Annotated in this window: 91 protein-coding genes and 7 pseudogenes (2 of these 98 cut by a window edge); 79 read left to right on the forward strand and 19 right to left on the reverse strand. The window is 46.5% G+C overall.

The window, feature by feature from the left end; genetic code table 11:
• The 5 genes from C0Q44_RS22180 to C0Q44_RS22200 form a co-directional block, all read left to right on the forward strand.
• Positions 1–2,485, forward strand: the end of a protein-coding gene (locus C0Q44_RS22180; RefSeq protein WP_258166504.1) for a DUF7507 domain-containing protein. It extends 3,299 nt beyond the left edge of the window; 2,485 of the gene's 5,784 nt are visible here — the last part of the coding sequence; its start codon lies off the left edge, out of view; it ends in the stop codon at positions 2,483–2,485.
• Positions 2,482–4,173 carry a COG1361 family protein gene (locus C0Q44_RS22185; protein WP_105409413.1) on the forward strand — a complete coding sequence of 564 codons (1,692 nt, stop codon included), beginning with the start codon at positions 2,482–2,484 and terminating at the stop codon, positions 4,171–4,173. The genes C0Q44_RS22180 and C0Q44_RS22185 overlap by 4 nt, the downstream gene beginning before the upstream one ends.
• Before the next feature lie 105 nt (positions 4,174–4,278).
• A complete protein-coding gene (locus tag C0Q44_RS22190; RefSeq protein ID WP_105409414.1) occupies positions 4,279–4,536 on the forward strand; it encodes a YolD-like family protein in 258 nt (85 codons plus the stop codon).
• Positions 4,537–4,636: 100 nt separating this feature from the next.
• Positions 4,637–4,756 carry a dihydroorotate dehydrogenase gene (locus C0Q44_RS22195; RefSeq protein WP_105409415.1) on the forward strand — a complete coding sequence of 40 codons (120 nt, stop codon included), beginning with the start codon at positions 4,637–4,639 and terminating at the stop codon, positions 4,754–4,756.
• Between the two features lie 149 nt (positions 4,757–4,905).
• Positions 4,906–6,465, forward strand: coding sequence for an IS1182 family transposase (locus C0Q44_RS22200; protein WP_105407801.1), 1,560 nt, complete (start codon positions 4,906–4,908; stop codon positions 6,463–6,465).
• 89 nt (positions 6,466–6,554) lie between these two features.
• On the opposite strand, the pseudogene C0Q44_RS22205 reads toward C0Q44_RS22200, so the two are convergent.
• A pseudogene (locus C0Q44_RS22205) lies at positions 6,555–7,484 on the reverse strand (APC family permease); the annotation flags it as partial.
• A 109-nt stretch (positions 7,485–7,593) separates the two neighbouring features.
• Here C0Q44_RS22205 and C0Q44_RS22210 point away from each other — a divergent pair.
• The 4 genes from C0Q44_RS22210 (at position 7,594) to C0Q44_RS22225 (ending at position 10,221) form a co-directional block, all read left to right on the forward strand.
• The gene (locus C0Q44_RS22210) at positions 7,594–8,097 is read left to right on the forward strand and encodes a ferritin (protein ID WP_105409416.1); all 504 of its coding nucleotides are present in this window, start codon (positions 7,594–7,596) and stop codon (positions 8,095–8,097) included.
• Between the two features lie 471 nt (positions 8,098–8,568).
• A complete protein-coding gene (locus tag C0Q44_RS22215) occupies positions 8,569–9,309 on the forward strand; it encodes a polysaccharide deacetylase family protein (RefSeq protein WP_105409417.1) in 741 nt (246 codons plus the stop codon).
• Positions 9,310–9,388: 79 nt separating this feature from the next.
• Positions 9,389–9,625 carry a hypothetical protein gene (locus C0Q44_RS22220; protein WP_146113502.1) on the forward strand — a complete coding sequence of 79 codons (237 nt, stop codon included), beginning with the start codon at positions 9,389–9,391 and terminating at the stop codon, positions 9,623–9,625.
• Positions 9,625–10,221 (forward strand): hypothetical protein, encoded by a 597-nt coding sequence (locus C0Q44_RS22225; RefSeq protein WP_105409419.1) that lies wholly within the window; start codon positions 9,625–9,627, stop codon positions 10,219–10,221. Before C0Q44_RS22220 ends, C0Q44_RS22225 begins: the two co-directional genes overlap by 1 nt.
• 162 nt (positions 10,222–10,383) lie before the next feature.
• Here the strand turns inward: C0Q44_RS22225 and C0Q44_RS22230 are convergent, their stop codons facing one another.
• The 3 genes from C0Q44_RS22230 to desA form a co-directional block, all read right to left on the reverse strand.
• Positions 10,384–10,983, reverse strand: coding sequence for a response regulator transcription factor (locus C0Q44_RS22230; protein WP_105409420.1), 600 nt, complete (start codon positions 10,981–10,983; stop codon positions 10,384–10,386).
• Positions 10,980–12,128: a sensor histidine kinase gene (locus C0Q44_RS22235; protein WP_105409421.1), complete on the reverse strand. Its 1,149-nt coding sequence runs from the start codon at positions 12,126–12,128 to the stop codon at positions 10,980–10,982. Before C0Q44_RS22235 ends, C0Q44_RS22230 begins: the two co-directional genes overlap by 4 nt.
• A gap of 81 nt (positions 12,129–12,209) precedes the next feature.
• A complete protein-coding gene (desA, locus tag C0Q44_RS22240) occupies positions 12,210–13,268 on the reverse strand; it encodes a Delta(5) desaturase DesA (protein ID WP_105409422.1) in 1,059 nt (352 codons plus the stop codon).
• A gap of 374 nt (positions 13,269–13,642) precedes the next feature.
• On the opposite strand from desA, the gene C0Q44_RS22245 reads away from it, so the two are divergent.
• From C0Q44_RS22245 to C0Q44_RS22295, 11 genes and pseudogenes are all read left to right on the forward strand, one after another.
• The gene (locus C0Q44_RS22245) at positions 13,643–14,482 is read left to right on the forward strand and encodes a YitT family protein (protein WP_105409735.1); all 840 of its coding nucleotides are present in this window, start codon (positions 13,643–13,645) and stop codon (positions 14,480–14,482) included.
• Between the two features lie 228 nt (positions 14,483–14,710).
• Positions 14,711–15,949 (forward strand): ROK family transcriptional regulator, encoded by a 1,239-nt coding sequence (locus C0Q44_RS22250; protein ID WP_105409423.1) that lies wholly within the window; start codon positions 14,711–14,713, stop codon positions 15,947–15,949.
• Between the two features lie 35 nt (positions 15,950–15,984).
• The gene (locus tag C0Q44_RS22255) at positions 15,985–17,022 is read left to right on the forward strand and encodes an ROK family protein (RefSeq protein WP_105409424.1); all 1,038 of its coding nucleotides are present in this window, start codon (positions 15,985–15,987) and stop codon (positions 17,020–17,022) included.
• Positions 17,023–17,082: 60 nt separating this feature from the next.
• On the forward strand, positions 17,083–18,306 hold the full coding sequence (locus tag C0Q44_RS22260; protein WP_308737456.1) for an MFS transporter: 1,224 nt from the start codon (positions 17,083–17,085) through the stop codon (positions 18,304–18,306).
• 21 nt (positions 18,307–18,327) lie between these two features.
• Positions 18,328–20,568, forward strand: coding sequence for a helix-turn-helix domain-containing protein (locus C0Q44_RS22265; RefSeq protein WP_105409425.1), 2,241 nt, complete (start codon positions 18,328–18,330; stop codon positions 20,566–20,568).
• Between the two features lie 252 nt (positions 20,569–20,820).
• The gene (locus C0Q44_RS22270; protein WP_105409426.1) at positions 20,821–21,192 is read left to right on the forward strand and encodes a hypothetical protein; all 372 of its coding nucleotides are present in this window, start codon (positions 20,821–20,823) and stop codon (positions 21,190–21,192) included.
• A 394-nt stretch (positions 21,193–21,586) separates the two neighbouring features.
• On the forward strand, positions 21,587–23,188 hold the full coding sequence (locus tag C0Q44_RS22275; protein ID WP_105409427.1) for an extracellular solute-binding protein: 1,602 nt from the start codon (positions 21,587–21,589) through the stop codon (positions 23,186–23,188).
• Positions 23,189–23,301: 113 nt separating this feature from the next.
• Positions 23,302–24,203 (forward strand): annotated as a pseudogene (locus C0Q44_RS22280) (ABC transporter permease).
• Positions 24,204–24,241: 38 nt separating this feature from the next.
• Positions 24,242–25,113: pseudogene (locus C0Q44_RS22285) on the forward strand (carbohydrate ABC transporter permease).
• Between the two features lie 22 nt (positions 25,114–25,135).
• Positions 25,136–26,839: a hypothetical protein gene (locus C0Q44_RS22290; RefSeq protein WP_105409428.1), complete on the forward strand. Its 1,704-nt coding sequence runs from the start codon at positions 25,136–25,138 to the stop codon at positions 26,837–26,839.
• Between the two features lie 80 nt (positions 26,840–26,919).
• On the forward strand, positions 26,920–27,885 hold the full coding sequence (locus tag C0Q44_RS22295; RefSeq protein ID WP_105409429.1) for a sugar phosphate isomerase/epimerase family protein: 966 nt from the start codon (positions 26,920–26,922) through the stop codon (positions 27,883–27,885).
• Between the two features lie 361 nt (positions 27,886–28,246).
• On the opposite strand, the gene C0Q44_RS22300 is transcribed toward C0Q44_RS22295, so the two are convergent.
• Together C0Q44_RS22300 and C0Q44_RS22305 are read right to left on the reverse strand one after the other, a co-directional pair.
• Positions 28,247–28,831 (reverse strand): P-loop nucleotide/nucleoside kinase family protein, encoded by a 585-nt coding sequence (locus C0Q44_RS22300; protein ID WP_105409430.1) that lies wholly within the window; start codon positions 28,829–28,831, stop codon positions 28,247–28,249.
• A 90-nt stretch (positions 28,832–28,921) separates the two neighbouring features.
• Positions 28,922–30,727, reverse strand: a complete 1,806-nt coding sequence (locus C0Q44_RS22305; RefSeq protein WP_105409431.1) for an ABC transporter substrate-binding protein — start codon at positions 30,725–30,727, stop codon at positions 28,922–28,924.
• A 134-nt stretch (positions 30,728–30,861) separates the two neighbouring features.
• On the opposite strand from C0Q44_RS22305, the gene C0Q44_RS22310 reads away from it, so the two are divergent.
• From C0Q44_RS22310 to C0Q44_RS22340, 6 genes are all read left to right on the forward strand, one after another.
• Complete coding sequence (locus C0Q44_RS22310) at positions 30,862–32,481, forward strand: DUF4153 domain-containing protein (RefSeq protein WP_105409432.1); 1,620 nt, start codon at positions 30,862–30,864, stop codon at positions 32,479–32,481.
• A 381-nt stretch (positions 32,482–32,862) separates the two neighbouring features.
• A complete protein-coding gene (yidC, locus tag C0Q44_RS22320; RefSeq protein ID WP_105409433.1) occupies positions 32,863–33,750 on the forward strand; it encodes a membrane protein insertase YidC in 888 nt (295 codons plus the stop codon).
• A gap of 290 nt (positions 33,751–34,040) precedes the next feature.
• The gene (locus tag C0Q44_RS22325; RefSeq protein WP_105409434.1) at positions 34,041–34,235 is read left to right on the forward strand and encodes a hypothetical protein; all 195 of its coding nucleotides are present in this window, start codon (positions 34,041–34,043) and stop codon (positions 34,233–34,235) included.
• A gap of 17 nt (positions 34,236–34,252) precedes the next feature.
• Positions 34,253–36,007, forward strand: a complete 1,755-nt coding sequence (locus C0Q44_RS22330) for an AraC family transcriptional regulator (RefSeq protein ID WP_105409435.1) — start codon at positions 34,253–34,255, stop codon at positions 36,005–36,007.
• A gap of 120 nt (positions 36,008–36,127) precedes the next feature.
• A complete protein-coding gene (locus tag C0Q44_RS22335) occupies positions 36,128–37,153 on the forward strand; it encodes a FecCD family ABC transporter permease (protein WP_219845196.1) in 1,026 nt (341 codons plus the stop codon).
• A complete protein-coding gene (locus C0Q44_RS22340) occupies positions 37,150–38,163 on the forward strand; it encodes a FecCD family ABC transporter permease (protein WP_105409437.1) in 1,014 nt (337 codons plus the stop codon). Before C0Q44_RS22335 ends, C0Q44_RS22340 begins: the two co-directional genes overlap by 4 nt.
• A gap of 332 nt (positions 38,164–38,495) precedes the next feature.
• Here the strand turns inward: C0Q44_RS22340 and C0Q44_RS22345 are convergent, their stop codons facing one another.
• The gene (locus tag C0Q44_RS22345) at positions 38,496–39,605 is read right to left on the reverse strand and encodes a helix-turn-helix transcriptional regulator (RefSeq protein ID WP_258166505.1); all 1,110 of its coding nucleotides are present in this window, start codon (positions 39,603–39,605) and stop codon (positions 38,496–38,498) included.
• Positions 39,606–39,734: 129 nt separating this feature from the next.
• Between C0Q44_RS22345 and C0Q44_RS22350 the strand changes: the two genes are divergently transcribed.
• The 13 genes and pseudogenes from C0Q44_RS22350 (at position 39,735) to C0Q44_RS30365 (ending at position 54,954) form a co-directional block, all read left to right on the forward strand.
• Positions 39,735–40,442, forward strand: a complete 708-nt coding sequence (locus C0Q44_RS22350; protein ID WP_105409439.1) for a class I SAM-dependent methyltransferase — start codon at positions 39,735–39,737, stop codon at positions 40,440–40,442.
• Positions 40,426–41,523 carry a saccharopine dehydrogenase family protein gene (locus tag C0Q44_RS22355; RefSeq protein WP_105409440.1) on the forward strand — a complete coding sequence of 366 codons (1,098 nt, stop codon included), beginning with the start codon at positions 40,426–40,428 and terminating at the stop codon, positions 41,521–41,523. Before C0Q44_RS22350 ends, C0Q44_RS22355 begins: the two co-directional genes overlap by 17 nt.
• Positions 41,524–41,597: 74 nt before the next feature.
• The gene (locus C0Q44_RS22360) at positions 41,598–41,891 is read left to right on the forward strand and encodes a hypothetical protein (protein WP_076214685.1); all 294 of its coding nucleotides are present in this window, start codon (positions 41,598–41,600) and stop codon (positions 41,889–41,891) included.
• Positions 41,892–41,969: 78 nt separating this feature from the next.
• Positions 41,970–43,262, forward strand: a complete 1,293-nt coding sequence (locus C0Q44_RS22365; protein ID WP_181151134.1) for an amidohydrolase — start codon at positions 41,970–41,972, stop codon at positions 43,260–43,262.
• 192 nt (positions 43,263–43,454) lie between these two features.
• Positions 43,455–44,504, forward strand: a complete 1,050-nt coding sequence (locus C0Q44_RS22370; RefSeq protein ID WP_105409441.1) for a hypothetical protein — start codon at positions 43,455–43,457, stop codon at positions 44,502–44,504.
• Between the two features lie 91 nt (positions 44,505–44,595).
• On the forward strand, positions 44,596–46,524 hold the full coding sequence (locus C0Q44_RS22375; protein WP_105409442.1) for an S-layer homology domain-containing protein: 1,929 nt from the start codon (positions 44,596–44,598) through the stop codon (positions 46,522–46,524).
• Positions 46,525–46,753: 229 nt separating this feature from the next.
• Positions 46,754–48,718 carry an ABC transporter ATP-binding protein/permease gene (locus C0Q44_RS22380; protein ID WP_105409443.1) on the forward strand — a complete coding sequence of 655 codons (1,965 nt, stop codon included), beginning with the start codon at positions 46,754–46,756 and terminating at the stop codon, positions 48,716–48,718.
• 29 nt (positions 48,719–48,747) lie between these two features.
• The gene (locus tag C0Q44_RS22385; RefSeq protein ID WP_105409444.1) at positions 48,748–49,416 is read left to right on the forward strand and encodes a response regulator transcription factor; all 669 of its coding nucleotides are present in this window, start codon (positions 48,748–48,750) and stop codon (positions 49,414–49,416) included.
• Positions 49,417–49,418: 2 nt separating this feature from the next.
• A complete protein-coding gene (locus tag C0Q44_RS22390; RefSeq protein ID WP_181151135.1) occupies positions 49,419–50,750 on the forward strand; it encodes a sensor histidine kinase in 1,332 nt (443 codons plus the stop codon).
• A gap of 213 nt (positions 50,751–50,963) precedes the next feature.
• Positions 50,964–52,798, forward strand: a pseudogene (locus tag C0Q44_RS22395) (UbiD family decarboxylase).
• Between the two features lie 255 nt (positions 52,799–53,053).
• Positions 53,054–54,139: an HD-GYP domain-containing protein gene (locus tag C0Q44_RS22400; RefSeq protein WP_105409446.1), complete on the forward strand. Its 1,086-nt coding sequence runs from the start codon at positions 53,054–53,056 to the stop codon at positions 54,137–54,139.
• 161 nt (positions 54,140–54,300) lie between these two features.
• Complete coding sequence (locus C0Q44_RS22405) at positions 54,301–54,756, forward strand: SRPBCC family protein (protein WP_105409447.1); 456 nt, start codon at positions 54,301–54,303, stop codon at positions 54,754–54,756.
• Positions 54,757–54,792: 36 nt separating this feature from the next.
• Complete coding sequence (locus tag C0Q44_RS30365; protein ID WP_181151156.1) at positions 54,793–54,954, forward strand: hypothetical protein; 162 nt, start codon at positions 54,793–54,795, stop codon at positions 54,952–54,954.
• Between the two features lies 1 nt (position 54,955).
• Here the strand turns inward: C0Q44_RS30365 and C0Q44_RS22410 are convergent, their stop codons facing one another.
• On the reverse strand, positions 54,956–56,182 hold the full coding sequence (locus tag C0Q44_RS22410) for an MFS transporter (protein WP_258166506.1): 1,227 nt from the start codon (positions 56,180–56,182) through the stop codon (positions 54,956–54,958).
• Between the two features lie 229 nt (positions 56,183–56,411).
• Here C0Q44_RS22410 and C0Q44_RS22415 point away from each other — a divergent pair, with 229 nt between their 5' ends.
• A complete protein-coding gene (locus C0Q44_RS22415; protein ID WP_105409448.1) occupies positions 56,412–56,993 on the forward strand; it encodes a TetR/AcrR family transcriptional regulator in 582 nt (193 codons plus the stop codon).
• A 339-nt stretch (positions 56,994–57,332) separates the two neighbouring features.
• Positions 57,333–58,316, forward strand: a complete 984-nt coding sequence (locus tag C0Q44_RS22420; RefSeq protein ID WP_105409449.1) for a D-2-hydroxyacid dehydrogenase family protein — start codon at positions 57,333–57,335, stop codon at positions 58,314–58,316.
• A gap of 176 nt (positions 58,317–58,492) precedes the next feature.
• Here the strand turns inward: C0Q44_RS22420 and C0Q44_RS22425 are convergent, their stop codons facing one another.
• Positions 58,493–59,530: a LacI family DNA-binding transcriptional regulator gene (locus tag C0Q44_RS22425; RefSeq protein WP_105409450.1), complete on the reverse strand. Its 1,038-nt coding sequence runs from the start codon at positions 59,528–59,530 to the stop codon at positions 58,493–58,495.
• A gap of 324 nt (positions 59,531–59,854) precedes the next feature.
• Here C0Q44_RS22425 and C0Q44_RS22430 point away from each other — a divergent pair.
• From C0Q44_RS22430 to C0Q44_RS22490, 13 genes and pseudogenes are all read left to right on the forward strand, one after another.
• Positions 59,855–60,903 (forward strand): annotated as a pseudogene (locus tag C0Q44_RS22430) (2,3-butanediol dehydrogenase).
• 249 nt (positions 60,904–61,152) lie between these two features.
• Entirely contained in the window at positions 61,153–62,466 is a 1,314-nt protein-coding gene (locus C0Q44_RS22435) for a hypothetical protein (protein WP_105409451.1), read from the forward strand.
• 332 nt (positions 62,467–62,798) lie between these two features.
• Positions 62,799–63,902: an NADH:flavin oxidoreductase gene (locus C0Q44_RS22440; protein WP_105409452.1), complete on the forward strand. Its 1,104-nt coding sequence runs from the start codon at positions 62,799–62,801 to the stop codon at positions 63,900–63,902.
• Positions 63,903–64,248: 346 nt separating this feature from the next.
• Positions 64,249–65,586: a beta-N-acetylhexosaminidase gene (nagZ, locus tag C0Q44_RS22445; protein WP_258166507.1), complete on the forward strand. Its 1,338-nt coding sequence runs from the start codon at positions 64,249–64,251 to the stop codon at positions 65,584–65,586.
• Positions 65,587–65,627: 41 nt separating this feature from the next.
• The gene (locus C0Q44_RS22450) at positions 65,628–66,332 is read left to right on the forward strand and encodes a response regulator transcription factor (RefSeq protein ID WP_105409453.1); all 705 of its coding nucleotides are present in this window, start codon (positions 65,628–65,630) and stop codon (positions 66,330–66,332) included.
• Positions 66,329–67,312, forward strand: a complete 984-nt coding sequence (locus tag C0Q44_RS22455; protein WP_105409454.1) for a sensor histidine kinase — start codon at positions 66,329–66,331, stop codon at positions 67,310–67,312. The genes C0Q44_RS22450 and C0Q44_RS22455 overlap by 4 nt, the downstream gene beginning before the upstream one ends.
• 298 nt (positions 67,313–67,610) lie before the next feature.
• Positions 67,611–68,381, forward strand: a complete 771-nt coding sequence (locus C0Q44_RS22460) for an ABC transporter ATP-binding protein (RefSeq protein ID WP_105409455.1) — start codon at positions 67,611–67,613, stop codon at positions 68,379–68,381.
• Positions 68,356–70,314: an ABC transporter permease gene (locus C0Q44_RS22465; RefSeq protein WP_105409456.1), complete on the forward strand. Its 1,959-nt coding sequence runs from the start codon at positions 68,356–68,358 to the stop codon at positions 70,312–70,314. Before C0Q44_RS22460 ends, C0Q44_RS22465 begins: the two co-directional genes overlap by 26 nt.
• A gap of 125 nt (positions 70,315–70,439) precedes the next feature.
• Positions 70,440–71,885 (forward strand): 4-hydroxyphenylacetate 3-hydroxylase family protein, encoded by a 1,446-nt coding sequence (locus C0Q44_RS22470; RefSeq protein WP_105409457.1) that lies wholly within the window; start codon positions 70,440–70,442, stop codon positions 71,883–71,885.
• Between the two features lie 204 nt (positions 71,886–72,089).
• On the forward strand, positions 72,090–72,797 hold the full coding sequence (locus tag C0Q44_RS22475; RefSeq protein WP_105409458.1) for a response regulator transcription factor: 708 nt from the start codon (positions 72,090–72,092) through the stop codon (positions 72,795–72,797).
• Entirely contained in the window at positions 72,775–74,262 is a 1,488-nt protein-coding gene (locus C0Q44_RS22480) for a sensor histidine kinase (RefSeq protein ID WP_105409459.1), read from the forward strand. The genes C0Q44_RS22475 and C0Q44_RS22480 overlap by 23 nt, the downstream gene beginning before the upstream one ends.
• A gap of 27 nt (positions 74,263–74,289) precedes the next feature.
• Positions 74,290–75,369 carry an AI-2E family transporter gene (locus C0Q44_RS22485; protein ID WP_105409460.1) on the forward strand — a complete coding sequence of 360 codons (1,080 nt, stop codon included), beginning with the start codon at positions 74,290–74,292 and terminating at the stop codon, positions 75,367–75,369.
• A 75-nt stretch (positions 75,370–75,444) separates the two neighbouring features.
• Positions 75,445–75,843, forward strand: a complete 399-nt coding sequence (locus C0Q44_RS22490; RefSeq protein ID WP_105409461.1) for an Asp23/Gls24 family envelope stress response protein — start codon at positions 75,445–75,447, stop codon at positions 75,841–75,843.
• A gap of 79 nt (positions 75,844–75,922) precedes the next feature.
• On the opposite strand, the gene C0Q44_RS22495 is transcribed toward C0Q44_RS22490, so the two are convergent.
• Entirely contained in the window at positions 75,923–76,768 is an 846-nt protein-coding gene (locus C0Q44_RS22495; RefSeq protein ID WP_105409462.1) for an AraC family transcriptional regulator, read from the reverse strand.
• A 200-nt stretch (positions 76,769–76,968) separates the two neighbouring features.
• Between C0Q44_RS22495 and C0Q44_RS22500 the strand changes: the two genes are divergently transcribed.
• From C0Q44_RS22500 to C0Q44_RS22510, 3 genes and pseudogenes are all read left to right on the forward strand, one after another.
• Entirely contained in the window at positions 76,969–77,973 is a 1,005-nt protein-coding gene (locus C0Q44_RS22500; RefSeq protein WP_105409463.1) for an aldo/keto reductase, read from the forward strand.
• Positions 77,974–78,519: 546 nt separating this feature from the next.
• A pseudogene (locus C0Q44_RS22505) lies at positions 78,520–80,060 on the forward strand (acetate--CoA ligase).
• A 59-nt stretch (positions 80,061–80,119) separates the two neighbouring features.
• Positions 80,120–81,364 (forward strand): aminopeptidase, encoded by a 1,245-nt coding sequence (locus C0Q44_RS22510; RefSeq protein ID WP_105409464.1) that lies wholly within the window; start codon positions 80,120–80,122, stop codon positions 81,362–81,364.
• A gap of 332 nt (positions 81,365–81,696) precedes the next feature.
• On the opposite strand, the gene C0Q44_RS22515 is transcribed toward C0Q44_RS22510, so the two are convergent.
• Entirely contained in the window at positions 81,697–82,329 is a 633-nt protein-coding gene (locus C0Q44_RS22515) for a nitroreductase family protein (RefSeq protein ID WP_105409465.1), read from the reverse strand.
• A gap of 129 nt (positions 82,330–82,458) precedes the next feature.
• On the opposite strand from C0Q44_RS22515, the gene C0Q44_RS22520 reads away from it, so the two are divergent.
• Positions 82,459–82,698, forward strand: a complete 240-nt coding sequence (locus C0Q44_RS22520) for a hypothetical protein (protein ID WP_105409466.1) — start codon at positions 82,459–82,461, stop codon at positions 82,696–82,698.
• A gap of 140 nt (positions 82,699–82,838) precedes the next feature.
• On the opposite strand, the gene C0Q44_RS22525 is transcribed toward C0Q44_RS22520, so the two are convergent.
• Together C0Q44_RS22525 and C0Q44_RS22530 are read right to left on the reverse strand one after the other, a co-directional pair.
• Positions 82,839–83,612: a M15 family metallopeptidase gene (locus C0Q44_RS22525; RefSeq protein WP_105409467.1), complete on the reverse strand. Its 774-nt coding sequence runs from the start codon at positions 83,610–83,612 to the stop codon at positions 82,839–82,841.
• Positions 83,613–83,826: 214 nt separating this feature from the next.
• A complete protein-coding gene (locus tag C0Q44_RS22530; RefSeq protein ID WP_105409468.1) occupies positions 83,827–84,189 on the reverse strand; it encodes an iron-sulfur cluster biosynthesis family protein in 363 nt (120 codons plus the stop codon).
• A 182-nt stretch (positions 84,190–84,371) separates the two neighbouring features.
• Here C0Q44_RS22530 and C0Q44_RS22535 point away from each other — a divergent pair, with 182 nt between their 5' ends.
• From C0Q44_RS22535 to C0Q44_RS22540, 3 genes are all read left to right on the forward strand, one after another.
• A complete protein-coding gene (locus tag C0Q44_RS22535; RefSeq protein WP_105409469.1) occupies positions 84,372–84,956 on the forward strand; it encodes a TetR/AcrR family transcriptional regulator in 585 nt (194 codons plus the stop codon).
• 144 nt (positions 84,957–85,100) lie between these two features.
• On the forward strand, positions 85,101–85,259 hold the full coding sequence (locus C0Q44_RS30370) for a hypothetical protein (RefSeq protein WP_181151136.1): 159 nt from the start codon (positions 85,101–85,103) through the stop codon (positions 85,257–85,259).
• A complete protein-coding gene (locus C0Q44_RS22540; RefSeq protein ID WP_374955137.1) occupies positions 85,246–86,091 on the forward strand; it encodes an NmrA family NAD(P)-binding protein in 846 nt (281 codons plus the stop codon). The genes C0Q44_RS30370 and C0Q44_RS22540 overlap by 14 nt, the downstream gene beginning before the upstream one ends.
• Positions 86,092–86,284: 193 nt before the next feature.
• Here C0Q44_RS22540 and C0Q44_RS22545 read toward each other — a convergent pair whose 3' ends face one another.
• Positions 86,285–86,728, reverse strand: a complete 444-nt coding sequence (locus tag C0Q44_RS22545; RefSeq protein WP_105409470.1) for a MarR family winged helix-turn-helix transcriptional regulator — start codon at positions 86,726–86,728, stop codon at positions 86,285–86,287.
• Positions 86,729–86,845: 117 nt separating this feature from the next.
• Here C0Q44_RS22545 and C0Q44_RS22550 point away from each other — a divergent pair, with 117 nt between their 5' ends.
• The 6 genes from C0Q44_RS22550 to C0Q44_RS22575 all read left to right on the forward strand — a co-directional run bounded on the left by C0Q44_RS22550 (position 86,846) and on the right by C0Q44_RS22575 (position 93,451).
• The gene (locus tag C0Q44_RS22550) at positions 86,846–87,598 is read left to right on the forward strand and encodes an SDR family oxidoreductase (RefSeq protein ID WP_105409471.1); all 753 of its coding nucleotides are present in this window, start codon (positions 86,846–86,848) and stop codon (positions 87,596–87,598) included.
• 47 nt (positions 87,599–87,645) lie between these two features.
• Entirely contained in the window at positions 87,646–88,476 is an 831-nt protein-coding gene (locus C0Q44_RS22555) for an SDR family oxidoreductase (RefSeq protein WP_105409472.1), read from the forward strand.
• A gap of 374 nt (positions 88,477–88,850) precedes the next feature.
• Positions 88,851–89,891 carry an ABC transporter ATP-binding protein gene (locus C0Q44_RS22560; RefSeq protein ID WP_105409473.1) on the forward strand — a complete coding sequence of 347 codons (1,041 nt, stop codon included), beginning with the start codon at positions 88,851–88,853 and terminating at the stop codon, positions 89,889–89,891.
• Entirely contained in the window at positions 89,884–91,398 is a 1,515-nt protein-coding gene (gene opuFB, locus C0Q44_RS22565; RefSeq protein WP_105409474.1) for an osmoprotectant update ABC transporter permease/substrate-binding subunit OpuFB, read from the forward strand. The genes C0Q44_RS22560 and opuFB overlap by 8 nt, the downstream gene beginning before the upstream one ends.
• 50 nt (positions 91,399–91,448) lie before the next feature.
• Positions 91,449–92,795 (forward strand): dihydrolipoyl dehydrogenase family protein, encoded by a 1,347-nt coding sequence (locus tag C0Q44_RS22570; RefSeq protein WP_105409475.1) that lies wholly within the window; start codon positions 91,449–91,451, stop codon positions 92,793–92,795.
• A 47-nt stretch (positions 92,796–92,842) separates the two neighbouring features.
• Positions 92,843–93,451 carry a DUF1349 domain-containing protein gene (locus C0Q44_RS22575; protein WP_105409476.1) on the forward strand — a complete coding sequence of 203 codons (609 nt, stop codon included), beginning with the start codon at positions 92,843–92,845 and terminating at the stop codon, positions 93,449–93,451.
• Between the two features lie 220 nt (positions 93,452–93,671).
• On the opposite strand, the gene C0Q44_RS22580 is transcribed toward C0Q44_RS22575, so the two are convergent.
• The gene (locus C0Q44_RS22580) at positions 93,672–94,151 is read right to left on the reverse strand and encodes an SET domain-containing protein (RefSeq protein ID WP_105409477.1); all 480 of its coding nucleotides are present in this window, start codon (positions 94,149–94,151) and stop codon (positions 93,672–93,674) included.
• Positions 94,152–94,348: 197 nt separating this feature from the next.
• Here C0Q44_RS22580 and C0Q44_RS22585 point away from each other — a divergent pair, with 197 nt between their 5' ends.
• The 6 genes and pseudogenes from C0Q44_RS22585 to C0Q44_RS22605 all read left to right on the forward strand — a co-directional run bounded on the left by C0Q44_RS22585 (position 94,349) and on the right by C0Q44_RS22605 (position 106,407).
• The gene (locus C0Q44_RS22585; RefSeq protein WP_105409478.1) at positions 94,349–95,905 is read left to right on the forward strand and encodes an ABC-F family ATP-binding cassette domain-containing protein; all 1,557 of its coding nucleotides are present in this window, start codon (positions 94,349–94,351) and stop codon (positions 95,903–95,905) included.
• A 463-nt stretch (positions 95,906–96,368) separates the two neighbouring features.
• Positions 96,369–98,915 carry a fibronectin type III domain-containing protein gene (locus C0Q44_RS31215; RefSeq protein ID WP_258166508.1) on the forward strand — a complete coding sequence of 849 codons (2,547 nt, stop codon included), beginning with the start codon at positions 96,369–96,371 and terminating at the stop codon, positions 98,913–98,915.
• Positions 98,894–101,590 (forward strand): S-layer homology domain-containing protein, encoded by a 2,697-nt coding sequence (locus tag C0Q44_RS31220; RefSeq protein ID WP_258166509.1) that lies wholly within the window; start codon positions 98,894–98,896, stop codon positions 101,588–101,590. Before C0Q44_RS31215 ends, C0Q44_RS31220 begins: the two co-directional genes overlap by 22 nt.
• Positions 101,591–101,858: 268 nt before the next feature.
• Positions 101,859–103,693, forward strand: a pseudogene (locus C0Q44_RS22595) (assimilatory sulfite reductase (NADPH) flavoprotein subunit).
• A 53-nt stretch (positions 103,694–103,746) separates the two neighbouring features.
• A complete protein-coding gene (gene cysI, locus C0Q44_RS22600) occupies positions 103,747–105,468 on the forward strand; it encodes an assimilatory sulfite reductase (NADPH) hemoprotein subunit (protein ID WP_105409479.1) in 1,722 nt (573 codons plus the stop codon).
• 222 nt (positions 105,469–105,690) lie between these two features.
• The gene (locus C0Q44_RS22605) at positions 105,691–106,407 is read left to right on the forward strand and encodes a YebC/PmpR family DNA-binding transcriptional regulator (protein WP_105409741.1); all 717 of its coding nucleotides are present in this window, start codon (positions 105,691–105,693) and stop codon (positions 106,405–106,407) included.
• 97 nt (positions 106,408–106,504) lie between these two features.
• Here C0Q44_RS22605 and C0Q44_RS22610 read toward each other — a convergent pair whose 3' ends face one another.
• The 4 genes from C0Q44_RS22610 to C0Q44_RS22625 form a co-directional block, all read right to left on the reverse strand.
• Positions 106,505–106,993 carry a DMT family transporter gene (locus C0Q44_RS22610; RefSeq protein ID WP_105409480.1) on the reverse strand — a complete coding sequence of 163 codons (489 nt, stop codon included), beginning with the start codon at positions 106,991–106,993 and terminating at the stop codon, positions 106,505–106,507.
• Between the two features lie 13 nt (positions 106,994–107,006).
• The gene (locus C0Q44_RS22615; RefSeq protein WP_105409481.1) at positions 107,007–107,705 is read right to left on the reverse strand and encodes a Crp/Fnr family transcriptional regulator; all 699 of its coding nucleotides are present in this window, start codon (positions 107,703–107,705) and stop codon (positions 107,007–107,009) included.
• A gap of 45 nt (positions 107,706–107,750) precedes the next feature.
• The gene (locus tag C0Q44_RS22620) at positions 107,751–108,176 is read right to left on the reverse strand and encodes a DMT family transporter (RefSeq protein WP_105409482.1); all 426 of its coding nucleotides are present in this window, start codon (positions 108,174–108,176) and stop codon (positions 107,751–107,753) included.
• A gap of 320 nt (positions 108,177–108,496) precedes the next feature.
• A complete protein-coding gene (locus C0Q44_RS22625) occupies positions 108,497–109,294 on the reverse strand; it encodes a Nif3-like dinuclear metal center hexameric protein (RefSeq protein WP_105409483.1) in 798 nt (265 codons plus the stop codon).
• A gap of 396 nt (positions 109,295–109,690) precedes the next feature.
• Here C0Q44_RS22625 and C0Q44_RS22630 point away from each other — a divergent pair, with 396 nt between their 5' ends.
• From C0Q44_RS22630 to C0Q44_RS22655, 6 genes are all read left to right on the forward strand, one after another.
• Entirely contained in the window at positions 109,691–110,287 is a 597-nt protein-coding gene (locus C0Q44_RS22630) for a biliverdin-producing heme oxygenase (protein WP_105409484.1), read from the forward strand.
• Positions 110,217–110,498, forward strand: coding sequence for a hypothetical protein (locus C0Q44_RS22635; protein WP_105409485.1), 282 nt, complete (start codon positions 110,217–110,219; stop codon positions 110,496–110,498). Before C0Q44_RS22630 ends, C0Q44_RS22635 begins: the two co-directional genes overlap by 71 nt.
• A gap of 2 nt (positions 110,499–110,500) precedes the next feature.
• Positions 110,501–110,737, forward strand: a complete 237-nt coding sequence (locus tag C0Q44_RS22640) for a diguanylate cyclase domain-containing protein (RefSeq protein ID WP_105409486.1) — start codon at positions 110,501–110,503, stop codon at positions 110,735–110,737.
• 133 nt (positions 110,738–110,870) lie between these two features.
• Positions 110,871–112,433: a TerB N-terminal domain-containing protein gene (locus C0Q44_RS22645; RefSeq protein ID WP_105409487.1), complete on the forward strand. Its 1,563-nt coding sequence runs from the start codon at positions 110,871–110,873 to the stop codon at positions 112,431–112,433.
• A gap of 6 nt (positions 112,434–112,439) precedes the next feature.
• Positions 112,440–113,783, forward strand: coding sequence for an ATP-binding protein (locus C0Q44_RS22650; RefSeq protein ID WP_105409488.1), 1,344 nt, complete (start codon positions 112,440–112,442; stop codon positions 113,781–113,783).
• A protein-coding gene (locus tag C0Q44_RS22655; RefSeq protein WP_105409489.1) for a DEAD/DEAH box helicase crosses the window boundary here: on the forward strand, positions 113,780–115,343 show its 5' portion. Its footprint extends 665 nt past the window's final position; the window shows 1,564 of its 2,229 coding nt (coding positions 1–1,564); its start codon is at positions 113,780–113,782; its stop codon lies beyond the right edge, outside the window. Before C0Q44_RS22650 ends, C0Q44_RS22655 begins: the two co-directional genes overlap by 4 nt.

Genomic DNA, 115,343 nt, shown 5'->3' on the forward strand with positions numbered 1-115,343 from the left:
AGTGAACAATATTCAGTTTTCGGACCCGATTCCAGCCGGAGCCTCCTTTGTCACAGGGAGTGTTACAGTAAATGGGGTTGCGCAACCCGCAGCCAATCCCGCAGGTGGGATATCCCTAGGTACACTAGGGCCTGGAACATCCGCGGTGGTCACGTTCAGTATCCGTGTGGATGTGATCCCGCCTAGTGATCAGTTGAGCAACCGTTCGACGGTCAGTTTTACCTCAGGTACATTCTCGAGCACAACCTTTTCAAATACTGTGGTCACTCCGGTGTACCAACCTATTCTTTCAGCGCAAAAAGCAGCAAGTACACAAAATGCTACCGTTGGGGATACCGTCAGCTACACGATAACCGTAAGCAATCAGGGAAACTATGGAGCCCAGATTAACCTGACGGATAACCTTCCAGCCGGAACGATCCTTGTTCCGAATAGCGTTATTGTGAACGGTCAACCGCTGCCAGCAGCAAGTCCAGCAACGGGCATTCCTGCAGGCAATGTGGCTCCCGGAGCTACGACCACCATTACCTTTTCGGTGGTTGTTGATACGCTGCCAAGTCCGCAACAACTGGTGAATCAAGCTTCGATAGCTCTATCGTATACATTGCCGGACGGGCGGAACATCACGGAGTCCGTTCTGTCCAATGTGCTGACGATTACCGTATCGGCGCCGGATGTCGATGTGGTCAAATCCACAACTTCGACGGCAGTATCTGTTGGTGATGTCGTAACGTATAGCATCGCTGTATCCAATAACGGAATTGCAACGGTCAACAATGTGGTTTTCACGGATGCAGTGCCGACAAGTACCGTTCTTGCGCCAACTGGCGTGTTTGTCGATGGTGTTCTGCGCCCTGGCGCCAATCCTTCTACGGGAATAACGCTTGGTTCCATCGCACCTGGCGTTACGGTAACCGTTGTATTTAGTGTGCAGGTTAGGGCACTCCCGGCAAGTGCAGTGTTGAATAATCAGTCCACCGTGAGTTTTACATCAGGAACATTCTCCGCTACCACATTTTCCAATACGGTTACAACTCCGGTCTATCAACCTATTCTCTCAGCAGTCAAAACGGGAGATCAGACGATAGCCACGGTAGGGGATACCGTTGTTTACAGCATCGCCATTTCCAATGCCGGGAACTATGGGGCATCCGTCACGTTGACCGATACCATTCCGGCAGGAACAGAGTTTGTTCCAAATAGCGTTATTATTAACGGGGCTTCTGCGCCAGGTGCAGATCCGGCTTCGGGTATTCCGCTTGGCGTTGTTTCAACCATAACCCATGTTACCTTCTCCGTCGTGATTGTGACGTTACCTTTGAGCCAGTCGATAATTAATCAGGCATCTGCAACCTATTCTTATACATTGCCTGATGGAAGAACACTGGGAGGCAGTATAACGTCCAACGTACTCAACATTCAGGTATCTGCTCCGAATGTCAGCGTCGTGAAGACCACTCCGGTCATGGATGCTGTGGTAGGAGATACGATTGTATACGAGATGGTCGTGACCAATAACGGAATTGACCCAGTCAATAACATTGTGTTAACCGACCCAATCAGCCCCGCTACCACATTTGTTACTGGCAGTGTTCTGGTGGACGGAGTTCCACGTGTCTTGGCTAACCCGGCGTTAGGTATTGCTCTAGGTACTCTGGCACCCGGAGCGTCTGTAGCGGTATCGTACGCGGTTCGAGTCAATGCACTTCCGACGCCACCACAGGTGAGCAGTCAATCTTCCGTAAGTTTCACATCGGGTGTTTTCTCGGGAGCAGCGTACTCCAACACGGTTGTAACACCAATCTATCAGCCGATTATTGCCGTAACCAAAACAGGGAGCACCTCCAATGCAACGATTGGTGACACCATCACCTATTCTTTTGGAATTATCAATAGTGGGAATCTTGCTGTAAATTTGACATTAACGGACAATATACCGAACGGAGCGGTACTGCTTCCCAACAGTGTTCTGATTAATGGTGTTCCACAGCCAGGCGCCAATCCGGAGACCGGTATCGTTGTGGGTACCATACCGTCCGGAGGTTCGGTTACTGTAACGGTTACCCTCGAAGTGACTGTGGATTCGTTGCCGCAGGATCAACAACTAGTTAACCAGGCGGTGGCCAGTTATACATTTAGTCCACCCGATGGTCGTGTGTTGACGGGGACCGTATCTTCCAATGTTCTGGTTATTCCAGTATCTGCACCAAATGTGACTGTTGTCAAAAGCACAAGTGCCATTGATGCCGTTGTTGGCGATGTAATCACCTATACGGTGGTCGTAACCAATAGCGGTATTGAAGTCGTGAATAATGTTGTCATGGTTGACCCTGTACCAGCTGGAACGGTCTTTGTATCTGGAAGTGTAACTGTAGATGGTGTGGCAAGACCTACAGGAAATCCTAATACAGGAATTACGCTTGGTTCAATTGCTGCCGGTGCTTCCGTGACCGTGACATTCCGAGTAGAGGTCGTTGTGTTATGAGCCAAACTTCCGGTCCGTTGACCCACTGGCTTCAGAATCAGTCGTTGGTTCGATTCAGCTCGGGTACGACTGAACTGGAACAGGTGGCGTATTCAAATACAGTCATTACCCCTTGGGTTGGTCCCAGGCTGGAAGTGAAGAAGCAATGTAATCTAGCTGTGGCTACACTGGGCCAGTCCTTGACTTACCTGATCGAAATTATAAACACAGGTAATATTACAGCGACAGTTCGAGTCGTGGATTCCTTATCTGCCGAAACAGCACTTCTCCCCAATAGTGTACTTCGTGATGGGAGTCCATTGCCGGGAATATCACCGGAGCGCGGTCTGCCTCCTGCTGAGATAGCTCCTGGTGCAACATTGCGTTATCACTTTCAGGTGGTGGTCTTGCGAATACCCACAGGCTTAAAGCTGCTCAATCAAGCTCAGGTTAACTATGAATTTAAGACATCTGAAGGCAGGACAGTTAGCGGTGTAGAGAGATCGAACACGGTGGAGGTAAGCATGGTCTCGTCCCGGCTTGAAGTTAGCCTGCAAGCAGATCGGGGCCAGACGTTCGCCGGGGATATTATCTTGTACACAGTCGTTGTGAGCAATCCGGGGTTTATGGCAGCCACGAGAGCTCAGGTAACGATTGCTTTGCCACAAGGCGTTGTTTTTATCCCTGCCAGTGTCGTTGTGAATGAGATGTTCGCTCCTCAAGTAACGCCTGATTCCGGTATAGAGCTTGGTGACATTGAGCCTGGCAGTTCCATTCGGATACAATACCGGGTTCAGGTCGTAGGGGGGAGCGATACGCATGGAATATCTAGCATAGCTGTACTGAAGTATATCTCGGCAGGCAAGCAGGAGACCGTCTACTCCAATGAGGTTACCTTGGACGTTGTTCAACCCCGGATCGCAGTGGTCAAAAGTGTTATCCCGGCAACGGCAACATGGGGTGATATCGTCCGATATCATATTACCGTCTCTAATGAAAGCAGCTACGCGGTGGATGCAACCCTGTCGGATGTTATGCCAACCGGCATGACATTTGTGGAAGGTAGCTTAGGCTGGAATGGGGTCAAACGTCCAGGTAGCAATCTGATCAGAGGGGTCAATCTGGGGACGTTGACTGCCCGAGCTGTTCTGAATATTCAGTTCGAGGCAAAGCTTGCAGAACGAGATGAAACGGTCCCTGATCACTTCAGGTATGTGAATCATGCCAGGCTGATGTACACGTTTCGGTTGCCGGATTCACGGACAGTGCAGCGGATGATTACGTCCAATGAAGCGGTGGTCGAATTGAAAACTCCGGTAATCCAGGCTTATGTTCAAGTGTTACCTACCTTGGTCGAGCAGGGTGGCACGGTCACATTCCAGGTGCGTGTTATGAACACGGGTAATCTACCGGCACGTGTACAACTGGGGGAGATTCTGCCTAAGGGTGCCAAATGGCTTGGGCAGGCTACCGGTCAGATTCAATGGAGTATTCCAGAGTATTCCACGCCGAGATATCTTCATGTAGGTGAACTTGAGCCTGGGACAGAAAGAAATATCTCCTATGTTGCGCAATTATCTTCCGAACAGACGGGTACGCTGCAAGGCGCGCTGACCGCCATGTACACATATGAATGGAATGGACATAAACGGGCAGGAGAATCACGATCGAATGAATACAGCATTATTGTGGAGTATGGTGAAGAATAGGATGTCATGACATTACACGAACGTAAATGAATGGTATACTAATTGAATATGAACTCGGCAAACAACCTGTGGAATCGGGACGTCGGAGTAGAGGAGGCAGTCACATTGGCAAAAGCAAAAGTAGCAAAAAGACCTACACGGGATGAGTTTGAGCTTGAAGAGTTGGGAAATCAGCTGGTCGAAGCTTTTCGTGAACGTTCGGAAGTACTGTTGACGGTATGGGGCAAAGAAGATCAGGTGCTAGGAGTCATTATCAAAATGGACTCACGTACACGCCTCGTGCATGTAGAGTATTCAGATGAAGAGTTCACGGCGAAGGTGCCTTTTCTGGATATCATGCGGGTGCAATCTCCCCGGTACTAATCGAAGAAAAAACAGCATTTGAATAATTAGGGCATCCGCCCTGTCAAAGTCGTTCTTCCTGCATAAGATAACCCATACCTGTTGCAGAGGAGGTACGTCAATGAGCGAAGTATTAGGTGGAGAAGGAAGAGGCTACGGATACGGAGGTTTCACTTCTGTAGGTGCCATTCTGGTTCTGTTCATCCTGTTGGTTATCATCTCCAAAGCATTCTTGGTATAATTGCATATCTCTAATGAATGAAAGAGGGGCTGTCCCATAAGTCAGAAAAATGGCTAGGGACAGCCCTGTTTTCTAAATTGTAAAACAAAAAGAAACCGCTCCTTGGTAAAATGGAAGTACGACCCACCATTTGAAAGGAGACGGTTTCTTTGTACATTCAATATACCATGGATCAACTTTTCTTGCCAATGGATTTGGAGACAGATATCCCCGAAAATCACATCGTTCGTGTCGTGAATGACGCAGTCAACCGCCTGAGCGATTCCATTTTTAATGCGGCGTATCCTGGCGGGGGCCGCCATAGTTACCACCCCAAAATGCTCACTAAAATCATCATCTACGCCTACACCCAGCGAATCTATTCTTCCCGACAAATCGCCAAGGCGGCTCGGGAAAACATCATGTTTATGTGGCTCGCCGGGCGACAACAGCCGGATTTTCGGACCATTAATCGCTTCCGTTCCGAGCGGATGAAAGAAGTGCTGGAAACCGTGTTTACCCATATACTGGAGTTGCTTGTTCAGGAGCAATACGTATCCTTGGAACACTACTTTCTGGACGGAACCAAGCTTGAAGCGAATGCGAATCGGTACACCTTCGTCTGGAAAAAGGCTGTCGTCAAGTACCAGGCCAAGCTGCAAGAAAAAGTACATACCCTGTTCCAAGCCATCGAAGCGGCCGAAAGTGAAGAAGATGCGCTCCACGCGGGTACAGACCTCCCTGAGCTCGGGGAAGCTTCCGCACTCACGGCAGAAAAGGTGGAAAAAGCGGTTCAGCAACTGGAGGAATCTTTACAAGAAAAACCGAAAAACAAAATCGTAAAGAAAGCCGTGCGCCAGTTACGCAAAGACTTGCTACCGCGGCTGCAAAAGTATGAGCACCAGATCCAAACCGCAGGGGAGCGGAATAGCTATAGCAAAACCGATCCGGACGCAACGTTCATGCGAATGAAAGAAGATCATATGCGAAATGGTCAATTGAAGCCCGGGTACAATGTGCAGATTGGAACGGAAAACCAATTTATTTTGGGTTACACGGTGCACCAGCGACCGACAGACACGAAATGTCTGAAGCCCCATCTCGATCATTTAGAAGAAACGCTCGGCAAAAAACCGAAGACTGTCATTGCCGATGCAGGATATGGAAGCGAAGAAAATTACAGCTATTTCGAAGAGAACAACATCCAAGCGATCGTCAAATACGGGACGTACCATAAGGAGAAAACGAGGGCCTTTCAGCAAGCGATTGGCAAAGTGGATCACTGGAGCTACAACGAAACGGAAGATTCATGGAGCTGTGCGGCCGGGAAGACGTTACGTTTTCGGTACGAAAGCGAGACGGTCACGGAAAGTGGTTACACGATTCGTACCCGCCATTATCGAAGTGAAGATTGTAGTGCATGTCCTCTGAAAGCAACATGCACCAAAGCCAAAGGAAATCGGGAGATCGCGATCAGTCTGACCTATATGCGGCAAAAAAACGAGATGCGGGAACGACTGCGCAGCGAGGAAGGATACACCCTTTCCGTTCGGCGCATGACGGAGCCGGAGAGTGTGTTTGGACAAATCAAAAACAACCGGGGATTCCGAAGATTCCTGCTTCGCGGCTTGCAAAAAGTAAGCCTGGAGGTCGGGTGGCTTTGCCTTGCCCACAATCTGCTTAAAAAAGCCGCAATGACGGAAAAACACAAAAAGGACAAAGCAGGATAAACCTCTGCTTTGTCCTTTTTTGAACGTATGAGTGTTATTTCTTTTTGACATTACGCTTTTTAAGGGCTTTTGAGACAGCCCCTTTTTGTTCATTTCCTTGAGAATTGTTTACGACTGAACACGCCATAGAGAACAACGATCAGTACGGGATACAGTACAGCCCATCCGGCAAAAGGGAATACGATCGCTGTCGCTACAAAGGAAATCCAGCTAATGGTGACGCCGGTGCGACTGCCTTACAACAATCGGATGCCAGCCGCACAGCCTCCAAGGTACGTGAGGATGAAAGTCGCATTGGGAAGTTGAATAAGTGTCGTCAGCGACACAAGCCCGCTTGCATAGACACCCAGCACAAGGATGAAGCAGATTGCGAGAAATCCAAGGGATGCAATGGGGGTATGGAAGCGATTGGACAGAAGAGCCATCCATCGTGGTGCAGCTCCTTGTCTTGCAAGTGCATAACCAACTCGTGAAGCGGCGCCTGCATAGGCAATTACAGTTGCGGTACAGATAAATATGCCGGTCAATCCAGCAATCCATGCACCCCAGGAGCCGAGGGGTTGGCTAATGATCCACACGAGGGATACATCCGCCCCGCCATGAAGGTAACTTTGAGTGCCCACGGTGGCCAGAGCAGTCAGGAAGTAGAGTATACCCACAATGATGGCAGCGATGGTCACGCCTTTGATGGCCGCTTTGCGAGGGTCCGTGAACTCTTCAGATAGATGAGATACAGCCTCCCAGCCGATAAAACACCAGAACAGAATCGCCCCGGCTTGACCAATACTGACCCAGCCATTAGGTATGAACGGGGTGTAATGGATCGAGTCCATATTGGGGAGAGCGAGGACAAATGCCATGACCAGCACAGCCACAATGGCGATGACGACACCGATTTGAACCTTGCCAGCGACCTGCATGCCAACGATATTAATCATCAGACCAATAGCCAGCATGGCAGCAGCTATAGCAATTCTGGCACCTTCACCCAGCTCCAGAGCAGCTGTCATATATCCTGCACGGAGCTGTATTCAGTCATTGGCGAATTTTGTAGAAAATCGGTGTAAGTCCGGATGACGTTATGTTAGAATATAACCATCCCTAGAGGAAGAAAGAGGTGTTTATATAATGAGCCAAGAGTTAACAGAATCTTTAAATGAACAGATGAACTTTGAGTTTTATTCAGCTCATGTATATCAGGCAATGGCAGCGTATTGTTCCAGCAAGAGTCTGGATGGATTTGCGAACTTCTTCATTGTACAAGCGGAAGAGGAACGATTCCACGCAATGAAAATATACAAATTCCTGAATGATCGTGGACAACGTGCCACACTCGCAGCTTTGCCAGAACCTAAGAATGAATATGCTTCGATGCTGGATGTATTTGAGCACGGATACGCTCATGAGCAGCAAAACACAAGAAAATTCTACAATCTGGCTGACATCGCCCTGAATGAACGTGAACATGCGACAATGTATTTCCTGAAATGGTTCATTGATGAGCAAGTGGAAGAAGAAGCGTTGTTTGACAACATCATTCAGAAGTTGCGTCGTATTGAAAAAGACAGCAATGCCTTCTACATGCTGGATGCAGAGTTTGCCAAACGTTCGTTCGTTGCTCCGGCAGAATAACTTTGTCTCTGGAGTAGATGAAGATTCCAGTGATGGAAGACCATGTACATACAGCATGAGACAGATATCCTGACAGCCATGAGGAATTGAACTATCTTCAAGGACTGGATGGCATGATGCCATATGCTGATTGAAGAAGCTTGCACTTGTGCAGGCTTTTTTGCATGCTGTCATATCCGATTTTGTATAATCATTAGGTCTGAATGGGAGAAGAAGACTATCAAAATCCTGAAAGTGGGTAATAGAGGATATGTCACAATTGATCTATCCTGACGGGATCTTTTTTTGCTCAAATCTATCAAAATCGTTTTAATTTTTAAGTTTATCTGACAAAAGTGTAACTCTACCGTAGCCTTTGAAGCGAGAACAGAGTCCGCGTTGTTTGATAGTATAAGGATTAATCGCCAAGGGATGAAGGTAAAGAAACATGGACACCCGGGGAAATACAACACAAAAGGGAGACTTTACATTATGTTACATATTCGCAAATCAATCATGACCACACTTGCTATTCTACTAATTATTTCACTATTATTGCCACAATCCGTATCCGCCAAATCAACGACATCCAAGGATGCCGGAACCAAAGTGAGTTCCAAAATCATATACCTGACTTTTGATGATGGGCCAACAGCTCATACGGGTCAGTTGCTGGATATTCTGGATCAGTATAATGCAAAGGCAACGTTCTTCATGTTGGGACCCCATATGGAGCAATTCCAGAAAGCTACCAAACGAATTGTAGCTGATGGGCACGGATTGGGCCTGCATGGGGTGACGCATGTTCCGGGCAAATTCTATAAAACGGCATATAGCGGACTGAAAGAAATGCAACAGGCCAATGTAAGTTTGAACAAAGTTGCAGGAGTCAAAACAAGTCTTATTCGGACGCCATATGGCAGTAAGCCATACCTCAAGCCAGCCTTTCGCAACGTATTGCTCGGTCAAGGTGGATTCCATCTGTGGGATTGGAATGTGGATTCGGAAGACTGGAAATACAAGAAAGATCACCAGAAAGTCTACAATAGTGTAATGAAGCAGATCCATAATGTGCAAAAAGGCGGAACAACACCTGTTGTGCTTATGCACGATCAGGAAGCAACGCTGAAAGTATTGCCACAAGTGTTGAAAGCTCTAAAGGCAGAGGGGTATCAATTTGAAGTGTTGACCAAGAAAGTACAGCCTGTTAACTTCTGGAACGACAAGCGTTAATCTCTTGAATCTTTCGGTCTGACGATGGATAGAACCCGGCTAAAACGAAGGAGGAACACAACATGAAGAAACAGCAACTTTGGATGACCATTCCAGTAACGACAGCCGTTATACTCGCTCTGGCAGGGTGTGGGGGCCTGATTCGAAGGCTACATCATCAGAGAATAATTCTTCTCCAACGACAACGGTTAGTGAACAGACTCAGACCGGAAGTGGTAGTAAGGAGACATCGGGATCGAAGGTGTACGACAACCAGACCGCTTCAGGTCAATCCGGTGTGAATGAGGTAATCAAGCAGGTTGTAGCCAGTTGTTAATGAAAAACGTATCTTTGCCTACATCATTTACGCTGAAAGACGGCACATATTTAGGTGTGGCAATATCGTCGAACACGTCCGATGCGTTTAAAGTGAATTTCTACGCTACGACTCAGTCGATTGGCATTAATGATGATTCGTTAACTGCCTCTGACAGCAAAGTGCCTGCACTGGCTTCCTATGAAGTAAAAACCGATAAGGGTGGCAATCTATCTGACACTTTCCCTGAGACCAATCTGAGCAATATTCCGAAAGATATGGCTGTAGATTTGGGACATGGTATCCAAGGCATGGGTGAAGGTGCGGCTGGCAGTCAATATTTGACTTGGAAAGAAGGCAGATGGACGCTGCAGATTCGTTCGGTTTCCGAAGATAAGATGAACAATCCGGGCATTGCCAAGAAGATGGTGGAGTACCTGGAGTCACATACACTGCCTGTGCCGAAAGATAAAGGGTATATCCTCGTGGAATATCCAAGTGGTGGGAAGTCTGTTCATGTAACGATTTCTTGGCAGGACAGGAATCTAGTTCACCAGCTTCAGACCGATCAAGTGCCACTGGACGCTCTTGGTATGGCTGTATCGGTGAAATCATGACCGTCTAACGAAGATCTAGTGATGAAGATGGAAATAACAGCAGAATAAAAAGCTTGGTTCAGGAAGTGTTTAGCCTGAGCCAAGCTTTTTATTCTGAGCATGTTTTGAACTCTACTGGAAGCAACATGCTCATTTATGTTTCAGTGGGTTAAAGCGGTACTTTCATTTGAACCACCCTTTTTCCTTGGAACGAGTGATGGCTTCAATGCGGTTACTGGCATTTAACTTGTTGAGAATAATCGAGATGTAATTACGTACCGTCCCTGTTGTGATGAACAGATGTCCGGCAATTTCTTTCGTGTTCTTCCCGTCTGCCATGAGGCCAAGTACGGCGTTCTCCCGTTCAGTGAGGGGATTCTCTTCTACATATGCTTCATCTACCAAGTCGGGAGCAAAGATTCGTCTTCCATTCATGACTTGGCGGATGGTTTCGGCCAGTTCTTCAATCGGACTATCCTTGAGCAGGTATCCGCGAACACCGCCTTTGAGCGCACGTTCGAAATAGCCGGTTCGGGCAAAAGTGGTCAGAATAATGACTTTACAGTTCAAACCTCTCATCTCTTCTGCCGCTTCCAGCCCATTTTTGACGGGCATTTCGATATCCATCAGACAGATATCCGGGGTCAGTTTTCTGACAAGTGCCAGAGCTTCCTCTCCATTGCTTGCTTGCCCTACCACCTGCATGTCTTCTTCCAGATTGAGCAGGGAAGACAAGGCGCCCAGCATCATACGTTGGTCTTCGGCGATTACAATGCTGATCATGTTGCATCCTCCTTCAATGGTTTGCTCGTCAGCTTGGGCACCTGAATGACGATTTGAGTACCTGTTTTGTCTGCTCCGGAGCGAAGATCCAGACAACCGTTCACAAATTCGAGCCGTTCCTTCATACCCAAAATGCCGGTACCGAGCCGATCCTTGTTGCGCGTTCGTTCTAAGCCTACACCGTTATCCTGAACCGTTAAAATGTTATCAGACTGTGTCTCTTTAATGGTGATGGTGCATACCGTGGCCTGACTGTGCTTGACCACATTGGTAACCGCTTCTTTCAAACACATACCCAGCACATTTTCATTTAACTGGGACGTATCCTGCAATTTGGGATTGCCATTCACGACAGATTCCATGGAAGCGGCTTTTAAAATCTGTTCCGCGCGAAACAGCTCATCCACCAGTTGTGTACCACGCATGGTCGTTACCATTTCCCGTACTTCCTTCAGAGCTGTGCTTGCCGTTTGTCTTAGGTCGTTCAATTCCATCTCGGCCTGCTCGGGATTAGTGCGGAGCAGACGCTTCGCCAGATCGGTTTTTAGACCGATTAGAGAGAGCTTCTGTCCAAGTGTATCGTGCAGGTCACGAGCGATGCGCTGACGTTCTTCCATTTTCACGAGATCATCCAGTCGTTTGTTGGCATTCTCAAGTTGACCTTCCAATTGATCAGTCTTGTTTTTGTTATACGTACTGATGGGAAGCAGAATGGAGGCCATCAAGCTGATGAATACAAACGGGAGTTGGCTCACCAACAGAGAACTCTGATTAATGAAACCATAATTAATGGTTACGAAACTGGCTCCCAGATTTACCGAATAGAGGGTGAAGAAACCGGCTTTATTTTTAATATTCCCAATAAAGAAAGCAAGAAACAATGAGAAATACGCATAATCATAGGCGATAGTCATTGTAATGGATATAGCAATAAGCAGTCCAATCCACATGTACACCTGCCAGCCCTTGGTGATGAAGGCGAGCAGATAACAGACGAAGAAGACGAGGATGATGATGATGCCGGTTACCATCGTCCATAATTTGGAATATTGTGAAATGAAATAGAAGGGCAGGATGAAAAAGGCGAGCCATACATAAAGATTCAACCCTGTCTTTTTATAAAAATTTTGCATCCATTTTTGAATGGAATTCTCCTCCTCAAACTTGCAATGTACTCAAACTTAGCATGACTGTAGTTTGAATACAAGAAAACGAATCCGACAGAGTTAAGGCTTCTCTGTCAGACCCGCTGGATTCGTTACACGGATAGTTGGTTGAGCATTAGGCTTGCGGGATAAGCTTTTGAGCTGTTTAAAGCTAATAAACTGTTTCGATTCTTCATCCCACAGACGGAAGCGCAAGGCAACCAGACTGGAACGTAGTGTGATGGTCGTTGCTTTTTGCAGAGGTGGTGTTGCATTATGTGCTTCTTCCAGGAAATAGTTAGGTACACGTGGGCTCAGATGATGCACATGGTGGAACCCGATATTACCAGTGATCCACTGCAACAATTTAGGTAATTTGTAATATGAACTACCTTCAACAGCTGCTTTTACATAACTCCATTCATCTTCATGTTCAAAATACGTCTCTTCGAACTGATGCTGAACATAGAACAGCCAGATACCGAAGAACCCGGAAAAGAAGAAGATAGGTGCCTGCACCATGACAAAAGCCTGCCATCCGACTAGCCAGCACATGAAAGCATAAAGCCCAACGATCAATACCGTAGTCAGGTGAGTATTAATACGTTCTTTACGTCTTGCACCTTTGCGGTTAAAGCGATAGGCGAGCAAAAAGACGTAAATAGGTCCGACACAGAACAATACGAACGGGTTCCGATAAATCCGGTAGAAGAGGCGTCCCCAAGGAGAGGCTTCTTTGTATTCATCAACCGTCATGACCCAGATATCACCTACACCACGTTTATCGAGATTACTGCTGGTTGCGTGATGGATGGAATGCTCGTTTTTCCACTGCTGATAGGGTGTTACTGTTAATACGCCTGTAATGGTGCCCAAAATATCATTGGCACGTTTGCTCTTGAAGAATGAACCATGACAGCAGTCATGGAAGATAATAAAGGTACGCAGTACGAATCCGGATGCCACCAAGGCAATCGGGAAGGTTAACCAGTAGGAAACCGATAAGCTAAAGTATGCCGCAGCCCAGAGTAAAACGAGGGGGAGCAATGTATTGATTAATTGTCGGATACTTAATCGAAGATCATTGTTTTCGTAGGGTGTGATTTCTTTTTTTAGCGCCATTTCTTTCGTTCTGCTCATTGACGTGTGTCCTCCTTCATTCGTTATAACTGTAATCAGCTACAACCTGACGTTTCCCGGTAGAACTTTCCTCTTAGGAAGCGTTTTTATCATTGTAAAACAATACGATCATGACAGTAAGTCATAAACGTCAGCCTTTTATTATGATGAATATCAAGGATGACCCATGACATTTGTCATGGGTGTATGAAGGTATTTACTTATTGTCAGTCAATAAAAGAACATTCTTTCAGATTCCTTTGCACTATTTACGCAACAATTTGTATTATGTATACAATTTTTGTTGTGAGCATGGTAAAATCTATCTTTGAGTGCATGACAACTTATGAGACTGGTCGATAGGTTGATTTTTGATGGATTGGATGGAACATATGATGAAAAAACGATTAACGGATATTTTATTTATTATGGCAGGTGCGTTTTTATTTGCACTGGCGGTGAATCTCTTCGTGATCCCGAACGATCTGGCAGAAGGCGGTGTCACGGGCATCACCATTATTTTGTATTACTTGTTTGAGTGGTCACCGGGATTGATGAATTTGATCCTAAACGGTATATTGTTACTCGTTGGTTACCGGTTTCTCGATAAAACGACGACGGTATATACGATTATTGCAGTCGTATTCAACTCCTTGTTCCTGCACCTTACGGAGAGCTGGACCATTGCGTCGGATGAGCTCTGGATCAATACCATCTTTGGCGGATTATTCGCCGGCCTTGGCATTGGCTTGATTGTTAGAGTGGGAGGCACAACGGCGGGTACAGTTATCCTGGCCCGACTTGCCAACAAATATCTGGATTGGAATATCAGTTATGGACTTCTGTTCTTCGATCTGATCGTAGCTTTCTCGTCATTCTTCATTATTGGACCACAAGGATTGATGTGTACGATTGTCTTGCTGTTTGTCGGAACCAAAACGATGGAGTTCATTATTGAAGGACTCAATCCGAAAAAGGCGGTTATGATTATCTCAGCCAAACAGGATGAGATCGCGAAGCAAGTGATTGAGAAGATGGACCGCGGAGTAACCGTTCTGTCTGGTCATGGATATTACACGAAAAATCCGAAAGAAATTCTATACATTGTGATTAGCAAGCAAGAAGTTTCTATGCTGAAGAAGATTGTACGAGCGGAAGACGAGATTGCTTTTATCACCATTCATGATGTGCGTGATGTATTCGGGGAAGGATTCATTGAACTTTCCAAGACGTAACACTTATATGGAAGAAAAAAAGTTGCGGTGAAAGCTCACTGCAGCTTTTTTTGTTGTAGGCGGGCGAACACGTGGCGTCATCTGAGGTTCAGCTCGACAAGAGCAGGAGGATGGGAATTTCATGTCATTTATTCAAGCAACAAAAGCTGTACACCTCCAAAATCCGGTGATATATTGAATTTAATTAATTTGTTAATAAACTTAACTAACTAAAGAGGAGGCGATAAATTGGCTGGCACACCGCAATATATCCGTAACCTGAATGAGAATCTGATTATGGATGCTCTCATTGCTCAAGGAACGATGTCGAGAGCGGATATCAGCCGTCAGACCGGACTTAGCAAACCTACGGTGTCGTCTGCGATCGAACATCTGATGGAGAGAAATCTGGTGAGAGAAACGGGGAGAGCTGACAATGCACAAGGACGTAAAGCAACCCTCATCCGTTTCAATGAAACAGCTTATTATGTCTTCGGTATAGATATCGGGGCAACACGTATTCGGATTGCGTTATCCGACCTGAATGGAGAGATCATCGCTTATCGAACGTATCCAATGGTCATCCACGAAGCCAATGACCAAGCAGAAGCGAGTATATTGATGCTTCTTCGGAGCCATATCAACGAACTGTTGCACGAGAATCAGCTGAACTGGAATCAAATTCAGTGCATCGGTTTCGGTATACCAGGTGTGGTACGACCTGAATCGGGGCGAATCAGTCGTATTGTGGACCCGTTAGCGGGATTGGAACAAGCTTTTTCGCTGGAGTCGTTGTCTGGTGCATTCCCCTGTGAAGTTATCCTGGAGAATGATGTGAATCTTGCGGCGCTGGGTGAATACAGGAGTGGCGCAGCAGCAGAGTCACCACTATTCGTCTTTTTCTCCATTGGTACAGGAACGGGAGCTGGCATCATGGTACATGGACAACTGCTTCGAGGTCTCGGTGGGTTAACCGGGGAGATCGCGGAGATGCTGGTGGAAGACGATCGGCGCCTGGAGGACGTTCTGTCAGCTGAGGGTCTGATGCAATTGGCGAAACGCCACCTCCATCTGAAGGGTGCTTCGTTCGAGACGGTTATACGTAGTGTTGATGCAATCGCAGATGAAGATGAAGATCAAGTGGAGGGAAATCTGCACAGATACCTAACTCCAGAGAAGTTATTTGCAGCTGTTCGCAGTGGAGAAGCAGTTGCGCTAGAGATTATGACACAGTACAGCCAGAGGATTGCTTCAGCTCTGCGTCATATCAGCGTTGTGCTTGCTCCTGAACTCATTGTGCTTGGCGGAGGTGTAGGTGGAAACGGTGATGTGTTATTGCCATTGCTTAAAGAGATCGTATCTAAGCAATTCCCGGTGCAGCCACAGTTAATTGGTTCCAAGCTTGGGGAGCAGGCTGTCGTCACTGGGGCAGTGCAGGTGGCAGTACAACAAACGCTGCTGAATCTTCAGCAGGAAGCCATGGAATAAGATATTGGATATATACATGTGAGGAGGCGAACGAGATGACCGAATTCGTAAACAGTGCGAGTAATGATCTTCAGTTCAATCAGGTTAAAACGGTTAGTGATACATCCAATTGGATTGCAGGTATTGATATTGGTGGAACCAAAACATTAATCATGTTGTCATCACAGCGGGCGGATAGTGAAGTCCATGAGTGTCGCTTGCCTACCCTTGCCAGCGATCAGCCGGATGAGTTCTTCCGATGGTTATTCGCTGAATTGGATACGTTCTGCCGTGAGGTTGGGTGCAGTCTGGATCAACTTTCAGGCGCAGGTCTGGGATTCCCTGGCGTGATACTGCAAGAGGAGGGCATACTGCGTAATGCCCCGGCATTTCAGTGGCCTGAGCAAGATATTCGCCCGATCATTGCGAAGTATTACAACGGAAATATTATTTTGGATAACGATGTGAATCTGGCTGCGATGGGCGAATATGACCAAGGTGCAGCGCACGGACATCGCCATTGTGTCATGGTCACGGTTGGAACAGGCATTGGAGCTGCACTTGTCCTGAATGGACAGCTGTACAGCGGTCAGAATGGAGCAGCAGGCGAGATCGGGCATTTCATTACAGGAGACGAAGGACTTCAACCAGGGTACATAGCGGATGCTGATGCATTTGGTGTATTCGAGCAAGTGACTTCAGGCACCGGGATTACCGAACAGGCGAGGCGTTATTTTGCAGATGGCAAGGGAAGCTCCTTATCTCTGATTATGAGTCTTGCGGGAGGGGAAGCGGAACAGATTGAAGCCAGGCATGTGTTCAAAGCAGCCGAATCAGGTGATGTTGCTGCACTGGAGATCCTTGAACTGCCCATGCGTTATATGGCGAGGGGGCTGGCGAATATCACAGCTTTACTTAACCCTTCCATCATTGTTATTGGTGGTGGCGTGGCTGCATCCAACCCAACCTATTATCTAAATGAAGTGCGTACACGTCTTGAGCGTTACACCGTTCTGCCTACGCGTTTAGCTGTAGCTGAACTTGGGAATAAAGCAGGAGCAATCGGAGCATTAGCCGCAATCCGGTCCATCTGACACGGAGAGATCCATAGAGAACAGGCGATGCGATTATAGAACTAAAGGATGGAGATCCGGATGAGAAGCAGACATATGAAGGCTTACACAGAGAAAACAAAAGCCGATTCCAATGATGCAAGACGTGTATTACTCAAATTGCAGGGCCTATATCTATTTATGGGGCTTGCCGGAGGAATGTTTAACCCGTACATTAATCCCATATTGGTTGCACAAGGTTTTTCCAGCAAAGAAACCGGATTTATCATGGCATTTGGCACACTTGTATCCATTATCCTTCAACCTATATGGGGAATTCTGGTAGATAAGTTTAAAAAGACACGGTTCGTACTGATTATAAGCTTGCTTATTCCAGCATCCTTAGCCTATTTCTACAATATTCAAGTGTACTTTATATTAATATTGATTTATACTTTATGCACTATATTCCAAGTGACTCAAATACCTGTGGCTGACTCTTATGCGGTTACAGCCGCAAGAGCAGCCCATACGTCTTATGGCATGATCCGACTCTTCGGGAGCATCGGAACTGGAGTTGGCGGATTTGCAGCAGGCATGTATCTCTCCCAGTTTTCCATTCACATGTTATGGCTTCCATTTCTTATGTTTAATATTCTAAGCGCAATACTGGCAAGTACACTTCCCCGGCAGACGAGCATATCCTCGTCCTCGGTAACCTTCTCCGTAGGTTTGGCAAGATTGCTCCGAAACCGGACATTCCTTCTTTTTCTGACTGGCTGTTTCCTGGTTAACCAAACGCTTACTGCGTTTAACTCCTTTTTTGTTATTTCTTTTCAGATGGCCGGCGGTTCAGTGACCATGACGGGTACAGCGTTGCTGCTCGCATCGATCACCAATGTCCCATCCATGTTGGCGGCCGCATACATTCTCCGGAAATGGGGGCATGAGCGAACCATGCTGTTTGCAGCCGGGGCGTATATGTTACGTTGGGGCATACAATGGCTATGGCCGTCTCCTGAGGTCATGATTGGAATTCAGGTGCTGCATGGATTATCCTTTGGATTCTTCTATATCGCAGCAGTGGAATACGTGGCTTCCGTTACCGGACGGGAAATGCAGGCGACAGGACAAAGTTTATTTAACATGGTGTTTGCCGGACTGGGTGGAATTGTTGGTAATATGCTCAATGGATACCTGCTCGATTCTGGCGGTCCATCACTGATGTATCTTGCTTGCACGATTAGTGCGGCACTTGGGGCTATTATTCTGTACATCGTCAGCAGACAGGCCAAAGAACAGAGAAGATCCTACTCACTAGATTAAAGAAGGAAGGAGCTGGAGCCTATGAAGGTTAATCTGAAGCGGAATTGGCACACCAAGTTGATCTATTCCTACTTTCCTATTTTTCTGCTTACGATATCCATTCTGATTTTTCTCTCCTTCCTGATTGTCAATGAACTCTCACGAAACGAAACCCAAAAAGCTGATATGATCTCCACCCGTTACATTGTAGATACGCTGGAACGCTCGCTGAGCGACATTGAAATTCGGTTGCTTGAAGATATCGGTTCAAACAAAATATACAGTCGTTTTCTGGAAGCGGGTCAGGGACAGTTGTCGAGCCAGTTCATCTATGATGCGGCAAACGGGCTGGGACGTATGCTGGATCAGCAGGATATGATTCAATCCATTTATCTGTATCGTATATCCGATTCCCAGATCCTTACACCAAGAGGTATGATGCGCATGGAAGATTTTGAAGATCGTGCCTATATTGAGCAAGCCTTGACGAATCGGGAGAACCTCGGGTGGAACCTGCCCCGGGAGTACAAAGAGCGTTCCTTTGACGTACCCTCACAGGTAATCAGTATGAATAAGTGGCTTCCATTACCGTGGGGAGGGGAAGGTCTGCTCGTGATTACGATCCGCATGTATGCCGTAGAGAGGCAGATCGATCACATGACCAATGAAAAGCTGTCTGTTCTTCAGGTTCGCGACAACAACGACAATCTGGTCTATACAGCACATCAGATGGACGCTTCAGCAGGCGAAATTCTTAATCGTGTACCTGCTGATAAGCTAGGTCTGGTCTTCGAGAGTGGTATTCAATCTGGACAATTGTATTCATGGGTATCACTCGTCTCCTATGTGTGGATTGCTATTGGATTATTAACCATAGGTGGTGCGGTGGCGGGACTGATATACATCACCCGTAGAAATGCTCGACCCATCCAGCTCATCATGAATCGAATTCAGGCATTACAGCCACGTGCCGAGGAAGAAGAAGCAGCTCCGGCCGTCAAAGATGAATTGGCACTCATCGATCGTGCTCTGGAACATCTGATCGCCCAAACGGTTGACTATGAGAAACAGCATCATGAGAACTTGCTTATTCACCGTAGACAATTACTCGTTGACCTGATGGAAGGAGAGCGAATGGATTCGTTCCGTCAGCGACTACGCCATCTGCAACCGCTTGAGGAACGATTCATGGAACCGCAAAGTGTTGCTGTCCTCATTGCGGAGATGAATGGTGAAGATCTTTCGGCCAATCAGAATATTCTGAAGATTGCGCTCATGAACGTCATGGAAGAACTGGTCCAGAACGAGACGAAATTCGGCGCTTGGGCTGAATGGTTTGGTAACCGCAGGCTAATTGTTGTCATTGCATCGGATGAAGAGGAAGGACTCGATCGGGAATTGCTTATGGATCTGGCGAAGCAGATGCATATGTGGATTGCGGAACATTTTCGGCTTCGGTTAACCTTTGGAATTGGGCGAACCGTTTCGGGCTGGGAGGAAATCACCAGGTCCTACGCCAGTGCAGAGGCAGGTTTGCAGCATAGACTTACCCTGGGTAAGGATGCCATTGTGCTCAGTGAACAACTGCCGGATCGGTTTGAGCTTCAATCGTACAAGTACTTGCAGATGCTTGCAGACTTTGTGCGTGAATTCAGGCTTACGGGTGATGGTTGGCGGACACAGCTGGATCAGATGTTCGTTGCATTCAGCGAAGATCAGATCAAGGATAATGATATCCGCATGTTGTTGCAGGCATTAATCCAGATGTTGTCCCGAGAATTCGGGGAATTGTCTGAACGGCTGCAAAGCCAATTTGCTGAGGATATTCTAACTCGTCTTCGTAGTGATATCCAGCAGGTGGAGACGCTGGAGGGAATTCAGGAGATTTTGCAGGAATGGCTGAAAGAGGTCTATCGTAATTATGTGTCTGTGAATGAAACGAAAAGTCATCGTGCGATGATCAACGAGCTGCGGATCTATATTGAAGAACATTTTGATGATCCAGATCTGTCGCTGAAACATCTGAGTGATCGGTTCCAAATCTCGGGTAAATATGCGAGTTATCTATTCAAGGAAGAGTTTGAGATGAAGTTTGTTGATTTTCTGGTGAAATTAAGGGTGGAAAAGGCTTGTCGTCTGTTGTCTGCGTCGGATATGGCTGTTCAGGATATTGCGCTGCAAGTCGGCTATGCTAATGCCATCTCATTCGGTCGAGTATTTAAACGGATTATGGTCGTGACACCGGGAGACTATCGTAAGCAGAGTGGGAAACAAGGGGATTGAATACCGAGGTTCTGAGCGGTAGAACATGCAATTTGAAATAAAATTCAATATATGTTTAGCGTGATTACATGAAATCTTCTGTATGAGGACATAAGGTTCGTACCTTAGGGTCCTTTTACAGAAGATTTTTTGATGTTTAATACAACATCTTCAACATCTTAGGTCTATTAAGCAGGTGCGTTAAGGATTTTTACGAATGTCCTATACTAGATTATGACAATCCATTCATTCATAGGGCAGGAGTTGAAGATGATGTACAAATACGGTCAGCAAGTGTGGGGATCGGTAGATATCAGTAAACAGGTTACCATTACAGCAAGCAACAACATATTTACATTTAACGTAGATGGCTCGTCATATGCGATAACGATACCTGTTGGTACATACACGACAAGTCGACAGAGGCATGAATCCGAACTAATTCAAGCTATTTCGAAGGCAACCTCAGCCCAGAACATTCCGGTACAGTTTATTTTGGGTGGGATGCATTATGATGAGAAGTATAATGTATTGATCCTGGAACATACGGATACGAGCAACGAACATGTCATCGATCAATTGGCGGGAAATGCCATGGATACGTTATTTGGTCAAGTGAAGTTTAATCTTCCGCCGAGGGATTAGTGCATGAAATGCTTTTATATGTGCTGCACATGGAGATCACTACAGATGTGGTCTCTTTTTGTTATGTTTTGAAGGAGTATCAAGCGAAAAAGGATTATTGCGATTTGGGCGATGCCAAATTGTATGTGAGAAATCAAGATAAATAGAACATTATATGTTATTATAGTTAACGTTAAAGGGGCGAAAATTGTATATTGTCAGGAAATATGTTTATATATCGCGGTATTCAAGTAAAAAAACGTCATTTTTACATTTTGAAAATAGTTTATTGTCTAATTATAAGATCATATGTAATGATTAGTGACATTCACAGGTGCAACGAAATCGAAAGAACAAAGTGGAGTGGCAATCATGTGAATCCATATCAGAGTGTGTGCGAAAGGGGAAAGGTCAAATGAGATTATTTCAAAGACGTAAGGCAGGCAAGGCAAGTTCAATCCTCGCAGTGGTAACAGCATTCACTCTATTATTATCTGCATGTTCATCAGGAAGCGAATCTACATCTTCATCAGGAGAGTCGGGTTCGGGGGAAAAAACGACTTTGAAAGTAGAAATCTTCGACCGGGGAAATACTCCGGCAGGCTACACCATTTCGGACAGTTATCTGACTCGCTTCATTCAAGAGAAGTTTGGTGATCCAAACAACATCGATGTTCAGTTTGTTCCGGTACCACGCTCCGAGGAAGTACAGAAACTTAACGTTCTGATGGCGAGTGGCTCTGAAGTACCTGATATCGTATTTACCTACGATTCGGGAACATTCAACCGCTATGCAGAGCAAGGAGGTCTGACTGAACTTACGGATCTGATCAATCAAAGCGGTCCCAACCTGAAGAAGTTCCTGGGAGATGAAACGCTGGCTTATGGTCAATACGATGGGCAACAGTTCGCGGTTCCAGGTAAACGTCTTGTACTTGGCAAGTACGCGTCCTATGTTCGTCAGGACTGGCTGGACACGCTCGGACTGCCTTCACCTGAGACAGCTGAGGAGCTGCATATGACACTGAAAGCATTCAAAGAAAAAGATCCAGGTAAGGTAGGTACAGGACTTATTCCTATGGGGATGTCCATTGCCTCGGCTCAATATGAACCGCTGATCTGGTCTTTCATTGAACCACTGACGGAAGAACAAAAATATACATTAACGCAACAACTGGGTTCCAATGACTATCCAACCTTATTGCCTGGTTTCAAGGACGCCCTGAAATATATGAACACACTTTATAATGAAGGGTTAATGAGTAAGGACTTCGGACTCGACAAAGACAAGAAAAAGCTGTGGGAAGATGTATCTAACGGCAAAGTTGGATTCTACACCGAGGATGCGGGGGAGATCTACATCTCTGGTACGTACAAAAACCTGCAAACCAATCAACCTGGTGCAGTGATCACACCGATTGATGCATTCAAAAACTCGGAAGGCAAATTCGCCAAACCGGCATATGCACCTAATGCGATGTATGTCATGATTCCAAAATCAAGCAAAAATGCTGAAGCAGCCATGAAGTATCTGGATTGGATGGCTTCGGGCAACAATCTGTTCGACTTGCAATTTGGTGTTGAGAACGAGAACTACGAGCTTGTGGATGGTGTTCCACTAATCAAGGATGACGCATCCCCAGAGATTGCAGGTCGCATTTATAATTCCGGTGACATTGCCATTATCGTCAATGGTAAATACGCTGGGGATGATAAGAAGAATGAAGAGGCATATGTTGTACAGGTAGAGTCGCAGTATCGGGATGATATGCGTAAGTCGGTAGCGATATCCAACACAGACACGATCCAACCCGTACGCTTCTCGAAACCGATTGAGGCAGAGTCTCGTTATGGTAACGGGTTGAAAGACAAGTTTATGGAGTTCTTCGTGAAGACAACGATCTCCAAACCAGCTGACTTCGAAGCCACATATGACAGTATGATGAAGGATTACATGGCAAGCGGCGGTCAAGCGATCTTGGATGAACGCATGGAAGCTTATAATGCAATGAAATAAGTGGAGTAGAGATCACATCTAATACGTAAGGCAACAAAGAACAGGGACTTCATAAAGGCGAATGACAACATCGTCTTTATGAAAGAATCCTGTATGACATGGGGGGAAGGTTTATGAAAACAAGCGTCTATTTCCGCAGAAACTGGCAACTATATGCGTTGCTCCTACTGCCCATGATCTACTTCATCATTTTCAAATATGGGCCAATGTATGGCGTACAGATTGCGTTCAAGGACTTTAACTTCTTTCAAGGGATTGCCGGTAGTGAGTGGATTGGCCTGGATGCGTTCAGAGAAGTGTTCCAAAATCAGGGGTTCTATACTGCATTACGCAACACGTTAGTTCTTAACATGCTGGATTTGCTGGTTTCTTTCCCGGCTCCGCTAATTTTGGCCATTCTATTGTTCGAACTGAAGAAGGCCTGGTTCAAAAAATTGGCACAGACATTACTATACATTCCACACTTTATTTCCTGGGTTATTATTGGGGGATCGTACTTCAGGTATTCGGTACGCAATCGGGCTTCATTAACAATATGTTAATGAGTATGGGATTTGATCCATTACCTTTCCTGTCAGACAAAAACTATTGGCTCTTCACGTACCTTGCGGTAGGCGTGTGGCAGAGTGCAGGCTGGGGTACGATTCTGTATCTGGCATCCCTGACAGGCATTAACCGGGAACTGTATGAAGCTGCGGAAGTGGATGGAGCAAGCCGGCTGCGCAGAATCTGGCACATCTCCTTGCCGGGCATCAAAACGACCATTGTTACCTTATTGATTATCAATGTCGGCAACATGATCTCCATCGGCTTCGACCGACCATTTATTATCGGAAACGTGGCTGTGCGTGAATACTCGGATGTACTCAGCACGTTTGTCTATCGTGTCGGTTTACAATCTGGTCAGGTTACGCTCGCAACAGCTGTAGGTTTGTTCCAGGCATTAGTTGGACTTGTCTTCATACTCGGAGCGAACTATACGTCCAAGAAATTAACCGATGAGAGCATTATGTAGTGGATTGTTTCACATATGATCTGTAAGGAGTGAGTGAGATGTCTGAAAACACGGCGAATCGAATATTCAACACGGTAAACGTCATTCTTATTATCATTACGATGGTGCTGTGTCTTGCACCATTCATTCATATTATTGCGATCTCGCTCAGTTCGAACCGGGCGATCGGTTCAGGAGAAGTTTCCTTTTTCCCCAAAGAGTTATCCTTTGAGGCGTATTCCAAAGTATTTGCAGATGGATCGATGATTCGTTCCCTCATCTATACCATTTGGCTGACCGTTCTGAGTACGGTGTTAAGCATGGCGATGACCATTGCAGCTGCATATCCACTGGCGAAGAGTAATCTAAAGGGGCGCAAGTGGTTCATGCTTGTCATTGTGGTGACGATGTTCTTCAGCGGGGCATTATTCCCGAGTACATTCTGATTAAAAATCTACATTTACTCGATAGCACATGGGGACTTATTCTGCCTGGACTGATCAGTCCGTTCTACATGATCATTCTCATTACCTTCTTCCGAGGTATTCCTGAAAGTCTGGAAGAAGCGGCGGGCATTGACGGAAGTAGCCATTTCGGAACACTGATGCGCATTATTTTGCCTCTATCCCTTCCGGTTATGGCGACACTGAGTCTGTTCTACGCAGTAGGACGCTGGAATGGTTTCCAGGATGCACTCATGTATATTACCAAGCCTGAGCTATACCCTTTGCAATTGAAATTGTATCAGATGATTCAGCAGAACCAGGTTACGGAGCTAATGCAGAACGAAGGAATTGGCGCAGTTCAGGTGCTACCTGAGAGTCTGAAAGCGGCCAGCGTTATATTCTCAACGTTACCGATCCTACTTGTGTATCCGTGGTTGCAACGGTACTTCATAAGCGGCGTAATGGTAGGTGCTGTAAAAGGTTAACAGTCTCGGGAGGTCATATGACATGACACAACGAATGGTAGAGAAAATGTCCAAAGAGCAGCAGTATCTAGTGAATGAGTCCATGTTGATGATGGATAGCTTTTATGACAAGGAACGGGATCTGATTCGGAGTTTTGAAGAGGATTCGTCGCAGCACAGTACACGAGCAAGTGCACATTATGCGCTCGGGTTGCTGATTCGAAATGAGCCTGGTGATGTGGAACGCGCGATACGAGTGTTCCACAAGGTGCTTGATTATCAATATGACGCTCCGGATGAAATCTATCACGGAACCTTTGCGACCCGACCGAATGATGTGCATCCACCAGCGGGTCACTATGCTTGGAAATCTTTTGCGCCAGGCACGGCCTATTTCCTGGAACGCACCTTTGAGAAGGTGTCTGCGCAGTTTATCCATAAACTACAGGAAGATGGTTCTCTGCTCACAGAGGCCGCAGATCCGAAACGGATGAAGCAGTTTTTCAATGCTGCGGTGAACGCGTTTTTGCCACCCGTCTGGATTAGCTATGACCCCAACTGGCGTGAATTCATTGCGTGTGTCTGTGCAGTTGTGACTGCTGAATTCGCTGAACTTATGCCTGAGACACTCATGAAACGGATGGATTATGCGATGGAGCTGGCGGTTCAAGGCTCGATAGATCGCAGGTTGTCGGACGTGATTCCCATGAATACGAATATTGAGTTAATGCATATTTTCATCACCCACTATTATGGTCATCGCTTTAACCGGATGGAATGGATTCGTCATTCGGATGAACAGGCTGAAGGGTTGATGAAGGAGTTTGAACAATACGGCGGTACATTCGCGGAGTTCAACACGACAACGTATTACGGGGTTGATCTATCCGTGCTTGGTATGTTCAGGAAATATGCACGGACGGATCGGATGCTTGAAATTGCTCACCGGATTGAACACGGGTTATGGAATAACATTGCGTTATATTACAATGCCAACCTGGAGAACCTGTCCGGACCGTTCTCTCGGGCGTATGACATGGAGATGCGAGAACATAGTTCAATGGGTGTGTTTATTTATCTCATGTTGGGTGAAGGGTACGAATATCTGGCAGGAATCAACTGTGAGTCTGGCCATGATCCGCTGATTGCACTCCTGGGTGTGGATGTACCGGCTGAAGCTGTTCGGTATTTCAAGGCTCATCAAGGGGATCGTCTTGTACAGAAACAGTTCATGGAACTGTGTGAACGGAATGATCCAAAAGCGAATCGGAATCTGTGTACAGCGAAAGCCTGGATCGGTGAGGATCGGATGATGGGAGCCATGTCGGGAAGCCGAAATACGAACGGGCAGATGCATCCAGCCACCATTCACTGGCAGACGGAGACGGGGGAACGTTATGATTTGCGTTTGATCCGCCGTGAGGTTGGCGGGGATTGGAGTAGTCATCTGAGGGGAATCACGTTTGAAGCAGATGTCACGTCGAATTCATTGAATATTAACGTGCAGTTGGAGACTGCGGACGAGATTGAGGTGGTTTTTGAAATCAGAGGACCATCCCTTCGTCAACAGGACATTACACCAACATTGTGGCAGTTCCCTGGGCTTACGTGTACCGTGAAGGTCGAGGCGCCTGAGCCCTCGGTGGTAATGTATGCAGAGCATGCCGAGATCATCTATCGTTATGTGCCGGGTGAGATGGAGAAGCGGATGAGATTCGAATTGAACATTTGTGAAAATGAGATGTAAATAGTGAGATCGTTAACTTATATAGATAGAGAGCAATGGAATATGAATAGGCGTTGGAATGGAAGACAGGAGGACCAGTGATGTATACGGACAAGAAGGAATATTCATTCTCAACATGTTGGAATATCAAACGTCATACGACTGGACAAAGCATGATCGAAGAGATCAAGTCTCTCGGATTCCGAAAGGTGGAACTGAACTATAACGTTACGGAAGAATTGCTGCAAACGATAGAACCGATGATTGAACGGGGAGAGATCGGTGTATCCAGCGTGCATAATACGTTCCCTCATGTGGCTGATCCCGATTACGGGACGGATTCCGTTCTGCTCGGGTTTGATGATGAGCCACGCCGTAAACGGGCGATAGAATTACTGCTTCGCTCTGCCGAGTATGCGCATCGGTATGGTGCCAAAGCTGTCGTAGTGCATCCGGGCGAGGTGCCGTTTGAATATAACATCGATGAAGCGTTGAAAAAGATCTATCACGATCAAGGACCGGATTCACCGGCGTATCAATCACTTTGGCAAGAGATGCTGGTGAAGCGGGAAGATGAGAGCGGGCATTACCTGAAACGGATTCAGGATAGTCTGGAAGAGGTATGTGAGTTAGCGGAGCAGCGGGGATACGGAGTGGATTTTGGGATTGAGACCCGTTCACGCTGTTATCAGATGCCGACATTGCACGAAGCGGGAACGATTATTGGACGAATGAAGGGCGCGCCGCTTGGCCTCTGGTACGATATTGGTCACGGCATGATGATGGATCGAATGGGACTGTACGATAATGTACGTGAGGCTAACGCGTTGATTGATCATGTGGTTGGCGTGCATATTCATGAAACCGTAGGGTTAGCAGATCATTGGTGTCCATACATCCATAGTAAAGACATGACCTTTTTTGATTCATTTTTGGATATTATCGACCGTTCTCCAGTGAAAGTGTATGAGCTTAAAGCGGCTTGTACACCGGAGGAGATCGATGAAAGTCATGGATTGATTACAGGTCGTATTGCTGAACGTCAGGCGGCACGTCAGCGCGGATAAGGGATATAAGTATGTGTTATGCTATGCGCGTAGATGTGTAGATAACATGGCAATGGACGATGTGGAGATAAATAATCGAAAAGGGATCGGTTTCATCAGCCTGGGGGCTTGGTGAGACGGATTCCTTTTTCGAAGCTAACGAACCTGACACATTCTATTTAAAGAATATGATCCATATTTCAATTGAAACGAATTTGAGACTTCTGAGACACGTTATCTCTTCGTTTATAGCATCTTTCTGCCAATTTCCACTCGTCTGCTCCCATTTTTGTTAGAGTGCAAGAAAGGGAGTCACAATATGGTGAGAGTAACGATTACACTACCTAATATCAAAGTAAGGTGGCAGTGAGGTATTTTCTTTTTACTCGTACATCCGTCGTTCAAGTTCGGCATAGGCAATCGCAGGATCACCACTGGAGTTGTCAATATAGGCGACGGATGCAGCAGGGAGCGGCCAGGCCACTTCTTTTCGGACGAGAGAAGCTGTGAACGTATCCCAGTTGGCTAACTTCCATTCATCCAGTGGGGATTGTCTCGCTGTGATCCGCTCGTGATACATGGCTTCATTTTTCAGATAAATATAGGCCACTCGAACATCGGTATCATTCAGGGTGCGCCCAATCTGTGAAAGTTCCTGAGTAATCCAATCGGGAGTTTCAATTTCTTTGGTAAATGGTCCCACAACGATTGTATCAATACCCAACTGCACGTTATCCAGAGCGGCGTCCATCGTAATGCGGTACCCAAGATCACGGCACAGCCGTTTGTATTCAGGCGAATCCCGGTCGGATGGGTCGAGTCCCTGAAGAGTCATAATCGCCTCAGCCGCTGGCCGAAGCAGGATATCCATATCGAAGAAAGCAGCTTTATGTTTACGGGAGAGAGTTTTGGCAAGTGTAGTCTTACCGCTCCCAGCCCCGCCGAGAAAGAAAATTAGTTTGCTCATGAATGTAATGCCTCCTCAGTATGTTAGAAGATCGTGTGGAATGTAAGCTAATATTATTTTGTTTATTTTAGCATAGTCCACATGGTAGTCTCACTTGATTACCTGCGAAGGAAACCAGATATGACGCAGGTTCACCCAGCCCTGACTGTTAAAAGATAGACCACGCACGGAAGGCAGATAAGCGGTTTCTACCGGTTTCTCGGATAAATGGAACAGTAAATTCTGATCAATCAAGAATCGCTCAATTCGGTCTAATTCAGAAGTTCGATCTGCTGCGATTGGAGAGGCAACGATGGTTTGCAATATCTCATGGATCGTTCTTCGAGTAGAATCTTCAAGATGCTCAGACAACGTGGAGTAAAGATCATATCTGCGTAGTTCCTCGTCCCTGTCCCGAATCAGCGAGAAGAGAATCAGATCAGACTCCAGCCGCAGATTTCCTTTGAATTGCTCCATTGTAGCGGTACGGACGGTACAGGAGAAACCGCGTTGCTCCAGCACGGACGCCAGATGTTGGGCATCCCTGCGATATTGTGGAATGGTTGCGATGTGCAGGGAGACGGGATGAGTGGCAGTGAGTTGTTGAGATAGATCGCTAGATTCCGCCGAGTGAACCTGAACCATCTGGGTACTCACTTTACTAGAATCAGGAACCACGACCTCAGAGTCATCTGTATGTCCGTCATCTCTATACATTCCAGCAAGGCATGACTTGATGTGTGCTCTTACTTCCGGATCGTTTAACGGTCCGATTTTTTGCGTATTACACGTAAGTAATTTATGAACCATCACACCTGCACTAATCTGTGTCCAATCGGCACCCTCGGACGAAGGCGGATTATGAACAAGATGGAAGAATGGAGTTTCGATATCTTGACTATCATCCATTTTTGCCGAGGCACTCCACGGAATTTGCAGGATATCTACCCGGTCCATATGTGCTCTACCCTGAAAATACGATGAGAAGGCTTCAAGTCTGCACAAATGATCATTCCAGGCAGTGACCTTGAACGGCCCTGTTCCAACAGGTTTTTGCATCCCATGCACATCACCCGCATGTTTCATGTTCTGTTCGTTTTTTCCTAATAAAGGTACAATCGCCGCACGACTTGTTGTAAGAAAGGACAGAAACAATTCGTGAGGGTCTTTAAGCTGGAAACACACGGTTAAGGAATCGACCGCTTCAATAGAAAGAATCTGTTTACTTACATCACGGTAAAGTGTTCTGCGATCTGTGGATTGTATTCGTTCGAACGTATACACAATATCATGAGCCGTCAGCATCTGACCATTGTGAAAAGTAATGCCTTTTCGTAAATAAAAGATCCAGGTCTGCCGATCTTCACTGACATCCCAGGTATGAGCCAAACAGGGAAGAATCTCACCCTGTTCGCCCCGCTGAACCACTCCATCGAAGACATGACTGGTGACAAAGGATTCCGCCAGTAGATTAATGTACAGCGGATCAAGCGCATGAAGTTGTTGGCGAAGGGGCAACCGAAGCGTATCGATCCGCTCATTATTCGTACCCGCTTCTGTATGATGGCCTGAATATCCAAGCAACCATTGGTTTAGATGATCCTGCATGGTGGTTGAACTGGAGAAAGCTCTTACCTGTTCAGCGGCTTTCTGCAACTCCTGTCGGTTCATGGCTTGCATCATGTATTCTGCAGCGATCTGATCTGCCGGAACAAGCAGGGTCAGTGAAGAGCGTCGACCGCGCCCTCGCTGGGAAACCCAGTTAATCCAGTCATGAGTAACCATCTTTTTGACAATGGTTAGTGTGTTACGGTGCGTACAGTCGAGCAGTTGGGCGAGATCTGCAAGTGTAATTTCATGTTCTGTCTGATGACCATATTCGTTATGAAGTAGCAGGTATTGCTGATGTAATTTCAAGTGTGGATTCCCTCCTGGAGGCGATCTCTGACGTAATATATTAAAATAAGAAGTTTTATCGACTTTAATTTCTATTTATATTCCTATTTTATCATCTAGAATAAAGCATAGAAAGGTTAATGGAGGTTTTTCCCATGATTGATAAAATAATGGCTTCACCACACCGCGCTTTAATCACGTTACTATCGGCATGGATACTGGCTGTTATTCACCAGTATTTGTTTTATGGCCATGAGGTTGGCGTCTCGTATCCCATTTTTATAGTTCTATTCTATGGTTTCATGTATCTCTTTGCCAGAGATCGTATGAGAGTGCTAACTGCAATTGATGCTTTTGTAGCTGGCATAGTGCTTTTGTTGTCGCTAACATTCCTGTTACACGATAATGAACTGCTACGTGTGCTTAACTTCCTGGCTGTGCCGGGCCTTATTATCTTACATATGACCTATCTGCTTGGCAGAAAACAGAGACAGTGGTGGGAGATTGGTTTGATTGGTACGGCTATTGACCATTTGTTGCCACAAGCCATACGTCACTGGGGGACAGTTGCAGCGATTGCTGTAAAAGCAGGAGGACGTGGAATGGGCAAATCACAGAAAACGGTTGTTTTCAAAGTGCTCATTGGCCTAGTGGCATCCTTGCCAATCCTTTTCGTAGTGGTAACATTACTGTCTTCAGCTGACGGAATTTTCAATGAGTATCTATCGGGTTTCCCGGAGTGGTTAAATCAGCTGACTCTTATGCCAGGACTGCCGAGAATCATCTGGATTTTCATTGTAGGTGTATTGTTCTTCGGTTATGTATGGGGATATGTACAGCCGATGCAATATGAGGCAGAGAAGAGAGCGAACGCACATTGGAAAAATGGAGCAGCATCCACGGTTATTACCCGTGATCATATGCAGGAAGTCTCTCCTGAGAAGCCGGTCACTGAAGGTCAGTTTACGAATAAGATGACACCCGAGCCTCCAAGCACTCCGGTTCATCGAGAACCATTCCGATTGGACCCGATTATTGTGGGCACCATGCTAATGGTTATCAACTGTGTGTACGTTCTGTTTGTACTCGTACAATTTTCATACCTGTTTGGTGCGGGTGAGGGTTATCTGCCGGCAGATCTGTCCTATGCAGAGTACGCAAGAAGTGGATTCGCAGAATTGGTTCTCGTCACGGGTATTAACTTCTTCATCCTAATTATTGCATTGCAGTATACACGTTCAAGTGGAAGAGCAGGGTCAATCGTGCATCAGGTACTGCTCTTGGTTCTGGTCAGCTGTTCAGCAATCATGCTGTACTCCGCGTTCATGCGCCTTAATCTCTATGAGCAGGCGTATGGATATACGTATATCCGCTTCTTGGTACACGCATTCATGATCTTTATGGTACTCTTGTTGCTGATCGCTGGTCTGCGCATCCGATATACGTCGATCCCGCTGATTCGCTGGTATATTGTCCTGGCGATCACCGCCTATGTTGCGGTCAATTATGTAGGCATGGATAATCGGATTGCTGAGCTGAATATTGAACGATATCATCAGACGGGGCAGATCGATGCATCTTACTTGGCGAGTTTATCAGCAGATGCGACTCCGTTACTTCGAGAGTTTGCTCTGAAGGAGTACCCGGATCTCAAGAGAGAAATGCTGGAACGTCAAGCCGATCTGGACATGTATACAGCAGACCGTTCATGGCCTTCTTATAATGTTGCAAGACACAGGGCCGAGCAGGAATTGTCCAAATTGAGAACGGAATAGATCCGTAACGGCTTTTTCCAGCAGTTAATTTATGCAAAACAATATGTAAGTGTTATAATATAAAAATGAACTTATAAAGGGGGTGAATTCCTTGTTTGAACTTCATGAATTATTGCCGTATATATTCTCGATTGGACTCATCTTCACCGTCAGTTACGCCTATATTGCCCATCTTCACTGTGGCATGACAGAGTATTGGATGGAAGGTGGCGCCGGTGGTGGACTTGAACCAGCTCTTCCCGCCTTGTGTTTGGACAGACAGCACAGGACGGAAGACCGGGGCAGAATGATTAGACGAAGAGAAGCGCCCGATGAAGATGAACCAGATTGTCATGCCTCGTTGAACGATTGGTCAACACCAAATCAACGAGGAGGATATATATGGAACATAAGACTAACAAGGGGTTCACTTTTACATTTGGCAAAGGACGGATCTATGGCCTGATTGCAATTTTATTTGCAGTTATGCTACTTGCCGGATGCAGCAACAACGTAACGGAGATTACTTCATCAACACCAGGATTTTTTAATCACTACGTCGTATTTCCGCTGTCGTATCTCATTCAGCACATTGCAACCCTATTTAATGGTAGCTTCGGGGTTGCAATTATCGTAATTACGCTGGTCATACGACTTGCACTGCTGCCGTTGATGATGCGCCAGGCGAAGTCTCAGCAGGGAACACGAGTGATCATGAACGCCATGAAACCCGAAATGGATGCACTCAAGAAAAAATATGATGGCAAAAATGACCCTGCTGATAAGCAAAAGCTGTCTCAGGAAACAATGGAACTCTACAAGAAACATAAGTTCAATCCGCTGAATATCGGTTGCTTGCCGATGCTCATTCAGTTGCCTATACTTTCAGGTATTTACACAGCCATTCGACTTACACCAGAACTGTCCTCCCATTCGTTCTTATGGTTCAAACTGGGAGCGCCGGACTATGTACTCGCTGTGGTGGTTGCAGTCATTTATCTGATTCAAGCCAAGGTATCACAAGCCAACATGGCGCCTGAGCAGCGCAAACAGTTCGCCATTATGGGATATCTTTCTCCGCTGATGATGGCATTCTTTTCTCTTTCAGCCCCGGCAGCGATGCCGCTCTACTGGACGGTCGGGGGTTCGTTTCTGGTGTTGCAGACGTTATTATTCCGCAAAATGTACCCGGTCGAACACCCGCAGGAGCCTGTGGTTGTGGAAGTGAGCAAGAAAAAGAACAAAAAATCTACCTCATCCAAACCTTCTCGGAAACCTGCAAAGTCTTAATAAACTTGGTCGCAGCAGTTGGCTGCGGACACGGTGATTACGGAAACTTGATGAACACGAAAAACATAATGAAGAAGCCTGATCCATATGGATCAGGCTTTTTTTGTACTATAGGGTATTCCTTTTTTTGATCTTTTTGCGAAAGCTGATGAACAGCATAACGTCCGCTTCCTGTTCCCCAATATCACTTAATGATGATATACTTACCTGATGAAACATGATATTGATAATCAATATCAATTAATAAGTGATATATACATGGGAAAAAGTGAAATGAGGAGTGCGGATAGATGCAAGAGGAAGAAACGAGACAGGGATTTACACCGGAGATGATTGATACGATGGCCCGTATCTGGACACGTTCTATCGTTACATTAATAGATGTACGCTTTCAGAATGTAGCGTCACAATACCCGTTGGAGCAATATAAAATGCCTAGTAGCATGTTTATCTATGCATATGGGGAGAAGCGCAAATCCAACTGAATGAAACCACATTTGCAATGGAACGCTTCGGTTTAGTTCACGGCGGGAAGGGGAGCCTGCTCAGTATTACGCCTAAAGGGGAGATTGTGAAGACCTTTATGGTGTTTTATAGAGCAGAATCACCTCTCTTTTTCAAGAAACATCTGCAGCAATTACTGGATCAAGTCAATCCATTTGTTCAACAGTTTGGTTATACGCCAAGTAATCCCATCTTGCTACGCGATTGGTTCCAACGGATGATGAATGGCTGGCAACATGGCAAGGCGATGGACCAGCTACAGGCCAAAAGTTTTTTATATCAATTGATTCATGAGGTGTACAGGGATTTGGAAGGTGGTGAGATTCGGTATCTCCAGCCAGATCCAGCCTGTTCTGCCAAGATATATCTCGATAAACATTACAGGGAGCCGATTATGTTTCAACAAATTGCCGATATGTTTGGGATCAGTGGTGGACAATTGACGCGGTTGTTCAAAAAAAGGGAAGGGATGAACTTACAGGAGTATCTCATTCAGAGAAGGATTGAAGTTGCCTGTCATGGCTTGAAACATACAGATGCGACGGTTAAAGAAATCGCAACTGGAGCTGGTTTTGCAGATGAGAAGAATCTGTTTCGAATGTTTAAGAAACATTACAAGATGACACCAAGTGATTATCGGAAAATAAACGCACTATCCATGCAGGTTGATGGTATTGATAATGATTCTCATCTCCCTTACGATGAGAGGGAACTAGCGAGTCTAGTCAAGTCTTATAGAGATGGGGAATCAACTATGTTTGGATCATTAAGAAGTAAAGAAATGATTTTGGCGGCGGCGATAAGCATGATGCTCTTATTGACGGCATGTACGTCAGGGACGCCAGCGAATAATGGGGGAACGGCGAATACAACACCTGCGCAGACACAGCAGACGACACAACAGGAAGGGTCGGAGACAAAAGCTTCAGAAGCCGTCTCGCAGACCAGAACGATATCCACAGTAAAGGGAGAGGTGGAGGTGCCTAACAACCCTCAGCGAGTTGTAGTCGATTATTTGGTTGGTGATGTAGTAGCTCTGGGTGTAACTCCTTTAGGTGTGGCAAGAGCGGCAAGGGGCGAGACAGAGCCTGTATATGCTAACCAGATTACAGACTCCATAAAAGTAGCCATGGAGCCGGAAGATATCATGACGCTTGAGCCTGATCTCATCATTTTGGCATGGAGCGATGAGTCATATGATGATTTATCCAAAATTGCTCCCACAATTTATGTTCCCTATGGTGATATGACTACAGAAGAGCGGATACATTTTATTAGCGATGTTTTGAACAAGCAGGAAGAGGCTAAGAGTGTTTTGAATGCTTATACCGGAAAAATCGAAGAATCAAAGCTAGCCATTCAGAATGCGGACCTATCTGATGTGACGATTACGGTTGGAGAATTCAGTGATAAAAGTAACTACATAGCTGGAGCCAAGCATGCGGTTGGCGAGCTTGTTTACAATGAACTTCAATTGCAGGCACCTCCAAAAGTCCAAACGGATATTATCGACGCAGATAAATATTGGGGCGATGTCTCCATGGAAGTATTACCCGCTTACTCTGGGGATTATATGATCTTTTTAGGAGATGGTAACGTCGCTGCTGATAATGCAGTGTGGAACTCCATACCTGCTGTGCAACATGATCGGATCGTCAAGGTGGATTCTTCGCTATCTTGGTCCACGGACGTAATGACTTCCAGTGCATTGATTGATTATATTGTTAGTCAATTGCTGGCATTAGCTAAATAAGAGTTAGAACGAAATTTTAATTGAGAACTCCACATTTTCAAACATGACCAGTCGAATTTATGGACGCTAATATCCATATTCGTTTGGATTGTCAATAGGTGATGATGAAAGGGAAACATGATGAAAAGCAAGCCTGAACAAAAACGCCGTGGGGCGATGAACTTCACCATGTACATGCTAGTAGGGCTTGGATTAACGGTTCTCATGTCGGCGGCATCGATTATGTTTGGCGCCGCCGACATGAGGTTAGCAACGGTATGGGAGGCTATTTTCCGATTTGATCCAATGCTCACTGAACATCAAATTATTCAAACGATGCGTCTTCCGCGTACCATAGCTGATCTGATCGTTGGGTGCAGCCTTGCAGTATGTGGCGCGATCATGCAGGGGACGACGCGCAATCCGCTGGCCGACTCCGGGCTGATGGGGATTAGCTCTGGGGCAGCATTCGCGATTGCGCTTTGCCTGGCCTTTCTGCCGGGTTATTCGTATTGGCAAATGATGTTGTTTGCTTGTCTGGGAGCAGCGCTTGCCACCGGGATAACTTACTTTACCGCGTCACTGGGCAAGCACGGAATGACACCTCAGCGGCTGGTACTGGCAGGACTGTCCATCTCAATGTTGTTTGGCGCACTCAGTCAGTATTTGGCGATCAATTACGACCTGGGCCGAGCATTAGCATTCTGGACGGCAGGTAGTACAGCGGGGGTCAAGTGGGGAGAGTTGCTGATTATCTCACCACTATTCGTTGGTGGTGTACTGCTGGCGCTGGCGCTTTCTCCTTCTGTTACACTGCTCAGTTTGGGGGATGATGTGGCAAGTGGACTCGGTATTCGCAGCGGACTGGTTAAGGGTTTATCGACAATTATCGTACTTGTGCTAACTGGATTGGCTGTTGTTGTGGTTGGCCCGGTCGGTTTTGTTGGTCTGATTACCCCGCATATTGTGCGATACATGGTCGGTGTCGACTATCGGTACATTATTCCAGCAGCTGCGCTATATGGTGCGTTGCTGACCGTATCAGCCGACCTGGTTGGTCGCTTGATCAATAAGCCGTTCGAAACACCGATTGGCATTATATTCTCTATCATTGGTGTTCCGTACTTTCTCTTCTTGGCTCGTAGGCAAAGGAGGGGATTTGAATGATCAAGCAGCGTTATACGGTGCAACGAGGCATCATTGTCAATGTAGTACTTACGGTGCTCATTCTTATGTTTGCTGTCATTAGCATGAATTCTGGCAAGATGAATCTTTCACCGCTAGAAGTACTGAACGTTCTTATGGGAAGCGGTACCGACAAGCAAAATCTGATCGTGTTCGATTTTCGCCTGCCACGAATCGTACTGTCGATCTTGGTAGGTCTGGGAATGGGAGCGGCTGGGGTCGTGATGCAGAGTTTGCTGCGCAATGATATGGCTAGTCCGGGGACACTGGGGATTAGTTCGGGATCGGGTTTGTTTGTGCTGTTCTTTGTGGTATTCATTGCTTCGACAGGAAAGGGCTCCTTTATTGTCCTGCCACTGCTGGCCTTTGTTGGCGGACTGTTGGCGGCGGGATTGATCTTCTTATTATCGTATCGCCGTGGGCGAGACATCTCGCCAATCGGTTTGATCTTGACCGGGGTCGCGCTAGGTAGCGGGTATGGGGCGCTAACGACCTTCCTGACACTCAAGCTAGATGATTCGCAGATGAACTTCATGCTGCACTGGCTGGCGGGGAGCTTATGGGGCGATGATTGGGGCTATATTTCCATACTGACACCATGGGTCTTGATTTTACTCGGCTATATTTTCTACAAGGCTCGCATGCTGAACGCCCTCCAACTGGGCAATCAGACGGCAAAAGGACTGGGTCTTTCCGTGAAACGGCAGTTTTTGGGGTTGTCAATTGCTGCTGTTGCTTTATCCTCTGGCAGTGTGGCCGTGGGAGGAAGCTTCTTCTTCGTTGGCTTGATCGCTCCGCATATGGCCAGAAAACTGGTCGGGCCCGATCATAAATTGCTCATTCCGGCTGCCAGCTTGGCCGGGGGACTAGTCGTGGTGTCGGCTGACACGATTACGCGCACGGTTAGCCTGGTAGGAGATGTGCCGACAGGAATCGTTATTACAGTCATTAGTGTTCCATATTTTCTTTATTTACTGGCGAAAGCCAAATAGGAGCACGTCGACCAGATCGTTGTACTGGAGGGAACGGAGATTGCCGAGATGGGTACGCATGAGGACTGCTGGGTTAGCGACGGTATTTATGCGCGATTGATGTGACGCCAGCCTCCTGAACGTAATCAATACAAACAAGATGAAACAGGATATGGCCAGGATGAAGATGACTGAATGATATGGTCAGATTGAAGCTAACCTGCATTACCGCTATGCTTATCCATATCAAGCATATAAAAAAGGATGCCTTTACGAGGATATCGTATTGGCATCCTTTTGGTTTTTCTCATTATTTGATAGTCAATTTGATTATTGGGAAATTACATCAGGATTTATATGTCCGGCTCATCCGAAAGCTGGAAACGGGAAACGAAATACCAGATGAGCTCGCGACGTGAGGATACCTTGGTTTTGGCGAAAATGGATTTCAAATGATCCTGAACCGTGTATACAGAGATATGCATCGCTGCAGCAATTTCTTTGGAAGAGTAGCTACGCAATACATAACCGAGCAGTTCCCGTTCTCGACTGGATAATCCATGGCTCTCGGCAAGCAAGGGCAGCAAATCCTGCGGCATCGCCTGCTCCAGACGGATAGCAATCTGATCGGGTCCCACGAGCTGTTTCATGAGACTGGCATGAAGTATGAGGTAACGCCCATCCGGAAGTTGAATGCAGACTTTGGATGGTGAGTCGGGAGTGATCTGAGTATCATCAGCCCGTTCTGCTTGATTCTTGCGTTGCAAGTGGGAACTCACTGCACGTACCGGACGGGGCAGAACGTCTGGCCCTACATGTTCCAGCATACGTAACTGGGACAGCCAATACTCTGCCGCGGCATTCAGGGATAAGAGCTGGAACGTGTCTGAGGTGATCAAAATTCCGGGTTCCTCGGGACTTCCACTCGTGATCTCATCCATTAAAGTCAGACTCGTGGAACGAAGCATGGCTGCAATAGAAGCAGTCCAAGTCTGAATCAGCAACCGTTCCTCCTCTGTAAAAGAAGAATTCTCAGTCTTGCGATACAGAGTTAGATATCCCCAACAAGCGTCTCCACTGACCAATACAGCGCGCAGTTCATCACCGAACCCCGCTGGCTGAAGAATGTTGATGTACCTTGGGCTTTGTTCAGGGTGTGCGTTCATGGATGCACGAAGTATAGCTGTATGTTCACCGCTTCGTATTAATTCAGCGTATTTATGTATATCTTCTTCCATGTATTCATTAATGAATAACCGATCGTGAATGGCTTCAATGCCATCTTCTGTCACAGCTCCTGTGGAGAGAAGAGTCAGGGGATCAACGGTGGTGAAACAGTATGCGTCGTAAGGTACAACCGTAAGGATCTGCTTGAGAACAGCTTCCCGGTAGGTACGTGAGGTCCAGGTTCCTTTTTCAACAGAAGTGATAAGTCTGTGGTTCCGATCAATACGTGATGTCAACAAGATTTCTCCTCTCTCTGTGCGCATATCCCAATGTTCTGGGATTGTAGGTTCGCCGTATCCTTCTATAATGAAATTAGACGAACAACGAGTCAAGTCTAACTTCAATTCAAGAGGAGTGCGGTGTCCATGAATCACAATCCATCACCGATGAGCTGGGAAACAACAGATGTTCATCGTTACGAACAATCGATAGCCCTGAAAATTCCGGGTTATTCTCATATGCATGATCTAATGGAACGGCTGCTTGCAGCATCATTTGCGGATAACAATGATATTCATATACTTATCGCCGGAGCAGGAGGGGGAAAAGAATTAGCTCTGCTTGGATCACGTCATGCCGAATGGACATTGACCGGAGTAGATCCTTCACAGCCCATGTTACAACTCGCTGAGAGACGCGTCGCAGAAGCAGGCATCGGTTCCAGAGTGAAATTGCACCCGACTACAGTTGAAGAATTACCGGAGGATATTCAATATGATGGGGCAACAAGCATGCTCATGTTGCATTTCCTTCAGGGCATGGAGGCCAAGAGAACGTTTCTCACCAGCCTGGCAGCGAGACTGAAACCGGGTGCACCACTGATCATTGCGGCTGTTAATGCCGATCTTCGTTCACCTGCACATCCAGTCATGATGCAAGCTTGGAAGGATCACATGTTAAGTGCAGGTGTCCTTCCTGAAGAGTGGGAGCGCTTTGCTGCTTCCTTGGGCCGTGAATCCGATCCTGTATCATCTGAAGAGATGACTCAGCTACTGACCGAATGCGGTTTCTCACATATTACACGTTACTTCGGGGCGTTCTGGGTGGAGGGGTATTATGCAAGTCGAAACTAACGCTAATTCTGTGAAAGATCAGATCTGGGTAGTTGGTGGATATGGTCAAGTGGGGCAGATGATATGTACTCAGCTGGGAAGAATTTTCCCGGGTAAAGTATGGGCAGCGGGTACGCGCATGAACCGTGCAGAAGAATTCAGCCGATCCACAGGTGGTGCTGTACTGCCGCTTCAACTGGATGTGACCAAACCTGTGGAGCCGTCCATGTTACGGCCTGTGAAGCTGGTGATCATGTGTGTTGATCAGAGCGATACCCGGTTCGTTGAAGCCTGCGCACAAGCCGGAACCGATTATATTGATATTTCTGCAAAGTATGATTTTCTTGCCCAGGTTGAACAGCTGCACACCCAAATGCAACGTTCCAAATCGACCGCGATACTCAGCGTTGGATTATCACCTGGAGTAACTAACCTGCTTGTACGCGAAGCGACCATGCATATGGATCAGGTGGAGGAAGCAGACATCACCGTGATGCTGGGACTTGGAGAGAAGCACGGGAAGGCTGCCGTGGAGTGGACCGTTGATCAGATGAATGCCACCTACCAAGTGATGCAGAAGGGCAAGCCTGCTGAGGTACAAAGTTTCGGAGATGGCAAATGGATTGATTTTGGAGCGGAACTGGGTAACCGGAAGGCGTATCGATTTAACTTTTCGGATCAGCATGTGGTTGCTCGAACGTTACGTATTCCAACCGTATCTACCAGACTCTGTCTGGACTCCCGCTGGATCACAAGATCCATGGCAATCTCCAAACGTGCAGGGTTGTTTTCGTTGCTACGTATCCCGTCTATTCGCAATGGAACGGTTAAGGCATTTGGCCTTATTCCTGGAGGAGAGCCGATGTATGCGGTCAAGGTCGATGCCCTAGGATGGGAAAATGGTGAGCAAGTCCGTGTCGAACAACTGCTGGATGGCGTAAAGGAAGCAGATGCGACAGCAGCGGTGGCTGCAGCCGTGGCAGAACACGTATATAAAACAGAGTTGCCGCATGGTGTGTTTCATATTGAACAGTGTCTCTCTTTGCAGGACATTCAGGATGCACTTCATACGCCACTAAGGGTGACGACCAAGATCACCTAGTTTCATGTTCTTTTGCGGGTCCCCTCCGATCTGCTATGATGTAACAATAATCATGGCATGAATGGAGGGAGATCATGAACTGCGTTGCTGTATTACCTTATTACAAAGTACAGAGAGAAGTGACGGGTCTCGCTCAAGAGATTGAGATGAATGCCCGCTCCATGATTCTGTATTCAGATAAAATCGTGACCAAATACCGCGAGTTCAACATCACGGAAGTGTTTGACATGTCATTTCGACGAATGGGCGATGAAGGTGGGTTTTTCTATCTGCACACAAGCACAGGAGTGTATCCATATATGGTCGAAATTGATCCCAAGCCTTTTATACAAAGTTTCAGAAAGATGACGATCCAAAAATTAAAATAACTTGACCTTGCCGTTACGTGAAGGCTTAACCTCGGATATGGAAGGAACGATAACCAATCCAGAGGAGCCGTGAATATAATGAGTATATTGATTCAGCAAGCGACCATTCTAACGATGAAAGATGCCGATGCCCCCTTCACGGGGGATATTCGTGTTAAAGGAGATCGCATTATACAGATTGCGAACCACATTCCTCCTCAACCTAAAGATGAGATTATCGATGGCTGCAATAAGGTTGCCATGCCGGGACTGATAAATGCCCACCAACATACACCGATGAGTCTGCTCCGGGGATTCTCGGATGATCTGAAGTTGATGGACTGGCTTGAGCGCAAAATGCTGCCTGCGGAAGCACGGATGAACCCGGAAGATATCTATTGGGGTGCCAAGTTATCCATCGCCGAGATGATTCGTTCGGGTACCACTGCCTTTGCGGATATGTACATTCACATGAATGAGATAGCGGAAGCGGTTAAGCAAACGGGTATTCGGGCATCGTTGACACGAGGAATGGTATTCATGGAGGGTGATGGAGGGCGCAGGTTGCAAGAGGCGATCGATCTTGTGCAACGCTGGTCTGGAGCCGCCAATGGGCGAATTACAACCATGTATGGACCCCACTCACCTTACACATGTCCCGTAGAGCCACTCCGTGAAGTCATTGCTATGGCTGTCAAGGAGGATATCCCGCTGCATATCCATCTGGCTGAGACGAAGGAAGAAGTCGTGAAGATTCGTGAGCGCTATGGCATGACACCGACAGAGTATTTGGAGGAAGCGGGTATGTTCGAACAGGCACATGTGCTGCTTGCACATGGTGTTCACCTCAATCGAAGGGACATCGGCAGATTAAAGGGTATGCGTGGCGGCGTAGCACACAACCCGGTCAGCAATCTGAAGCTGGGGTGTGGAATTGCTCCGATTACCGAGATGTTGGCCCAAGGAATTAACGTGGGAATGGGAACGGATGGAGCGGGAAGTGCCACAACCGTGGATATGTTCGAGGAGATCAAAGCCGCGACCTGGTTGCAAAAGCTGGACTATGGTGATCCTACACGCTTGCCAGCCAAGGACGTTCTACGCATGGCTACACGCGGAAGTGCTAATCTGCTTGGATTACAGCATGAAGTGGGTGTGTTGGAGGTGGGGCGCAAAGCTGATCTGATCCTGATTGATCTGGCGAAACCTCATCTTCAACCGGTACATGAGGTAGAGTCGCTACTGGCATACAGTGTAAACGGTGCGGATGTGGACACCACGATCGTGAATGGTCAGATCCTCATGCGAGGCAGGAAGCTGCTCACGATCGATGAGGATGAACTTTACCGTGAGGTGAAGGTTAGAGCCAAACGAATTATTGAGGGAATTTAATTTTAGGTGAATTTGATCCAAACTGGAAACTGATTTGTGCTCAAAACGCCATGGAGACTTACTCCATGGCGTTTTTTGTCGAATTATAACTGGGAATAGTTCCATGGACCTGTTCAGAATCGGTTCAGAATGGCTCGCTATACTGAGCATGTAGTTGTTCAAATTTGAAATGTACACGAGGAGGAACATGAATTGAAGGGGAAACCAAACAAAAAACGGATTAAGCCGATATTGAAAAAAAGCATGTTAACTGCGCTCGGATTGGGCATTGCATTGCCTATGGGTGGAACGCTTCCGCAGGTCAATGCAGGAGTCATTGGTCCGGTAATAAACATTTCACAACCTGTTCTTAACGATGGCATCAACTGGTTAAGTTATTCATCGGAACAAAACGATCCTTCTTTTGTACCCGATGTGCCCATCGAGGTAACTAAAGATAATATAGTTAGAATCAATTTAAGTACACATTTTCGCTCTGATGAGTATAGTACGCTCACAGCCAGCTCAAGTGATATCAGCATAGCTGAGGTGCGTGTAAATACGATAGAAGATGAGAATATGACAACGCCTGTCAGTACATTGGTGGTTATTCCTCGCCAAAGCGGCAAAATCAACATCGAATTGAAAGCGAATTATATGATCTCTGGTGCACCAGAGACTGTTACGGATAACATTGAACTTTATATTAGTAAAAAAGGGGATGTAAATGCAGACGGTAAAGTGAATTCTCTGGATGCAGCAGACCTATTCGATTATCTTCGCAATATGGTAAGTCGCCGCGGCTTTACCTATGTAGAGATGAACCGTATGGACGTAGATCGTAATGCGGAACCTACTCTGGGGGACATGGATGCTTTGTTAAACGGATATAAAGGCAAAACACTTGGCGGGAAAAACAATGACTATGTATTGACCTTTAAACAAGTGGATGATGCGCCGTATGTACTGAATGGTGAATTGAAGGATTACATGGAGAATGCAATTGCTGTTGATTACTATTTAATGGATGTTGATTCGGATGATATTGCTACTCCTTCTTATCAGTGGTATCGCGCAACGGAAGCTTCGGGAGAAGATAGAGTGCTGATAGGAGGAGAAACAGGAGAACAGTATATCGTTAAAGACGAGGACGAAGGTTATTATCTTGTGCTCGAAGTTATTACTCAGTCAACTTCAAACGCAAATACGGAGACTAGACGAGCATACATTGTTGGAAAAGAAAAAATACAACGACCTATTTAACTCATGTTTTCTAATGTAGGTAACGGATAACAATACTTTTTCTATCTTTACCATAAGATCTATCATTTGATACAGACATGGAGGCTATTACATGTTTCAACCGCAAAAGAAACGTCCTAGAATCAGAAAAACAATGTCGGGTCTGATCGCACTGACATTACTCTCTTCACTCATATTGCCTAATGTAGCTGGGGCAGAACCGGTAGAACCATCACTAGTACAATTTGCAAATGTAAGCGTACAGGCAGGGCAGACCGTTCATGTGCCTGTTGCATTGAAGAAGACCTATTTCGGGGTGAAAGCTTATAATATGCAGATTGATTATGATACGTCTGCACTGGAAATTGTTCGGATCACGCCTAAATCTGTCAACGTCATCAGCACATCCCCAAATGAAGATGGTGTAGCAGACTTCCAGTACGAAATTAATGATGCGGAAGGCTGGGTACGGATCATATGGGTTGATTTTACTGGGGGTAACAGTCCAATTGTAGACGAACAGCAAATGTTCGATATCGAGATCAAAGCCAAAAGCAATGCGACGCTTGGAACAAAACAGCTCTCTGTAGATCAAACGGATTCTGAACATTGGCATTTTACGAATGTAGAACATCAGAGCTACACTGAATTGTCAGGTGGAGCAATCACAATTACAGCAGCCAACTCAGGTGGTGGAAATTCGAGTTCGCCAGGTTCCTCTTCGGGAGGAAGTGTATCGCCAACTTCACCAGTCGTTACACCTGTTCCATCCACTCCTGCGGCAACCAAAGGCGTAGACATCTATGTGAACGGACAGAAACAGGAACAATCTGCAACGGCTACCACATCAACGGTAAACAATCAGGTTACCACCACGGTTCACGTGGATAATGACAAAGTCATTAATCAGATTGGAAGTGGATTGCGAACGCTTCTGCTGCCGATTACAGGTACAGGCAAAGGCGCGGTAGTTGGTGAACTGAATGGTAAGCTTGTTAAAACGATGGAAGGAAGCAATGCCGAAGTGGTCATTCAGACTGACAATGGCACGTACACGCTTCCAGCCAGCCAAATTCAGTTGGATCAGGTACTGAAACAACTTGGAAGCTCCGCTCCGCTGGAGGACATCACGATTCAGATTACGATTGCCCCTAGTGCGGAAGCGAAGAAAACAGCCATTCAGGCCGCAGCAGACAAGCTGGAGAACACAACGGTCATCGCAGCTCCGGTTGATTTTGAAGTAAAAGCGATCTGGAATGGACAGCAAGTGAACGTGGATCATTTCAACTCTTATGTGGAGCGCTCCATTACATTACCAGAAGGTGTCGATGGTTCGAAGATCACGACGGGAGTCGTGCTTCAGTCAGATGGCAGTATTCTGCATGTGCCGACCAAGGTTATCAAGGGTGACGGGAACGACTCTGCTGTAATTAACAGCCTGACGAACAGTACGTATGCCCTGATCTATCATCCGGCAACATTCAGCGATGTAACGAGTCACTGGAGTCGTGATGATGTACAAGATCTGGCATCTCGTCTGATCGTACAAGGTACCGGTGAGAACGTGTTTGCGCCGGACCGGAGTATTACGCGGGCAGAGTTCACGGCTGTTCTGTTAAGGGGTTTGGGTCTGCACTCCCCGAACAGCACAGAAGCGGCATCATTCACGGATGTGAAGACAGGTAGCTGGTATGAGGATGAGGTTCAGACGGCTGTGTCCTACGGCCTGATCTCAGGTTATACGGATGAGAGCTTCCGTCCGAATAGCGAAATTTCTCGTGCTGAAGCGCTGACCATTGTGTCGCGGGCGATGAAACTGGTCGGTCTGGCACAGGCCGACGCGTCAGAGACAACAAGCCTTCTGAGCACATACAGTGATAGCGCTAAAGTACAAGCATGGGCGACAGAACCAATTGCATCGGCCGTCAAGCAAGGACTGGTACAAGGTGTTGAAGGCAAGCTGATGTCAGATGCAGACATTAGCCGTGCCCAAACGGCAGCGATTGTGAAAAGATTGCTGGCAAAAGCCGGTTTAATCTAATCCGATTCAATCACGAAATGAGACAACCCAAGTCCTGAGTTATATAGGACTTGGGTTGTTTGGTTCCTACACTTACTTGAAATGATCCTTGTTCAAGCAAGTAGTAGGTTTTTTGCGTATAAGCGATGCTCAGGGTGCCGTTCAGTTCATTATCAGTTCACACAAATTTGGTACGATATGAAAATAAATAGATAGATATAGCGCATGATCAGGAGAGGAAGAGATCCAGATGAAAATATTGGAAGTTATAAATGTGAAGAAATCATATACGTTGTATGGGAAAGAAAAGGTCCCGGTCCTCCACGGATTGAACCTGAGCTTTGAAACCGGGGAATTCGTCTCGATTCTTGGTGAGTCTGGTTGTGGGAAATCGACGTTGATGAATATCATTGGTGGGATGGACTCGGATTACGAAGGGGACGTTCTGGTTCGCGGCAAGAATTTGAGTGCCATGACAGAGAAGGAAATGGACGATTATCGGAAGAATAATATCGGCTTTGTATTTCAGAATTTCAATCTGATTCCACATCTGTCTGTCCTCGAAAATGTTACGATTGCAATGCAAATGACGGATACGAATGAGCAGGAGCGGAACCAACGTGCCGTTGATATACTGACAGAGGTTGGGCTGAAAGATCATCTGAATAAACGTCCAAACCAGTTATCCGGGGGTCAGAAGCAACGGGTTTCCATCGCACGGGCTTTATCGAACAATCCTGATATTATTCTCGCAGATGAACCAACAGGTGCTCTGGATCGGGAGAACGGAGATCAAATCCTGGCTTTGCTGGACAGCATAGCAAAAAAAGGAATGCTGGTTATTGCCGTAACTCATTCGCAGAAAGTGGCTGACTCCGGCACACGTATTGTGAAGGTCGAAGAGGGGCGCATTAGTGATGATATTCACCTGAAAGATCCTTCTACAGCTGTTTACGAGAGTGGTCAGGATTCTTCCCGGAGCCTGAGCCTGCTTGCTTCATTCAAGATGGCACTTAAAAATATGAAACTCAACGCCAAGCGTAATGTATTGGTAGCATTGGGTGGATCTATAGGTATATTAAGTGTACTCCTGATGCTCTCCTTGGGTAATGGAATAACGACGTATATGAACGACGAGATCAATTCAAGTATGGACCCTTTGCTCGTAGATATAACCAAGCCGAGTGAAGAAGCCAAGAACATGCAAGGCCCCGAAGCCTTGATGGCATCAGGTGAACCATTCACAGAAGCTGATATTGAGACGATTCGCAATTTTCCTAATGTGGATCATGTAGAGACGATCACGACCATTACAGGCCAATCGACGATGGTGAATGAAGAACAAAGTGTGGGACTCACGCAGTTAACGACGTTAACGGATGCGTTTGATCCAGCATTGATGACAACGGGTGTACTGCCAGTAGAAAATCAGATGTTGTTACCCCTCGATACGGCGAAACAATTAAGTGGAAATGACCAAGCTGAATCCATGATCGGCAAGTCTGTGTTTCTATATATTAATGAGATGGATGGCAATAATAAACCAGTAACTTTGGAGAAAGAAGTAACCATCTCAGGAATCTATGAAGCAGCAGATCCAAGATCTCCAATGCAGCAATCCCCCGGATACATTTCATCAGAGACGTTGGAGCAAATGTATACGGACAAAGGAATAACGATTGGACCGATTCAGGTTAACGCCTACGCAACCGATATGAAATATGTTAATGAAATCAATGAAGCTGCTGTTGATGCTGGCTTTGCAGGCTCCCAAATGGCCAAGGTCATGGAGAATATTACGACATATGTAAGTATGGCTTCGATTGTACTCGCTGGTATTGCGGGCATTTCGTTAATCGTATCCGGTATCATGATATTGGTTGTCCTGTATATTAGTGTCGTGGAACGGACGAAGGAGATCGGAATTCTTAGGGCAATTGGAGCAAGAAAGAAAGATATCAAGCGAATATTCTTCTCTGAGTCTGCCTTATTAGGCGTATTTAGTGGTATTATTGCGGTAATCTTTGCAGTGATCATTAGTTATGTGCTGAATATTCTTCTGGACAATGCGTTTGGAGCAAAACTAATCAATCTCTCGGGATATTATATCTTATTCGGTATCGTGGTTAGCACAGCGATTAGTATCGTGGCCGGTTTGATGCCATCATCGAAAGCTGCGAAGCTGGACCCGATGGAATCTTTACGATACGAATAAATATCAATTTTGGAAAGGATAATGGTTACATGAACACGATTCTGGTGGTGGACGATGATTCCCATATCCGCAAATTAATCCGAATCTATCTTGAAAAGAATCAATTTTCCGTGCTGGAAGCATCAGACGGTCAAGAGGCGTTAGATATTCTCTCTCATACAAAAGTTGATCTGGCGATTGTGGATGTGATGATGCCACGAATAGACGGCATTGAACTGACGGAAGATATCCGGTCTTATCTGGACATCCCGATCCTGATGGTGACGGCCAAGGGAGAATCCAAGGACAAAGTCAGAGGATTTAATGCAGGATCAGACGATTACCTGGTTAAACCATTTGATCCGGTAGAGTTAATCTTGCGAGTGAAATCGTTATTGAAACGATATAACAAAAGTGCATTGAACATGATTCAGATCAGTGGCGTAACGATTGATTTGGGTAATCTGATGGTCGTTGCGGACGGACGAACCATCGAATTGAAAAAGAAGGAATGTGAATTGTTATTTTCTCTGGCGAGTTCGCCAGGGAAAATATTCACACGTACACAGCTTATAGATGATATATGGGGTATCGATTACGAAGGCGATGAGCGTACGGTTGACGTACATATCAAACGGTTAAGGGAGCGGCTTGAACCTGTTCCTGAGCTAGTGATCTCAACGATCAGAGGACTTGGATATCGCCTGGAACGGACATGAGAATGTTGAGGAAAAGTCTGCGACTTCGAATCGTAGCTACTTTTATTGGGATTGTTCTGGTGAGCTTGATTCTCTCCTTTATGCTGAATAGCGGGTCCCAGGAAAAGACGCCGAATCGTTTTATGGTTACCTTTGCTGAAGATCTAGCTACACTGATTAACCTGATCGATGATCCGGGAAAAGTGAAATCTAGCTTGGATATCTTTGCACGGTACGGCTTGAACATCACACCCGTCAGTGAACAAAGTGAAGTGTTATCTTCCTTGCCAGAGGACAAAGTTCATTCGTTATTTGAGGCGGGGACAACCAATGCAATATTTATGTCCAGTAAAGATGGAATTGCGACCATAGGTGTTCCCGGAACGGATGAGGGGATCGGCACATTTCTGATACAAAGCGATTTCTCCTCTCTTTTTCATACGCTGAGAAACACGCTCTTAACCTCACTGTTAACGGTTCTGGTCATTGGAAGTTTATTAATCCTGTTCATGTCCGGGTACATTGTGAAACCGATTAAGAGGTTGACGGTTGCAGCGAAGGAGATGTCGTCAGGGGACCTGTCGGTGCGGTTAAAACATAACAACCAGGATGAGTTTGGCGAACTGATGGAGAGCTTCAATCATATGGCCAGTGAGTTGCAGAAAATCGATTCTGTTCGTGATGACTTTGTCAGCAATGTCTCTCATGAAATGCAGTCTCCGCTCACATCGATTAGAGGATTCACCAGAGCGTTACAAGATGGTGTTATTCCATTAGAAGAGCAGAAAGAGCATCTGGATATCATATATGAGGAAACGCTGCGCTTATCTAGGCTTAGTGATAATTTGCTTCGACTAGCCTCACTAGATTCGGAGCATCATCCGGTTGATTTCACCACATTCCAGTTAGATGAACAATTAAGAAGGACGATCTTATTGGCGGAGCCGCAGTGGGCGCAGAAGGATATACAGATCGAATTGGACTTGTTGCCCTGCGAGATCACGGTGGACAAAGATTTGTTTGATCAGGTCTGGCAGAATTTAATAAACAATGCGATCAAATACACTAGTTCTAATGGTACCATTCATGTCGAAATTGAGACGTCATCTTCATTCGTGAAGGTATTGATAAGAGATTCTGGACAAGGAATACCTGAGGAAGCCCTCCCGTATATCTTCGATCGTTTTTATATGGTGGACAAAGCGCGAAGTAGCTCGCTTCGAGGTAATGGATTGGGATTATCCATTGTAATTAAAATTTTGAAACTGCATCAATGTACGATTGATGTGCACAGCCAAGTGGGAGAAGGCACGCAGTTTATTGTCACAATTCCCAGATTGGTTATTACATCTTAAAGTAAGCTTGAATAGCGATCAGCAATATGGAAACAATCGGTCCCTGGTGAGTTCAGGATTCAGACTGTTACCATATTGCTTTTTGCTATGTGTCTATCGGACAGATTTTCATATATAGTTTTGTTAAGCATGGAATCATTTGATAAAATAGAAGAGACATTATGTGAATAGTTGAACTTAATCAATTTATCATACAGAGAATGGAGCCATCCAATGAAATATCGCAATATGGAAGATTGTATTAACGATCTGGAGCAGCACGGTCATTTGATTCGGGTCAAAGAAGAGGTTGATCCTCATCTGGAGATGGCAGCGATTCATATGAAAGTACATGAGGCTAAAGGGCCTGCTTTGCTATTCGAAAATGTAAAAGGCTCGAAGTTCCAGGCTGTGTCGAATCTGTTCGGTACGGTGGAACGAAGCAAGTTCATGTTCCGCGGTACACTTGAAGGCGTACAACGGGTGATGGCTGTTCGTGATGATCCCATGAAGGCGCTCAAGACGCCATTTCAGCATGTCCGCACAGGTCTTGCTGCATGGCAGGCGCTGCCAAAACAGAAGTCTATTAGCCTACCCGTGTCCGCGCAAGAGATTCAAATCTCGGACCTGCCGCTGATCAAGCACTGGCCCATGGATGGCGGAGCATTCGTGACACTACCACAGGTCTATTCAGAAGACCCTGACAAACCAGGCATTATGAATTCCAATCTGGGAATGTACCGGGTGCAACTGGATGGCAATGATTTTGACTTAAACAAGGAAATTGGCTTGCACTATCAGATTCATCGCGGAATCGGGATACATCAGGCTAAGGCGGTCAAAAAGGGAGAACCACTGAAAGTCAGTATTTTCATTGGGGGTCCACCGGCACATACACTCTCGGCGGTTATGCCTCTTCCTGAAGGACTCAGTGAGTTGACCTTTGCTGGCCTGCTGGCCGGACGTCGCTTCCGGTACAGTTACAAGGATGGATATTGTATTAGCAATGACGCCGATTTTGTGATCACGGGTGATATCTACCCAGGCGAGACGAAGCCTGAAGGTCCGTTCGGTGATCACCTGGGATACTACAGTCTGACGCATGAATTTCCGCTTATGCGAGTTCACAAAGTATATGCCAAACCGAATGCCATCTGGCCGTTTACGGTTGTTGGTCGTCCACCGCAGGAGGATACGGCTTTTGGTGATTTGATTCATGAGATCACTGGAGATGCGATCAAACAGGAGATTCCAGGCGTCAAAGAAGTTCATGCGGTAGATGCCGCAGGGGTTCATCCATTGCTGTTCGCGATTGGCAGCGAACGTTACACACCTTATCAGGCTGTGAAGCAGCCAACCGAGTTGTTGACCATAGCCAATCGTATTTTGGGTACAGGTCAACTCAGTTTGGCGAAGTATCTGTTTATTACTGCTGAGGATCAGCAGACTTTGGATACACATCGTGAAGTCGAATTCCTGACCTATATTCTGGAGCGTATAGATCTTCAGCGGGATATTCATTTCTACACACATACGACGATTGATACGCTGGATTATTCAGGCACAGGGCTGAACAGCGGTAGCAAGGTGGTTTTTGCAGCATACGGTGACAAGGTTCGAGAACTGTGCAAGGAAGTGCCAGAGTCCTTGAAGAACATTCGAGGTTATGAGACCCCGCAGATGATCATGCCGGGAATCGTTTCGATTCAGACAACGGCCTTCACGAGTTACGCAGATACAGCACTAGAGATGCAAGCCTTCACGTCCTTGTTGAAGGAGCAGGGGGGGCTGGAATCGTGTCCGATGATCATCCTTTGTGATGATAGTTCGTTCCTAAGTGCGAACCTGAGCAACTTCTTATGGGCAACCTTTACCCGTAGCAACCCTTCGCATGATATGTATGGTGTAAATAGCGGAACCAACCACAAACATTGGGGCTGTGATCAAGTTATTATTGATGCGCGTGTGAAACCGCACCAGGCCCCCCGCTGATTCCCGATGCTTCGGTGGAGAAGAGTATTGAACGGTTTTTTGTGAATGGAGCCAGCCTGGGATCAATCAAATTGTAATCCGGGATGCGTTAAAGGAGTTCAAACGCGAGAGTTTGGGCTCCTTGTTGCTTCATTCATGATTAAAAACCGGGACTAATATCTGCATTAGACTGAGGATAAAGTCTTAGGTGTTCGTATTTCCCTTTATGATTAAGGTCATTTGAACTATGCATAAAAAGAAGAATTATAACGATATAAAGAAGTATAGGTATTTTGTGGACCCGATCCGTTGGGTGCTGTTACTATAATGACTTGTTCAGGGGGAATACCGATTTGAGAATCCATATAATGAACCTGCAAGACGGAGATCGTCTGACAGCGGATACATTCAGCGATGCAGGATTACACGTTCTCGGGAAGGGGACTGTAATCAAAAGTGAGGATATCTCCTTGCTCATGCAGCACCGTGTAGATTATGTAGATATTGAATTGCGCGAAGAGGAAATTACTGAAGCAGAGTTTTTTGCTGCAGCGGCAAAGCATGCTTCCGGCTCTAGTACGAAGGAAGAGATGCCTGAAGAAGAAATGAAGTCCCAATTCATGCAGACTGTACATAATTATCAAAATGCTTTCCTCGAAGCTCTCACCGTTGGTAAGTTCAACGCGACCATGGTGGATGATGCACTTCAACCGATGGTTGAGGGACTGGATGAGCAGAAAGATGTCGTTCATCTCCTGATGATGCTGGAGCGGGATGACGTCAATAACTATACACACTCCATCCAGGTAGGATTGTTGTCCTTCTACCTCGCGAACTGGCTCGGATATTCTCAGAAAGAAAGTTATCAGATCAGTCGCGGTGGCTATTTGCATGACATTGGAAAGTGTAAAGTATCTCACCGGATTCGTAATAAAACAGAACCGTTGACGGCGGATGAGCAGCTTGAAATGCAGCGCCACACCATCTATGGTCATGAAATCATCAAAAATTCCATGACGGATGAAGCGACAGCCTTGGTTGCTTTGCAGCATCACGAGCGGGAAGATGGTTCGGGATATCCGATGCAACTTGGGAAAAACGAAATTCATCCGTATACCCAGATTGTGTCTGTTGCCGATATCTACATTGGGATGAGATCCGGTAATCACGGAGGAAGCAATCCGAATCTGATTAATAACCTTAGAGATATCTATGGAATGGGATTTGGCAAACTGAACGAAAAGCCGGTTCAGGCATTAATGCAGCATTTGCTTCCTAACTTCATCGGCAAACAGGTGTTGCTCAGTAACGGAGAAAAAGGTGTTATTGTTATGAACAATACGTCTGATATTTTTAAACCGTTGATCAAAGTGGAGTCTGAGGAATATCGCGACCTCTCCAAAGAGCGTACACTTGCGATTGATGAATTGCTTATTTGATTTCGATATTCATCGGTGTTCTATATTTATATTGTAGACGGGTCTCCTGTACTAAGACAGGGGAACCGTTTTTTTATATCCTCGCATGATGTGTTGTTCGACCAGAGTGGCAGGAGTATACTTTGCAAAGATTATATTCTCCCTCAGAAGGAGCGATTGCCATGATTGAAGTAACAACTGAGATTACCATACATGCTTCGATTGAACGGTGCTTTGATTATGCCCGTGATATTGAGGTACATACACAGACCGTCTGGAAGCATACAAAAGAACAGGCGATCGCAGGTATAACCACAGGAAGAATTGGAGCAGGGGATACGGTCACATTTCAGGCAACCCATTTTGGCATACGACAGAAGTTGAAGTCCCGAATTGTACAATTTGAAGCACCGTTTCTCTTTGTGGATCAGATGGAGAGAGGAGCTTTCAAGAGTATGCGACATGAACATCATTTCCGTGTATGCGGAGAACAGATGACTTGCATGAGAGATACGCTACGTTTCCAAGCTCCTCTTGGTTTGCTGGGGTGGGCAACAGAACGGCTCATCCTGAAGAGATACATGCAGGCATTTCTGGAGAGTCGCAATCGTAAACTCAAAGTGATGCTGGAGCAGTAATAGTATGAATTGGATAAGGGAGAGGAGAGAAGACATATGATGGACAATGAATATTATGTAGGGTGGGGCACACTTGCCTTGATAAATGCCGGACTGGCTCAGGGAAAAAACAGAAGTGGTCGTAACTGGTTTCTGATTTCCCTGTTATGTGGTCCATTAGCAACCCTCTTTATTGTGGTGTGGAATAAACTGGACTAATTCAACGATTGAGATTTCGATGCATGTGACGATCGATCATCCAGAACAGAAGTGCGGCTGCACTCACACTCGCACCTAACCAGCAAACACCTGTCCAGCCGGCCCATGCATATACCTGGGTAGAAGCAATAGAGCCGATTGCACTGCCAATGGAATAAAAGATCATGTACGCTGCCGTCAGGCGGCTCTGTGCTTCAGGGCGAACTTCGTAGATCAGGCTCTGGTTGGTAACATGTACTGCTTGAACGGCGAGATCGAGAAGGATGACACCAAGGATCAGGAACCACAGGGATTGGTGGACATACCCGATGGGCAGCCAGGATAAAAGCAGAATAACAAGAGAGATGCCGGTTGTTTTTTGACCAAGTCCTCGATCAGCTAATTTGCCTGCACGTGCAGCAGCCAGTGCCCCGGCAGCTCCCGCCAGACCGAATGCACCTATGACCGTATGTGAAAGGGACAGTGGAGGGGCGCTGAGCGGCAGAACCATGGAAGTCCACAAGATGCTAAAGGCTGTAAAAATAAGCATGGCCAGCACACCGCGAACTCGCAACACGGGCAATTCACGGTACAGTTGCAGGACGGAGCCGAGTAATTGAACATAGCTTTGTTTCAGTTGTTGAGGTTGCTGTCGTGGTAGAACAACAAATAAGGCAAGAATCCCGAGTAATGTAAGACTGGCTGAGAAGAGGTATACCGATCTCCAACCGAGCCAATCGTTTAGTGTACCTGCAATCGTTCGTGCGAGCAAAATGCCAATGACGATTCCGCTGGTTACCTGACCAACGATGCGACCGCGTTCGGATGGATCTGCCAAATGGGCAGCAAAGGCAACTAACGTTTGTGTAATTACTGCGAGTAGACCGACGATAGCCATCCCGGTGAACAACAGGGAACTGGACCGTGAGGTTCCTACCAGAACAAGTGCAACCACAGAGAAAAGCATTTGAATGATGATCAATTTACGGGGATTTAAGAGGTCACCGAGCGGAACAAGAAGAAACAGTCCCAGCGCGTAGCATATCTGAGTTACTGTGACGACGATACCTATGGATGACGGAGCGAGGCCGAATTCTTGTGCAATGGAGTCGAGCAAAGGCTGAGCATAATAGATATTGGCTACCGCAAGTCCGCTGCACACGGCAAACAAAAGAGCGGTCAGACGAGACATGGTTGGCCTATTTTCATTTTTATCGGCCGTTTGTACATATGGAGAAGAAGTTTGCATGAATGGATTTCACCTTTCTATTATGTACTGATCGGTATGTTATGTTCCTGCATAACCATACTTTAATTGTGTGAAACCTGTCAACAGAGAAATGGATGAGATAGGATGCTTCGTAAAATGACCTATTGATCTAAGGTTTTTTTATTCTTGTATGGATATGATTTGACTTTATAGTTAGGTTGCTATTAGAGTTTAATTATACTGATCGATATATAAAGAGGTGAATTGTATGGTTAGACAACGGGAATTTGATACGGATAAAGCACTTGAAGCAGCGATGCATACATTTTGGGACAAAGGATTCGAAGCGGCATCTTTGAGTGACTTGACGGCTGCGATGGGCATTCAACGTCCCAGTTTGTACGCAGCTTTTGGCGGCAAAAAGGAACTATTTGAAACGGCATTTCGCAGGTACACGACTCAACATGCTGCTCAAGTAAGAGCGAAACTTCAACAGGTATCTTCAGTACGTGAATCATTTCGTGGCTTATTTGAACATATTGGAGCAGAAGGAAGTGTAACCGAGCCCAGTCACGGTTGTTTTTGCATCAATACGATGGTTGAACTGGCTCCGCATGATCCCAAATTCGCTGTTCTTACAAGGGAGCATCAGATGTATCTGGGTGTACTTTTCAAGGAAACGTTAGAACGAGGGCAACAGAGCGGTGAGTTGTCCGTTGACCTGAACGCAAGTGCGGTCGCGCAGTCACTGGTCGTATCCATGATTGGTTTAACTGTATTGATGAAATCAGGACCAGACCGCTTGTTTGTAGAGCAGAGCATTCAGGTTACGTTGTCTTTGTTGCAGTAATAGGGTGGAATTTGCTTACCAGCGATATCTATGTCTGATGGCATTGGGCAGATCAATGCAGAGTTGCTACAATATACATCAATTGAACTATACATTTACACAAAACGGAGAGGACAGAAATAAGCTGAGGAAGCGGAGCTAAAAGATTTCTGAAAGAAAGCTACATCGGAAGCATATGCCTCGCCTTTATCCCCGGATTTTTCCTTTATAAAAAGGAATCGAAGAAAATCTGGGGATAACAGCGATCAGAAGGTTGTTCTGTCATTGTAGTGACCAGTGTTAATATTCTTTAGTACAATTTATAGATAAGAATTGAGCAGATATAGGAGGAGATCAGGAATGGATACGAAGTTGCGCTGTGCCGTGTTGGATGATTATCAGAACGTTGCGCTTTCATCGGCGGACTGGAATTCCCTGCTGGATCGGGTGGAGGTTCAGACATTCAATAACTATATGGGCTCGGAGGAAAAAGTGATTCAGGAATTACAGGATTTTGATATTGTGGTCCTGATGCGTGAACGTACCCCGTTTCCGGAAACGGTTATTTCACAGTTACCCAAGCTGAAACTTCTGATTACAAGTGGCATGCGTAATGCATCCATAGATCTCAAGGCTGCGGAAAGCAGCGGGGTCATCGTGTGCGGAACCGAGGGAAGCTTCAATCCGCCAACGGAGCTCACATGGGCACTGATTCTGGGTCTGTCGAGGCATTTGGTAACGGAAAATAATGCACTTCGTTCCAATCGAAACTGGCAGAGCACCTTAGGCATAGATCTACATGGAAGAACCCTTGGTTTGCTCGGTTTGGGTAGAATAGGTACTCGCATGGCTGAAATCGCACATGCATTCGGCATGAATGTGATGGCTTGGAGTGAGAATCTGTCACCAGAGAAGGCCGATCAGCAGGGCGTCATTTGGTCCGAGACCAAAGAACAACTGCTGGCACAGAGCGACATTGTATCCATTCATCTGGTATTAAGTGAACGTACGCGCAATCTGATTGGACAGGCTGAATTTCAACAAATGAAACCTAGTGCACTATTGATCAATACGTCGCGAGCAGGCATTGTCGATCAGGATGCTATGGTGAAGGCGTTACAGGGTGGCTTAATTGCTGGTGCAGGTCTGGACGTATATGAGCAGGAACCACTGCCGGTCAACCACATTATGCGGTCATTACCCAATGTCCTGGCCACACCGCACCTGGGTTATGTTACCCGTGGGAATTATGAAATCTATTATAATCACATTGTAGAGAACATGGAGATGTTCCTGAAGGGGACACCGATCAGACAACTGTTACCTTTGGAAGAAATGGGCTGAATTGAGACTCAGCTATAAGTGTATTAGACTCAGCGACAACAAGGTGTTGCCAGAAGAGAGCATACTGGGCAACACCTTTTTAGTGTCTGGGTCAGTCGTCTGGATGGTGGTAATAACGTTTTGGATATAAGGGGGTCTAGGATGTAGTACATTCTGACTCCTAACACTCCAAATAGTTAACCGTGTGATCCTCGCGAAGAGGAACGAATCATGGCAACACTCGATTCACGAACGATTAGGCGCGGTTCAAATTGAATATGCTCGTAATCGCTAGTATTCATCTCCCGAATTCGCTTTAACAACAGCTCGGTCGCAAGTCTGGCTACTTCTTCCCCCATAATCGACACTGAACTGATCTGCGGAGAAGTGACGGTGGTCCACTGATTGTTATCTATCCCCACGACAGCCACATCTTCAGGCACACGAATGCCTAACTCTTTGAAACGATTAACTAATCCAATGGCGACCATATCATTAATGGCATAGACGGCATCTGGCATATGTGTAAGTCCATAGAAATAATCTGCGGCGTTGGCCCCCGTATTCAATGAAAAGTCCTCACCGAAGTAGACGAGAGAGATATCCACATGACCCACGGCTTGCTCGTAGGCACGGTAACGTTCCTCGATAATGTCTTTAGGTGCTCCGGCATAGGCGATTCGGGTTCGTCCGATCTTGAATAGATGTTCCATCACTAATCTGCCCTCAGGTTGAGAGAGAGAGACGATATCCGCCTTCATTCCTGACTCCAGTTTCTTGCCATAATTAATCATGGAGATGGGGAGAGGAGCTTTATCGATCAATCCGGGCAATGTTTTGGGATATGCCAGGGGCATGAAGACCAGTCCGTCCACATGCAGTTTTTTTACATTACGAATGGTTTCCAATTCGGTTCGGGCATTGCCGGCCGTATTGATCTGTACGACATGATAGCCATGCTGCTTCGCGGTTTGCTCCACAGACCAGGAAATCTCGGGAATGATGGCATTGCGTATGTCGGGTACAACGAGCGCAATCTGATGAGTTTGCCGGATCTTCAGACTTTGTGCAGAGGTGTTGGGTACAAACCCCAGCTCTTCAATGGCTTGCATGACCGTATCCCTTGTTTTGCTGCTGATACCTTCGGAGTTGTTGATAGCACGGGATACGGTAGCAATACCTACACCGGCACGTTCTGCTACGTCCTTAATCGTAAGTTTGTGTTCTTTGCTCAATGTATGGTTACCTCACTTTATCGGAAACGATTCCGAATTTTAGGGATATGTATGGATTGGATGATAATCCTATATGTTGATTATAACATTTGTGCATACAAGTATCTTGTGTACAGCACCAGATTCATACAGATGCATGTCGTGTTTCCGTGATTTCATCATATACAATAGAAGATTAACCCTCGTGGATTAAATTGTATATCATCACGAGATAGACATATTTATGGGGAAATATGTTTGACAGTGTATCTCAAATGTGACATATTTAATTTACGGAAACGTTTCCGATTATATCAAATACTTATGATCTGGGAGATGAAACGAATGAAAGCATTACGTTGGCATGGAGTGAAGGATCTACGTCTCGAACATATTGATGAACCCCAACCTGAAGAGGGTAAGGTCAAAATAAAAGTGGAATGGTGCGGAATCTGCGGTAGTGATCTGCACGAGTATACGGCAGGTCCAATCTTCATCCCGGCTCAAGCTCCACATCCGTTAACAGGGGAACAAGCGCCTGTAGTCATGGGTCATGAATTCTCTGGACAGGTGGTGGAAGTAGGCGAGGGCGTTACCCGTTTCCAGGAGGGCGACCGTGTTGTGGTTGAACCAATCTATGCCTGTGGTCATTGCGAAGCATGTAAACAGGGAAGATACAATTTGTGCGATCAGATGGGCTTTCTGGGCTTGGCGGGGGCGGAGGAGGCTTCTCCGAGTACGTTACAGCTGCGGAAAACATGGTGCATTCCATCCCTGATTCCATCTCTTACGAGCAAGGGGCACTGGTCGAACCTTCGGCTGTAGCTCTTCACGCGGTGCGCCAAAGCAAACTGAAAGTGGGCGATACGGCAGCGGTATTCGGTGCAGGTCCAATTGGACTGCTGGTGATTGAAGCACTCAAAGCTTCGGGAGCATCCGATATTTATGTGGTGGAGTTGTCTGAGGAACGGAAAGCAAAAGCGGCAGAACTGGGTGCCATTGTGATGGATCCAACACAGTTCAATGTGGTGGAAGAGATCCATGAACGCACACAGGGCGGCGTTAACGTAGCTTATGAAGTAACCGGTGTTCCGCGTGTGCTACAACAAGCCATCGATTCGACACGCATTGGCGGCGAACTGATGATCGTCAGCATTTTTGAACAGGAAGCGCCTATTCATCCGAATTCCATTGTAATGAAGGAACGTACGGTAAATGGCATTATCGGTTACCGCGATGTTTTCCCGGCAGTCATTAGTCTGATGGAAAAAGGGTTTTTCCCTGCAGACAAGCTGGTGACCAAACGAATCTCATTGGATGAAGTGGTGGATCATGGATTCGAGGCGCTGTTGAGAGAGAAAAACCAGGTGAAGATTCTGGTGAAAGCTGAATAGAAAGTAGAGTGGCAAACGAAATAAAGAAGTGTGAAACCAAGTTGAAGTAGCTAAATATGAAGTAGACAGCGGCAGTGAGATGATTACCAATAGACAACGTATCTTTCGATGCGATTGTCTATTTTTTTTTGTCTATATCGGGCGGAATATGTTGCATGCACGGGTGGATTTACATAGTATAAAAAGATACAATTTGTATCATCTTGGTATAAAGGTAAAAGTCATGAAAATATGAAGGAGGAAGCGGACATGCAGAGACATACGAAATGGACAGCCGTGATTTTGACCATCGTTGCAGGAATGAGCTGGATGCTTATGGGGAATTCCAAACCGAGAAACCACACTTCAACGAATCAACCACCTGCAACAGAACGTGGGCTTGCCAAGGTGTCGAATGCGCCAATCAGTTCAGCTGACGTAACAGCTAAGATTGAACTGCTGGGGAGACCTTTTACCAAAACACCGTATGCTAATAACGTCTGGGACATGCAACTTTACAAAGGTAAGATCTATTTGGGTCACGGAAATAGCAGTAATCTGGGCGTAGCGCCGAATTCAGGGCCTATTCCTGTTATTTATTATGATACAGCCAATGCATTATTCAAGACTCAGTCGGTGACCAACAGCAATCCGGGCATTGTGCCATCGACCAAGATGTATGTGGATGAGGAACAGATTGATATCTACCGAGTGCTGAATGACAAGCTATATATCCCTGGCAACGATTCAGATAGTGAGGCTTGGGAACTTGGCAACTTCTATCGTCTGGATGGAGAGGTATGGACCAAATATCGCAATCTGCCGCTAGGTGTACACGTATACGATTTGGCATCCTATAAGGGCAAGATGTTTGCAGCGCTGGGTACGGAATCGAAACCAACCCTATTAATCTCTCATAATGAGGGTGTAAGCTGGCAAAAATATGCGACTATCAATACGTTTGGCTTCAGGGCCTATACGTTATTCGAACTTAATGGCAAATTATATGCCTCTGGCATGATGTATCCTGCCAATAAAATATGGAACGACAAAACCAATATTCTGGAGATTAATGAGCAACTTCAGAAACGGGACGTTGTCATCTATGGCAACAAAATGTTGCCGGGACTTACCTATCAAACGGGCACCATTCCTTATAATAAAATAGGCAAAAATATTAACTTCAATAACAAGTTACTGTATATAGCGGGAGGCGTGTTCAATGATGGGCAGCTGTTGCCCAAATCGTTAAATGTCATGACCGACATTAATCAGGCAAGACGTGTCATTCTGCCAGATGCCAAGGCGCTTCCTACGGATGTACTCTTACGGAATGGCAAGGTATACGTACTAACATATACACGCCAAAGTGCCAATCTGTATACAAACCGGGTCTATCAATCGACTGATCTGACAACGTGGAATGAGATTTTGCGATTTAATCAGGACACGTACGCCAAGTCATTCGAAGAGAATGAAGGTGACTTCTACTTTGGTTTGGGTACGGACCCGGATGTGTTATCGACTTCGTCAGGGAAAATGCTTCGAGTGAACAGGGGAGATATCCCCGTGAATTCTAATTAAATTGGAAGGAAGATTATGGATTATATACTATGCTACATCCACATTATTGGTTACCGGGAAAATAATTGACGATGTGGTAGAATGCAGGGCAGACTGAAGCAGCATTGTGATTGTACAGAGACTGCTTAGGGTGTGCTCTGTTTTTTTGTACTTATGATTAGCATGAATGCCTGCCTTCGAAAATTTGAAAATAAAATTTAGAAACTATAAAATGGATAGAGGAATAACCTTGATCAGTCAGCTGGATTACATCGGTTTATTTTATATACCAGCCTATCGCATTCATGTGAATGCAAATTTCCACACTTCCAATTGTAAAGGAGCAATATACGATGAACGTACCTTCCGCATTATTTCAACCATTCACCTCGGATAAGCTAACCCTGTCTAACCGAATCGTTATGGCACCCATGACACGTGGATTTTCACCAGAGGGTGTACCTGGCCCAGAAGTTGCAGAATATTACCGTCGCAGAGCAGCGGGTGGTGTGGGGCTTATCATTACAGAAGGCACAGGCGTTGGTCATCCATCTTCTGTTAGTGGGGCGAGTATCCCGTTATTTCATGGGGAGGATTCACTACAAGGTTGGGCTAACGTAGTGGAAGCCGTACATGAAGCAGGTGGCAAAATCATGCCCCAGTTGTGGCATGTGGGGACAGCACGTCGTTCCGGCGATCTGCCTAACACAGAAGCTGAGCCAGTAAGTCCCTCAGGAGTTAGCATGGCAGGTGAAGCGACGCGTGAGCCGTTGACGGAAGATGAGGTTAAAGAACTTGTGCAGGCTTTTGCCCAAGCGGCAGCGGATGCACAGCGTATTGGTTTTGACGGAATCGAGCTTCATGGGGCACATGGATACCTGATTGACCAGTTTTTCTGGGAGCAAACGAACCGACGGACGGACAAGTATGGTGGTGACCTGATACAGCGAACCCGATTTGCAGTTGAAGTGATCGAAGCATGTCGTGCTGCGGTGGGTCCTGATTTCCCAATCGTGCTTCGCTTCTCCCAATGGAAGATGGGCAATTATGATGCACGTCTGGTGGAGACACCGGAACAATTGGAGCAATTCCTTAAACCGTTGATTGCAGCAGGGGTGGATATATTCCATTGCTCTACGCGTCGGTTCTGGTTGCCGGAATTCGAAGGATCTGAGTTGAACCTCGCGGGTTGGACACAGAAGTTAAGTGGCAAACCCGCGATCTCTGTTGGATCGGTAGGACTGGAAGCGGAGTTCGTGGACAGATCAGCCGAGAATCAGGGAACAGGGGATGCCCATCTGGAGCAATTGAATGAGAAGATGGAGAATGGTGAATTTGACTTGATCGCCTTGGGACGTGTACTACTGAGTGATCCCGAATGGCCTGCCAAAGTTCGTGAAGGTCGTACATCCGATATCATTCCGTTTACAACGGAAGTGTTGACAACACTCCATTAACCCAACCGGAAACAAACCGGGAAAAATACAATGAGCCGCCAACAGGCGGCTTTCTAATACCACTATAATGATAATTTCAACATATGAAAAATTCACAATAGTAAATCATTTCAACCGCCGCTGATACCTTCTGCGTATCCCTCACTCCGCTCACGCCCTATGTCACAACACCATTAGGTACCACACCTTGGCTTCCAAAGAAATCATTTTTTATACGCGCGTCTTCGGCTTCATTACGATTCAATCTCCAGCACGACTCATTTTGAAATTTAACCACCTTATGATAAGGTTATGCCTGAACCTTTGAGTCGCCATTACGAGACACTACATAAGGAGGATGACATCCTTGAACATCTATAGTTACGATTCGAAGAACTCAAAAAACAAGTGGTTCAGATCCCTGCAGATCATGTGTATTCTGCTGGGTATTTTGCTGCTTTTGTCAGCATGTGGGCGAGGACAGCAATCTTCCTCAGCAACAGATTCCAACGCGAATTCGAATACCGGACAATCTTCGTCTTCACCAGAGCAGAATACAGTCCCGCCAGAGGAACATGCGCAAGATGAAGCGCAGGAGGAGCTTGATCCGGTTCAGGAGCAACTCAATGGATTAACGCTGGAAGAGAAGATTGGTCAGATGATACTGGCTGGCGTTCAAGGGACAACACTGGACGATCAAGCGAAACAGATGATTACGGATCAGAAGGTAGGGGGCATTATTTTCTATGCCAACAATGTCACGACACTTGAGGGGACAGCCAAGTTCGTGCAATCCATCAAGAAAGCGAATCAGGCCAACCCGGTGCCGATCTTCATGAGTGTGGATCAGGAGGGTGGCAAAGTCAGCCGTATGCCAGAGAACGTTGAATCCATTCCATCCAATGGGAAGGTGGGTCAGACGAAAGATAGCGCGCTTGCTGAAACGATGGGGGAATTACTCGCCAGACAGGTGAAGCTTGCGGGATTTAACGTAGATTTCGCTCCTGTACTGGATATTAACAGTAATCCGAAGAACCCGGTCATTGGGGATCGTTCATTCGGCAGTTCTGCTGATCTGGTGTCACGTCTGGGGATTGCAGAGCTGAAAGGTCTGCGCAGTGAAGGTGTTATTCCGGTAGTGAAGCATTTCCCGGGTCATGGCGATACATCAGTGGATTCCCATCTGGATCTGCCTGTGGTCAACAAAACAGAAAAGCAACTGGCTAAGCTGGAATGGATTCCGTTCCAGGCAGCAGTGAAGGAGCAAGTGGAGGCCGTTATGGTTGCACACATTTTGTTCCCAAAACTTGATAAGGATCATCCGGCTTCCTTGTCGGATGTCATTATTGGTGAACATCTGCGTGGGAAACTCAAGTATGACGGTGTCGTCATTACAGATGATCTGAGCATGGGAGCAATCGCGAAGAACTATACGTTGGACGAAGCAGCCATAGCGACAGTTCAGGCAGGAAGTGACATCTTGTTGGTAGCTCACAGCTATGATAGTGCGAAGACGATTTTTGATACGCTAATGAATGCGGTGAACTCAGGCAAGATTTCCAAGTCTCGAATCGATGAAAGTGTATATCGTATCCTGGCATTGAAACAACAGTACAAGTTATCGGACCAACAGCAAGCCTCCGGAGATCTGAAGCAGTTGAATGCGGACATTCTGGAATGGGGCAAGCAAGTCAATGCTCGATAATACATCCTGTGTTATGATTTGGGCAGAGGTGAGACTCATCGATGTATACCATTCTGATTATAGAAGACGACCCGAAGATTGCAGGGTTATTGAAATCCCATATTGAGCGCTATGGAGACAGGGCTGTATTGGTTGAGGATTTTGAAAGGATTGTACAACAGTTCGAGCAGGTAGAGCCTCATGTTGTGCTTCTGGATATCAATCTGCCAAGTTACGATGGATTCTATTGGTGCCGCCAGATTCGGACGATGTCCACATGTCCAATCCTGTTTATCTCCGCCCGAAGCGGCAAGATGGATCAGGTTATGGCGCTGGAGAACGGTGCAGATGATTATATCACGAAGCCCTTTGAACATGAGATCGTCATGGCCAAAATTCGGAGTCAGCTACGCCGGGTATACGGCGATTATGCTGTACGAGACGAGGAGCGCAAGGTGGAACTGGATGGCTTGGTCGTGTACTTGGAAAGACTGGAGATTCAGCTCGGTGATCGCAAAGTACAGTTGACGAAGAAGGAAACCATTCTGCTGGAAACATTATTGCGTCGCAGTCCCAAGCTGGTGAGCCGGGAGACCATTCTGGAGAAGCTTTGGGATGACTCCTTTGTAGATGACAACACGCTGAGCGTTAATGTTACCCGGGCGCGCAAGCGATTAGCCGAGCTTGGAATTACGGATGCACTGGAAACGGTCAGAGGATCAGGCTACCGTCTGATCAACAACTGGAAGACGATTTCACCCTCATGAGATTATTCTTACGAGAACATCTCGCGCTGACTTGCTGGGTTATGGCGATCTTGTTGACCGTTGTAGCCGTGTTCTGGTACGACGGATACAACGATTGGGTAACGGCTGCCTATGCAGCAGCGCTCGGGTTTTTTTTGTACATAGGATACTTGGTCTATCGTTATATGTCCCATCGTGCCTTCTACACCCGAATGACACGGTCGATGGATTCGCTGAAAGAATTCGTACCCTTGAATGAGACAAGTCCGTTATCGCTGGCACTGGAAAAGCTGCTGGATTCACAATACGCACAATATCACACACATCTGCACCGGCTGGAACAGCGTCAACAGGAATATCTGACGTTTATGAACCAGTGGGTGCATCAGATGAAGACACCGTTATCGGTCATCGAATTGACTGTGGAAGAGCATGAAGATGATGATCCACGCCTCATGAGCATTCGGGAAGAAGCGGACCAGATGAGAAGGGGATTGGAGACGGTACTGTATGTCGCACGTCTGGATACTTTTGAACAGGACTTTAGTGTTGAACCCGTCATACTCAAGACCGTTGGTGAGGAGGCGATCCATGAGCTGAAACGTTTCTTCATTCGCAATCATGTCTATCCCGAGATGCATATCGATTCGTCGCTGGTTGTACAATCCGATGCCAAGTGGATTCGTTTCGTATTGGTGCAGTTACTGTCCAATGCGATTAAATACTCTGCTGGCAATGGGCGAAAGATCTACCTTCGTGCATATGAAGCGGAGCGCTCTATTATTCTTGAGGTGCAGGATCAAGGGATCGGGATTCCGAAGTCGGATCTGAACCGGGTGTTCCAGCCTTTTTTCACCGGGGAGAACGGGCGGCATTTCAAAGAATCTACGGGAATGGGACTGTATATTACGAAAGAAGTGCTGGTGCGGATGAACCATCGGATCGATCTCCAATCTGTGTACCACGAAGGGACGACCGTCCGTATTACTTTCAGCTCGTAATAGGTATATTTCTGCTTATAATTACAATGTAGACGTCGATTGCCTTTCGGGGCAAAGGCGTCTTTTTTGGGTATCCTGATTCAACCTTACAAGATTGTCATGTTCATGAAAGGTTAAACCATAGGAGATTAGTCCAAACTTCGGTAGACTGTAGTCAGAAGATCACATTATCACCGTATTAGTCATACAGGATTACAGAAATGGCCATTTGCTTCATCCATTCACACAGTAGCAATGTAAGTGAAGTGTAACTGAATCCATCTTAATAATGATATTAAAATTGTAAGGAGTTGTATGTATGGAGATATGTTCTGTGCAACAGATCAGCAAAATCTATAAAGGCATCGTTTCATATGAAGCGTTATCGGACATCGACCTCAGCATTCAGGAAGGGGAGTTTGTCGGCATTATGGGACCATCGGGCAGTGGCAAAACAACGTTGCTGAACATGATCTCGACCATTGATCATCCGACATCCGGAGAACTGCGGATTGCAGGCAAGAATCCATTTGAACTTAACCAGGATGAACTTGCGCTGTTCCGGCGCAAAGAGCTGGGATTTGTTTTCCAATCGTTCAATCTGTTAAATACATTGACAGTCAAGGAAAACATCGTGCTGCCACTTACTCTTGACGGCGTTTCGCTAGCAGAGATGAACACGCGTGTAGAACAGCTGGCAAGTAAACTAGGAATCGAGAACATTTTGAACAAGCGGACATATGAAATTTCGGGTGGGCAGGCACAACGTACAGCGATCGCCAGAGCACTTATCCATTCGCCCAAGCTGATTCTGGCTGATGAACCAACGGGCAATCTGGATTCGAAGGCGGCAAGAGATGTCATGGAAATACTCGAAACCCGCAATCAGGAGGATCAGGCCACGATGCTGCTGGTCACCCATGATGCAATGGCAGCAAGTTATTGCAGTCGGGTCGTCTTTATCAAGGATGGTAAATTATATAACGAAATCCATTACGGTGATAACCGTGCGGCTTTTTATCAGAAGATTATTAATGTATTATCCCTGATGGGAGGGTCAGGACATGAATTTTCGCCAGTTCGCCATTAATAATGTTGTTCGTAACAAACGGATATATCTGGCCCATTTTCTGAGCAGTACGTTCTCTGTCATGATCTTTTTCACTTATGCATTGCTCCTGTTTCATCCCGATCTGAAAGAAGGATTAAAGGGATCAAGCGGGACGGTTACAATGCTTGCGAACCAGGGATTCATGATTGCAGAGGTGATTATATTCATCTTTTCATTCCTGTTTTTGCTCTATTCGGTCGGGTCATTTCTGAAGACACGCAAAAAGGAATTTGGTATTTTCCTGATTCTCGGCATGACGCGCAAACAGATGAACCGGCTCCTGTTTATGGAGAATATGTGTATCGGGATCGCGGCGATCATTGCGGGTATCGGGCTGGGTATCATTTTTGGCAAGTTGATCCTGCTGATCTGTGGCTCCATGCTGGCTGTAGAGAACAGCCTTCCGTTTTATTTTCCACTGAAAGCTATTGCCCTGACGGCTGGCGCATTTCTGCTGCTGTTCGTGGTCATCGCAATGTCCTCATCATTGCTCATTCGCAAAGGTACGCTGATTGAACTTGTGAAATCGGAGGAAAAACCCAAGCCTGAACCCAAAGCATCGCGTCTGCTCGCCTTGTTATCAGTATTGTTGATCGGCGGGGGCTATGCAGGGGTATTCACTTTTGTATGGGTAAGCTTCTCGTTTCCGTTATTACTGGCAAGTGTCGTGGTCGTTATTGCAGGTACGTACTTACTGTTCACACAGCTCAGTGTGTACGTGATCCGGGCACTCAAAGGCAATCCACGGTTATTTTTCCGTAAAACCAATTTGCTCTTCCTATCGGAACTTACGTATCGAATGAAAGATAACGCGATCATGTTTTTCATGGTAAGTATCATCTCGGCTTCTTCATTTACGGGAATTGGCACCATGCTCGCGATTGCTGACCCGGGGTTGTCGTCGATGTCGAATCCGTACGCATTCAGCTATATGAATTCATGGGATACTCCCCAGTCAGAGCGACATATTCGGCAGATTGAAGAAACGTTGATTGATCATGAAGTTCCCTACGTGAAGGGCAGTTATGCTCCTATAGTGGAAAATAACAATGGAAATATTATCAAGCTAAGTGATTATAACCGTCTGGCGAAGGCACTTGGGTATGAAGAACGTACGTTGAAACAGATCGATGAGTCATTTATGACACCAAGCAATTTGGCGGTTCGTAAGAAGCTCCGTGATCAGGCTGAACAAGGATTCTCGGGGGCTGAGGTCAAGTTGTTGATTGAGAATCGGTCCGAACAGATTCGACTAGTGACACCTGGTACCGATATTGTGATTCCTTTTCAAAATGAAATTAATCTCTACGTCGTAACCGACGAATGGTTTGAGAAGATGAGACCAGCGTATAACCAGGAAGTGGGGATGCCTGAAAATTTCTATTCCAACCGTACGACTCAATTTGTCGTAAAAGATTGGATGAGTACACGCAGCTTCGCTCCTGAATTGATCGAATCCATTAAAAGCGATCATTCCGACAGAGGTTATTACGAGGTCAGCGCGCTTGTGGTGGATTGGCTAAATTCCAAGCAGACCAATGGCATTATTCTAATTTTGAGCGGCCTGATCGGCATTGTTTTCTTCACTTTTGCAGCAAGTTTCACGTATTTCAGACTCTACGCAGACCTAGAACGGGATGAAGCGCAGTATCGCATGATTGGTAAGATGGGACTCAGCCGTCCTGAACTCCGCAAGATCGTAACAAGGCAGCTATTGCTTATGTTCTTCCTGCCGATTCTGGTCGCCGTCATCCACAGTTCGGTTGCCTTTGTAGCGTTGCAGCAGCTGGTCGATTTCTCGGTCTTCGGCTACAGTCTGCGGATCTTCATGGTGTTTGCATCCATGCAGGTATTATTTTTTGCACTTGTACGCTGGCGGTATCTGCGTCACATGTATTCCAAGTTAGTCTAAAATAGATGGCGAACAGACACTGGGCTTATCGCTCGGTGTCTGTTGACTTTTGGATGCAAGGCACAGTACTATTTCATTAGATACAGAATGTATCATTACATAGTTTCTCAATAGGGGGACAGATCATGAGCATCACGATGTCTCGTGGACAAGCTTACATTCACCGATTGAATGATGAGCGGAATGTATGGTTGGACGGAGAGCGTATCCAGGTAACCGAACATCCGGCCTTTCAGGGAACACTGCAAACGATAGAAGGGCTGTTCAATCTGGCGGATGATCCGGAGACAAGGGATATCGTTGCTTACTGGGACGAACAGACAGGAAGTTACGTGCATCAATCCTTTCTTGTGCCGCGTTCAGCTCTAGATGTGACCAGCAGGGCAGCGGCATTTCGACTATGGTCTGATCGGACATATGGAGTCATGAGCCGACTGTCTGATTATGCCCGATCCCGCCTGACGGGTTGGTATGCCACACGGCATGAGATGACAGCACACGACCCGGCATTCGCGGGTAGAATATCAGACTATTATGAAGAAGCCAAACGAAAAGATGCATTCCTGACGATTGTTCAGCGTGACCCGCAGATTAATCGTTCATTGCCTGTCGGAGAAGACGAGGATGCCATGTTGCGGATTGTCAAAAGTAATACAGAAGGTATGGTCATTCGCGGGGCCAAAATGATTGCAACAGCCGCTCCGTATGCGGATGATATCATCGCATACCCGGTGCAGCGAATCCCGAGCCACCGCCCCGAGCTGGCCCATATGGTGATTGTGGCCGCAGACAGTCCGGGTTTACATATGATGTGTCGGGAGTCCTTTGCAGCCAAAGATTCGGATAGATCGCATCCGCTAAGTGCGCAGTATGATGAAATGGATGCCGTTTTATTTTTTGATGACGTATTCGTACCTTGGGAACGCGTATTACTGCACAACAATCCTGAAGCTGTGTGGCAGATTCGCTGTAATGCAGCTTCATCCAGTCTTGCCTATCATCAGAGCATCATTCGCTTGCATTCGAAACTTGCGTTCATCACTGCTGTGACCTCATCCATTGCCAAGGAGATTGGGGTAGACTCCTTCCTGAATGTGCAGGAACAGCTCGGCGAGATGATTAGTCAGATGCAGACGATTGAGGGGTTGGTGATTGCAGCTGAATCTCAGTCTAAACCGGATTCCTTCGGGAACTGGATACCGGAATTCAAATATATCGAAACAGCACGTAACTTGGGTAATCGTTATTACCCCCGTGCGGTGGAAATCCTGAAAACGATCGCTGCCGGCGGGCTGTTTCAGATTCCTTCAGGAACTTTTGAGCAGAATGGATCTATGGGTTCCCTGATGGGGCAATATCTTGGCGGAGTTACGATGCAAGCACCAGAGAAAATTCGTTTATTTCAGCTTGCCTGGGAACTGACCGGAAGCCCACTTGGAGCAAGACATGATCTGTACGAACGTTTCTATGCGGGTGATCCCGTCCGCAATCGTGCGAGCCAATATGTTCAATATGACAAGGAAGCATTGTCAGCTAAGGTTGGACCGTGGCTTATTCCTCGTGAAAACTGATCCCGTGTGAATCGAACGAATGTAAGAATATATGAACGAATGAATCTTCTGAATGAAGAATATAGTTTGTTGCTCAAAGCCTTGGCCTGCGCCAGGGCTATTTATTTAGATTATCTTTAGAATTGATTTAGGTTGAATTAAGAGACGTAGTATATAGTATTAATATTGAGATAGGCATAGAGTATAGGAAATGAGAGGAATGACATGAGATACACCGTATTAATTGCAGATGACGAACCAGAGATTGTGGAGCTGCTACAGCTCTATCTGGAGAAGGATTACAACATAATGACTGCGGTGAACGGGGCCGAAGCGCTACAATGCATACGTTCAACACAGATTGATCTGGTCATACTGGACATCATGATGCCTGTCATGGATGGATTACAGTTGATTAAGCAGATCAGGGCCACGCATCACATGCCTGTTCTGTTCCTGTCCGCCAAAAGTCAGGATCACGATAAAATTCTGGGACTTGGACTCGGTGCGGATGACTATATATCTAAACCGTTCAACCCGCTGGAGATCGTTGCCAGAGTAGAGGCACTGCTCCGGAGAGTCAATCATTTTGATGCACCAGAGACCAAGGCAACAGAAGAACAGAATCTTATGCTTGGTGAGCTTATGCTGGATCGATCCCAATGTATCCTTTTCCGTTCGGGTAAGCCTGTGACGTTGACCTCTACCGAGTATAAAATCGTGGAACTACTGCTGAATCAGCCTGGTCGAGTGTTTACCCGCAAAAAAATATACGAAGCGGTCTGGGGAGATTATTATGCACACGAAGACAGCACCATTATGGTACATATCAGCAACATTCGGGAGAAAATTGAGCGTGATTCCAGACAACCGGAATATCTCAAAACGATAAGGGGACTGGGATACAAAATTGAAGCGCCCATGGAAAGCTAGAGAAAAGCGATTGTTGCAGACATCCCTGACATTGGACTTTCTGATATTTAACTTCTTTTTGTTGTTACTGGTACTGATTGTCTATCTTATCGTGTCATTGGATGTGGTCGATTTCCGTATTTCGGATCAGGTGGTTGATCCCGATCTGAATGTCGAAGCACATGTGTATGTGAAGGAACTGGAGAATATAAGGTCTTCCGGTAACCCCAACCAGACCAGCGGCACAGAAATTCAACGTCTCAAGGATAGTGGCGGCTGGATGGAGATTCTGGATGAAGATCGCAAGTTGATTCGCCATGTTGGTGACAAGCAAGATACGTTTACCCAATACAGTGAAGCCGATCTGTATGATGGACTCGAAAACCGGAGCGACCAGCCTTACTATTATTCGATCACTCCGTTTGCTTCAGAAGGAGCGGCAGCATATGTTTTGCTCAAAATCCCGCGTGATCTGGTCAGTGTACGGATTAATGATAATCAGCTGATAACCAACCTGAAGCATCCATTATCCTTTTACATTATGATCGGCATCGGTTTGGTCTTGCTGTTGATTTTCGTGTACAGCTACTGGGTCGCACGGCGAATCAAAAAACCGCTGAGTATTCTTTCCTCGGGGCTTACGCAAATGATTCAGGGGAACTACAGTACGCGCATGTTGATCTCGGCGGAAAGGGAGTTTGTCCAGATCGGTGAGACTTTTAACTATATGGCGGACGTCATTGAGAATACATCAGCTGAGAAAAGATACGCAGAAGAGAGCAAGCAGCGACTGATTGTAGACTTGTCCCATGACCTGAAAACACCCATAACTTCGATACAGGGATATGCCCAAGCTTTGGTCGAGGGCCGCGGGGAGGATAAGGACAGGCAGCAAAGATATCTGGGTTACATCTATAACAAATCTGTCCAAGTCGCACGCATGATACAAAATATGCTGGAGCTGCTGAAAGTGGATTCGCCGGATTTCCACATGCAGATCGAGAGAAGAGAAATTGGGGAATTCGTACGTGAAATTATGGCAGATACCTACGGGGAGATTGAACAGAAACATTTTGTCCTTCATGTGCTTGTTCCTGATCAGGAGATCTATGCGAGGTATGACCCGGAGCTGTTGTCCAGAGTTATTCAGAATCTGATCACGAATGCACTGTCTTACAATCCGCGTGGAACGGAACTTCGTGTAGAGCTCATTCCAATGGATACCCATGTGGTAATTGAGGTGGGTGATACCGGAGTGGGCATACCACAAGAACTATGGGCCACCATTTTTGACCCGTTTGTGCGTGGGGATGAGGCTCGGACAGCTACCGGAGGTACTGGACTCGGATTGTCCATCGCAAGACGAAATACAGAGAAAATAGGTGGACGGCTGCTCCTCTCAGAGCGCGGGCGAGAGACCACTGTGTTTACTATACAAATACCGATTGAAAGAACCGACAATAGAGTTAGATGGGTTTCAACATAAAGAAAAGGTCATGTGGAGGGGAATATTTTGTTCAAAGGAAATTCGTTTGTCCGGTTCAGTATTGCACTAGCGCTGGTTTTGGTTAATATCTATTTATTATCACGTGTGAGCTTCATCTTTCAGCCGCTCGTGACCATGATCACGGTGATCACCGTGCCGATGATGTTATCGGTATTCTTTTATTATCTGCTGCGACCGCTTGTGAATTATATGGAGAGAAAGAAATTGAATCGTACGCTTAGTATTTTGCTAATCTACCTGGCATTTGCTATTCTGATTGTGTTGTTCATCGTTGGACTATGGCCATCGCTGCGTGAACAGCTGGTTAATCTGGTCGATAATGCACCTAATCTGCTTAACACATTAAGTGAACAGCTGAGAGAGCTGGAACAGAATGGAGCCATACAGGCATTGTTCCCCGAGGGTTCGACGCCATTATCTCAAATTACCGATTATATCAACAAAGGGTTCAATTTTGTGACCAATTACGTAAGTGGATTTTTCTCACTCGTTTCCAGTTTTGCGATCATCTTGTTTACACTACCAATCCTTTTGTTCTATATGCTATTACAAGGTGAGAAATTTGGTCGTAAACTGGCACATATTGCACCAAAACGTTTCCAAAAAGACAGCCGCGAAGTCGTGCTTGAGATTGATCAGGCGCTAAGTGGTTTTATTGTAGGTAGAGTGCTTGTGAATCTGGCGTTGGGCGTTCTGATGTACATCGGTTTCCTGATCATTGGATTGCCGTATGCGCTGCTGCTGACCGTGGTAGCGGTTATCATGAACTTTGTTCCGTTTATCGGAGCGATTGTGTCGTCCGTCCCGATTGTGATCATGGGTCTCGTGGTATCGCCATCGGTTGCTATCTGGTCTCTGATCATTATTCTGGTCGCACAGCAGATTCAGGACAATCTGGTTGCACCTTATGTATTTGGCAAAAAGCTGGATATTCACCCGCTCACTACGATCATTCTGGTGTTGGGTGCAGGGGATCTGGGCGGAATCATTGCGATTCTGATTATTATCCCGGTGTACATGATCGTCAAAATTCTGTTGGTTCGAATCTATCAGATGTTCTTCAAGGACAAATGGCAGAATGCATAGATGTAATCTTGCTAATTCATCAGAGATCATAGAATAAGAAATCATAGAATACATTCAGAAGAAGGAGTGGGAAACATGTCTGAAATCATCGAAATACCAACTAACGAACCTGAATATATCGCACCTCCATCTATTCATATGGGTACCATTCACATCACCAACAATGTACTGTCCAAAATTGTGGGTATGGCAGCTCAAACAACGACAGGTGTATCCTCGATGTCGGTTGGACTGACTGAAGGTATTGCCAAGAGCATCAGTGGCAAGAGTCTGCAAAAAGGAATTGATGTGCACGTCAAAGACGACCAGGCATCCATCCAGTTACGCATTAATATTCAGTATGGCAACAAAATGCACGAGGTCTGCCGTGAACTTCAACATAACGTTCAGCAGGCTGTAGAGCAATTAGCTGGAGTCATGGTGAATGAAATTAAAGTCCAAGTCGTTGGCATATCGATGCAGGAACCGGTCTAATGAAAGAGATTAATACCTAAATCAATACTAAAGGGCATTTTATCTCAACTAAAATAGGAATAAAAACAGCACCTTCCCGTTAGCTGCTTAACTGGGAGGGTGCTGTTTTGTGTTTGCGATAATAGGTGGGGGCTTCGCCCATCACTTTTTTGAACATTTTGGAGAAGAGTAACTGATCGGTATAGCCAACAGATCGTGCAATATCGCCTATGGTCAGCGCGGGATCAAGGGTCAATTCGGCTGCCTTGCGCATCCGGTAATGGACTAGATACGACTGTATACTGCTTCCCATCTGTTCTTTGAAGAGAGAACACAGGTAACTGCGCTGCAAACCGATATGGGCGGCAATGGCCTGAACGGTAATAGCGTTAGCATAGTTCATTTCGACAAAATCCATCACCTGTGTCACATACGTTTCCTTCGAATAGTCTTGCACCGGTTGAAGATTCTCCGAATGAGCCTGATCAATCAGAATGGAGAAAAATTGATACAGCCATCCGGTCATGCTGATCTCCCAGCCTTTATAAGTATTGCGGGAATTGACCATTCGATGCAGACAGGATCTCATCTCGTCATCCTCATTGCCCAGATCAAAGATCGGATGATGTTCTGATAGACAGGCCTGCTGTAAAAAGGATGGACTATTGCTGCCTTGAAAAGCAACCCAACTGTATTCCCATGGGTCATCCTGATCTGCTTCGTAATGAACAACGGAATGCGTAACGATTAGAAATCCTTGGCCTTTGTGCAGGGTGTACGTTTTGCCACCGACTTCGAAGGTGCCTTTGCCATTCAAGATATAATGAATTTTGTAATAGTCTCTCATGGCAGGGCCAAAGTGATGACCCGGTGTACAGGCTTCCGTACCATAATGAAGGAGCTGGAGCTCCTGAAAATGATTGTTTTTGAACATATACGTAATCAAGGTGTTCACTCCTGTATGATTTCGATTCATCTTGCATTTTAACATATAAAATAGTATTAAAGATTAATTATTTAGTAATCGTTCATATATATAACACTCATTATTCCATAGGGTTATAGCGAAATGCCATACCGTTTTGCCAGAAAAATGTCTAAGATGAAGAGGAATTCAACAAACCTTACAGGAAAGTGAGAATAACGATGCCTTATACTGCGAGTGAACAACGATACGATGAAATGAAATATGTACGTTCCGGTAAATCCGGGATCAGACTGCCGCAAATTGCGCTGGGTTTATGGCAGAACTTTGGTGGCAACCGTACATTGGATATTCAGGAAGAAATGATTTTGCGTGCTTTTGACCTCGGAATTAACCATTTCGATCTGGCGAATAACTATGGTCCTCCACCAGGATCAGCGGAAGAGAACTTTGGTGTGATTTACAAAAAACATCTGCGTCCTTACCGGGATGAGCTGCTCATCTCGTCGAAGGCAGGCTACCATATGTGGAGTGGGCCTTACGGTGAGTGGGGTTCCCGCAAAAACCTGATCGCCAGTCTGGATCAAAGTCTTGGTCGGATGGGGCTGGATTATGTGGATATTTTCTATCATCACCGTCCAGATCCGGAGACTCCATTGGAAGAAACGATGACGGCACTGGATCATATCGTGCGGCAAGGTAAAGCTCTGTATGTGGGATTATCCAATTATAATGCAGAACAGACGCAAGAAGCGGTAACCATTCTCCGGCGTCTGGGTACGCCGTGTCTGGTTCACCAGCCTAACTACTCGATGCTGAATCGCTGGATTGAAGACGGATTGCAGGACGTACTGGAGGAGCAGGGCGTAGGTTCCATTGCATTCTGTCCGCTCGGCCGCGGTCAGTTGACGAATAAATACGTGGACAAGATCAAGGAGGAACGTGCCAATCCAACAGGTAATTTGAAAAAAGAGGCTTACACGGACGAACGGATTGCCAAGTTCGATGCACTTCAGGCGGTTGCTGAGCGAAGAGGTCAGACGATCTCTCAGCTGGCTCTGAACTGGATTTTACGTGGTAACCGTGTAACTTCCGCACTGATCGGTGCAAGCCGAGTGTCCCAGATTGAAGAGAACGTGGCTGCTCTCAAGGCACCCGAGCTAACAACAGAAGAATTGAGTGAGATCGAGAGCATTTTGGACGGGATGGGAAATTATCCTTGGTAAAATAAATCGGACGTAAGAAAAAGAGTGTCTTCCTGAAAAATAGGAGACACTCTTTTGATTTTCAAATGTCATTTGATTGTATTAGGGCGTGTCTGAAAACTCCGAAGGAAGCAGATTTTGCCGAATTTTCGTTCCAAGCAAGGAAGTTTTTCGCAGGCGTGCCGGGGCACGTCAAGGGAAAGTGACGCAGCAGGGGGCGAAAAGGCGGTAAAAGATGCACTTCAGCGAGTTTTGAGACACGCCCTAGCTATCTCCATTAATGTTTGGTAGTCGTATAACGGTTCAAGATTGTTATTTTTCCCTAAAATAAGAGAGTATGTTAAACCCTCGTTTCTCCATTAGCTGGAAAGTTGCATGATCCTACATCATAGATATCATTAATTGACCCATGTTTATTTTTTTATCAAAACGGGTCTGGTTCATAGCACCTGGTCCTAGGATTTAGGGTATAATATATAGAAGCTTTACATTTGAACTACGAAGGAGAGGCTCCATTTGAATTTTGAACAGTGGATTTCGCCTGAAAAGTATAACCTGACATCCGAGATGGAGAATCACCCATCAGATCGGATTGCACTTAGATGGCTCAGCGATCATCGAGAATTGGAAGAGATCACGTACGGTGAATTATTCAAGCAGGCGAATCGTCTTGCTGGTGGCTTGCGTGAACTTGGACTAGAGAAGGGTGACCGCGTGTTGGTCATGGTACCACGCCGTATTATTGCCTATGTCATTTACATTGCTTGTCTGAAACTGGGGATTGCCGTTATTCCTTCTTCCGAGATGCTGCGGGCCAAAGATCTGGAATATCGTCTGCGGCATTCCGAGGCACGGGGCGTTATTGTGTGGTCCGAGACCACCTCGGAAGTGGAAAAGATGAATGCAGACCTGCCGTCACTGGCACATCGCATCGTTGCATCCCCCACGGTGAAGTTGGTGTACCTGCTGAAGGCTGGGTCAACGTGCATCAGTTGATGCAGAATCAACCGGATGAGATGGCTGCGGTGGAGACACACCGTGACGATACTGCCATTCTCGCGTATACATCGGGCACAACCGGTAATCCAAAAGGAGTTGTACATAGCCACGGCTGGGGATATGCCCACCTGCGGATCGCTTCTTCGTTATGGCTGGATATCCAACCTACAGATACGGTATGGGCAACAGCTGCACCTGGATGGCAAAAATGGATCTGGAGCCCGTTCCTATCGGTACTCGGAAGAGGCGCGACTGGACTCGTCTATAATGGATCATTCCAGCCCAAGCGGTATCTGGAACTGATGCAGGAACATCAGATTAATGTCCTTTGTTGTACACCAACCGAATATCGTTTGATGGCGAAAGCCGATGGCCTCGGACGTTATGATCTGTCTCATCTGCGCAGTGCAGTGTCAGCAGGTGAACCTTTGAACCAGGAAGTCATTGAAATTTTCCAACGTCACTTCGACTTGATCATTCGGGACGGGTATGGACAGACTGAGAGCACGTTGTTAATCGGTAGTCTCAAAGATGCTCCTGTACGCATTGGTTCCATGGGTCAGTCCATTACGCCTGGATTAATTGAGATTATTGACGAAGATGGACAGCCACTGCCAGCCGGAGAAGTGGGCGATATCGCGGTGCATAAGGAGATGCCAGCCTTGTTCCATGCCTATTATCAAGATGAGGGGCGTAAGGAAGCGAATCAGCGGGGCGATTATTTTGTAACAGGGGACCGTGCCCGCAAGGATGAAGAAGGTTACTTCTGGTTTGAAGGCCGCAGTGATGATATTATCATCAGTTCAGGCTACACGATTGGACCCTTCGAGGTGGAAGAAGCACTCATGAAACATGCCAGTGTCAAGGAATGTGCGGTTGTTGCGAGTCCCGATGAGATTCGTGGGAATATCGTCAAAGCTTTCGTTGTGCTGAGAGATGAGTCGCTGGCTTCACCGGAACTGATGCGTGAATTGCAACATCACGTCAAGGAATGGACTGCCCCTTATAAATATCCACGCAAGATCGAATTTGTGGCAGACTTGCCTAAGACAAGCTCCGGGAAAATTCGCCGGATCGAGTTACGTGAACAAGAAAAACGAAATGCATAAAGTGAAAGTGAAAGAATCGATTCAATGTCATAATATATGAAACAGGAGTGAACACAACCATGAGTCAATTCGATCAATCCTTTGAAAAATCGTTGGAACAATACGCAGAGCTGGTTGTCAAAGTTGGTGTGAATATTCAAAAAGGACAGGATCTGCTCGTTACTGCACCCATTGAAACCTTGGAATTTACGCGTCTGATTGTCCAGAGAGCTTATGCAGCAGGAGCCAAGTATGTCCAAGTGGACTTTGATGACGACAACATTACCCGCAGTCGCTTCGAGCATGGTTCGGATGACAGTTTCGATTATTATCCTGCCTGGAAAGGGGATATGATGGAGAAGTTCGCCGAAGCTGGCGGAGCAACCTTGACTATCAAAGTACCTGACCCGGAGCTGTACAAAGGCATTGATTCAGACAACGTCTCCCGTGCGACCAAGGCAGCTGCTCATGCACGTAAAGGGTATGCCAAATACACGCGGAACCACGAAATTAGCTGGTGTCTGATCAAAGCACCAACCAAAGCGTGGGCGAACAAAGTATTTGCCGACATTCCGGAAGAGGATCGCATTAACGTCATGTGGGATACGATCTTCAAAATGAACCGTGTCGATGGCGGAGATGCTGTACAGAACTGGAGAGAACATCTGGACACACTGAATGCTATGAGTGATCTGCTGAACAAGAAAAACTACAAGAGCCTGCATTACCGTGCACCAGGAACAGACTTGAAAATTGAATTGGTTCACAACCATATCTGGGGCGGAGGCGGCAGCGAAAATAAACAAGGTGTCTACACCGTTGCGAATATGCCAACTGAAGAAGTGTTTACCATGCCTAAACGCAGCGGCGTGAATGGGTATGTCAGTAGCACGATGCCTCTGAACCTGAACGGGCAACTGGTTGACCAGATGAGAATCACGTTTAAGGATGGACAGGTTGTTGCCTATACAGCGGCATCAGGTGAAGAGCATCTGAAAAACCTGTTTGCGACCGATGAAGGTGCACGTTATCTGGGTGAAGTGGCATTGGTTCCGCATGACTCACCGATCTCGAACTTGAATCGTATTTTCTACAATACGGGAATTGACGAGAATGCCTCCTGCCATCTGGCTGTGGGGAGTGCATATCCGTTTAACCTGAAAGACGGCACCACGATGTCTAACGAAGAGTTGCTGAAACATGAATGTAATGTTAGTCTGACCCATGTCGACTTCATGATTGGTTCCGCAGAATTGGACATTGATGGGGAGTTGCAGGATGGCACAATCGAGCCGGTATTCCGTAAGGGCAACTGGGCATTTTAATATTTTAACTCTCGAATAGTAGTGAGTGAGAAAGTGACTTCGTTATGAAGTCACTTTTTTGGTGTGCCTTTCCTTTGAACACGGATTAGACAGGTCGAACAGGCACACAGATCTCGCAAAAATGCTGATGGAGCAGTTCCCAGCGATATCGTTCCATAATTCCTATCGGTTGCCGAGGCCCATCCGGATGAGAATATAGATGAATTGATTTTGGCTGAAGCAAAATTCCAGGGGGAGCGTTGGATACGCTAATCTATAAAACGTATTAAAGCCACGAAATCGTGGCTTTTTTGGTATGTGCTTTTTGGGTAAGTGCAAAACGTACTTTGATGTTACTCGGCGTGCATTTTGTTGAAGCTGACATATTCGTTAATCGGTTTGCGGTACCCGCGCGGGCGCTGTTTGGCTTCCGACTTTTTGCCGATGGTGATCATCATGACAGGCACATAATGGTCAGGAATGTCCAGGCTTCGTTGCAGTTCTTCGGCGTCGAATCCGATCATCGGGCAGGTGTCCCAACCGCGATCCTGTGCGATCAGCATCAACTGCATAGCAGACAGGCTGGCATTACGAATGGCATCCTCACGTTGGAAGAACCTGCCGCGTGTCTCGTAAAACTCGGTAACGCTCTTTGATTCCTGTTCATATTGGAACGGCGTGAGAGCGCCAAGATTCAGCAATCCTTCGTTAATCGTGCGGATATGATGGTGTGCGTTGACATCACCCAATACCACGATGATCGCAGAGGCCGTTTTTACTTTATATTGCTGGGAAGCTTCATAGACTTTCTCGATCTGTTCCGCATCAGTGAGCACAAGGTAATGCGTATGTTGGAGGTTAAAAGCAGAAGGTGCGAATTTGTTCAGGGCAAACATCTCTTGAAGTTCTGATTCGGAAATTTCAATGCCTTCTTCGAAAATAACAGCAGATCTGCGGGTTTTGATCAATTCTTCTAAATGGCTCATGGTATGTACCTCGCTTGTTTTTTTATAAACTGACTATAACACACTTAGTTACTTTATGTAAGTATTATTTTTTTTGAATAAGACAAGAGCTCTCTGCCATACGCTTATATAAAACAATAGAGGTGATTCATGAGATCCTTGCTCACAAGATATAAGGCAGGACATTCCTCACATGAATTTAAAGTATATGTCTTCCAATCCTCCACGCTAAAGCGCTTTGTCGTGATCGAGATTATTCTAGGAACTCTTGTATACAATGTCGCTCTTTATTTATCCCATAATGAGTTGATTGCCGGGATGGGTTCCTGGGCTGGAACGGAAGGTCTGAAGCGATTGCCACTGGTTTTTAGAAGAATTGCAGGCTTTTGATCTATACTTACAATTAGCTCATAAGTTAAACGTTGAAGCAGAAGGAGAGGGCCAACAGGCCCTCTCCTTCTGCTTCAACGACTATGATTTTAACTTCCTGTATCCTATGAGATTTTACCACGCATGAGGATGAAATCTTCTTATTTGGAACGTTCCAAATACTGCTCCAGAGTAAGTTTCTGATTGGTAATCTCGCCAGCAATATATACACCGACATAGCGTACATGCCATGGCTCATAGGAATAACCGGTCAATTTTTCCTGATCTTTACCGTAACGAATGATGAATCCGTATTTAGGGGCATTGGCTTTCAGCCATTTGCCTTCTTTGGTGTTACCAAAGCTTTGCTCTAGATCATAACCTGCCGAAGCACTGGAGATATCCATTGCAAGACCCGTCTGATGTTCACTTTGTCCTGGACGAGCACTTGTTTTGTTGGCAACCGCTTCTCCTTTGATACTCGCATTACGGTCAAAGATTGATTTCTGGGTTGCATAAGAGCGATAACCAGACACGGCTTTGATATCAATTCTGTCTTTTTTGGCAGCGGCGAACAATTTCTCGATAGCCGTTGCTGCCACTTTGCGCATTTGTTTCTTGGGACTGGAACCCGAGAAGCTAAATGGGATATTGGGTACAACCAAATCTTGAGGTGCATATGTCGAAGGCAGGTTTCTCTTTTTGTTAACTAGCACAACCGTACTGGACACATTGGTCACAGTTGCTACACTTTTAATCGTTTTAATCGTACGACCAGGTGCATTATCCTGCAAAAATTGTGTGAAGCTGGAGCTGGCAGCCGCAGCGACGGGATTCAGACTTGCCGTAATCGGGAGTGTAGTAAAAGCAGAACTTGCTACAACCGAACCTATCAGTATAGTGGATATGATGGATTTACGAGTAAAAGATTTCATGATGTGTGTTCCTCCTCGGATTATATGAATCTATATACCGAGTATACTAGAGGATTATATCCATAGGTTCTCCAATTGTTTCCGAGTTGTAAACAAAGTTTGCTATAAAATCTAGGGGCATATATAAGAAAAGAACACCAAAAAAACTTTGCAATAGATGCAAAGCCTTTTTGAGCAAAACGAGAGTGCTGTTAATTCATACAGGGTGACTGTGTTACAACATACAGGCGTCAGATCCACCAGCGCCTCCGACAGCTATTGCACGAGTATCACGAACGCGAACGTTGTTGCTCAGTACACCGGAATCACTGCTTAATTTGAAAGAAGGATAATTTTCTTCTGTATCCAGCTTCATATGTTGTTCGAGGTTCAGCTGCTGCTTCGGATCAACATAGAACGGAACCAGATTGGTTTCAATCTGCGCGTCGAGAGCCGCAAGTTCATCAACAATGATAATAGCGATAACTCCGTTGCATCCGCAACCTTCCAAGTCATAGATCACTTTGAAATAACCCGGTTGATCATTCAGGCTTTCCGTCAAGCGTTTTGCAGCCAGATCTGTAATTTGAATATACATATGGGTACACTCCTTTAGTTGTTGGCAAGATCGTAAGTGGTTAGATGTTTAAAAGGTTAAAGGTGAACTGTACTTCTATTGTCATTATACCATTTTATTCATAATCGACCCATCTGTTTTCTTGACTGATCAGTCAAGAAAATGTATTCTTAACTTAATAAAGAGGGAGGAGAGGTCTGACATTGGGAAGAGCCAAGGAGTTTGACACCGAAAGTGTTCTGCGAAAAGCAATATCTGTATTTGGAGTTCACGGTTATGAAGGTACGTCGTTGACCTTATTGCTGAGTGAACTTGGTATCGCGCGGCAAAGTCTGTATGACACGTATGGAACCAAGCATGATCTGTTTGTCTCTGCCCTGAAGTTTTATGTTCGGCAGAAAACAGAGGCAGGAATCACACTATTGAATGAATGTTCAAGTGTGCGTGAAGGTGTGGAACAGCTGTTCAACGAAGTTGTCAATGTTTTGATGGACGAGGAACGTCGCAATGAATGTTTTATATTCAACAGTGCGGTCGAGCAGGCTCCGCAAAATCTTGAAATTTCGGAATTTATCCAGACCAACAACAAGCTGATGGAGGACGTTTTTCACGCAGCGCTTCTACGTGGTCATAACACTGGTGAAGTGAAGCATAGTGAAGAAGAATTGCCGAGCCTTTCCCGTTATCTGAATTATTCCAGACTCTCAATGACCTTCACGGCCAAGAGTGGTGCAAGTATGGAAGTGCTGCGAGATCTTGTACGTGTGACATTACGGGTACTGGATTAAATTTGATTGTACAGAACTACACATCCACACATTTATATTGCACGGACGGATGGTTTGAAATGAACGCGGAAGCGTTTATTTTTTCATTTTTCCAGACTGATCAGTCTGGAAAAAGATCAAAACCAAATTCAAGGAGGAATTCTAGTGAACAGAGAGTATCAACAGATGAGCGAGAACGATAACATAGCTAGTCGAATTATGATGAGCCATCAGAACGGCAAGATTACACATTACAAAGACTATTGGAATCTACGGGTAGTCCTAGGATCGGACTCGGGAGGTAATGAAGATGATCAACAATAAACCTGTAACACTTGTTACTGGAGCAAATGGAAAAACAGGAAGCCGCGTTGCGGCCAAGCTTCAGGCGCACCAATATCCGGTGCGTCTGGCAGGGAGAAAACAGCCAATAGCTGCTGATTCTGGTAACGACCATGTCTATTTTGATTGGTATGATTCAGAGACATATGGCCCGGCACTGAAAAATGTGGATCATGTGTACCTTGTTGTACCTGTCATGGACATGAACCCGGAAAAGGTGATGATCCCGTTTATCAAGGAGGCGCTTTGGAGCGGTGTGAAACGGTTTGTTTTGCTTGGCAGTGCTTCCGTTGACGAAGACGGGCCTATATTTGGCAATGTTCATCAGTACCTGAAAGAGCAAGCTCCCGAGTGGACTGTATTACGGCCATCCTACTTTATGGAGAACTTTACCGAGGGACCACATCGGGAGACGATGAAGCAGCTTGGGAAGATCTACAGCGCCGCTGGCGAAGGAAAAATTGGTTTTGTCAGTGCTGACGATATCGCAGCGGTTGCCTACCATGCACTGACAGATGTTATCCCGCATAATACAGCTCATCTCATTACGGGGCCAGAGACATTGTCCTATGGGCAAGTTGCTGCAATCATCAGCCGTGTATGGAATCAATCCGTAGAGCATGAATCTCTGTCCGATGAAGAATTGAGGAATAGCATGATTCGGGCGGGAATGTCGGAAGATTACGCAGTGGCTCTTGCTGGGCTGGACAGATTCATTCGGGAGGAAGGCAGAGAAGATCAAGTTACGGATACGGTACTGAAAGTCACAGGGCATAGCCCAGTTACTTTGGAGCGTATGTTTAGACAATCTTAACATGTAACTAATTTACTGAAAAAATAGAAAGGAACTGCCAGCATGGATGGCAGTTCCTTTTCTGCTAATTAATAACCAAATTCGCCAATCTGGTTTAGGCAAGCCTTACAATTTGGTCAATCAAATCCATGAAAAAAGTCGATATTGCTCGTCACTAACAAGTGTGTTCAAGGTGAAGGAGCTTTATAAGACACTAAGACCTTGTGTTTGTCCTTTCAGCTAAATTAGTTATTAACTCCAAATCTTGATGGGTTAAGTGTTCAAAAAAATGCTTGCGTATTGCCTTGGAGAGGAAGGGACGAGCATTATCTAACATTGTTTTTCCAACGGAAGTGATCATGACTTGAATCCCGCGATCTGTGTCTAGTGGTTTCCTTATGACTAGCCCACGTTTTTCCATCCGCTTCAGATGATGAGATAATCGACTTTTATCCCAGTCCATAGAGTCGGCTAATTCTTGTTGGCGAAGGTTACCGTTCCCCAAAAGCATTAATCGATCTAATACTCCAAAATCACCCTCTGATAGTCCTGTGTGATCAGACATGTCTTTGACTACACGCCCGAAGATGGTCTGGAAGGAACCTTTCCACATATGCCATATTCGCATTTCTTCTTCATTTAGTTCGTTATTATCCATAAAAGCATAATAACATGGTTGACGTGTCAACTTCAACGTGTTAGTATCGTTCTAGGTTGACGTGTCAACCATGATTTTTATTTGCTCATCAATCAATAAAAAAAGGAGATTATTACTATGCAAAATAAACTCGTTGCTCTGGTCACCGGGGCTAACAAAGGTATCGGTCTACAAATTGCGAAGGATCTGGTGAAACATGGCTTCACTGTTCTAGTCGGATCACGAAGCCTCGAAAATGGAGAAACCGCATCAAAAAGCATCGGGGCGGATGCGCACGCTCTCCAGCTTGATGTTACGGATCAGGACTCCATCTTTGCTGCAGTAGAGCATATACAGAACGAATTTGGTCGTCTCGATGTACTTGTGAACAATGCGGGTATTTCACACGCAGGTAAATCGAGTGATCCTTTTCCAAGCAGTGGCGCGGCCAGCGGTCTTATGACCATCGCTTCGCTGGAAGACATTCGTGCGGTTTATGAAACGAATGTTTTTGGTGTCATTGCTGTCACTCAGGCCATGTTGCCACTTTTGCGTGAGGCTCCGGCAGCACGCATCGTCAACATAGGCAGCACCGGAGGGTCCCTTAGTTGGAACTCCATTCCAGAAAACTCGCATCGTGCGATGTTTGGAGCCTATTCGGCGTCAAAATCGGCAGTTCATGCAGTAACACTTGCCTTTGCCTTTGCGCTTGAATCGACAAATATCAAGGTCAATGCGGCATGTCCAGGCTTCACCTCGACTGCACTCAATAATTTTGCTGGTACCCGTAGTGTTGAACAAGGAGCACGTGAAGCGGTTCGACTTGCGATGATTGATGCGGACGGTCCAACAGGAACGTTCTCAGATGAGGATGGACCCATTGCGTGGTAATTATATTTTATATAACAATGGTTAACAGCTTTAAGGGGGATTTCATAATGCGTGTTTTTGTAACAGGAGCAACGGGTTACATCGGTTCTGCTGTCGTACACGAACTCATTGATGCGGGTCATCAGGTCGTTGGTCTAGTGCGTTCAGACAATAGCGCTTCAAAACTAAAAGAGGTCGGGGCTGAAGCGCACCGCGGCGACATTGACGATCTCGACAGCCTTCGTAGAGGTGCGGCAGCTGTGGATGGGGTCATTCATCTGGCATTCAATCACGACTTCTCGAATTTCGCAGGGGCACTCACAGCAGATTTGCATGCTGTCGAAGCAATGGGGGGCGCGCTGGAGGGCTCTGGTAAGCCGTTCGTGATCACCACGCACAATAATGGAGTGGCAGTGGAAAACTTGGTATTATCGCTGGCTGAGCGCGGAGTCCGAACATCGATCATAGAACTTTGTCCTTCAGTACATGGTGAAGGTGACACCGGATTTGTGCCAAGACTGATCAACATCGCCAAAACGAAGGGCTTATCAGCCTATGTGGAAGATGGGTTCAACCGGTGGCCGGCTGTACACCGCCTTGACGCTGCATATCTATACCGGCTTGCGTTAGAAAAGGCACCCGCCGGTTCACGACTAAATGGGGTCGCGGATGAAGGAGTTCCATTTCGAGACATTGCAAGTGTTATCGGTATACACCTGAACGTACCTGTAGTTAGCATTTCACGTGAAGAGGCAGAAGCTCACTTCGGCTTTCTCAGCACGCTTGCAGCGCTCGATATTCCGAGATCAAGCGCTGTAACTCAAGAACTTCTGGGATGGCACCCTATGCAACCTGCACTGATCTCCGACCTCGAACAGTCTCACTATTATAACAACTGATTGGAATGCTTCCGTAAAACCTAGCCAAGGTACGGGAGCATTTTTCTTTTATAAGACAATAATCTTCCCCAATTATTGTACAGAAGAGTCAAGTTTAAAATTGTTATTGGAATAACTACTTTCGAGGGATAAGAACTTCTACTGATTACTAATTAAACCTGTACCTGAAAATGGGAATTACATCCTGCAAAAAGCAAGGAGAAGGTGCCTGCTGGCCCGTCTTTTTGCCGATTCATCAAGCTTATCGCATATTCATCGTGTCAATGATTCGTACACAAAGAACAATTCACCGATTCAGGAGGATGATTATAGGTCTGTGTTTTTGGGGAAATAGATGAGAATGAATGTGTGATATAAAGGGGCGAAGAAGGCGGATGATCCAGTTCGAAAATGTATCCAAACAATATCCTGATGGAACGACTGCATTACGTCAGGTTAATCTCGACATTAACAAGGGAGAATTGTTCGTCATGATTGGTCCGAGCGGATGTGGCAAAACGACCATGCTCAAAATGATCAATCGCCTGATTGAACGAACAGATGGAACAGTGCGCATTAATGAGCGCCTGATCGATGAATATAACATTCACGAATTGCGCTGGAATATTGGATATGTGCTGCAACAGATTGCCCTGTTCCCACATATGACAATTGCCGAGAATATTGCGGTTGTTCCCGAACTCAGAAAATGGAAGTCAGAGCAGATCAAGGAACGCGTACATAGTCTGCTGAACATGGTCGGTCTGCATGGGGATACGTACAGCGAGCGTAGACCAGCCGAGTTATCTGGAGGACAACAGCAGAGAATTGGTGTGTTGCGCGCACTCGCAGCTGATCCCGAGATTGTATTGATGGATGAGCCATTCAGTGCACTTGATCCGATGAGTCGGGAGAAATTGCAGGACGACATTCTGGACATCCAGCGTCAGATGAAGAAAACGATTGTATTTGTCACCCATGATATTCAGGAAGCGATGAAATTGGGGGATCGGATCTGCATCATGAAGGATGGACAAATTGTACAGGTAGGCACCCCGGAAGAATTGATACAGCAGCCAGCCAATGATTTCGTGCGTGAGTTTGTCGGAAGGTCAGATGTTGATATAAATAAACAGTCAGTATCTGAAGAAGAGAGCCGAATAAACGGATTACATGTGGGATCAGAGGAAGGACGAAGGGATTCAGTGTTTGATCTGGAGTCCATTATGTTACCTCTCGCACCGGGTCATGTGCCCAAATCAGCCAAAACGGCTGTTTCTGTATCCATAACGCTAACCGAACTGGTGGATATTATGTCTTCACATGACCACTTGCTGGTTGAGCGTAACCGCCAGATTATCGGTCAGATCAGTCGGGCTGAATTGATGAAATACTGGTCCGCTCAGTTGCAGGAACGAGGTGATGGACATGAGTAGAATCACGGAGGTGTTCAGTGAGCGTAAAGGTCAGCTTTTGTCTGCTCTTCTTGAACATATTCAGATCTCATTTATCGCATTGTTCTTTGCGGTCCTGATCGCCATTCCACTGGGCATATACCTGACACGCAAACCAAGAGTAGCGGAGCCAATTATCGGGTTTACAGCGGTTCTGCAAACCATTCCATCCCTGGCGCTTCTGGGGTTGCTTATCCCGTTATTCGGCATAGGTACATTGCCTGCGATAATCGCATTGGTGGTGTATGCGTTGCTTCCAGTACTTCGCAACACGTACACAGGTATATCTCAAGTCGATCCTTCCATGGTCGAAGCGGCCAATGCCATGGGCATGAATCGTCGTCAGCGTCTGATCAGAGTGGAATTGCCACTCGCGATGCCTGTCATCATGGCGGGTATTCGGACTGCGATGGTCCTGATCGTAGGAACGGCGACACTGGCTGCCCTGATTGGTGCAGGTGGCTTGGGCGCATTGATCTTACTTGGCATTGATCGGAACGATACCGCATTGATCATCCTTGGAGCGATTCCGGCCGCTTTATTGGCCATTTTGTTCGATGTGTTGCTGCGTCAGTTCCAGCGGTTATCCTTCAAGAAAACGCTGATTACACTAGGTTCGCTGGCTCTCATAGCTATACTTGTGATCACGATCCCCTTCTTGGCACGGGGAGGACAGAAGGATCTCGTTATTTCCGGCAAACTGGGAGCAGAACCGGAGATTCTTATTAACATGTATAAGTTGCTAATTGAAAAGGATACAGACCTAACGGTTGAATTAAAGCCGGGACTAGGCAAAACGCCATTTCTCTTCAATGCACTCAAGTCGGGTGATATTGACATCTATCCTGAATTTACGGGTACTGCCATCTCCGAATTCATGAAGGAAACGGCAGTGAGTACGGATCGCACAGCGGTGTACGAACAGGCAAGAGATGGAATGCTGAGCCAGTTCAACATGGTGCTGCTGAACCCTATGGATTACAACAATACGTATACGTTGGCCGTTCCAAAGAGCATCGCAGATCAATACAATCTCAAGACCATTTCGGATCTCAAACCGGTGGAACAGCTGATGAAGGCAGGATTTACGCTGGAATTTTCGGATCGGGAAGACGGTTACCTAGGCATTCAGAAGAAGTATGGGATTGAATTCCCGAACGTGGCGACTATGGAACCGAAGCTTCGCTATGGTGCTGTTCAACGTGGCGATATCAATCTGGTAGATGCCTACTCCACAGACAGTGAGTTGAGACAATATGAACTCGTTGTGCTGGAGGATGATCAGGAGTTATTCCCACCGTATCAAGGCGCGCCGATGCTTCGTCAAGAAACGGCAGATCAATATCCACAACTGGTTGAGGTGCTGAATCAGCTTGCTGGAAAAATTACGGATGACGAGATGCGTCAGATGAACTTTGACGTGAACGTAAAGGGAGCGAATCCTGAACAGGTTGCAGCAGAGTACCTTAAACAGGCTGGATTGCTGTAACTTCAGGCATCCCTGCAATAGATGTACCAAAAGGATGAGGAGGAACCATGATGACACAAGAAACGTATGACTTGATTGCGATTGGTACAGGAAGTGCGGCAAGCTCTGTAATCACCCGTTGCGCTGAAGCTGGCTGGAGAGTTGCTGTAATTGATGAACGTGAGTTCGGCGGAACGTGTGCACTGCGTGGCTGTGATCCCAAGAAAGTGCTGGCCGGAGCCGCGGAGCTGATTGACTGGAATGAACGGATGCAAGGGAAAGGAATTCAGGGACAGGCGACCATCAACTGGTCTGAACTTATGGCCTTTAAACGCACCTTTACCGAGAGCATACCTAGAGCAAGTGAAGATCAATTCAAACAGGCCGGAATGGATACGTTCCATGGTAAAGCTTCATTTGTCGATGAAAATCATATTCAAGTGGGAGAAGAAGTGCTCCATGGCAAACACATCCTGATTGCTACCGGTGCAAGACCTGCGCCACTTGAGATTGAGGGCTCAGAGCATCTTATATATAGTGATGACTTTCTGGATCTGGAACAGCTGCCGGATCGTTTAGTTCTGGTAGGCGGTGGATACATTGCATTTGAGTTTGCGCATATTGCGGCCAGAGCCGGGACGGAAGTTCATATCCTGCATCGGAGTGAGCAACCTCTGAAGTCGTTTGATGCGGAGCTTGTAGAATCATTGTTGCATAAATCAAAAGAGATCGGCATTCATGTTCACTTGAACGCGAAGGTGAAGTCCATACGGCAAGAGGGGAACGCCTATGTCGTTCATGGCACACGTAATGGTGCAGAACACCAGTGGCAGTGCGGACTTGTCGTTCATGGAGCGGGGCGTGTTCCTAATGTGGATGGGCTGGAATTGGAGAAAGCCAACGTCAGCTACAGCAAAAAGGGGATTACGGTGAACGAGTACTTACAAAGTGAAAGTAATCCGAGAGTGTATGCTGCTGGCGATGTAACTGATACAAAAGGGTTGCCTTTAACCCCGTTAGCAGGTCAGGAATCCCGGGCTGTATCGTTCAATTTGTTGGAGGGAAATCAACACAAACCAAATTATAAAGTGATGCCTTCCATTGTGTTTACTGTCCCTGCCCTTGGAGCTGTAGGTATGAGCACGGAACAAGCCAAGAAGGATGGCTACGAGGTGCAGGTAAATGATATGTCGAAATGGTATACTTACAAGCGAACTCATGAAAAATTTGCCATGGCCAAAGTGGTGATCGACAAATCAACCGGACGTATTCTGGGTGCGCATGTGCTCGGGAGCAAAACAGAAGAATTGATCAACCTTTTTGCAATGGCGATTCAGTTCAATCTGACTATCGATCAGTTAAACACCATGAATTTTGCATATCCTACTGCTGCATCGGACCTGGGTTCTTTAATTTAGAAGAGATTGAACTCCCGCAGGGGATTCAAGGAAGGATGAGTATAACAATGTCATCGAATTTTCTTGGGCTTCATGAAGGCCAGTGGACTACCGAACCTATGGCTACGCGGATGAATGGGGATCATTTGATCGTGGAGGCGAAGGAAGGCAGTGACTTCTGGGAGAAGACATTCTATGGTTTCTGTCATCGGAATGGACATGCCATGCTTGCTCCATGGGACGGAAGTGAAGCGATTGAAGTGTCGTTCGATCTAAGTTCGTTCACCGAATTATACGATCAGGCGGGATTGATGTTATGGCACGGAGAGCATCAGTGGATTAAGGCAGGGGTTGAAGTGAATGATGGCGTAGCTCATGTTGGAGCCGTTGTGACGGATACGTACTCCGATTGGTCACTCTCTCCTGTACCAGAGTGGGGTGGACGAATCGTAACGATCAGAGCTTCTTACAGCGAAGAATCCGTCGTCATTCGTGCTCGCACGGATGAGCACCCTTGGCGAACGATTCGGGTTGCCCGGTTTGCCTATCCGACGAACAAGCATGCAGGTCCGTTTTTGTGTTCACCCAAGCGGGCAGGGTTCGAGGTCGCATTTACCAAGTGGAGATTCACGGCACCTGATGTAGATTTGCACACCGACCCTCCAATTATTGACTAGCGCAAGCAGGTGGGGAACCAAGCAACCTCATACCTGAAACAAATCAACGAAGAAACAGGAGCAAGGTATAGAAAGCAAATCAGCATGAATAAGCAAGTCTTCCATTAGGGAGGACTTGCTTATTTTAGTGTGATCTTATGTGATTTGGTGATGTGAAGCTAAAGGCATAACATAGTATGTCTATACAGGGATGAATAGCTCATGCTTAACGTAACCCGGATTACTTTTGCTCCGCATTTATAGCATCGGGCTTGGTGTTGTCACCTTTTTCATCATCAGCATCCTCATTGGACTCATTCAACTCACGCATGCGTTCCTCGTAATCATCCAGGAACCATAACGGGTCCATGTTGTCTTCTTCACCGTTGTAATTGATCACGATCTCCTCGCCAGCCTTGATATCTGTATACGCATAGAAGTCAAAGGTATGGTTCTCAAAGTTAATATCATAGGTAGCGTTTGGTTCATAGGAGTGGTTGATGAGGCTGCCGTATCCGAGCAGTATAGCGGTATGATTCACACCATATTCGAACACGTAATCCTCCAGAATCGTTTTTTCAACATGTTCATGATCTTCATTCGGATAAGGCACAACAGGTGCCTGATGGATAAGCGTGCCTTTGGCAATATCTACGGTAGCAAATACCCCGCGGTTAAATTCACCACCATCGCCCAACTTGGATTGTTTCACTTCAATCATAATATTCACCTGATGCTCTGCTGAGAGCTCCGTTCTATATAGTAGTAAGTCGTTTAAGGCCAAATTTTACCCCATACTTTCATATAAGGCAAATTTCAGCCAAAAAGGTGGAATATTTTTAATATGGCGTTGAGTTGTACAGGAGATAACGCTTATAATATACAAAGAATTAAGTCTATATAGAAAAGGTGTCATGAATGAGCATACTAAATGTAGAAAAATTAAGTCACGGTTTTGGTGACCGTGCTATCTTTAACAACGTTTCATTCCGCCTGTTGAAAGGCGAACATATTGGTCTGATCGGGGCCAATGGTGAGGGTAAATCCACCTTCATGAACATTATTACGGGCAAGCTTCAACCGGATGAAGGCAGGGTGGAGTGGTCCAAACGGATGCGTGTCGGTTATCTGGATCAGCACGCGGTATTGAACAAAGGACAATCCATTCGTGACATACTTCGCGGTGCGTTCCAGTATCTGTTTGACATGGAACAGGAAATGAATGATATGTATGGCAAAATGGGCGATGTGACGCCGGAGGAGCTTGAACAACTCCTTGAAGATGTAGGTACGATTCAGGATACGCTGACCAATCAGGATTTCTACATGATCGATGCCAAAGTGGACGAAACCGCACGCGGTCTCGGTCTGACAGATATCGGTCTGGATAAAGACGTTAATGACCTGAGTGGTGGACAGCGAACGAAAGTATTGCTTGCCAAGCTTTTGCTGGAAAAACCCGATATTTTGTTACTCGATGAGCCGACGAACTATTTGGATGAAACGCATATTGAATGGTTGAAACGTTATTTGCAGGAATATGAGAATGCATTTATCCTCATTTCTCATGATATTCCGTTCCTGAATAATGTTATCAACTTGATCTATCACATGGAGAACCAGGATCTGACTCGCTATGTTGGCGATTATGATCATTTCCAGGAAGTGCATGAGATGAGAAAACAGCAACTGGAGTCGGCTTACAAACGCCAACAACAAGAGATTGCTGGCCTCAAAGATTTTGTAGCACGGAACAAAGCGAGTGTGGCTACACGAAACATGGCGATGTCCAGACAGAAGAAACTCGACAAGATGGATGTGATCGAGATTGCCAAAGAGAAGCCAAAACCGCAATTCAACTTCCGTGATGCGAGAACATCAGGCAAGCTCATTTTCGAAGCCAAAGGCCTTGTGATTGGTTATAATGAACCGTTGTCCAGAGCATTGGATCTGCGTATGGAGCGGGGACAGAAGATTGCACTCGTTGGTGCGAACGGAATCGGTAAAACAACGCTGATGCGCAGCATCTTGGGTGAGATTCAGGCATTGGAAGGCACTGTTCAACGTGGTGAACACTTGGAGATTGGATACTTCCAGCAAGAGATGAAGGATGCCAACTATAACACGTGTATCGAAGAGATCTGGAAAGAGTTCCCTTCGTACACCCAGTTTGAGGTGCGTGCAGCACTTGCGAAATGTGGATTGACCACTAAGCACATTGAGAGCAAAGTTGCTGTACTGAGTGGTGGCGAGAAAGCCAAAGTGCGTCTCTGTAAACTGATCAACAACGAAACCAACCTGCTTGTACTCGATGAGCCGACGAACCATCTGGACGTAGATGCCAAGGAAGAGTTGAAACGTGCACTCCAAGCTTACAAAGGCAGCATTCTGTTGATTTCGCATGAACCGGAATTCTACCGTGATGTGGTTACGGAGACATGGAACTGTGAGTCATGGACAACGAAGGTATTCTAAACGTAAGATGAGTGAGCTTGCGAACAAGCTCGATTGGTGATAAAAAGGCGCGTATTTTTACTTGCGAAGCAGGTGGAATGCGCGCCTTTTTTTGCATGGTTACGGCGAAAAATGTCCGAGCTGAATTAGTGGTTGACAGCGTCAATGAGGCAATCATATAATTCAGGAAAGCACTTACATTTACATATTAGAAACCTGTTTTACTGCATAGGGGCAAACAAGACACGGCATTCCGAATGGTCGACATCGTTGCACTTAGAAGGGAAGACGGGTCTTTTTATGCGCTCTAATGAAACCGGTTTCATTAGTTAGGGGAGGTGAGCCTGTATCTTGGGCATTTGTTTGTAACTTGATGACTGCTTAAACAGGTTGAGCTAACATGTCAGCATACCCACACGCTGTGTCTTTAAAAAGAAACATGGAAATATGCATACATCTTCTAACGCAAAGGAGCGAATCGATATTGGATAAACTGAGAAAACCGATCGCGTTCATGTTATCCGCAACACTGGCGTTATCTTCGGGACCTTTGATGTACCCGGACAGGGTTCATGCAGATCCAATCCGTATTCCAGCCACATGGGTACAGGACGATTTTTCCGATGGAGACTATACCACATCACCTGCATGGAACGTGATCTCAGGTAACTGGCAAGTCACCGCTGACCCGGCGGATGCATCCAACCAAGTCCTTTTTCAAAGTGATACCGAAGAAGGTTTTATCTCGACTGGAGAATCGATATCCGATATGGCGGTTTCCATGCGCTTTTATACAGGAGAAGGTAAAGGATATCCGGGAATTTTGCCGCGGTTTCACGACAAGAGCAACTATTATTACTTCCAAATGCAGGGGCCTAACAATAAATTGGTCCTCACCAAGAAGGTTAACGGAGTAGATACACCTTTGAAATCAGTGGACTATACGCTTGCCCAAAATACATGGTACACACTCAAAGTGGTGCTATCGGGTAGCTCCATTCGTGGTTATATAGTCGACAATGGATCAGATCGATTGGTATTTGATGTGATCGATACTTCAATTACTTCAGGTACAGTTGGCATTCGGAATAGGTGGCAGTCTGTACATATGGATGATCTAATTATTGCCGAGCCGCCACCCGTGAATGATGCTCTGCTCACCAGTGATGAACAGACGGCATCTTCGGTCTCACTGCAATGGACTGAAATAGCAGGTGCAACCAACTATCGTCTATACCGTTCCTCTACAGCTGAAGGTGGATATTCCCAGGTGACCAACACCGGTTCTTCAGATTACGTGGATGAAGGATTGAGCACGGATACAGTGTATTATTACAAGCTCGCTTACGAATACGGGGGGCTAACCGAGTCGTTATGGTCTGCGCCATTTGAGGTTCGAACGACATCAAGTGCACCGCAGGCTCCGGGCGAACTGAAAGCTGTGGCACTCAACGCCACAAGCGTGAAGCTGTCCTGGCCCGCTGTGGACAAGTCAACTGGCTATCGCGTGGTTCGAGCCAAGGCTGGCAGTGAGCAATATGAGCAGGTGTACGAAGGTAAAGGATTCACGTTTACGGATCAGGAGCTTGAGCCAGGCAACACCTACAGCTATCGTTTAACAGCCTTTAACGCAGCGGGAGAATCTGCATTTACCGTTGCAGAAGTCACGACGTACTTCATTGACTCTCCCGCAGAGTTTGCTGCTACAGCCGTGACCGATACGTCGATCTCTCTGGGATGGAATGCCCTGCCTGGATCTGATGTAACGTATACCGTGTCCAGGGCAACCAGTGCTTCGGGAACGTACCAACAGGTATACAGTGGCAATGAAAATACATTTAACGATAACGGCCTGACGATGGGCACAGGGTATTTCTACATGATTCAGGCAACCGTGGACGGCATCGCTTCTCCAGCATCTGCCCCACTCGGTGTTGCCACCCTCCGCACAAGCATTACACCGGGGCAACTGTGGCCGGATCAGAACGGTAAGCCGATCGATGCCCACGGGGCAGGTTTCTTCTATGATGAACAGACGGAAAAATATTACTGGTACGGCGAATACCACACGGGAGGATGGCCAGCTGTTGGTGTGCGCGTGTACTCATCTAAGGATCTGATGAACTGGACGGACGAAGGCATGGCACTCACGACGCTTCAATCGATGGAGGATTTTGACAATGACCCGTTGATCTCCGAGTTGTATGCAGGGCGTGAAGACCGCGTGAATATCTGGGCAGATATCCGCAGAGGGCGGATCATTGAACGGCCTAAGGTCATCTATAATGACAAAACGAAAAAATACGTCATGTGGGCCCATATGGACGGAGACAAGGACCCCTACAACAATAATGCAAACTACGGTAAGGCGCAGGCCGGCTACGCAATCAGTGACTCCCCTACAGGACCTTTCGTGTATCAGAAGAGTTATCGGATGGACAGAGCTCCCGAAGGGGAGAAAGATTATTTCCCAAGCGATCGGGGCATGGCTCGTGATATGACGTTGTTCAAGGACGATGATGGTACCGGGTACCTGATCTACTCCAGCGAAGAGAACCTGACGTTATATATCTCCAAACTGACCGATGATTATAGCGATGTAACAGGGTGGCACAAAGAGGGACGAACGGATGACAAAGGTAATCCGGTTCGTGATTCCACTTATCAGGCAGAGTACGGCGTTGATTACGTCCGGGTATTTCCGGGAGGACAACGTGAAGCGCCAGCCATGTTCAAATATCAAGGTAAATACTATATTTTGACCTCGGGAGCTTCCGGTTGGGCCCCTAACGAAAATAAAGTGACGGTGGCTGAACACATTTTTGGTCCATGGTCAACGCAGACCAATCCGTTTGTACGCACATTGCCGAGTGATCCCGATCCGGGTAAGGCGTTCGGTACGCAGACGACATCGGTCATTCCGGTTGACCCGAGAATGGCAAGTTCATCTATGTGGGAGATACGTGGAACGGGGGCAATTTCGCAAATGACGCTGCAAAATATGTGTTCTTGCCAATTGAATTCGGAATAGGTTCTGACATTGCGATTAAATGGTATAACAGTTGGACGACCGATCTGCTGGATTCGATGGGCAAGGTAGATATTGCTGATCCACTGCCTGAAGCTGTGACGCTTGGCAAGATACCTTCTTTGCCAACGACAGTTCATGTTCGTGATGGTGGTACACTGATACCCACAGCGGCAGAATGGACGATTGATAATCGGGCTATGACCGTAGAAGATTTTGCCAAGCCGGGTCCAATCACACTGCAGGTGACGACACCGGAGTACCGTAACAAGAAGCAGGCCGTTCGCGTATACGTTGTTCCGGAGAATGCACTGTATTTCGTGAACAGCGGAGGTTACGATACAGCTGATTACAAGCTAATGGGTAGCTATATGAAAGGAACGCTCGCTAACCCAGGAATGGCGGATCAGATGTATACCCCGGCAGAGGGACGTGATTGGGGCTATGTCAGTGCCGATGCGTTGCCATCCGGTTCGAATGTTGGAGATATATTCTCGACCGTGCGTTATCTGAACGGCGGCAATGCCAGCAATTCGCCGAAAGGCACGGATCTAACCTATAGTTTCGATGTGCCGAACGGGACATATGATGTGTATGCCGGATTCAATGACCCGTGGACGAATACTTCACGCAGAGCGAATTTTCTCATCAATGGTACTAATACGGGTGCAGTCACGTTTACACCATCCAGTGTTAGGGCTCACAAAGGTATTAGCGTATCGGGCAACAAGCTGGAACTGACCGTGCGCAATACGGCATCACAGGACCCGATGATCAGCTGGATCATGATCGTCAAACCTGATTCAGCTCCGCCTGTGAATGATAGTGCGGGCCTGAGTGCCGATTCGCTCACCGCAACAAGCGCAGCGCTTCAGTGGGATGCTCGTCAGGGTGCGGCAAGCTATAAGCTCTACCGCTCGGATCGTGAGCAAGGCGAGTATAGCGTGATGTACAGCGGTAGCGCGCGGGAATACACCGACAGCGGATTAAACCCCGGCAAGCATTACTATTACAAAGTGGAAGCTTTGAATGCAACGGGGGAATCCATACACGGTTTATCTTCCGCTTACCAGGTAATTACAGCCGAACAGACGGCTGCCGATGTGGCCGCACGTCTTACGACACTGGAGCAGCCTTCCGCCGGCGCGAAGAAGCTAAAGTTGCCAGTTGTGCCGCAGGGCTTCACTGTAGCGATCGTTTCCAGCTCTGCACCGTCCGTCATTCAAACCAATGGAACGATTACCCCGCCATGGAGTGAAACGACGGTAACACTTGAGCTGGAAGTGATCCGAACCTCGGACGACAGTAAAGCGATGACTATGCCTTTGACAGTAAAAGTTCCAGCTTACACACCTTCGCCGGGCGGAGGTCCAGGTGAAGGTTCAGGAGGCAATTCAGGTGGGAATCCAGGCAGTGGTTCTGGTTCTAACAGCAATGGCGGACAATCAGGAGGCAACCCCCCTGTTGCAGACCATTCATCGCCACAACCTATCCCTGAGCCGCAGAAAGACCGCTCCATTCTGGAGTTGCAAGCTCAATTGGATCAGAAAGGTGTAGCGCAATCCAGGGTGGAAGATTCAGTGATTGATGCTGCTTTTAAAGTTGCACCATCTACAGCTGATGGTCACCGTCTGGTCGAACTTCGGTTGAATCCGGTCTCAGGAGCAACGACTTACGAAGTGATTCTGCCTGTCTCTGCGCTCATGGATCAAGGGGAATCACATGTGTTTAACATCGTTACGGAACTGGGAACGGTGGAGCTTCCGGCGACGCTCTTAGCGAAGGATATAGAGGGTGATGGGATTGTATCTGTACGATTGGTCAGAACGGAGCTGCCGCAGAAGGTTGCAGATCAACTCGGTACGGAGTACGGAGTTAAGCTTGAACTGAATCTGGATGGTCATGCATGGCCATCGGGAAACGAGTTGATGCTTCGTTTACCTTACCGATCATTGCAAGATACACAGCAGGATAGTGTTATAGCGTTTGCCATTGACGCGAATGGTGTGGCAACTCCGTTGCCTCAAAGTCATTACGACTCAAGTAGCGGCCAGATTGTATTTGCCGTAACGTCACGGACAGGAAATTATACGGTTGTGTCGGTAGACCATACATTCGCGGATCTAGCAGAAGTGCAGTGGGCGAAGAAAGCGATGGAAGCCTTGGCTGTAAGAGGTGTGATTGATGCCCAAGCAAGCGGTGATTCCCGTCAGTTGCATCCCAAACTGGAGATGACACGCGGCGAATATGTGCAGTGGCTAGTGACTGCGCTGGGCTTGAACGCTTCGCTAGGGAAGGCATTCTCTGATGTAAATGAAAAGGAGCCTTACTACGAAGCAGTCGCAGCTGCGCGTTCTCTTGGTATCACTGCTGGAGCCGGGGACGGACGTTTCTTGCCAGAGTCAACGATCACCCGCCAGGAAATGATGACGCTGACGGTGAGAGCACTTACAGCAGCGGGTTTGGTTGATTCCGAATTAACTTCGGCAGATAGCCTCACACGTTTCCGTGATGCTTCCGAGATTGGCTCTTATGCCCGGGATAGTGTGGCATTGCTTGTGGATCTGGGCATCGTCGCTGGATATAACGGTTCAGTGAAACCACTTGCTGAAGCAAACCGGGCCGAATCGGCTATGTTGCTATATGCGATGATGAGCAAGCTGGTATGGAAGAACTGAAGCTAACAAGAATTCGTAGAATGGTTGTCGCGTGAGAAGAAGAAGAAGGCTTACTTTGACCTGGATCGCAGGTCGGAGTAAGCCTTTTTGATGTACCGTAACAGGGATGGATTTGCACATATTGTTCATTTATCAGCGAAACTGATAAATGCCATAAAATGATTGAAATTGACCCTCCACACCCGGTGTGTTAGGTTCTAGATAGAAGAAATTAATATGATCACTTTAGTAGGAATTAAAATTGAAGCAATGCGTGAGGTGGCAAATGGTGGAACTTCAAGTGACAAACAGCCCTTTTAATCAAGAACAAGTTGAACTGCTTAATCGTCTAATTCCTACGTTGACCGATGGACAACGGGCTTGGTTGAGTGGATATATTACAGCAATTCAGGCAGGTGTGACTATAGCAGCTCCGGCAAGTCCGGTACAGGCTTCACAATCGATAGGATTAGCGCCTGTTAGTGCTCCGGCAGTGTCTCGTGAAGTTACCGTACTCTTTGGTTCACAAACGGGGAACTCAAGTGGTCTGTCGAAGAAGCTGGCCAAGAAACTGGAAGAGCAAGGTCTTCAAGTGACATTATCCTCCATGGGAGATTTCAAACCGAACGGACTCAAGAAAATTGATAATCTCCTCATTATTGTAAGTACGCACGGAGAAGGCGATCCACCGGATAATGCGATTCCGCTGCATGAATTCCTGAACAGCAAACGGGCTCCGAAGCTTGAAGGTCTTCGTTACTCGGTATTGGCTCTGGGAGATACCTCCTATGAGTTCTTCTGTCAGACAGGCAAGGATTTTGACAAACGATTGCAGGAATTGGGGGTACGACTCTGGTGCCGCGTGTGGACTGTGATGTTGATTTTGACGAATCAGCTGCGGAGTGGATGAATGAAGTACTGTCCTCATTAAGCAACATATCAGCTACAGCAGGATCGGTAGCGACTGAAGCGGTTACAGCTGCACTGAGCAGCGGGGAATCCGAGTATGATCGCACGAATCCATTCAAGTCTGAGGTATTGGAAAACCTCAATCTGAATGGCAGAGGGTCGGATCGTGAAACGCGTCATATTGAATTGTCTTTGGAAGGTTCCAACCTGGATTATGAGCCGGGTGACAGCCTTGGTGTATTCCCTGAGAATCATCCTCGCCTCGTCGATGAATTGATTACAGCCATGGAATGGAATGCCGATGAGCGTGTCACGGTTAACAAAAACGGGGATCAGGCATCTGTACACGAAGCGTTGCTGCGTTATTTTGAAATTACTGCCGTCACCAAACCGGTTGTGGAACAACTGGCGAAACTGAATCCGGGAAGCGGGCTAACAGCGTTGCTTGCAGATGATTCCGAATTCCGTACGGTCATGAACAGCTGTGATCTGCTGGATCTGGTTCAAGATTATGGCCTAAAAGGCATTCCTGCCGGGGAATTCGTCGCTGTTCTCCGTAAAATGCCGGCACGTCTGTACTCCATCGCGAGTAGTTCGAAGTCTTTCCCGGACGAAGTTCATCTTACGGTTCGTACAGTACGTTATGAAGCGCGTGGGAGAGAGCGTTACGGTGTATGCTCGGTACAACTGGCTGAACGAATCGAAGCCGGCGACACACTGCCTGTATATATACAGCATAATCCGAATTTCAAGCTGCCTGAGAACCCGGACACGCCGATCATCATGGTTGGGCCAGGTACAGGCGTAGCGCCATTCCGATCTTTCCTTGGAGAGCGTGAAGAAACAGGAGCCGAAGGGAAAACATGGTTGTTCTACGGCGATCAGCATTTCTCGACTGACTTCCTGTACCAGACGGAGTGGCAGCGCTGGCTCAAAGACGGTGTACTCACGAAGATGGATGTAGCCTTCTCGCGTGATACAGAGCAGAAAGTATATGTACAGCATCGCATGCTGGAACACAGCAAAGAGTTGTACCAGTGGCTTCAGGAGGGTGCAAGCGTATATATCTGTGGTGACGAGAAAAAAATGGCCCATGATGTGCATGCTGCACTGACCACGATTCTGGAACAAGAAGGCGGCTTATCGCCTGAGCAGGCATCGGAATATCTGACACGGTTGCAACAGGATAAACGATATCAGCGGGACGTCTATTAATCTCCGGCTTAGCCGGCTTGAACCATCCCGCAGAGACGAGAGGAGAAAGCAGCATGGCTTATAATAACTTACTTAACCCGCAGCGTACGAATAGCGATGTGGAAGATATAAAGATCAAAAGTGACTACCTGCGTGGAAGTCTTACCGAAACACTAGCCGATCGGATTACGGGTGCAATTCCAGAGGACGACAACCGTCTGATGAAGCATCATGGCAGCTACATGCAGGACGATCGTGACCTGCGCAATGAGCGTCACAAGTCCAAGCTGGAGCCTGCATACCAATTCATGTTACGTGTGCGTGCTTCGGGTGGGATCGTAACGCCAGAACAATGGCTGATGATGGACCGTGTAGCCCATAAATATGCGAATGAGACGATTCGTCTGACCACACGTCAGTCTTTTCAACTGCATGGCGTACTGAAATGGGACCTCAAGAACACCATTCGCGAAGTGAACGATTCATTGCTAAGCACACTCGCTGCATGCGGTGACGTAAACCGTAATGTCATGTGTAACCCGAATCCGAATCAATCCGATGTGCATGCCGAAGTGTACGAGTGGGCATGCCAGGTGAGCAATCATCTGGACCCTCGCACCCGGGCGTATCATGAACTGTGGCTGGACGGGGAGAAAGTAATCGATTCCCAGGAATCCGACGAAGAAGTTGAACCGATCTATGGCAAAGTGTATTTGCCACGTAAGTTCAAAATCGGGATTGCTGTACCGCCTTCCAATGATGTGGATGTATTTTCACAGGATCTCGGTTTTATCGCAATTGTGGAGAACGGCAAGTTACAGGGTTTTAACGTTTCTGTTGGTGGTGGCATGGGGATGTCTCATGGTGATTCGAAGACGTATCCTCAGGTATCCAAAGTCATCGGATTCTGTACGCCGGAGCAAATGATCGATGTGGCGGAGAAAACAGTTATGATTCAGCGCGATCATGGGGATCGTGCAGTTCGTAAACATGCTCGTTTCAAATACACGCTGGATGACCGTGGTCTGGAATGGTTCACTGAAGAGTTGACCAGCCGCCTGGGCTGGAAACTGGATACGGCACGTGCGTATCATTTTGATCATAATGGGGATCGTTATGGTTGGGTGAAGGGCAGTAATGGCAGATGGCACTACACGCTGTTTATTCAAAATGGACGGATAAAAGATGTTGACGGGTATCCGCTCATGACGGGTCTGCGTGAGATTGCTAAAGTGCATACGGGAGATTTCCGTCTGACGGCGAACCAGAACCTGATTATCGGGGACATCAGCAGCCAGAAGAAGAAAAAGATTGAAGCGTTAATTCAACAGTACAATTTGACCGATGGTGCGCATTACTCAGCGCTGCGCAGAAGTTCGATGGCTTGTGTTGCGCTTCCGACCTGTGGTCTCGCGATGGCTGAGTCCGAACGTTACTTGCCGTCCCTGATCGATAAACTGGAGCCTGTATTGGACGAAGCTGGGCTAAGAGACGAAGAGATTGTCATTCGGATGACCGGCTGCCCGAACGGATGCGCAAGACCGATGCTGGCGGAGATTTCATTTATCGGTAAAGCACCGGGTAAATACAATCTGTATCTCGGTGGCAGCTTCACAGGACATCGCTTGAATAAGCTGTACAAAGAAAATATCGGTGAAACCGAGATTTTGGACACGTTAACGCCAATGTTGAATCAATATGCCAAAGAGCGCAATGAAGGTGAACATTTCGGAGACTTTGTGATCCGTACAGGTTATGTTCCAGAAGTGCTGGATGGGCGACAATTTCATGCCTGAATGAACGGATAATGTGAACGGATGCCAAGACGGGTATAACGATAGAAGCATCCCTTATGGGGTGCTTTTAGTTTTCAGAATAAGGCTAAACTTTAAACAGAGATAGTTAATCGGCACAGTTATTCCCATTATTTCATGGGTATTAACTTGTTGAAGTACGTTCAACAAGATATAATGACTTAGTAGAAAGCAGATTACATGTTGAAAGTGAGCGGAAACGATATGGGTCGTAAATGGAATAATATTAAGGAAAAAAAAGCTTCAAAAGATGCAAACACGAGCCGGGTCTACGCCAAATTCGGCGTTGAGATCTATGTAACTGCCAAGAAGGGCGAACCGGACCCGGAAGCGAACCGTGCACTGAAAGTCGTGCTGGAACGTGCCAAGACGTATAACGTACCGAAAGCGATTATTGACCGTGCCATGGAAAAAGCAAAAGGTGGCGGGGATGAAAATTATGAAGAGCTGCGTTATGAAGGCTTCGGACCGAATGGTGCAATGGTCATCGTGGATGCACTTACCAACAACGTGAATCGTACAGCGCCGGAAGTGCGCTCTGCGTTTAACAAAAATGCTGGTAACATGGGTGTCAGCGGTTCTGTGGCTTACATGTTTGATCCAACAGCAGTGATTGGGGTAGAAGGCAAGAACTCCGAAGAAGTGCTTGAACTTCTGCTTGAAGCGGATGTGGATGTACGTGATATTTTGGACGAAGACGAAGCTGTAATTGTATATGCAGAACCGGATCAATTCCATGCCGTACAGGAAGCGTTCAAAGCTGCAGGTGTTACTGAATTCACCGTAGCCGAGCTTACGATGCTGGCGCAAAACCACATTGAACTTCCAGAGGATGCACAAGCTCAGTTCGAGAAACTGATCGATGCGCTTGAAGACCTGGAAGACGTTCAGCAGGTGTATCATAACGTAGAGTTCGTTTAAGTGAATTGAACGAAATGAAGTTCGATACGTGTATAGAGTACCTAAAAAGAGTGTCTATCCAATCAGCGGAATTGGACAGACCCTCTTTTTTCGTTTTTTATGAGTCAGACTGCAACGTTCCAGGTGATGGATCTGATTTGGTCGAGTTACGTCCACCGAACTTAAATAATACAATCCCGCCCACAATCACAAGTACACCGAGCAACTGATTCCACGAAAAAGGAATTTGCTCCAGACCGAGCCACCCCATGGAGTCAAATAACAGAGCGAAGCTCAACTGGGATGTCAGCACAATGGAGATGGCGTACGTAGGACCAAGCAGTTTCATTCCTTGTACCAAGCAGAATACTACGCCAACACCAATGGCACCACTGAGCCAGTACCAAGGCTGCATATGCTGAAAGCTGAACGTGTTCTTACCTTCCACGAGCAAGGAGATCAGGAACGAAGCGATGAATCCGGTGAACAGCACCATCGTTGTTGTAGACCAAGAACCGGTGCGTTCATTGACTTTGCTATTGAAAATGGTTTGTAGACTGACAAGTGCACCTGCCAGCAATGCAAGCGAGATACCTGTAATTAACATGATTTCGAACTCCTTATTCGTAGATATTATGACCTGCTATTTCACGCAAACCCGCCCGATTCTTGACCATAATTAATCCTTGATGTCGTTCAATCAATTCGTCTGCACATAGTTTCTGAATGACCCGGTTCAGATGTCGGTAACTGGTGCCAATCAGATTCGCTATGTCGGTCAGATTGAACGCGTCCAGCTCTTCGTGAACCACGTTGCCCGCTTCTTCGGTTGAAATGGAGAGCAGGTAGCTGGCGAGTCGAACTTCCACGGGGTACATCAGATTAAAGTTGGAAAAGTTTGAGTCAATGTAGAACTTATGTGAGATGATTTTGAGCAAAAATTGCAGTAAAGGTGCATAATCGCTGGCAAGTTCAGCAAGCCATTGATAATGAATACGAAGCATCACGACAGGCGACACAGCCTGGACCGTATTAATAATGTTACTTTCACGGACATACTCTATGTCGCCCACGACTTCAAGCGGTGTCTTGAAACAGAGAACCAGCGTTTTGTCTTGAGCGGAGGTGGTGAAAATCTTGATTTTGCCTTCGACCAGTACGTATAAGTATTCGGAAGCTTCGCCTTCACGGCAGATCAATTCACACTTATCGAAGTGGCATAACGTCATATGGGGACGTATGGATTCGTGAAATACCGTTTCGAGTTGATAATGCTTCAGATAGTTTATTAATTGCTGCTCATTATGGATTTCCTGCACGCTGTTGTTCACCTCCGACCTTATATTTTCGTATACGTCTAACAACTACAGTTTCATAATGATTACACCAGTAACCATTAAGGCAATGCCCAGAAATTGCGGCAGTTTCATCTTCTGCTTCACTACACCAAACCAACCGTTACTATCGACCAGAAAAGTCAGGAATAGCTGGGCAATCAACAGTGCAGAGATCGTGAACGTAACTCCAATCTGCTGGATAGCTGTCACTTCACTGAAAATAATTACAGCACCAAAAGCACCACCGGCCAGGTACATAGGTTTCACTTGTTTGAGTCCCTGAAGGTTGGTGTCACGAACGAATATCAGGATCAGTGCTGCTAATATGAATCCCGTCAGTTGTGTAATGGTAGCCGCCTGCCATGTGCCCATGTCCGTACTGATCCGGGTATTGGCCACCCCTTGCAGGGTGATACAGGCTCCACCTAGTAATGCGAAAATAATTCCTCTCATGCGGGTTCGCTCCTTATTGAATCACTTCGACTTCTATTTAATGATAAATGGGCCCTGAACGCCAAGGACAAATGTCCTCAGCTCTGAAGTCACAGCATTTAGAGTACAATAAAGAACTTTGAAAATCCAGAAGGGTTAGCTGTAAGTTGTGGCTCTCTTGTCTATCTGAAGTAGGATGGTACGACGTAACTCATTTTCTATGTAATGGTCACCTGTGTAATCGACTAATATTAAGGAACTTATAATTTAATGTCGTTACTTGTGTAACTCGTCCAATATACGATAAATAGAGTGTCCTCAGTTCGTTAACTATTCAATAATCACAGTACCGTATACACAGGCCGCTCATCGGCAAAGTGAACATTCAATTCCGAAAATCGTTCTCTCAACCTGTCTGCCAAAAGCTTCATGCCCGAAGCCTCACTTTCGGCATGTCCCATCATGATTAGCGCCATCGACTTACCTTGCTGCACGGCATCCCGAACATATTCCGGGGTCTCCCATTCGAATCCTTCTCCAGCAATGATCAGATCCAGCTGTTCGTTCTGAATCAGAGGAATGGTCACATTACCATTACCGCGAAATCCAACCAGTACTGCCGCGCGTCTACATTCCATTTCAGGTCTGCCTGCAACACGTACGTAATCAAGTCCCAACGTGTTCTTCACGTGGTTTGCAACAGCTTCAACGGTGTGACCCTCAGGAAAAGAAATAATACTTGCCTCGGATAATCGTTGCTCCACACAAGAGGACCACCCTAATGCCTGAATCAACCCTTCAGTAATGCCATCCGGTTGAAACCGGTGGATGATATCATGACATCGAAATATGGAAATGCCTGCTTCATCAATTAACTTCTTTTTGTGGATATAGACCGGGTCTGTACCGAGCCAATCCGTATGGCTATGATGATTGTAGAATGGAGACTCATGCGCAATGATCAGGTTGGCACCATGTTGTATCGCTTGTTCAATGACATGTTGTGTTGGCATAAAAGCAACGATAATTCCTGTGACCGTCTGATGAAGTGTGCCCGTAATGAGCTGATCCACAGTGTTTTCCGGCAGTTCTACGGTATCGGTAAGATGAAATACAATGTCTTGGACAGTGAGATTCATAGGGATTCATGCCTCCAATGAAAGGATATAACATTAGTGTACCATGTTGAAATCTGAAATACAGATGTAAGCCATGAAAACTCAATTTCGAGGATAACCAGCAATGAAAATACGTTTGTTCTGAAAGTCTGGTGAGTGTCGAAGCCAAAACAGACGTATCATACCGTTTTCCAGACAGTTAAGATAACAACGCAGGAAACTATTCGTGGTGTCTGGATGTTGGATTCATATAGTTTTCTCAAACAAGAATAAGTATACTTACATAGAGTCTTTGTCTGGATTAAATGGAACGGAATACAACCCAAAGCAGGTTCTGTTTCAAAATATACTGAGATTTCAGTTGAGGATAAGCATTCATGTGCACCAACAGAACTGATTAAGAAAGGGGAGGACTACATGACAGCAACGAATATTATGGAACGTCTGAAGAGTGAGACTGCTCATTATCATAGACAAGTAGAACAGAACCCGTATGCGAAAGCCATTATGAATCAAACGGTGACGTTAGAAGAATATAGAACCTATTTGGAGAAATTCTATGGATTTCTGAAGCCCTTGGAAGATCAGGCGGTACAACAGCCTTTTTGGGAAAGTACAGGTCTGGATATCGAGATCAGAGGCAAGGCTGGATTACTGGAGAAGGATCTGCACAATCTGGGTGCAACACAAGAAGAGATTGATCAGCTTCCACGCTGTGAAGAGTTGCCTGATATTTCGACACCTGCACGTCTGTTCGGATACCTGTATGTTATCGAGGGGTCTACAAACGGTGGACAGATCATGACCAAACGCCTGTCGCAGTTCCTGCCCATTGAAGCTGATCGTGGTCTGGAATATTTCAATGCCTACGGCTCGGAGACCCGAACCCGGTGGAGCGAGTTTATGGTATTGCTGCAACAGAGCATCACTTCGTCAGAGGATCATGATCCTATGGTGCACAGCGCATCAGAGACATTCCGACTGCTTGATCAGTGGATCAATACGGAGAAATAGGAAGGGGTTTATTCAACCTCATGGCGTGCTCCTGGCGATCAATACCAGTTCTGCGCCAATCATTGTTCAATGCAGTCAAAATACGGAGGATCATCTGGGTATGCCTTTGGAATATCTGATTGGCGAAGAATATGTAAGCAAGCGGTTAGACATGGATGATTTCCGTTCTTATAATGCAGCATACGGCCTTCAGGGAGGCACATTCAGCTAAAAATGAAGAGCACCACTTCTGCATATGCAGTCGAACTGGCGGAAGAGATCAGACAACACGTTCTGGCTCTCCAGATTCAGCGAGAATTATTGGGTTCAAGTGGAGTCGTCACCGTTAGTGTCGGAGGTGCAGTTATGAAGCCGGATGAGCGTTCGAATGCTTCCGATCTGATTGAAAAATCCAGTCGCGCATTGGCTCAAGCCAAGAGTGAAGGGAAGAATCGGGCGATTGTCGACTGATTAAGCCTGTGTTAATTAAATCATTATCAGAAGAAGAGGGCAGAGATGCCTTCTTTTTTTGTATCGTGTTATAATGATCTCCATGGATACACTTGTTCGTATTCTGTCTTAGAAGAGGGTGAAACAACGTTATATGAAAGACGATTCAAGACAGTTGGAATTTATGGAGATGGATCTGAGTGAAGAACCTGCAACAGCAGCTGTTCCGGTTCCTGATCGTTCAACATTGGTGCAAGGCGCGTATGATGTGGCGCAGCATCGGGGAGGCATATTGTCCTCGGAGAGACGTTTTGTTGAAGAAGCGAGTCGTTTGGCAGAGGTAGAGGGAGAGATATCCCCGTGGGTTCCCTTCATGAGTTACTGGCCAACGTATGGTGTGATGAACGAAGCCCAGCGCAAATGGTATATGTATTGGAGGACGGAAGTACGTCAGGAAAAATACCCGGATACCGATCTGTCTTATCTATTCATTCATATCTATGAGTTACTTAACGGCATTGGCTGGTCCAATTCCCGGGATGGCTATGAACAATTGAAACGTTTATGGATGAACTATCGAGAACGACTTCCTCAACTGAATATATACATGCAAGAATGGATGGTCGATTACGTACTGGTTCATTCGTTGCAGATGTCATTATCCGAGGTCATGGATCTTTCGGGTGGCTATTTGCCAGCAGAGATGCTGGATATGGAGTTACAGCGCATGTTACAGGATAAGGTGTCGGATATCTCTTTAAATATGTGGCAGAGATATTATGATTACGATATCACACTTAGCAAATTTTACAGAGATGGCGGTAAAGAAGTAATGGAGCAGTACATTCCACGGGTGATGCCCTTGGTTCATTCGTATTTGGAGCGTACGCGACAAGCTGGATTAATGCCGGTGTTGGGACCAAGCGATGAACGTACAATGGAACGCGTGTTGTTTCGAAAAGGGGTGTATGATGATTCGATCTATGGGAGGTCGGTATCGTTCAAGTATATGCCCATTGGTGAGCATACCGATTTTGTGCAGATGGTCACCCGGATCTATCGGTGTACTGAGAATAAATGGCGTGAACTGCTCGGCTTCAGGGGCCGACTGCGCGGACAGACTCTTGAACCGGAACTTGCGAATCTGATTGAACGTTATCTGGATATAGCCTTTGCGAATGCTCAGGCGGAGGCTGTGGAACAACCAGTGATTCGTATTGATACAGAGAAGCTTGCATCGTTACAGCGGGAAAGTGAGTATGTGCGAATGGCGCTTACGACAGAGGATAATCACACTGCTGAAGACAGGGACCAAGACGTAAACCACATAACGAGTGCAACTAATCTGATGGATACACCGGTAACAGCAACAGAAGAAACATCTCTTGCAAGAGAAACCCAAAACATTGCGACATCTGGAATGTCAGTAGAGATGTTCGCCTTGCAATGGGACGAGTCTGCCGCAACAGATCTGGATGAAGAGTGGTTGCTTTTTGCGGAAGGGCTATCCCCTCCGCATGTGCAGGCCATTTACGCCCTGATTGGTGAGAATCCAGATATGGAGCTCATGCGTGTGGCTGAACATTATGGAACGATGCCTGCGCATGTGCTCGATGAAATTAATGATGTAGCTATGGAAACAATCGGTGACCTGATAATCGATGGTGATCGGATCGTTTCTGATTATATAGATGTGTTCGAACATGTGAAGAGGTGATGGGCAATGACAGAACTTAAAATACCCAAGCGACTGACCACCGCTCTTGTGAATTCATTGACGGCAGGGGTTGTTCCCCGAATCGGTTTGGAGCAGATTGCGGTTGGTCGTAAGTCTGAAGTGGAAGCGATCTTGCGGGATATGGACAATATTGCCGAAGGTGGTGCAGCATTCAAACTTATTACTGGCCGTTACGGCAGTGGTAAAAGCTTTCTTTTGCAGATGATTCGTAACTATGCGATGGATCGGAATTTCGTTGTGGCCGATGCGGATCTGTCACCAGAGCGCAGGCTTGTCGGCACTAAAGGCCAGGGGCTTGCGACATATCGCGAACTGATGATCCGTCTATCCACACGTACACGACCGGATGGAGGCGCATTGGAGCCCATTTTGCAAAAATGGATCGCAGGTCTGCAACAATCAACAATGCAGAGTCAGAACTTGCGCCCGGATGATCCGGCGTTGCCGCTGGAGGTGGAGAAGCAGATCTATGCGGTGACGGCTGAGATGCAGAATCTGGTTCACGGCTTTGATTTTGCCAAGGTGCTGGCTTCGTACTGGAACGGGTACAAGCTGGCGGATGACGATCGTAAACAGGCAGCACTTCGTTGGCTTCGGGGAGAATATGCAACCAAAACGGAAGCGAAAAAAGAACTCGCTGTCGGGGTTATTATTGACGATGACAACTGGTATGACTACTTCAAATTGTGGTCTGAATTTACAGCGCGCATAGGCTATAAAGGACTGCTTTTGTTCATTGATGAAGCGGTGAATCTGTACAAAATTACAAACAGTGTCTCCCGCCAAAGCAACTACGAAAAATTGCTGACCATGTTCAATGATACGATGCAGGGCAAGGCGGAGCACCTGGGCATATTTGTGGGCGGTACGCCGCAATTTGTGGAGGATGAACGGCGCGGGTTATACAGCTATGAAGCCCTCCGCTCCAGACTTATTGATGGTCGTTATGCAGCCAAAGAGTATGCGAATTATACGGGCCCGATCCTGAAGCTGGCGATGTTATCACATGAAGAGATTCTGATTCTGCTCCAGAAGCTGCGACAGATTCATGCCCTGCATTTTGGATACAGTGCAGGTCTGACGGATGAACAATTGGTTGATTTTATGCAAACGGCGGTGAACCGACTGGGTGCGGATGAATTGTTGACGACGCGGGAAGTGGTCAGGGACTTTATGGATGTACTGCATACGCTCCACCAGAATCCCCAAGTAACCTACACTCAATTACTCGGCGAGCGGGCTATCAAATCTCAGGAAACGGGGAAAGGAACAGAACCCTCCGCAGGTACGGATGATCTAGACGATTTTCTGGCGGAGTTTGAATTATGAGTGAGAATCCGTTTTACCGGCTGGCACCATTTGTCCAGGAATTTATTTATAAAAAAAGATGGGAGTCGCTTCGGCCTGCCCAGATTGAGGCCTGTAATATCTGCTTTCATACTTCGCATCATATGCTGATTGCGGCAGGCACGGCCTCCGGCAAGACGGAGGCGGCTTTTTTTCCTGCATTGACCGAGCTGCATGAACGGCCTTCCAAGTCGGTTGGCATTTTGTATATAGGGCCTTTGAAGGCTCTGATCAACGACCAATTCGAACGTCTCAAGGATCTTTTGTCCGAAGGAAATATTCCAGTTTGGCACTGGCACGGGGACGTACCTCAAGCGGAGAAGACAAAACTGATGAAGAATCCGTCCGGAGTGCTTCAGATTACGCCAGAATCGCTGGAAGGTCTGCTTATGAATCGACCGAATGCGATCCCGGCGCTGTTTCATGATCTGCGGTATGTCATCATCGATGAGGTACATGCTTTCATGGGGGCGGACAGAGGCATTCAGGTACTGAGCGAATTGGCCCGTATAGAGCGTATGGCTGGTTGTACGCCGCGTAGGGTTGGCCTATCGGCTACGCTTAGTGACTATGATGCGGCTACAGCCTGGCTTGCTGCTGGAACGCAGCAGCATGTGGATGTGGTTTCTTCTCCTGGTGGTCGCAAGCTGCGACTGCGGGTGGAACATTTTTCTTTTCCGGATGCACAGGACGAAGAACAGGCGGAACTGCTTCATAACGCGCGCAAAGCCTACTATGATTTCATCTATGAGAGTACCCATCGCAAAAAAGCGTTGATCTTCACGAACAGCCGTACCGATGCCGAAGTCACTATTCTTGAGATGCGGCGGGTCGCTGCTCGCAGACAGGAACGTGATGTGTTCCATGTGCATCATGGGAGCATCTCAGCCATGTTAAGGGAAGAGACCGAAGCTGCTCTTCGAACTGGATCGGGGCCAGCCGTTGCTGCGGCGACGGTCACACTCGAACTGGGTATCGATCTGGGTGAGTTGGAGCGTGTAGTTCAGCTCGGTGCACCGTATAGTGCATCCAGCTTTGTACAACGTCTGGGACGTTCGGGGCGACGGGAGGACATGGCATCGGAGATGCTTTTTGTCTGCCCGGAGGAAGAGGATGAAGAGGCGCAGTTACCTGCACGAATGCCTTGGACGTTGATGCGGGCAATTGCTGTGATTGAATTGTATGTCAAGACCAAGTGGGTCGAGCCGCTCGAAGCCCGGAAGATGCCCATTGGTGTACTTTATCATCAGACGATGAGTATGCTGAAGAGCATGGGAGAGGCGGAGCCGAAAGAACTTGCGGAAGCGATTCTGTCGCTGGCCCCATTCGCATTGATCAGACCTGATCAATATCAGGCTTTCCTGAATTATCTTATTGAGACGGATCATCTTCAATGGACAGAGGAGCGAACACTGATCATTGGACTGACGGGTGAGAAAATCGTGAATAATTATCGCTTCTACGCGGTGTTCAAGGACGATGAGGAACATAAAGTGCTGAACGGCTCCGAAGAAATTGGTTCCATTACAACGGTACCCCCAC

The sequence above is a fragment of the Paenibacillus sp. PCH8 genome (assembly GCF_002968835.1).
Classification (GTDB): domain Bacteria; phylum Bacillota; class Bacilli; order Paenibacillales; family Paenibacillaceae; genus Paenibacillus.

Excerpts from the sequence above, each read along its gene's own strand:
- C0Q44_RS22435 (WP_105409451.1), top strand. The coding sequence starts at position 61,153 with ATGCAGAGACATACGAAATGGACAGCCGTGATTTTGACCATCGTTGCA.
- C0Q44_RS22415 (WP_105409448.1), top strand. The coding sequence starts at position 56,412 with ATGGTTAGACAACGGGAATTTGATACGGATAAAGCACTTGAAGCAGCG.
- C0Q44_RS22245 (WP_105409735.1), top strand. The coding sequence starts at position 13,643 with ATGAAAAAACGATTAACGGATATTTTATTTATTATGGCAGGTGCGTTT.
- opuFB (WP_105409474.1), top strand. The coding sequence starts at position 89,884 with ATGAGTAGAATCACGGAGGTGTTCAGTGAGCGTAAAGGTCAGCTTTTG.
- C0Q44_RS22640 (WP_105409486.1), top strand. The coding sequence starts at position 110,501 with ATGAAGAGCACCACTTCTGCATATGCAGTCGAACTGGCGGAAGAGATC.
- C0Q44_RS22500 (WP_105409463.1), top strand. The coding sequence starts at position 76,969 with ATGCCTTATACTGCGAGTGAACAACGATACGATGAAATGAAATATGTA.
- C0Q44_RS22465 (WP_105409456.1), top strand. The coding sequence starts at position 68,356 with ATGAATTTTCGCCAGTTCGCCATTAATAATGTTGTTCGTAACAAACGG.
- C0Q44_RS22610 (WP_105409480.1), bottom strand. The coding sequence starts at position 106,993 with ATGTTAATTACAGGTATCTCGCTTGCATTGCTGGCAGGTGCACTTGTC.
- C0Q44_RS22520 (WP_105409466.1), top strand. The coding sequence starts at position 82,459 with ATGAGATCCTTGCTCACAAGATATAAGGCAGGACATTCCTCACATGAA.
- yidC (WP_105409433.1), top strand. The coding sequence starts at position 32,863 with ATGGAACATAAGACTAACAAGGGGTTCACTTTTACATTTGGCAAAGGA.
- C0Q44_RS22210 (WP_105409416.1), top strand. The coding sequence starts at position 7,594 with ATGAGCCAAGAGTTAACAGAATCTTTAAATGAACAGATGAACTTTGAG.
- C0Q44_RS22385 (WP_105409444.1), top strand. The coding sequence starts at position 48,748 with ATGAACACGATTCTGGTGGTGGACGATGATTCCCATATCCGCAAATTA.
- C0Q44_RS22545 (WP_105409470.1), bottom strand. The coding sequence starts at position 86,728 with ATGGATAATAACGAACTAAATGAAGAAGAAATGCGAATATGGCATATG.
- C0Q44_RS22510 (WP_105409464.1), top strand. The coding sequence starts at position 80,120 with ATGAGTCAATTCGATCAATCCTTTGAAAAATCGTTGGAACAATACGCA.
- C0Q44_RS22310 (WP_105409432.1), top strand. The coding sequence starts at position 30,862 with ATGATTGATAAAATAATGGCTTCACCACACCGCGCTTTAATCACGTTA.
- C0Q44_RS22270 (WP_105409426.1), top strand. The coding sequence starts at position 20,821 with ATGTACAAATACGGTCAGCAAGTGTGGGGATCGGTAGATATCAGTAAA.
- cysI (WP_105409479.1), top strand. The coding sequence starts at position 103,747 with ATGGCTTATAATAACTTACTTAACCCGCAGCGTACGAATAGCGATGTG.
- C0Q44_RS22330 (WP_105409435.1), top strand. The coding sequence starts at position 34,253 with ATGGAACGCTTCGGTTTAGTTCACGGCGGGAAGGGGAGCCTGCTCAGT.
- desA (WP_105409422.1), bottom strand. The coding sequence starts at position 13,268 with ATGAGCAGAACGAAAGAAATGGCGCTAAAAAAAGAAATCACACCCTAC.
- C0Q44_RS22290 (WP_105409428.1), top strand. The coding sequence starts at position 25,136 with ATGACACAACGAATGGTAGAGAAAATGTCCAAAGAGCAGCAGTATCTA.
- C0Q44_RS22350 (WP_105409439.1), top strand. The coding sequence starts at position 39,735 with ATGAATCACAATCCATCACCGATGAGCTGGGAAACAACAGATGTTCAT.
- C0Q44_RS22585 (WP_105409478.1), top strand. The coding sequence starts at position 94,349 with ATGAGCATACTAAATGTAGAAAAATTAAGTCACGGTTTTGGTGACCGT.
- C0Q44_RS22360 (WP_076214685.1), top strand. The coding sequence starts at position 41,598 with ATGAACTGCGTTGCTGTATTACCTTATTACAAAGTACAGAGAGAAGTG.
- C0Q44_RS22405 (WP_105409447.1), top strand. The coding sequence starts at position 54,301 with ATGATTGAAGTAACAACTGAGATTACCATACATGCTTCGATTGAACGG.
- C0Q44_RS22580 (WP_105409477.1), bottom strand. The coding sequence starts at position 94,151 with ATGATTGAAGTGAAACAATCCAAGTTGGGCGATGGTGGTGAATTTAAC.
- C0Q44_RS22560 (WP_105409473.1), top strand. The coding sequence starts at position 88,851 with ATGATCCAGTTCGAAAATGTATCCAAACAATATCCTGATGGAACGACT.
- C0Q44_RS22365 (WP_181151134.1), top strand. The coding sequence starts at position 41,970 with ATGAGTATATTGATTCAGCAAGCGACCATTCTAACGATGAAAGATGCC.
- C0Q44_RS22570 (WP_105409475.1), top strand. The coding sequence starts at position 91,449 with ATGACACAAGAAACGTATGACTTGATTGCGATTGGTACAGGAAGTGCG.
- C0Q44_RS22215 (WP_105409417.1), top strand. The coding sequence starts at position 8,569 with ATGTTACATATTCGCAAATCAATCATGACCACACTTGCTATTCTACTA.
- C0Q44_RS22635 (WP_105409485.1), top strand. The coding sequence starts at position 110,217 with ATGATCCTATGGTGCACAGCGCATCAGAGACATTCCGACTGCTTGATC.
- C0Q44_RS22460 (WP_105409455.1), top strand. The coding sequence starts at position 67,611 with ATGGAGATATGTTCTGTGCAACAGATCAGCAAAATCTATAAAGGCATC.
- C0Q44_RS22340 (WP_105409437.1), top strand. The coding sequence starts at position 37,150 with ATGATCAAGCAGCGTTATACGGTGCAACGAGGCATCATTGTCAATGTA.
- C0Q44_RS22260 (WP_308737456.1), top strand. The coding sequence starts at position 17,083 with ATGAGAAGCAGACATATGAAGGCTTACACAGAGAAAACAAAAGCCGAT.
- C0Q44_RS22515 (WP_105409465.1), bottom strand. The coding sequence starts at position 82,329 with ATGAGCCATTTAGAAGAATTGATCAAAACCCGCAGATCTGCTGTTATT.
- C0Q44_RS22255 (WP_105409424.1), top strand. The coding sequence starts at position 15,985 with ATGACCGAATTCGTAAACAGTGCGAGTAATGATCTTCAGTTCAATCAG.
- C0Q44_RS22420 (WP_105409449.1), top strand. The coding sequence starts at position 57,333 with ATGGATACGAAGTTGCGCTGTGCCGTGTTGGATGATTATCAGAACGTT.
- C0Q44_RS22440 (WP_105409452.1), top strand. The coding sequence starts at position 62,799 with ATGAACGTACCTTCCGCATTATTTCAACCATTCACCTCGGATAAGCTA.
- C0Q44_RS22625 (WP_105409483.1), bottom strand. The coding sequence starts at position 109,294 with ATGAATCTCACTGTCCAAGACATTGTATTTCATCTTACCGATACCGTA.
- C0Q44_RS22555 (WP_105409472.1), top strand. The coding sequence starts at position 87,646 with ATGCGTGTTTTTGTAACAGGAGCAACGGGTTACATCGGTTCTGCTGTC.
- C0Q44_RS22375 (WP_105409442.1), top strand. The coding sequence starts at position 44,596 with ATGTTTCAACCGCAAAAGAAACGTCCTAGAATCAGAAAAACAATGTCG.
- C0Q44_RS22470 (WP_105409457.1), top strand. The coding sequence starts at position 70,440 with ATGAGCATCACGATGTCTCGTGGACAAGCTTACATTCACCGATTGAAT.
- C0Q44_RS22380 (WP_105409443.1), top strand. The coding sequence starts at position 46,754 with ATGAAAATATTGGAAGTTATAAATGTGAAGAAATCATATACGTTGTAT.
- C0Q44_RS22525 (WP_105409467.1), bottom strand. The coding sequence starts at position 83,612 with ATGAAATCTTTTACTCGTAAATCCATCATATCCACTATACTGATAGGT.
- C0Q44_RS22605 (WP_105409741.1), top strand. The coding sequence starts at position 105,691 with ATGGGTCGTAAATGGAATAATATTAAGGAAAAAAAAGCTTCAAAAGAT.
- C0Q44_RS22410 (WP_258166506.1), bottom strand. The coding sequence starts at position 56,182 with ATGCAAACTTCTTCTCCATATGTACAAACGGCCGATAAAAATGAAAAT.
- C0Q44_RS22355 (WP_105409440.1), top strand. The coding sequence starts at position 40,426 with ATGCAAGTCGAAACTAACGCTAATTCTGTGAAAGATCAGATCTGGGTA.
- C0Q44_RS22550 (WP_105409471.1), top strand. The coding sequence starts at position 86,846 with ATGCAAAATAAACTCGTTGCTCTGGTCACCGGGGCTAACAAAGGTATC.
- C0Q44_RS22265 (WP_105409425.1), top strand. The coding sequence starts at position 18,328 with ATGAAGGTTAATCTGAAGCGGAATTGGCACACCAAGTTGATCTATTCC.
- C0Q44_RS22225 (WP_105409419.1), top strand. The coding sequence starts at position 9,625 with ATGAAAAACGTATCTTTGCCTACATCATTTACGCTGAAAGACGGCACA.
- C0Q44_RS22540 (WP_374955137.1), top strand. The coding sequence starts at position 85,246 with ATGATCAACAATAAACCTGTAACACTTGTTACTGGAGCAAATGGAAAA.
- C0Q44_RS22455 (WP_105409454.1), top strand. The coding sequence starts at position 66,329 with ATGAGATTATTCTTACGAGAACATCTCGCGCTGACTTGCTGGGTTATG.
- C0Q44_RS22645 (WP_105409487.1), top strand. The coding sequence starts at position 110,871 with ATGAAAGACGATTCAAGACAGTTGGAATTTATGGAGATGGATCTGAGT.
- C0Q44_RS22490 (WP_105409461.1), top strand. The coding sequence starts at position 75,445 with ATGTCTGAAATCATCGAAATACCAACTAACGAACCTGAATATATCGCA.
- C0Q44_RS22620 (WP_105409482.1), bottom strand. The coding sequence starts at position 108,176 with ATGAGAGGAATTATTTTCGCATTACTAGGTGGAGCCTGTATCACCCTG.
- C0Q44_RS22275 (WP_105409427.1), top strand. The coding sequence starts at position 21,587 with ATGAGATTATTTCAAAGACGTAAGGCAGGCAAGGCAAGTTCAATCCTC.
- C0Q44_RS22185 (WP_105409413.1), top strand. The coding sequence starts at position 2,482 with ATGAGCCAAACTTCCGGTCCGTTGACCCACTGGCTTCAGAATCAGTCG.
- C0Q44_RS22475 (WP_105409458.1), top strand. The coding sequence starts at position 72,090 with ATGAGATACACCGTATTAATTGCAGATGACGAACCAGAGATTGTGGAG.
- C0Q44_RS22530 (WP_105409468.1), bottom strand. The coding sequence starts at position 84,189 with ATGTATATTCAAATTACAGATCTGGCTGCAAAACGCTTGACGGAAAGC.
- C0Q44_RS22450 (WP_105409453.1), top strand. The coding sequence starts at position 65,628 with ATGTATACCATTCTGATTATAGAAGACGACCCGAAGATTGCAGGGTTA.
- C0Q44_RS22650 (WP_105409488.1), top strand. The coding sequence starts at position 112,440 with ATGACAGAACTTAAAATACCCAAGCGACTGACCACCGCTCTTGTGAAT.
- C0Q44_RS22335 (WP_219845196.1), top strand. The coding sequence starts at position 36,128 with ATGAAAAGCAAGCCTGAACAAAAACGCCGTGGGGCGATGAACTTCACC.
- C0Q44_RS22575 (WP_105409476.1), top strand. The coding sequence starts at position 92,843 with ATGTCATCGAATTTTCTTGGGCTTCATGAAGGCCAGTGGACTACCGAA.
- C0Q44_RS22630 (WP_105409484.1), top strand. The coding sequence starts at position 109,691 with ATGACAGCAACGAATATTATGGAACGTCTGAAGAGTGAGACTGCTCAT.
- C0Q44_RS22230 (WP_105409420.1), bottom strand. The coding sequence starts at position 10,983 with ATGATCAGCATTGTAATCGCCGAAGACCAACGTATGATGCTGGGCGCC.
- C0Q44_RS22390 (WP_181151135.1), top strand. The coding sequence starts at position 49,419 with ATGTTGAGGAAAAGTCTGCGACTTCGAATCGTAGCTACTTTTATTGGG.
- C0Q44_RS22300 (WP_105409430.1), bottom strand. The coding sequence starts at position 28,831 with ATGAGCAAACTAATTTTCTTTCTCGGCGGGGCTGGGAGCGGTAAGACT.
- C0Q44_RS22325 (WP_105409434.1), top strand. The coding sequence starts at position 34,041 with ATGCAAGAGGAAGAAACGAGACAGGGATTTACACCGGAGATGATTGAT.
- C0Q44_RS22295 (WP_105409429.1), top strand. The coding sequence starts at position 26,920 with ATGTATACGGACAAGAAGGAATATTCATTCTCAACATGTTGGAATATC.
- C0Q44_RS22195 (WP_105409415.1), top strand. The coding sequence starts at position 4,637 with ATGAGCGAAGTATTAGGTGGAGAAGGAAGAGGCTACGGATACGGAGGT.
- C0Q44_RS30365 (WP_181151156.1), top strand. The coding sequence starts at position 54,793 with ATGATGGACAATGAATATTATGTAGGGTGGGGCACACTTGCCTTGATA.